Annotated in this window: 100 protein-coding genes, 2 pseudogenes and 1 riboswitch (2 of these 103 running past the window's edge); of the genes and pseudogenes, 41 read left to right on the top strand and 61 right to left on the bottom strand. The window is 72.3% G+C overall.

Annotated features, from left to right (window positions below):
- The 7 genes from tdh to ACSUPV_RS05165 form a co-directional block, all read right to left on the bottom strand.
- Positions 1-25, bottom strand: the beginning of a protein-coding gene (tdh, locus tag ACSUPV_RS05135) for an L-threonine 3-dehydrogenase (RefSeq protein ID WP_031112768.1). It extends 1,004 nt beyond the left edge of the window; the window shows 25 of its 1,029 coding nt (coding positions 1-25); it begins with the start codon at positions 23-25; the stop codon falls past the left edge of the window.
- A 181-nt stretch (positions 26-206) separates the two neighbouring features.
- Positions 207-779, bottom strand: coding sequence for a GAF domain-containing protein (locus tag ACSUPV_RS05140; protein ID WP_359790410.1), 573 nt, complete (start codon positions 777-779; stop codon positions 207-209).
- A 60-nt stretch (positions 780-839) separates the two neighbouring features.
- Positions 840-1,469: a GTP-binding protein gene (locus tag ACSUPV_RS05145; protein ID WP_031112766.1), complete on the bottom strand. Its 630-nt coding sequence runs from the start codon at positions 1,467-1,469 to the stop codon at positions 840-842.
- Positions 1,447-1,818, bottom strand: a complete 372-nt coding sequence (locus ACSUPV_RS05150) for a DUF742 domain-containing protein (protein ID WP_031112765.1) — start codon at positions 1,816-1,818, stop codon at positions 1,447-1,449. Before ACSUPV_RS05150 ends, ACSUPV_RS05145 begins: the two co-directional genes overlap by 23 nt.
- A 2-nt stretch (positions 1,819-1,820) precedes the next feature.
- Complete coding sequence (locus ACSUPV_RS05155; protein ID WP_031112764.1) at positions 1,821-2,252, bottom strand: roadblock/LC7 domain-containing protein; 432 nt, start codon at positions 2,250-2,252, stop codon at positions 1,821-1,823.
- Between the two features lie 68 nt (positions 2,253-2,320).
- Complete coding sequence (locus ACSUPV_RS05160) at positions 2,321-4,549, bottom strand: ATP-binding protein (protein WP_436947012.1); 2,229 nt, start codon at positions 4,547-4,549, stop codon at positions 2,321-2,323.
- Positions 4,550-5,079: 530 nt separating this feature from the next.
- Positions 5,080-6,375, bottom strand: coding sequence for an MBL fold metallo-hydrolase (locus ACSUPV_RS05165; protein WP_436947013.1), 1,296 nt, complete (start codon positions 6,373-6,375; stop codon positions 5,080-5,082).
- A gap of 125 nt (positions 6,376-6,500) precedes the next feature.
- Between ACSUPV_RS05165 and ACSUPV_RS05170 the strand changes: the two genes are divergently transcribed.
- Both ACSUPV_RS05170 and ACSUPV_RS05175 read left to right on the top strand, forming a co-directional pair.
- Positions 6,501-7,679 carry a glutamate dehydrogenase gene (locus ACSUPV_RS05170; RefSeq protein ID WP_037770528.1) on the top strand — a complete coding sequence of 393 codons (1,179 nt, stop codon included), beginning with the start codon at positions 6,501-6,503 and terminating at the stop codon, positions 7,677-7,679.
- A 75-nt stretch (positions 7,680-7,754) separates the two neighbouring features.
- A complete protein-coding gene (locus tag ACSUPV_RS05175; protein WP_078651164.1) occupies positions 7,755-8,375 on the top strand; it encodes a TetR/AcrR family transcriptional regulator in 621 nt (206 codons plus the stop codon).
- 106 nt (positions 8,376-8,481) lie between these two features.
- On the opposite strand, the gene ACSUPV_RS05180 is transcribed toward ACSUPV_RS05175, so the two are convergent.
- The 4 genes from ACSUPV_RS05180 to ACSUPV_RS05195 all read right to left on the bottom strand — a co-directional run bounded on the left by ACSUPV_RS05180 (position 8,482) and on the right by ACSUPV_RS05195 (position 13,797).
- Positions 8,482-9,267: an SGNH/GDSL hydrolase family protein gene (locus ACSUPV_RS05180; RefSeq protein ID WP_031112756.1), complete on the bottom strand. Its 786-nt coding sequence runs from the start codon at positions 9,265-9,267 to the stop codon at positions 8,482-8,484.
- A gap of 145 nt (positions 9,268-9,412) precedes the next feature.
- Positions 9,413-10,129, bottom strand: coding sequence for a DUF6250 domain-containing protein (locus ACSUPV_RS05185; RefSeq protein WP_031112754.1), 717 nt, complete (start codon positions 10,127-10,129; stop codon positions 9,413-9,415).
- 193 nt (positions 10,130-10,322) lie between these two features.
- Positions 10,323-11,246: a M23 family metallopeptidase gene (locus ACSUPV_RS05190; RefSeq protein ID WP_037770533.1), complete on the bottom strand. Its 924-nt coding sequence runs from the start codon at positions 11,244-11,246 to the stop codon at positions 10,323-10,325.
- A 4-nt stretch (positions 11,247-11,250) separates the two neighbouring features.
- A riboswitch (cyclic di-AMP (ydaO/yuaA leader) is annotated at positions 11,251-11,411 on the bottom strand.
- Positions 11,412-11,721: 310 nt separating this feature from the next.
- Entirely contained in the window at positions 11,722-13,797 is a 2,076-nt protein-coding gene (locus ACSUPV_RS05195; RefSeq protein WP_436947014.1) for an alpha-galactosidase, read from the bottom strand.
- A gap of 179 nt (positions 13,798-13,976) precedes the next feature.
- Between ACSUPV_RS05195 and ACSUPV_RS05200 the strand changes: the two genes are divergently transcribed.
- Positions 13,977-14,774, top strand: coding sequence for a tyrosine-protein phosphatase (locus ACSUPV_RS05200; protein ID WP_031112749.1), 798 nt, complete (start codon positions 13,977-13,979; stop codon positions 14,772-14,774).
- A gap of 15 nt (positions 14,775-14,789) precedes the next feature.
- On the opposite strand, the gene ACSUPV_RS05205 is transcribed toward ACSUPV_RS05200, so the two are convergent.
- From ACSUPV_RS05205 to ACSUPV_RS05300, 20 genes are all read right to left on the bottom strand, one after another.
- The gene (locus ACSUPV_RS05205) at positions 14,790-14,909 is read right to left on the bottom strand and encodes a DUF6126 family protein (RefSeq protein WP_037865280.1); all 120 of its coding nucleotides are present in this window, start codon (positions 14,907-14,909) and stop codon (positions 14,790-14,792) included.
- On the bottom strand, positions 14,906-15,553 hold the full coding sequence (locus ACSUPV_RS05210) for a helix-turn-helix domain-containing protein (protein WP_436947015.1): 648 nt from the start codon (positions 15,551-15,553) through the stop codon (positions 14,906-14,908). The genes ACSUPV_RS05205 and ACSUPV_RS05210 overlap by 4 nt, the downstream gene beginning before the upstream one ends.
- A gap of 60 nt (positions 15,554-15,613) precedes the next feature.
- Positions 15,614-17,029, bottom strand: a complete 1,416-nt coding sequence (locus ACSUPV_RS05215; RefSeq protein WP_031112746.1) for an aspartate aminotransferase family protein — start codon at positions 17,027-17,029, stop codon at positions 15,614-15,616.
- The gene (gene dxs, locus ACSUPV_RS05220; RefSeq protein WP_436947016.1) at positions 17,026-18,921 is read right to left on the bottom strand and encodes a 1-deoxy-D-xylulose-5-phosphate synthase; all 1,896 of its coding nucleotides are present in this window, start codon (positions 18,919-18,921) and stop codon (positions 17,026-17,028) included. The genes ACSUPV_RS05215 and dxs overlap by 4 nt, the downstream gene beginning before the upstream one ends.
- 28 nt (positions 18,922-18,949) lie before the next feature.
- Entirely contained in the window at positions 18,950-20,107 is a 1,158-nt protein-coding gene (ispG, locus tag ACSUPV_RS05225) for a flavodoxin-dependent (E)-4-hydroxy-3-methylbut-2-enyl-diphosphate synthase (RefSeq protein ID WP_037770548.1), read from the bottom strand.
- A 4-nt stretch (positions 20,108-20,111) separates the two neighbouring features.
- Positions 20,112-21,134: an adenosyl-hopene transferase HpnH gene (gene hpnH / locus ACSUPV_RS05230; RefSeq protein WP_031112740.1), complete on the bottom strand. Its 1,023-nt coding sequence runs from the start codon at positions 21,132-21,134 to the stop codon at positions 20,112-20,114.
- 5 nt (positions 21,135-21,139) lie between these two features.
- Entirely contained in the window at positions 21,140-21,781 is a 642-nt protein-coding gene (locus ACSUPV_RS05235; protein ID WP_031112739.1) for a phosphorylase family protein, read from the bottom strand.
- Positions 21,781-23,775, bottom strand: a complete 1,995-nt coding sequence (shc, locus tag ACSUPV_RS05240; RefSeq protein ID WP_037770554.1) for a squalene--hopene cyclase — start codon at positions 23,773-23,775, stop codon at positions 21,781-21,783. The genes ACSUPV_RS05235 and shc overlap by 1 nt, the downstream gene beginning before the upstream one ends.
- Before the next feature lie 122 nt (positions 23,776-23,897).
- Positions 23,898-24,965, bottom strand: coding sequence for a polyprenyl synthetase family protein (locus ACSUPV_RS05245; RefSeq protein WP_037770557.1), 1,068 nt, complete (start codon positions 24,963-24,965; stop codon positions 23,898-23,900).
- Between the two features lie 65 nt (positions 24,966-25,030).
- Positions 25,031-26,443: a hydroxysqualene dehydroxylase HpnE gene (hpnE, locus tag ACSUPV_RS05250; protein ID WP_436947017.1), complete on the bottom strand. Its 1,413-nt coding sequence runs from the start codon at positions 26,441-26,443 to the stop codon at positions 25,031-25,033.
- A complete protein-coding gene (locus ACSUPV_RS05255) occupies positions 26,443-26,574 on the bottom strand; it encodes a DUF6380 family protein (protein WP_359786433.1) in 132 nt (43 codons plus the stop codon). Before ACSUPV_RS05255 ends, hpnE begins: the two co-directional genes overlap by 1 nt.
- The gene (gene hpnD / locus ACSUPV_RS05260) at positions 26,571-27,521 is read right to left on the bottom strand and encodes a presqualene diphosphate synthase HpnD (RefSeq protein ID WP_436947018.1); all 951 of its coding nucleotides are present in this window, start codon (positions 27,519-27,521) and stop codon (positions 26,571-26,573) included. The genes ACSUPV_RS05255 and hpnD overlap by 4 nt, the downstream gene beginning before the upstream one ends.
- Positions 27,518-28,420, bottom strand: a complete 903-nt coding sequence (gene hpnC, locus ACSUPV_RS05265) for a squalene synthase HpnC (RefSeq protein WP_436947019.1) — start codon at positions 28,418-28,420, stop codon at positions 27,518-27,520. Before hpnC ends, hpnD begins: the two co-directional genes overlap by 4 nt.
- 359 nt (positions 28,421-28,779) lie before the next feature.
- Positions 28,780-29,571: an ABC transporter ATP-binding protein gene (locus ACSUPV_RS05270; RefSeq protein ID WP_436947020.1), complete on the bottom strand. Its 792-nt coding sequence runs from the start codon at positions 29,569-29,571 to the stop codon at positions 28,780-28,782.
- The gene (locus tag ACSUPV_RS05275; RefSeq protein ID WP_037770565.1) at positions 29,564-30,493 is read right to left on the bottom strand and encodes an ABC transporter permease; all 930 of its coding nucleotides are present in this window, start codon (positions 30,491-30,493) and stop codon (positions 29,564-29,566) included. Before ACSUPV_RS05275 ends, ACSUPV_RS05270 begins: the two co-directional genes overlap by 8 nt.
- A 105-nt stretch (positions 30,494-30,598) precedes the next feature.
- On the bottom strand, positions 30,599-31,471 hold the full coding sequence (locus ACSUPV_RS05280; RefSeq protein ID WP_037770567.1) for a glycosyltransferase family 2 protein: 873 nt from the start codon (positions 31,469-31,471) through the stop codon (positions 30,599-30,601).
- A gap of 5 nt (positions 31,472-31,476) precedes the next feature.
- On the bottom strand, positions 31,477-32,256 hold the full coding sequence (locus ACSUPV_RS05285; RefSeq protein ID WP_359786427.1) for a CDP-alcohol phosphatidyltransferase family protein: 780 nt from the start codon (positions 32,254-32,256) through the stop codon (positions 31,477-31,479).
- A complete protein-coding gene (locus ACSUPV_RS05290) occupies positions 32,234-33,295 on the bottom strand; it encodes an iron-containing alcohol dehydrogenase family protein (protein WP_037770571.1) in 1,062 nt (353 codons plus the stop codon). Before ACSUPV_RS05290 ends, ACSUPV_RS05285 begins: the two co-directional genes overlap by 23 nt.
- Positions 33,283-34,035 (bottom strand): sugar phosphate nucleotidyltransferase, encoded by a 753-nt coding sequence (locus tag ACSUPV_RS05295; RefSeq protein ID WP_436947021.1) that lies wholly within the window; start codon positions 34,033-34,035, stop codon positions 33,283-33,285. The genes ACSUPV_RS05290 and ACSUPV_RS05295 overlap by 13 nt, the downstream gene beginning before the upstream one ends.
- Complete coding sequence (locus ACSUPV_RS05300; protein WP_382610129.1) at positions 34,032-35,828, bottom strand: DUF5941 domain-containing protein; 1,797 nt, start codon at positions 35,826-35,828, stop codon at positions 34,032-34,034. The genes ACSUPV_RS05295 and ACSUPV_RS05300 overlap by 4 nt, the downstream gene beginning before the upstream one ends.
- Before the next feature lie 277 nt (positions 35,829-36,105).
- Here ACSUPV_RS05300 and galE point away from each other — a divergent pair, with 277 nt between their 5' ends.
- From galE to idi, 3 genes are all read left to right on the top strand, one after another.
- Positions 36,106-37,077, top strand: coding sequence for a UDP-glucose 4-epimerase GalE (gene galE / locus ACSUPV_RS05305; RefSeq protein WP_436947022.1), 972 nt, complete (start codon positions 36,106-36,108; stop codon positions 37,075-37,077).
- A gap of 147 nt (positions 37,078-37,224) precedes the next feature.
- A complete protein-coding gene (locus tag ACSUPV_RS05310; RefSeq protein ID WP_031112714.1) occupies positions 37,225-38,163 on the top strand; it encodes a cation diffusion facilitator family transporter in 939 nt (312 codons plus the stop codon).
- A gap of 292 nt (positions 38,164-38,455) precedes the next feature.
- Positions 38,456-39,049, top strand: a complete 594-nt coding sequence (gene idi, locus ACSUPV_RS05315) for an isopentenyl-diphosphate Delta-isomerase (RefSeq protein WP_031112713.1) — start codon at positions 38,456-38,458, stop codon at positions 39,047-39,049.
- Between the two features lie 24 nt (positions 39,050-39,073).
- On the opposite strand, the gene ACSUPV_RS05320 is transcribed toward idi, so the two are convergent.
- Positions 39,074-39,580, bottom strand: a complete 507-nt coding sequence (locus tag ACSUPV_RS05320) for an ATP-binding protein (protein ID WP_051649455.1) — start codon at positions 39,578-39,580, stop codon at positions 39,074-39,076.
- Between the two features lie 218 nt (positions 39,581-39,798).
- Between ACSUPV_RS05320 and ACSUPV_RS05325 the strand changes: the two genes are divergently transcribed.
- Positions 39,799-40,554, top strand: coding sequence for an enoyl-CoA hydratase/isomerase family protein (locus ACSUPV_RS05325; RefSeq protein ID WP_436947023.1), 756 nt, complete (start codon positions 39,799-39,801; stop codon positions 40,552-40,554).
- Here the strand turns inward: ACSUPV_RS05325 and ACSUPV_RS05330 are convergent.
- A complete protein-coding gene (locus ACSUPV_RS05330; RefSeq protein WP_037770588.1) occupies positions 40,541-41,176 on the bottom strand; it encodes a DJ-1/PfpI family protein in 636 nt (211 codons plus the stop codon). The genes ACSUPV_RS05325 and ACSUPV_RS05330 overlap by 14 nt on opposite strands.
- Positions 41,177-41,263: 87 nt before the next feature.
- On the bottom strand, positions 41,264-42,223 hold the full coding sequence (locus ACSUPV_RS05335) for a GlxA family transcriptional regulator (protein WP_037770591.1): 960 nt from the start codon (positions 42,221-42,223) through the stop codon (positions 41,264-41,266).
- A gap of 114 nt (positions 42,224-42,337) precedes the next feature.
- Here ACSUPV_RS05335 and ACSUPV_RS05340 point away from each other — a divergent pair, with 114 nt between their 5' ends.
- The 4 genes from ACSUPV_RS05340 (at position 42,338) to ACSUPV_RS05355 (ending at position 46,679) form a co-directional block, all read left to right on the top strand.
- Positions 42,338-43,207, top strand: a complete 870-nt coding sequence (locus tag ACSUPV_RS05340; RefSeq protein ID WP_436947024.1) for an SCO6745 family protein — start codon at positions 42,338-42,340, stop codon at positions 43,205-43,207.
- A gap of 162 nt (positions 43,208-43,369) precedes the next feature.
- Entirely contained in the window at positions 43,370-43,501 is a 132-nt protein-coding gene (locus ACSUPV_RS05345) for an LPFR motif small protein (RefSeq protein WP_010042827.1), read from the top strand.
- A 99-nt stretch (positions 43,502-43,600) separates the two neighbouring features.
- Complete coding sequence (locus ACSUPV_RS05350) at positions 43,601-46,021, top strand: Tex family protein (protein ID WP_436947025.1); 2,421 nt, start codon at positions 43,601-43,603, stop codon at positions 46,019-46,021.
- Between the two features lie 94 nt (positions 46,022-46,115).
- Positions 46,116-46,679 carry a putative glycolipid-binding domain-containing protein gene (locus ACSUPV_RS05355; RefSeq protein WP_031112701.1) on the top strand — a complete coding sequence of 188 codons (564 nt, stop codon included), beginning with the start codon at positions 46,116-46,118 and terminating at the stop codon, positions 46,677-46,679.
- Here the strand turns inward: ACSUPV_RS05355 and ACSUPV_RS05360 are convergent.
- Both ACSUPV_RS05360 and ACSUPV_RS05365 read right to left on the bottom strand, forming a co-directional pair.
- Entirely contained in the window at positions 46,676-48,316 is a 1,641-nt protein-coding gene (locus tag ACSUPV_RS05360; protein WP_436947026.1) for an ABC-F family ATP-binding cassette domain-containing protein, read from the bottom strand. The two genes, ACSUPV_RS05355 and ACSUPV_RS05360, sit on opposite strands and share 4 nt — an antisense overlap.
- Positions 48,317-48,341: 25 nt before the next feature.
- Positions 48,342-49,364 carry a hypothetical protein gene (locus ACSUPV_RS05365; RefSeq protein WP_037769284.1) on the bottom strand — a complete coding sequence of 341 codons (1,023 nt, stop codon included), beginning with the start codon at positions 49,362-49,364 and terminating at the stop codon, positions 48,342-48,344.
- 67 nt (positions 49,365-49,431) lie between these two features.
- On the opposite strand from ACSUPV_RS05365, the gene ACSUPV_RS05370 reads away from it, so the two are divergent.
- A complete protein-coding gene (locus ACSUPV_RS05370; protein ID WP_031112696.1) occupies positions 49,432-50,382 on the top strand; it encodes an NAD(P)/FAD-dependent oxidoreductase in 951 nt (316 codons plus the stop codon).
- 142 nt (positions 50,383-50,524) lie between these two features.
- Here ACSUPV_RS05370 and ACSUPV_RS05375 read toward each other — a convergent pair whose 3' ends face one another.
- From ACSUPV_RS05375 to ACSUPV_RS05385, 3 genes are all read right to left on the bottom strand, one after another.
- Positions 50,525-52,249 carry a BCCT family transporter gene (locus ACSUPV_RS05375; protein WP_037769287.1) on the bottom strand — a complete coding sequence of 575 codons (1,725 nt, stop codon included), beginning with the start codon at positions 52,247-52,249 and terminating at the stop codon, positions 50,525-50,527.
- Between the two features lie 82 nt (positions 52,250-52,331).
- A complete protein-coding gene (locus ACSUPV_RS05380) occupies positions 52,332-53,609 on the bottom strand; it encodes a M14 family metallopeptidase (protein WP_436947027.1) in 1,278 nt (425 codons plus the stop codon).
- Positions 53,606-55,561 carry a Xaa-Pro dipeptidyl-peptidase gene (locus ACSUPV_RS05385; protein WP_436947028.1) on the bottom strand — a complete coding sequence of 652 codons (1,956 nt, stop codon included), beginning with the start codon at positions 55,559-55,561 and terminating at the stop codon, positions 53,606-53,608. Before ACSUPV_RS05385 ends, ACSUPV_RS05380 begins: the two co-directional genes overlap by 4 nt.
- Positions 55,562-55,761: 200 nt before the next feature.
- Between ACSUPV_RS05385 and ACSUPV_RS05390 the strand changes: the two are divergent.
- Both ACSUPV_RS05390 and ACSUPV_RS05395 read left to right on the top strand, forming a co-directional pair.
- Positions 55,762-57,282, top strand: a pseudogene (locus tag ACSUPV_RS05390) (M1 family metallopeptidase).
- Positions 57,283-57,457: 175 nt separating this feature from the next.
- Complete coding sequence (locus tag ACSUPV_RS05395) at positions 57,458-58,345, top strand: arginase family protein (protein WP_037769605.1); 888 nt, start codon at positions 57,458-57,460, stop codon at positions 58,343-58,345.
- Between the two features lie 36 nt (positions 58,346-58,381).
- On the opposite strand, the gene ACSUPV_RS05400 is transcribed toward ACSUPV_RS05395, so the two are convergent.
- Positions 58,382-59,848, bottom strand: coding sequence for an amino acid permease (locus tag ACSUPV_RS05400; RefSeq protein WP_436947029.1), 1,467 nt, complete (start codon positions 59,846-59,848; stop codon positions 58,382-58,384).
- A gap of 218 nt (positions 59,849-60,066) precedes the next feature.
- Here ACSUPV_RS05400 and ACSUPV_RS05405 point away from each other — a divergent pair, with 218 nt between their 5' ends.
- Positions 60,067-60,783, top strand: coding sequence for a MerR family transcriptional regulator (locus ACSUPV_RS05405; RefSeq protein WP_436947030.1), 717 nt, complete (start codon positions 60,067-60,069; stop codon positions 60,781-60,783).
- On the opposite strand, the gene ACSUPV_RS05410 is transcribed toward ACSUPV_RS05405, so the two are convergent.
- The 4 genes from ACSUPV_RS05410 to ACSUPV_RS05425 form a co-directional block, all read right to left on the bottom strand.
- Positions 60,769-62,955, bottom strand: a complete 2,187-nt coding sequence (locus ACSUPV_RS05410) for a 3-hydroxyacyl-CoA dehydrogenase NAD-binding domain-containing protein (RefSeq protein WP_037769299.1) — start codon at positions 62,953-62,955, stop codon at positions 60,769-60,771. The two genes, ACSUPV_RS05405 and ACSUPV_RS05410, sit on opposite strands and share 15 nt — an antisense overlap.
- Before the next feature lie 33 nt (positions 62,956-62,988).
- Positions 62,989-64,203, bottom strand: a complete 1,215-nt coding sequence (locus ACSUPV_RS05415; RefSeq protein ID WP_031112677.1) for an acetyl-CoA C-acetyltransferase — start codon at positions 64,201-64,203, stop codon at positions 62,989-62,991.
- A complete protein-coding gene (locus ACSUPV_RS05420) occupies positions 64,200-65,360 on the bottom strand; it encodes a CaiB/BaiF CoA transferase family protein (RefSeq protein ID WP_436947031.1) in 1,161 nt (386 codons plus the stop codon). The genes ACSUPV_RS05415 and ACSUPV_RS05420 overlap by 4 nt, the downstream gene beginning before the upstream one ends.
- 110 nt (positions 65,361-65,470) lie before the next feature.
- Entirely contained in the window at positions 65,471-65,614 is a 144-nt protein-coding gene (locus tag ACSUPV_RS05425; RefSeq protein WP_382610474.1) for a hypothetical protein, read from the bottom strand.
- 97 nt (positions 65,615-65,711) lie between these two features.
- Here ACSUPV_RS05425 and ACSUPV_RS05430 point away from each other — a divergent pair, with 97 nt between their 5' ends.
- A complete protein-coding gene (locus ACSUPV_RS05430) occupies positions 65,712-66,890 on the top strand; it encodes a saccharopine dehydrogenase family protein (RefSeq protein ID WP_037769305.1) in 1,179 nt (392 codons plus the stop codon).
- A gap of 21 nt (positions 66,891-66,911) precedes the next feature.
- Here the strand turns inward: ACSUPV_RS05430 and mmpA are convergent, their stop codons facing one another.
- A complete protein-coding gene (mmpA, locus tag ACSUPV_RS05435) occupies positions 66,912-67,058 on the bottom strand; it encodes a morphogenic membrane protein MmpA (RefSeq protein WP_010042861.1) in 147 nt (48 codons plus the stop codon).
- A gap of 179 nt (positions 67,059-67,237) precedes the next feature.
- On the opposite strand from mmpA, the gene ACSUPV_RS05440 reads away from it, so the two are divergent.
- Positions 67,238-67,432, top strand: coding sequence for a hypothetical protein (locus tag ACSUPV_RS05440; RefSeq protein ID WP_382610157.1), 195 nt, complete (start codon positions 67,238-67,240; stop codon positions 67,430-67,432).
- Here ACSUPV_RS05440 and ACSUPV_RS05445 read toward each other — a convergent pair.
- The 3 genes from ACSUPV_RS05445 to ACSUPV_RS05455 form a co-directional block, all read right to left on the bottom strand.
- Positions 67,420-68,112, bottom strand: a complete 693-nt coding sequence (locus tag ACSUPV_RS05445) for an endonuclease V (protein ID WP_031112669.1) — start codon at positions 68,110-68,112, stop codon at positions 67,420-67,422. The two genes, ACSUPV_RS05440 and ACSUPV_RS05445, sit on opposite strands and share 13 nt — an antisense overlap.
- Positions 68,113-68,243: 131 nt before the next feature.
- The gene (locus ACSUPV_RS05450) at positions 68,244-68,567 is read right to left on the bottom strand and encodes a plasmid stabilization protein (protein ID WP_436947032.1); all 324 of its coding nucleotides are present in this window, start codon (positions 68,565-68,567) and stop codon (positions 68,244-68,246) included.
- Between the two features lie 52 nt (positions 68,568-68,619).
- Complete coding sequence (locus ACSUPV_RS05455; protein ID WP_436947033.1) at positions 68,620-69,687, bottom strand: WD40/YVTN/BNR-like repeat-containing protein; 1,068 nt, start codon at positions 69,685-69,687, stop codon at positions 68,620-68,622.
- Between the two features lie 294 nt (positions 69,688-69,981).
- Here ACSUPV_RS05455 and ACSUPV_RS05460 point away from each other — a divergent pair, with 294 nt between their 5' ends.
- Complete coding sequence (locus ACSUPV_RS05460) at positions 69,982-70,398, top strand: SsgA family sporulation/cell division regulator (protein WP_031112664.1); 417 nt, start codon at positions 69,982-69,984, stop codon at positions 70,396-70,398.
- 131 nt (positions 70,399-70,529) lie between these two features.
- Here ACSUPV_RS05460 and ACSUPV_RS05465 read toward each other — a convergent pair whose 3' ends face one another.
- Positions 70,530-71,174 carry a GOLPH3/VPS74 family protein gene (locus ACSUPV_RS05465; RefSeq protein ID WP_382610162.1) on the bottom strand — a complete coding sequence of 215 codons (645 nt, stop codon included), beginning with the start codon at positions 71,172-71,174 and terminating at the stop codon, positions 70,530-70,532.
- A 301-nt stretch (positions 71,175-71,475) separates the two neighbouring features.
- On the opposite strand from ACSUPV_RS05465, the gene ACSUPV_RS05470 reads away from it, so the two are divergent.
- Both ACSUPV_RS05470 and ACSUPV_RS05475 read left to right on the top strand, forming a co-directional pair.
- Positions 71,476-73,101: an ABC-F family ATP-binding cassette domain-containing protein gene (locus ACSUPV_RS05470; RefSeq protein ID WP_037769318.1), complete on the top strand. Its 1,626-nt coding sequence runs from the start codon at positions 71,476-71,478 to the stop codon at positions 73,099-73,101.
- 10 nt (positions 73,102-73,111) lie between these two features.
- A complete protein-coding gene (locus ACSUPV_RS05475; protein ID WP_436947034.1) occupies positions 73,112-75,388 on the top strand; it encodes an ATP-binding cassette domain-containing protein in 2,277 nt (758 codons plus the stop codon).
- On the opposite strand, the gene ACSUPV_RS05480 is transcribed toward ACSUPV_RS05475, so the two are convergent.
- Positions 75,372-76,568, bottom strand: a complete 1,197-nt coding sequence (locus tag ACSUPV_RS05480; RefSeq protein WP_436947035.1) for an ABC transporter substrate-binding protein — start codon at positions 76,566-76,568, stop codon at positions 75,372-75,374. The genes ACSUPV_RS05475 and ACSUPV_RS05480 overlap by 17 nt on opposite strands.
- A gap of 32 nt (positions 76,569-76,600) precedes the next feature.
- Entirely contained in the window at positions 76,601-76,978 is a 378-nt protein-coding gene (locus tag ACSUPV_RS05485) for a hypothetical protein (protein WP_031112655.1), read from the bottom strand.
- Positions 76,979-77,264: 286 nt separating this feature from the next.
- Between ACSUPV_RS05485 and ACSUPV_RS05490 the strand changes: the two genes are divergently transcribed.
- The 3 genes from ACSUPV_RS05490 (at position 77,265) to ACSUPV_RS05500 (ending at position 81,798) form a co-directional block, all read left to right on the top strand.
- Complete coding sequence (locus ACSUPV_RS05490; protein WP_037769611.1) at positions 77,265-79,667, top strand: Orn/Lys/Arg decarboxylase N-terminal domain-containing protein; 2,403 nt, start codon at positions 77,265-77,267, stop codon at positions 79,665-79,667.
- A 186-nt stretch (positions 79,668-79,853) separates the two neighbouring features.
- Positions 79,854-80,630, top strand: coding sequence for a dimethylargininase (gene ddaH, locus ACSUPV_RS05495; protein WP_031112651.1), 777 nt, complete (start codon positions 79,854-79,856; stop codon positions 80,628-80,630).
- Between the two features lie 190 nt (positions 80,631-80,820).
- Positions 80,821-81,798, top strand: coding sequence for an acyl-ACP desaturase (locus tag ACSUPV_RS05500; protein WP_031112649.1), 978 nt, complete (start codon positions 80,821-80,823; stop codon positions 81,796-81,798).
- Positions 81,799-81,916: 118 nt separating this feature from the next.
- Here ACSUPV_RS05500 and ACSUPV_RS05505 read toward each other — a convergent pair whose 3' ends face one another.
- A complete protein-coding gene (locus tag ACSUPV_RS05505; RefSeq protein ID WP_031112647.1) occupies positions 81,917-82,162 on the bottom strand; it encodes a WhiB family transcriptional regulator in 246 nt (81 codons plus the stop codon).
- Between the two features lie 229 nt (positions 82,163-82,391).
- Here ACSUPV_RS05505 and ACSUPV_RS05510 point away from each other — a divergent pair, with 229 nt between their 5' ends.
- On the top strand, positions 82,392-83,177 hold the full coding sequence (locus tag ACSUPV_RS05510) for a VOC family protein (protein ID WP_436947036.1): 786 nt from the start codon (positions 82,392-82,394) through the stop codon (positions 83,175-83,177).
- Between the two features lie 18 nt (positions 83,178-83,195).
- Here the strand turns inward: ACSUPV_RS05510 and ACSUPV_RS05515 are convergent, their stop codons facing one another.
- Positions 83,196-84,233, bottom strand: coding sequence for a LacI family DNA-binding transcriptional regulator (locus ACSUPV_RS05515; protein ID WP_359786362.1), 1,038 nt, complete (start codon positions 84,231-84,233; stop codon positions 83,196-83,198).
- A gap of 106 nt (positions 84,234-84,339) precedes the next feature.
- Entirely contained in the window at positions 84,340-85,329 is a 990-nt protein-coding gene (locus ACSUPV_RS05520) for a multicopper oxidase domain-containing protein (RefSeq protein ID WP_436947037.1), read from the bottom strand.
- A 189-nt stretch (positions 85,330-85,518) separates the two neighbouring features.
- Between ACSUPV_RS05520 and ACSUPV_RS05525 the strand changes: the two genes are divergently transcribed.
- Entirely contained in the window at positions 85,519-87,996 is a 2,478-nt protein-coding gene (locus tag ACSUPV_RS05525) for a ThuA domain-containing protein (RefSeq protein ID WP_382610174.1), read from the top strand.
- Positions 87,997-88,052: 56 nt separating this feature from the next.
- A complete protein-coding gene (locus ACSUPV_RS05530; protein WP_359786515.1) occupies positions 88,053-90,194 on the top strand; it encodes an OmpL47-type beta-barrel domain-containing protein in 2,142 nt (713 codons plus the stop codon).
- Here the strand turns inward: ACSUPV_RS05530 and ligD are convergent.
- Positions 90,181-91,209: a non-homologous end-joining DNA ligase gene (gene ligD, locus ACSUPV_RS05535; RefSeq protein WP_031112639.1), complete on the bottom strand. Its 1,029-nt coding sequence runs from the start codon at positions 91,207-91,209 to the stop codon at positions 90,181-90,183. The two genes, ACSUPV_RS05530 and ligD, sit on opposite strands and share 14 nt — an antisense overlap.
- A gap of 74 nt (positions 91,210-91,283) precedes the next feature.
- Between ligD and ACSUPV_RS05540 the strand changes: the two genes are divergently transcribed.
- Complete coding sequence (locus tag ACSUPV_RS05540; RefSeq protein ID WP_031112637.1) at positions 91,284-92,348, top strand: ATP-dependent DNA ligase; 1,065 nt, start codon at positions 91,284-91,286, stop codon at positions 92,346-92,348.
- 7 nt (positions 92,349-92,355) lie between these two features.
- Here the strand turns inward: ACSUPV_RS05540 and ACSUPV_RS05545 are convergent, their stop codons facing one another.
- On the bottom strand, positions 92,356-93,546 hold the full coding sequence (locus ACSUPV_RS05545) for a zinc-dependent alcohol dehydrogenase (RefSeq protein ID WP_037769336.1): 1,191 nt from the start codon (positions 93,544-93,546) through the stop codon (positions 92,356-92,358).
- 205 nt (positions 93,547-93,751) lie between these two features.
- Here ACSUPV_RS05545 and ACSUPV_RS05550 point away from each other — a divergent pair, with 205 nt between their 5' ends.
- On the top strand, positions 93,752-94,741 hold the full coding sequence (locus ACSUPV_RS05550) for a DUF3048 domain-containing protein (RefSeq protein ID WP_436947038.1): 990 nt from the start codon (positions 93,752-93,754) through the stop codon (positions 94,739-94,741).
- Between the two features lie 23 nt (positions 94,742-94,764).
- On the opposite strand, the gene ACSUPV_RS05555 is transcribed toward ACSUPV_RS05550, so the two are convergent.
- Positions 94,765-95,229, bottom strand: coding sequence for a MarR family winged helix-turn-helix transcriptional regulator (locus ACSUPV_RS05555; protein ID WP_031112632.1), 465 nt, complete (start codon positions 95,227-95,229; stop codon positions 94,765-94,767).
- 218 nt (positions 95,230-95,447) lie between these two features.
- Between ACSUPV_RS05555 and ACSUPV_RS05560 the strand changes: the two genes are divergently transcribed.
- The 8 genes from ACSUPV_RS05560 to ACSUPV_RS05595 all read left to right on the top strand — a co-directional run bounded on the left by ACSUPV_RS05560 (position 95,448) and on the right by ACSUPV_RS05595 (position 102,835).
- Positions 95,448-96,203 (top strand): CoA transferase subunit A, encoded by a 756-nt coding sequence (locus ACSUPV_RS05560; RefSeq protein ID WP_031112630.1) that lies wholly within the window; start codon positions 95,448-95,450, stop codon positions 96,201-96,203.
- Positions 96,203-96,847, top strand: coding sequence for a CoA transferase subunit B (locus ACSUPV_RS05565; protein WP_436947039.1), 645 nt, complete (start codon positions 96,203-96,205; stop codon positions 96,845-96,847). The genes ACSUPV_RS05560 and ACSUPV_RS05565 overlap by 1 nt, the downstream gene beginning before the upstream one ends.
- On the top strand, positions 96,844-98,046 hold the full coding sequence (locus ACSUPV_RS05570) for a thiolase family protein (protein ID WP_382610183.1): 1,203 nt from the start codon (positions 96,844-96,846) through the stop codon (positions 98,044-98,046). The genes ACSUPV_RS05565 and ACSUPV_RS05570 overlap by 4 nt, the downstream gene beginning before the upstream one ends.
- A 138-nt stretch (positions 98,047-98,184) precedes the next feature.
- Entirely contained in the window at positions 98,185-98,958 is a 774-nt protein-coding gene (gene pcaH / locus ACSUPV_RS05575; protein WP_031112625.1) for a protocatechuate 3,4-dioxygenase subunit beta, read from the top strand.
- Between the two features lie 6 nt (positions 98,959-98,964).
- The gene (gene pcaG / locus ACSUPV_RS05580; RefSeq protein ID WP_382610186.1) at positions 98,965-99,570 is read left to right on the top strand and encodes a protocatechuate 3,4-dioxygenase subunit alpha; all 606 of its coding nucleotides are present in this window, start codon (positions 98,965-98,967) and stop codon (positions 99,568-99,570) included.
- A complete protein-coding gene (pcaB, locus tag ACSUPV_RS05585; protein ID WP_436947040.1) occupies positions 99,567-100,862 on the top strand; it encodes a 3-carboxy-cis,cis-muconate cycloisomerase in 1,296 nt (431 codons plus the stop codon). Before pcaG ends, pcaB begins: the two co-directional genes overlap by 4 nt.
- Entirely contained in the window at positions 100,859-101,980 is a 1,122-nt protein-coding gene (pcaDC, locus tag ACSUPV_RS05590) for a bifunctional 3-oxoadipate enol-lactonase/4-carboxymuconolactone decarboxylase PcaDC (RefSeq protein ID WP_436947041.1), read from the top strand. Before pcaB ends, pcaDC begins: the two co-directional genes overlap by 4 nt.
- Before the next feature lie 63 nt (positions 101,981-102,043).
- Complete coding sequence (locus ACSUPV_RS05595; protein WP_359786340.1) at positions 102,044-102,835, top strand: SDR family NAD(P)-dependent oxidoreductase; 792 nt, start codon at positions 102,044-102,046, stop codon at positions 102,833-102,835.
- An 18-nt stretch (positions 102,836-102,853) separates the two neighbouring features.
- Here the strand turns inward: ACSUPV_RS05595 and ACSUPV_RS05600 are convergent, their stop codons facing one another.
- Both ACSUPV_RS05600 and ACSUPV_RS05605 read right to left on the bottom strand, forming a co-directional pair.
- On the bottom strand, positions 102,854-105,538 hold the full coding sequence (locus ACSUPV_RS05600) for an ATP-binding protein (protein WP_359786337.1): 2,685 nt from the start codon (positions 105,536-105,538) through the stop codon (positions 102,854-102,856).
- Positions 105,539-105,799: 261 nt separating this feature from the next.
- Positions 105,800-106,051 (bottom strand): hypothetical protein, encoded by a 252-nt coding sequence (locus ACSUPV_RS05605; protein ID WP_382610196.1) that lies wholly within the window; start codon positions 106,049-106,051, stop codon positions 105,800-105,802.
- Between the two features lie 33 nt (positions 106,052-106,084).
- Here ACSUPV_RS05605 and ACSUPV_RS05610 point away from each other — a divergent pair.
- A pseudogene (locus tag ACSUPV_RS05610) lies at positions 106,085-106,165 on the top strand (DUF2510 domain-containing protein); the annotation flags it as partial.
- Positions 106,166-106,540: 375 nt separating this feature from the next.
- Positions 106,541-107,803, top strand: coding sequence for a hypothetical protein (locus ACSUPV_RS05615; protein ID WP_436949873.1), 1,263 nt, complete (start codon positions 106,541-106,543; stop codon positions 107,801-107,803).
- 159 nt (positions 107,804-107,962) lie between these two features.
- On the opposite strand, the gene ACSUPV_RS05620 is transcribed toward ACSUPV_RS05615, so the two are convergent.
- Positions 107,963-108,571, bottom strand: a complete 609-nt coding sequence (locus ACSUPV_RS05620) for a TetR/AcrR family transcriptional regulator (protein ID WP_037769363.1) — start codon at positions 108,569-108,571, stop codon at positions 107,963-107,965.
- Between the two features lie 167 nt (positions 108,572-108,738).
- On the opposite strand from ACSUPV_RS05620, the gene ACSUPV_RS05625 reads away from it, so the two are divergent.
- Positions 108,739-109,542 carry a phosphatase PAP2 family protein gene (locus tag ACSUPV_RS05625; protein ID WP_037769366.1) on the top strand — a complete coding sequence of 268 codons (804 nt, stop codon included), beginning with the start codon at positions 108,739-108,741 and terminating at the stop codon, positions 109,540-109,542.
- Positions 109,539-110,486 (top strand): hypothetical protein, encoded by a 948-nt coding sequence (locus ACSUPV_RS05630; protein ID WP_037769369.1) that lies wholly within the window; start codon positions 109,539-109,541, stop codon positions 110,484-110,486. Before ACSUPV_RS05625 ends, ACSUPV_RS05630 begins: the two co-directional genes overlap by 4 nt.
- Here the strand turns inward: ACSUPV_RS05630 and ACSUPV_RS05635 are convergent.
- A complete protein-coding gene (locus ACSUPV_RS05635) occupies positions 110,476-112,527 on the bottom strand; it encodes a phosphocholine-specific phospholipase C (protein ID WP_037769372.1) in 2,052 nt (683 codons plus the stop codon). The two genes, ACSUPV_RS05630 and ACSUPV_RS05635, sit on opposite strands and share 11 nt — an antisense overlap.
- A gap of 163 nt (positions 112,528-112,690) precedes the next feature.
- Between ACSUPV_RS05635 and ACSUPV_RS05640 the strand changes: the two genes are divergently transcribed.
- Positions 112,691-113,725: the 5' portion of an MFS transporter gene (locus ACSUPV_RS05640; RefSeq protein WP_031112603.1), read on the top strand. The gene runs 255 nt beyond the window's last position; only the first 1,035 of its 1,290 coding nucleotides appear in the window; the start codon lies at positions 112,691-112,693; its stop codon lies off the right edge, out of view.

The raw sequence follows: 113,725 nt of genomic DNA on the forward strand, positions 1-113,725 counted from the left end.
CCTTCTGTTTGACCAGCGCCTTCACCGCTACGGCTCCTGAGGGTGGGTCCCGGCTCCGGGCATGCCGAAGGAGCCCCTGGGCCGGGAGAGGAGTGGGATCGCACAGCAATCTGCCGTACGGCTGCCGCACCGGTCCATCGAGGTTTTCTTAAGCGCCGCCTCAGCTTTCCTTCACGCCTCCACGGGCACGGCGGACATCAGGGCGTTCAGTAGGGCAGCAGGCCGTCCCGGCCCTCCAGCTCCATGGCGAGCCGCGCGGCGTGCTCCTTGATGGCGGTCAGGCCCGGCTTGCCCCAGGGCCGTGGCTCGACGTCGGCGACGCTGACCGTGCCCAGCACCAGGCCCGTGCCGTCGATGAGCGGTGCGCCCAGGTAGGAGCGGACACCGAACTCGTCGACCACGGGGTTGCCGGCGAACCGCGGATAGTCGTGGACGTCCTCCAGGACCAGGGCCTTGCGTCGCGCCACCACATGGGGGCAGAACCCATGGTCGCGGGGCAGCGTGCGGCCGAGCTGCGGGCTGGTGCCGTCGCTCCGCACGACCGGCGCCACGGCCGGGACGTACAGACCGGCGTAGAACTGCCCCTGCTCGCCGGGGAAGTTGACCATGGCGTAGGGCGCCCCGGTCAGCTCGGCGAGGCGGTGGGCGAAGGTGTCGAGTGCGGGTTCGGGGCGCTCCCCGAGGCCCAGCCCGCGCAGTCGGCGGGCGCGGGCTGGGGCCTCCTTGTCCTCGGGTGTGAGAAGCAGACGACCGGCCGGGCGCGGCGGGTCGTAGCTCATGGGCACGCTCCCGGAGTGTGGGCATGCGTCATATACGGTCTCCCTGAGGGTGGTTGGAGATCACATGTGGGCGCCATACCCCGTCGCGGGGGCGGGCGCGTGGGCGATGAGGTGGCGCACCAGGGTCAGCAGGGTCTGGACCCCGGAGCTGGAGATCCGGGCGTCGCAGCACACGACGGGGACCTCCTCGGGCAGGTCGAGTGCCGCGCGCACCTCCTCGGGGTCGTAGCGGTGGGAACCGTCGAACTCGTTGACGGCGATGATGAAGCCGAGGCCGCGCTGCTCGAAGAAGTCGACGGCCGCGAAACACTCCTGGAGGCGTCGGGTGTCGGCGAGGATGACCGCCCCGAGCGCTCCCTCGCACAACTCGTCCCACATGAACCAGAATCGCTCCTGGCCGGGCGTGCCGAAGAGGTAGAGCACGTGCTGCGGGTCGAGCGTGATGCGGCCGAAGTCCATGGCCACGGTCGTCTCGACCTTGTTCTCGATGCCGTCGAGGTTGTCGGTCGCGGCGCTGACGGTGGTGAGCAGCTCCTCCGTGCTGAGCGGTGCGATCTCGCTGACCGCGCCGACGAAGGTCGTCTTGCCCACGCCGAACCCGCCCGCCACCAGGATCTTCAGCGCGGTGGGAAACGGGTCGGCGCCGCGGCCGGGTCCGTCGGCGTAGTCAGAGCTGTCGTCGTAGTCCATCGAGCACTGCCTCCAGAAGAGCCCGGTCCGTCGGGTTGTGGTGGAACGCGGGGGGCTTGGTGGTCAGCGCCCCGCAGTCGACGAGGTCCGCCAGCAGCACCTTGGTGACGGCCACCGGCAGTTTCAGATACGCGGCCACCTCGGCGACCGCGACGGGCACACGGCACCGCTCGAGCGCCTCCGCGTGTTCGGGGCCGAGATAGCCGAGGGGGGTCGCCCCGGTGGCCATCACCTGCGACACGAGGTCGAGCGCGACGGTGGGACGGGTACGGCCGTTGCTGACCGTGAACGGGCGCACCAGGCGCCCGGCCGCGTCGTCGAGCCAGGGCCCGTCACCGGCCGCCGTCACGCTCAAGGCCTCATCGCCGGGGATTCGACGGACTGCCGGGGAGCGGTCACCAGGTAGGGGCGGACGCTCTTGACCAGCATCGCCATCTCGTAGCCGAGCACGGCCGCGTCGGCCTCCCGGCCGGCGAGCACGGCCAGGCAGGTGCCGGAGCCGGCGGTGGTGACGAACAGCAGGGTCGAGTCGAGCTCGACCACGACCTGCCGTACGTCGCCGCCGTCGCCGAAGCGGACGCCGGCGCTGCGGCCGAGGGAGTACAGGCCCGAGGCCAGCGCGGCCATGTGGTCGGCGCTGTCCGGGTCGAGGCCGTGCACGGACTTCACGAGTCCGTCGCAGGACAGCAGCACGGCGGCGGTCGTGTGCGGTACGCGCTGCACGAGGCCGCTCATCAGCCAGTCGAGATCGGATACATGGGCGGTCGGCGCATCGCTCGCCATGGTGGATCGACTCCTTGGGGTACGAAGGTCTGCGGGAGCGCTGGGGGTGGGGGTGGAAACGGGGGTGGTCATCCGGCGGGTGCGCTCCCGTCGTGCCGGGTGGTGGTGTGGTCGGGGCGGGACGCGCCCGCACCGTCCCGTAGGCCGCGTGCCTCGGTGGTGCGGACTGCGTCCATGGAGGCCGGGGTGGTCGAGGAGGACAGCTCGGTGGGGAGCGGCTCCAGTTGTGCCGGCTGCCGGGGGATCGGATCCCTGTGGGCGGGCTCCCTGTCCCTGTGGGAAGACATGGTGTCGCCCCACTCCATGTTCCCGGCCTCCATGTTCTGTTGGGCCTCGGCGAGGCTGATGCCGCGCTGGAAGGCCGCCATCAGACCGGGGTCGTGGCCGACGAGGTGCTCGGGGTCCTGGCGGGGCGCCGGGCCGTCGCGCAACTGGGGTGCGATGTGCTCCTGGGCGCGGCGGCGGGGCAGTTGGGGCTTGCCCATGGTGCCGGGCACGGCGCCGTTGCGCGGGGTGGGCGGCGCGGTCACGTTCTCGGCGAGGATGCGCCGGTCGTCGGCGCTGATGCCGGGCCGGGCCTCGGCCGGGGTGGGCCGCTCGCGGCGGGCGCCGCGCACGGGCAGCGGCGCGGGCCGGCCGTTCTTCGGGCTGCCGCCCGCGGCCGGTTCGGCCGCCTGCCGGTACCCATCGGGCGCGAGGCCGGCCGCGGACGGGCCGGTGGGAACCGCGGACGGGTCGACGGATGCCCTGCCCGGGACGGCGGATGGCGCGGACGGGATGGCGGATGCCGCCGGGCCGGACGACCGCGCCTCGGACGCGGGCACCGGCATGGACGAGAAGCCGGACATCGTCCCCTCGGCGGGAGACCTCCCCTCGGCGGGCGACCTCCCCTCGGACAGGCCGAGGGCTCCGGCTCCACCCGAAGGCTGCCCGCCCTGCGCCGCCCGCCCGTGCTGCCCCGTCTGCCCGTGCTCCCCCGCTTGCCCGTGCTGCCCCGTCTGCCGCATCGGCACGGCCGGGCGCTCCGCACCCGTCGCCGTACCGCCGCCCTGGGGCCGGCCCGCACCGCCGGGCGCTCCCGCCTCCGCCCCGAGCAGCGCCTGCGGCACGACGAGCACCGCCTGCACTCCGCCGTAGATGTTGGTCTGCAGGCGGACGGTGATGCCGTGCCGCCGGGCCAGCTGCGAGACGACGAAGAGCCCGATGCGGCCGTCGGCGAGGAGCCGGGCGACGTTCACCTGGTCCGGGTCGGCGAGCAGCGCGTTCATGCGCGTCTGCTCCTCCAGGGGCATGCCGAGTCCGCGGTCCTCGACCTCGACTGCGAGCCCGGAGGTGACAAGGCCCGCGCGCAGCAGCACCTGGGTGTGCGGGGCGGAGAACACCGTGGCGTTCTCGACGAGTTCGGCCAACAGGTGGATGACGTCGGCGACGGCATGCCCGCGCAGGGTGCCGTCGACGGGCGGCACGAGCTTGACCCGGGAGTACTGCTCGACCTCGGCGATGGCCGAGCGCAGCACCTCGGTCATGGATACCGGGTTGCTCCACTGGCGGCGGGAGACGGCCCCGCCGAGCACGGCGAGGTTCTCGGCGTGGCGGCGGATGCGCGTGGCGAGGTGGTCGACGTGGAAGAGCCCCTTGAGCAGGTCGGGGTCCTCCATCTCGTTCTCCAGCTCGTCCAGGATGGAGATCTCGCGGTGCACCAGGGACTGCAGGCGCCGGGCGAGGTTGACGAACACCTCCAGCTTCTGTTCGCTGCCGGCCTGGCTGGAGAGCTGCGAGGCCTGGACGACGGCGGTGACGGCGCCGTCGTGCGCGCGGGCCAGGTCGCAGGAGAGGAGTTCGAAGTCGTCGGCGTCCTGGGCGGCGCCGTCGCGCGGGCTCTGCGGACTGTGCTGCGGCGGTCCGTCGCCGCGGCGCAGCGTCTCGACCAGGGCGCACAGGTCGGCCTCGCGCCGGACGGTGGCGCGGCGCAGCACGCCGATGCGGTCGCGCACGGACCTGGCGGCCCGGTTGGCCGCCACCGCGGCGACGACGATGCCGACGAGGGTCACGAAGACCGCGCCGGCGAGTACGGCCCACAGCGTGAGGCCCGGCCGTGTTCCGGTGGAGCGGACGGTGAAGAGGACGGCGGCGCAGCCGCTCAGGGCGACGGCGACGGGCGGCAGTACCGCGAGACGCAGCAGTTGCGGCCGTATGTGGGTCTCGGGCAGCGCGGTGGCGGTGCGGGCGGCCGGCCGCCCGTGCCGCCCGCCCTCACGGCGGTCTGCGCGTGCGGCCGGGGCGCGGAGGTGAGACATCGGTGTCCTCGTACTGGTCCGTCGGTCCTGACTGCCAGGGGGGCTCGCGGAGGTGTGGACCGGCTCGCGCGGCCGCTTCCGCGCGCCCCGGGCCGTCCGTCCGGACTCGCGCCGTTCCCGCCCGGCACCGGCCCGGCCGGGGTCCGTATGCCGCTCCGGGGCGGCGGCCACGGCCGCGCCCGTGCCGGCCTCGGTCGCGCTCGGGCAGCGGGGATCCTCCTCGCGTCGACTCCCTCGTCCGCCTTGCGCCTGCACGTGCCGGCCCCCGCTCCTTGATCCGTCTGTTTCCCGACGGCCACTGACAGTAGTCGCCAGCGCATCATGTGCGGTGGGCAGTTGACAAACTCATACGGTGAGCGTCCCGCTCTGGTATGAGGTCTCGTACGACAGACCGATAACCCCGTCATACATCCGACCGCACACGTAAACGTTTCGATCCGACCTGGTCAGAAGCGGTCACACAGAGACGGCGAGGGCCGGGGAGCCTCTCGCTCCCCGGCCCTCGCCGTCCGTCCGTACCGCGCCTCGAGTCAGCCCGCCGGGAGCGTCTCGGGGTCCTCGGTGCCCTTGCCCGCCCCGCCCCGGCCGTCACGCTGCGTATCAGCCTGGGCCACGGCTGCCGCGTCCGAGACGGCCTTGATCGTGGCGTCGGCGAGGGCCTCCCCCACCGAACCGCCACCGACCGAACCGCCGCCGCCCGGACGGCCGCCGGTCGGGGCGAGCGCCACCCCTCGCCACCACGGCTCCGATGGGACAGTCTCGGCCGTGGGCTCGAAGGGCTCGCCCGGGCGGGGCAGGGCGACGCGGGAGCCCACGGCGCGGGCCGCCGCGACCGTGCCCTCGCCCGGATCCGCCCACGGATGTGTCGCCAGGTTGAACGTGGCCCAGTGGATCGGCAGCATCGGGCCGTGCTCCGGTCCGCCCTGGAGGTCCAGGTGGGCGCGCATGCCCTCGTCGGGGGTCATGTGGATGTCGGGCCAGAAGTCGGAGTACGCGCCGATCTGGATCATCGTGGCGTCGAACGGCCCGTGCTCGGCGCCGATCTCCTGGAAGCCGTCGAAGTAACCGGTGTCGCCGCTGTGGTAGATCCGGTGTTCGTCACCGGCGACGACCCAGGAGGCCCACAGGGTGTGCTGGGTGTTGCGCAGTCCCCGGCCGCAGAAGTGCCGGGCCGGGGTGGCCGTCAGGGTGAGGCCGTCGATCTTCGTCGACTCGTGCCAGTCCAGTTCGCGCAGCCGGTCGGCGGAGACGCCCCAGTGCTCCAGGTGGGCGCCGACGCCGAGCGGGACGGCGAACAGCGTGTCCGTGCCGGCCAGGGCCTTGATGGTGGGCATGTCCAGGTGGTCGTAGTGGTCGTGCGAGATGACCACCACGTCGACCGGGCCGAGCGCGGCCAGCGGCAGGGGCACGGGGTGCAGCCGCTTGGGGCCGGCGAAGGGGAACGGGGAGCAGCGTTCGCCCCACACCGGGTCGAAGAGCACCCGGCGGCCGTCGATCTCCGCGAGCACGCTGGAGTGCCCCATCCAGGTCAGGCGCAGCCCGGTGGCCGGCGGCCGGGCGATGTCGGCGAGGGTGGTGGCGTGCACCGGCACCGTGCCCTTGGGGGCGCGGCGGGGCCGGGTCTCCTTGTCGAAGAAGACCTTCGCGAAGTCCAGGGTCGAGCCCGAGGGCCGGGTCCGCGCGGGGCCGCCGGGGTTCTGGAAGACCCCGTCCTTGAAGTGGGGCGATCTGCGGATGCGCGCCATGCGCTCGCCGCTGGGGTCCGCGCCGAACGCCTCGGGCCGCAGCGCGCGGAGCCCGGAGTTCAGGGAACGGGAACCGGCCACGGTACCTCCAGGTGGAGTCGGTCAGGCTTTCCATTATGGTCGGCCCCTCCGACAACACCGGTGCACAGGGGTCCCGCCCGGGGCGATACTGACCGATGATTCAGTAATCTCGCGAAGGAGCCCGCATGTCCGGCCCCCTGCTGTCCCTCACCTGGACCGACCACGTCACCGGCCGGCGGGGCTTCCTGGTCGTCGACCGGCTGGTGCGCGGCGTCGCCAGCGGCGGTCTGCGGATGCGTCCGGGCTGCACCCTGGACGAGGTCGCCGGCCTGGCCCGCGGCATGACCGTGAAGGAGGCCCTGCACTACGACCCCGGCAGCCGCTACGTCCCGCTCGGCGGCGCGAAGGGCGGCATCGACTGCGACCCGCGGGATCCGGAGGCGTACCCGCTGCTGGTGCGCTACCTGCGCGCCATGCGGCCGTACGTCGAGGGCCTGTGGACGACGGGCGAGGACCTCGGCCTCAGTCAGGACCTGGTGGACCTGGCCGCCGCCGAGGCGGGGCTGGTCTCCTCGATCCAGGCCGTGTACCCGCTGCTCGACGACGAGTCCGAGGCCCGGCGGCGGCTCGCGGACGCGTTCGCGGTCGAGGTGGACGGCATCGGCCTGGACGAGTTGGTCGGCGGCTGCGGTGTGGCCGAGGCGGCCCTCACGGCCCTGGACCGGGCGGGCCTGCCGTACGCGGGCACCCGGGTCGCCCTCCAGGGGTTCGGCACCATGGGCGGGGCCACCGCGCGTTTCCTCACGCGCGCGGGGCTCACGATCGTGGCGGTGGCCGACATCAAGGGCACGATCGCCAACCCGGCGGGCCTCGACGTCGAGGCGCTGCTCGCCGCGCGGGACGCCCACGGCACCGTGGACCGTTCGGCGCTGCGGCCGGGCGACCGCGACCTGCCGGGCGACGCCTGGCTGTCGGCCGACGCGGAGGTGCTGGTGCCGGCGGCGGTCTCGTACGCGATCGACGCCGGGAACCAGGGGCGGATCACCGCCCGTTGGGTTGTCGAGGCGGCCAACATGCCGGTACGGCCGGAGGCGGAGCCGCTGCTGGCCGCGCGCGGGGTGACGGTACTGCCGGACGTCGTGGTGAACTCCGGCACGAACGCCTGGTGGTGGTGGACGCTGTTCGGGGACATCGGCGCGGACGCCGAGGAGGCGTTCGCGTACACGCGCCGCTCGATGCGGGCCCTGGTCGAGCTGATGCTCGCCCGCGCGCGGGCCGAGGGGACGACGCCCCGGGCCGCTGCCCACGCGATCGCCGCGGACCGGCTGCCGGTGATCGCGGAGCGGTTCGGCTGGTACCGCTGAGGCGGTCGCGCAGCCTGTGCCGGACCGGCCGGATCCGCACGTCGGGGCCCGGCGGTGCGTGGGTAGGGTGACGGCGTGACGAGAGTCCGGTTGAGCGTGGCGGAACGGCGCGGTGAGCTGCTGCGGGCCGCCATCGAGCAGATCGAGGCCCGGGGCGTGGCGGCGGTCAGGATCGCCGACGTGGCCTCGGCGCTCGGGGTGAGCAACGCGCTGGTGCTCTACCACTTCTCGACGAAGGAGCAGTTGGTCGCCGCCGCGTTCCGGCACGCGGCCGAGGCCGACCTCGCGCACCTGCGCAAGCTGCTCGGCCGCCGTACGTCGGCGCTGCGCCGGCTGCGGTCGGCCGTGCGGTGGTACGCCCCCACCGGCCAGGCCAAGGGCTGGCGACTGTGGATCGAGGGCTGGGCGGCGGCGCTGCGCGAGCCCGCGCTGCGGGAGGTCGCCCAGGACCTCGACCGGCAGTGGAAGGCGGCCATCGCCGAGGTCATCGCGGAGGGAGTGGCGGCGGGCGAGTTCCGCTGCCCGGACCCGCACGGCACGGCCCTGCGCCTCACCGCCCTCCTCGACGGCCTCGCCGTCCAGCTGACGTCCTACGCCGGCGCGGTGCCGCGGGCGCGGGCACAGCAGTGGACGGACGAGGCGCTGGCACGCGAACTGGGCCTGGAGGGGCAGGCGCTGCCGCCCCCGGGGCAGTAGGCCACCGTGGAGCGGGCCGCGCCGGCGTCCGCCGACGCGGCCCTCCCCGCGAAAGGCCCTTTCACGCCACCGAGGCTCAGGCCACGGAAGCCCAAGCCCCGGAAGCTCACGCCACCGAGGCGATCCGCATCCTGATGTCGTCCGGTGACAGCGCCCCCTTGGCCGTCACATGGTCGCCGGACGACTCCCCGCGCAGCCGGCGTCCGATCCACGGCACCAGGAACTCGCGCGCCCAGTGGACGTCGTCCCGCCGGATGTCGAGGGTGCCGCGCGGCGGCAGCGGGGGCCACTCCTGCTCGGGGTCGGCCGGCACGTCCAGGCCGAGTACCTGGCCCGCGCGGAGCGCCACGCGCGTGTGCCCCTCGGGCGACAGGTGCAGCCGGTCGGCGTCCCAGGCCCTGCGGTCCTGCACGCTGCGCAGCGACCACAGGTCGAGGACCGGGCAACCGTACCGGTCGGCGATGGCCCGGACGTGCCCGTTGTAGGTGGCGATCTTGCCGCGCAGGTGCTTGAGCACGGGCATGCCCCGCGTGTCGAAGCCGGTCGTCACCATCACCGTGCCGGCCACGGCGGTGAGCTGTGCGACCGCCCGCTCGAAGCGCTCGGCCACCTCGTCGGGGTCCGTGCCGGGCCGGAGGATGTCGTTGCCCCCGGCGCAGAACGAGACGAGGTCCGGGGCCATGTCGACGGCCCGCGGCACCTGGTCCGCCACGATCTGGTCGAGGAGTTTTCCGCGTACGGCGAGGTTGGTGTACTGGAAGTCGCCCTCGGGCCGGAGGTCGGCGAGCAGGACGGCGAACCGGTCGGCCCAGCCGACGAACGCCCCGTCGGGGCCGGGATCACCGACGCCCTCGGTGAAGCTGTCCCCCACCGCCACGTACGACCCGATCACTGCTCTGCTGTCACTCTTCGAATCGTCTGCCACAGCCGTTCATGATTCACCCTCGAATGTGACCTACGCGACCGTAGGAAAGGGTTGACGGGCGGTGAGATAAGCCACTCCCAAAGTGTTCGCCAACTCCGGAATAGGCTGCCCGTCAGGGATGTTCCGGGGCAAGCCGCCAGACCCGGAAGTCAGTGATTCGGAAATGGCTCCACACGGTCCGGAAGGCGAAGTGCCCGCCGGTGTACGGCTGAGGGTCGGTGTAGCCGAAGACGAGCCGCCCGTTGTTCCACCACCTGACCGTGGAGCCGTCGGAGACGATCCGGACCCGGTTCGGCTCGTTCGGGACGAGCAGCGGCTCGGTGTAGTCGAGGACCAGGGGGCGGACGCCGGGCTCGCCGACGTAACGGCGCAGCCGGGTCGTGGTGTTGTAGTTGGCGCCGTAGCCGGCGTAGTACGTCGTGAGGTGGTCGTACTCGTCGAGGGCCCCGCCGCGGGGCGTCGCGAAGAGGTCGTCCGGGGAGCGGACGTCGGTGGCGTTCCAGAAGTTGTTGAGGTCCGAGACCCGGTCGTTGGCCCCGCCCTCGGAGACGGGAGTGGCGGTGTAGGCGAGGACGTACGGGCCCTCCAGCCGCTGCCTGAACCAGACCGTCGCCCCGCTCGGCACGTCGATCTCCAGGACGCCGCGGGAGGCGGTGACGGTGCCGCCGTCCTGCAGTTCGGTCGCCCACCGGGTCAGGCCGTGGCGGAAGTCGTCGTGGGCGATGAGCCGGCGGTGCCGGGGCGCGGCGCTCGCGTTCGCCGTCGGGGCGAGGGCCGCGAGGGCCGCTCCGGCGGCCAGGGCTCCGAACGTTCTGCGGGTGGTCGGCACGGGACACAGCTCCTTCAGAAAGCGCTTGCACTCTCGACGGGATCACTGTGTCCCAACTGCCGCCCCCTGTCGATCCCTTGAGCCGGTCGACGGGCGCGCGCACACCGAAGTCCGGACGCGCACACCGAAGGCCGGACCCGGGGATCGGGGTCCGGCCTTCGGTGGCGTGTCAGGCAGGTGGTCGTGCGGTCGGTCAGCCGACGGAGACGCCGTGCGAGCGCAGGAAGGCGACCGGGTCCACGTCCGAGCCGTAGCCCGGCGCGGTGCGGATCTCGAAGTGCAGGTGCGGTCCGGTGACGTTGCCGGTGGCGCCGGAGAGGCCGACCTGCTGCCCGGCGGACACGGTCTGGCCGGCCGAGACGGAGAGCTGGGACAGGTGGGCGTACTGGGCGTAGTGGCCGTCGTTCAGCTTGATGACGACCTGGTTGCCGTACGCACCGCCCCAGCCGGCGGAGACGACCGTGCCCGCGCCGACGGCCTTGAGGGAGGTGCCGGTCGGGACGACGAAGTCGACGCCGGTGTGGTAGCCGCTGGACCACATGCTGCCGGACATGCGGTACGGGGTGCCGACGGTGGCACCGTCCACCGGGGAGCTGTAGCCACTGGCGTTGCTCTCGGCGGCCGGCTTGGCGGCGGCCGGCTTCGGGGCGGTCTCCGCCTTCGCGGACGACTCGGCCGCAGCGGGCTTCTTCGCCGGTTTCTCGGCCGAGGCCTTCGGCACGGACGGCGCCTTGGGCGCGCTCGTCGCCGCCTTCTTGCCGATCGAGAGCTTCAGGCCGGGGTGGATCAGCGACGGGTCGTCGCCGACGGCGTCGCGGTTGTCCGAGTAGAGCTTCTTCCAGCCACCGCTGACGTTCTGCTCGTCGGCGATCTTCGCGAGATAGTCACCGGCCTTCACGGTGTACGTGCGCGCGCCCGTGGCCTTTTCTGGAGCCTTCTTCTCGGCGGCCGGTGCGGACTGGACGGCCTTTTCCGGGGCCGACTGCGGGGTGGCGGCGTGGGCGCCGGCGGCCCCCATGAGCGGAAGGGCGAGAGCGGCCCCGCCGGTTCCGGCGACGGCGATGGAGCGGGTGAAACGCTGGGTCTTCGGGCGGCGGTGCTTACCCTTCGCGGGCATGGCGAATTCCTCTCCGGCGCCTACGAGGTGAGCTGTCGGGTGCGGGCTGGAGATGCCCGGCCGCGCCGAGGCGCGGCTTAACCCCAAGCCGTTCCGGGAACCGGAACAGGCGTCGTACCTGTGGGTCCCCCGCTCCTGCCGTACACGGGTCAGTGTGTGCGGGCTCCGGGCGGCGGCAGGATTAGGCGTCCGTCCGGATTGGTGTGGAACGTAAGCGACCAAGACGCAACGGGACAAGCTTGCGGTTGCCTGTGACGGCGTTTTTCTTGACGCGCCGCCACATTTCCCGTCACCGAGCGTGGATTACCGATCTCCCGCTTTCCGCAATGACCCTGAATAGCGCCGGAATTACGTGAACATGGCGACAACGGATCGTCACGAATATGACGATGGTCACGCGCCCCGACCTCATCTCCTTTACGATCGGGGCACGTTATATCCAAACGACCGAAGCGACCTATTCGGACAAGAACGACTACTTCCGCTTAAGACGGACGACCATGGCGTCCAGGTCTCCGCGCAGGCCGACCCGCAGCCCGTGGTGCAGCAGCACGGCACCCCGGTGAATTTCGCCCGTTTCGAGGCATTCGTACTCCGCTGTCGGGTCGAGGCCCCGCAGCCGCAGCGGCGGCACGGGCTCGCCGTAACGCTGCGCCTGGAGCCAGGCGAGGACCACGGTCTCGTCACCGAGGACGTACTGCACCGCACTCGAGCCGCCCTCCGGGGGCCGCAGCCGGTGGAGGTCACCGCGCTGCACCACGGGCCGGATCTCCTTGTAGAGCCCCACCCAGTCCCGCGCCTCGGCGAGCTCCTCGGCCGTCCACTTCGTGAGGTCGCCGCCGACCCCGAGCACCCCGGCCATGGCGCTGACGAACCGGAACCGCAGGGAACTGGCCCGGTGGTTGAGCATGGCGTTCGGGCTGTCGGTGACCCAGGCGGCCATCACGCGCGCGGGGTGGATCTGGCTGAAACCGTGCTGGATGGCGAGCCGGTCGAGCGGATCGGTGTTGTCCGAGGTCCACACCTGGTCCGTGCGGCTCAGCACGCCGAGGTCGATCCGGCCGCCGCCGCCCGAGCAGGACTCGAAGGCCACGCCCGGGTGGGCGGCCCGCAGCCGGTCCAGCAGGGCGTACAGGCCGTGCACGTGGTCGACCCAGAGCCGCTGCGGGTAGGGGTCGCCGGGCCAGCCGGCGTCGGTGAAGCAGCGGTTGAAGTCCCACTTGACGTAGTCGATCGGGGCGCTGGAGAGGAGTCCGTCGAGCTGCTCCCACAGATACTCCCGGACGTCCTCGCGGGCGAGGTTCAGTACGAGCTGATTGCGGAACTCCGTCCGCTTTCGTCCCGGTTGGTACTGCACCCAGTCGGGGTGGGCCCGGTACAGCTCGCTGTCCGGGTTGACCATCTCGGGCTCGACCCAGATGCCGAACTGCATGCCGAGGCCGTGCACGTGGTCGGCGAGCGGCTTCAGCCCGCCGGGGAAGCGGTCGGGATTGGGCGTCCAGTCGCCGAGCCCGGCCCGGTCGCTGGTGCGCGCCCCGAACCAGCCGTCGTCGACCACGAACAGCTCGACGCCCATGGCTGCGGCCCGCTCGGCCAGCGCCCGCTGCTGCTCCTCGGAGATGTCGAACTCGGTGGCCTCCCAGGAGTTGAACAGCACCGGCCGGTCCCGGTCGGCGTCCGGGATGACGTGGGCCCGCTGGTAGGCGTGCCAGGCCCGGCTCGCCCCGCCGAATCCGCCGTCGGTCCAGAGCCCGGCGAAGACGGGGGTGGTGTACGACTCCCCCGTGCCCAGCATCAGCAGGCCCGAGTCGTCGTGGCCGGCGCCGCCGGTGATCTGCACGCGCGCGTCCGGGAGTTGGGCCACGGCGATCCGCCAGGACCCGGACCAGCCCAGGGCGCAGCCGTAGACCTCGCCGCGCTCCTCGGTCGCGTCGGTGTCGAGCGCGACCCACGGCAGGTGCTGGTGGGAGGTGTGGCCGCGGCGGCTGCCGATGACCTTCTCGCCGTGGGTGAGCGGGGAGCGCGTCAGCCGGGACTCGGCGCCCCAGCGGCCGTGCAGCTGGGACAGCCGCCAGGTGTCGCGGTCGGGCAGGGTCCAGGTGGCGGAGTCGGCGCGCAGCACCTCGACGGCGGGCCCCCGGTTGGCCAGGGTCACCCAGCGCTCGACGACGTCCGACGAGGAGCGCATCCGGTAGTGCAGCGTGACGGCCAGGTCGCCGTCGCGGAAGCGGAGCCGCAGCTCACCGTCCTCGGCGTCATGACCCTCGTAGGCCCACTCGGTGCCGCGCCGCTCGGCCGTGCGCAGGGACAGGGCGGGCCGGGCGAAACGGGGGCCGCCCTCGACCGGGTACTCCTCGCGCCCGTCGAGCGGGGACTCGAAGGGCCAGTACTCCGGCAGCGGCCGGACAGCGAGGGCCTCGGCGTCGGCGAGGGCGATCCGGGCGCCCCAGTGGAGGTGCAGCAGTTCGTGGCGGTCGGTGACGTGGACGGCGTAGCTGCTGGCCGGTCCCGACAGCACCCACGTACGTCCGTCTTCGGAGATCTCCAGCATCAAGCCCTCACAGATTCGAACAAGCCCGACCAGGTGCGACCAGGCCGCAACATCATCAAGGGCTCGGGGGGCTCCCTGCAACGCCTGTGGACAACTCATTGCCCCAGGCAGGCATGTCGTATCGTCGAGTGGTGCCCGTCGACGAGCCGCGCCGACGGCGCCGAAGGGGAGGAGCCCTCGTGACGCAGCAGGTCCCGTCGACCGAGCCCGAGCTGGCCGGAGTCCGCAACTTCCGCGATGTGGGCGGGCTGCCGACCGTGGACGGACGGCGGGTGCGGCAGGGAGTGCTGTTCCGCAGCGGCCACCTCGCCCACGCGACCGGTGAGGACGCCGCCTTCCTGTCCGGCCTGGGCCTGCACACGATCTTCGACTTCCGCAACGCGGCCGACCAGAAGCTCGAAGGGCCGGATGTCGAGCTGCCGGGCGTGCGCAATGTGAACCTGCCGCTGAGCGACCCGGCCGACGGCGCCGAGTTCTGGCGGATGGTCCGCGACGGTGATCTGGACCAGCTGCGCGCGATCCTCTCGGACGGCAAGGGCGCGGACCGCATGATCGCCTCCTACCGCACGATCATCCGGAACCGCACGGCCGAGCACTCCCACGTGCTGCACGCGCTCGCCGAGGACAGCGTCCCGGTGCTGATGCACTGCGCGGCGGGCAAGGACCGCGCGGGCCTGTCCATCGCGGTGACGCTGCTCGCGCTGGGCGTCGAGCGGGAGGCGATCGTCGAGGACTACCTGAAGTCCAACGCCAAGCACCGCCGTTACAAGGTGTACCGCAGCAGCTCCCACGCCTCGGCCTACTCCCCCGAGGTCATGGAGCTGCTCAGCCCGCTCTTCGACGCGCGCGCCGAGTACCTCACGGCCGCCTTCGACACCATCGAGGAGACGTGGGGCGGTGTCGACCCCTACCTGGAGAAGGGTCTGAAGCTGGCCCCGGAGACCCGGGAGCTGCTGCGCGAGCGGCTCCTCGACTGAGGCGCCGGCCGGCGGCTACTTGGCGCCTACCTCGAACAGCAGGTAGATGAACGCGGCGAAGACGTGCCCCAGGATGAGGTAGATGAACAGCCGCACCCACAGGGCGCGCGGGAACTTCTCCTCCATGTCCCTCATGGGGGCTCTCCAGGGGTGGGGCCCAGGCACAGGGCGGCCGTGGGGCTCTGCAGCAGGGTGTGGACGAAGAGCAGGTCGACGCCGTCGTGGTCCTCGGCGGCGATCCGGTGCGGGGTGAGCGAGTCGAAGTGGGCGCTGTCGCCGGGCGCCAGCCGGTGCGTGGTGTCCCCGAGGCGCAGCCGCAGTCGGCCCCGCAGCACATGGAGCCACTCCTCGCCGGGGTGGACGCGCACGATGTCGCCCTGGGAGCCGTACGGGACATGGACCCGCAGGGCCTGCATCCCGCGCCCGGAGGCGCCGGCCTGCCAGTAGGTCCAGCCGCCCGCAGCGGTCGGTTCCATGTCGGCGGCGCGGACGACGGCGTCCCGGCCGGCCACGGTCTCCCCGAGCAGTTCGGAGACGGTCGTACCGTAGACGCGGGCGAGCGCGAGCAGCATCGGCAGCGAGGGCTGGCGCTGCCCGGTCTCCAGACGGGAGAGGTGGGCGGGTGACAGCCCGGCGGCGCGGGCCGCGGTCTCCAGCGTCAGGGAGGCCTGGCGCCGCAGCGCCCGCAGCTGGGGCGCGACCGCGGCGGGCAGCGCACCGGCCGGCTGGTCGGCCGGCGAGTCGGCCCCGAGGGGCCGCTCGGTCTCGGAGGAGCTCATGCCTCCATTCAGCCGGAGCCTTGCCTCAGAGGCAAATTTCTTGCCTCAGAGGCAAAAAACTCAGCGGTTCGCCACCGCCTGCTTGACCAGGGTCTTCCCGAAGTCCCACACCAGGCCGCCGTCGTGCGCGTCGTCCATCACGGCCGTGAAGGCCTCGACGAACCGGTCCACCTCCCGCTCGCCGATGACCAGCGGCGGGATCAGCTTGATCACCTCCATGTGGTCGCCGGAGACCTGGGTGAGGATCCGGTGCTTCTGCAGCAGCGGTACCACGACCATCTGCGCGAACAGTCCCTTGCGCGCGGCCTGGAGCATGGTCCAGCGGCTGCGCAGTTTCAGCGACCTGGGCCGGCCGAACTCGATGCCGATCATCAGGCCCCGGCCGCGCACCTCGGCGAGCATCTCGTACCGGTCCGTCAACGCCGCGAGCCGGGACCTGAGCCGCTCGCCGGTGGCCCGGACGTTCGCGACGATCTGCTCGTTCTCCATCACCGACAGCACCGCCAGGCCCGCCGCCATGGCCTGCGCGTTCGATCCGAAGCTCGCCGAGTGGACGAGCACCCGGTCCATGGACGAGTAGACCTTCTTGAAGATCCAGTCCTTGCCGAGTGTGGCGCCCACCGGCACATAGCCGCCGGAGAGCGCCTTGGCCACGCACACCAGGTCGGGCTCCACCCCGTCCTCGTGCTGGTAGCCGTAGAAGTCGCCGGTGCGGCCGAGGCCCGTCTGCACCTCGTCGGCGATGAGCAGCGCCTTGTGCCGGTGCAGCAGTTCCTGGGCGGCGAGCAGGTAGCCGGGCGGGGACTCCAGCACGCCCTTGCCCTGGATGGGCTCGACGATCAGGGCGGCGACGTCACCCTTCCTCAGCTCCCGCTCCAGCGCGTCGAGATCGCCCAGCGGCACGGCCGTGTCGGGCAGCAGCGGGGCGAAGCCGTCGCGGAAACCGGACTCGCCGTTGACGGAGAGGGAGCCGGTGGTCAGGCCGTGGAAGGCGTGCGCGCAGTACAGAACCCGGGGCCGCCCGGTCACGAACCGGGCGAACTTCAGGGCGCCCTCGACGGCCTCGGTGCCGCTGTTGCCGAAGAACACCCGGTCCAGGTGCGGGCTGTGCGCGAGCAGTTTCTCGGCCAGCAGGCCGGGCAGCGGCTGGCAGTCGAACCGGGTGAGGTCGGCGAGACCGGCGTCCAGCACGTCGTGCAGCGCCTTGCGGATCACGGGGTGGTGGCGGCCGAGCCCCATCACCCCGAACCCGGCGAGCATGTCCAGGTAGTCGTTGCCGTCCGCGTCGTAGAAGTAGGCGCCCTCGGCGCGCTCGTAGACCTTGTCGAAGCCGATGGTGTGCAGCATGCGCGGGAGCTGGTGGTTGAGGTACCGGGTGTGCAGCTCGTAGCGCTCGGCTCCGCGCTCGGCCAGCAATGTGCCGAGGTCGAACTCCCCGGCCTGCGACGACTCCGACGCGGACTCGGCGGTTGTCATTCCTGTGGCTCCTTGGACAGCTCTTCCTTGACGGTCAGGCTCGCGCTGATCCGTCCCGCGATCTCGACGGGTGTCAGGCCGATGTCGGCGAGCACCTCGCCGCGCTTGGCGTGCGCGAGGAACTGCTCCGGGATGCCGAACCGCCGTACGGGCACGTCGACTTCGGCATCCCCGAGCGCCAGCGCCACGGCCGAGCCGACCCCGGCGGCCCGGCTGTTGTCCTCGACGACGGCGACCAGGCGGTGTTCCGCGGCAAGTCTCGGGAGCGCCGGGTCGACGGGCTTGACCCAGCGCGGGTCGACGACGGTGCAGCCGATGCCGCGGGCTTCCAGCAGCTCGGCGGCCTGGAGGCAGACGGGCGCCATGACCCCGACGGCGACGAGCAGTACCTCGGGGTCGTCGGCGCGGTGCAGCATATCCAGCCCGCCCACCCGGTCCACCGCCGGGATCGCCGGGCCGACCGACTCCTTCGGGAAGCGCACCAGGGTCGGCGCGTCGTCGACGGCGACCGCCTCGCGCAGCTGGGCCCGCAGCTGGTCGGCGTCGCGCGGCGCGGCGATCCTGAGGCCCGGCACGACCTGGAGGACGGACAGGTCCCACATGCCGTTGTGGGAGGCCCCGTCGGTACCGGTGATGCCGGCCCGGTCGAGCACGAAGGTCGCTCCGCAGCGGTGCAGGGCCACGTCCATGAGCAGCTGGTCGAAGGCACGGTTGAGGAAGGTGGCGTAGACGGCGACGACCGGGTGCAGGCCGCCGGTCGCCAGGCCGGCCGCGGAGACGGCCGCGTGCTGCTCGGCGATCCCGACGTCCCACACCCGGTCCGGGAACCGCTCGGCGAAGGCGCCGAGACCCACCGGGTGCAGCATGGCGGCGGTTATCGCCACCACGTCCTCGCGCTCCTCGCCGATCTTCACGATCTCGTCGCCGAACACGGACGTCCAGGACGGGCCGCCCGCGGGCGAGAGCGGCGCGCAGGTCAGCGGGTCCATCACGCCGACGGTATGGAAGTGGTCCTCCTCGTGGGCGAGGGCCGGTTCGTAGCCGCGGCCCTTCTCCGTGAGGCAGTGCACGAGCACCGGCCCGTGGAAGCGTTTCGCGCGCCGCAGCGCGGACTCCACGGCCTCGATGTCGTGCCCGTCGATCGGACCCACGTACTTCAGGCCCAGGTCCTCGAACAGGCCCTGCGGGGCGAACGCGTCCTTGAAGCCCTTCTTCGCGCCGTGCAGGGCCTCGTAGAGGGTGGTGCCGATCAGGGGCGTGCCCTGGAGCACGTCCTTGCCCCAGGCCAGCACCCGCTCGTAGCCGTCGGTGGTGCGCAGGGTCGCGAGGTGGTTGGCGAGGCCGCCGATGGTCGGGGCGTAGGAGCGTTCGTTGTCGTTGACGACGATGATCAGCGGGCGGTTCTTGGCGGCCGCGATGTTGTTCAGGGCCTCCCAGGCCATGCCGCCGGTCAGGGCCCCGTCGCCGATGACCGCGACGACGTGCCCCTTCTCTCCCTGCACCTGGCGGGCCTTGGCGAGCCCGTCGGCCCAGCCGAGCGCCGTGGAGGCGTGGCTGTTCTCGATGACGTCGTGCTCGGACTCCTCGCGCGAGGGGTAGCCGGACAGGCCGCCCTTGCCGCGCAGCTTGGAGAAGTCCTGGCGTCCGGTCAGCAGTTTGTGGACGTAGCTCTGGTGGCCGGTGTCCCACAGGATGCGGTCGACCGGTGACTCGAAGACCCGGTGCAGGGCGACGGTCAGCTCCACCACCCCCAGGTTGGGCCCCAGATGGCCGCCTGTCCTGGCGACCGCGTGTACCAGGAACTCCCTGATCTCGTCGGACAGTTCACCGAGTTCCGCCTCGGACAGCGCCTTCAGGTCGCGTGGTCCCCGGATGGTCTCCAGAATCGTCACGCTCGGGCCCCCTTCGGTTCCGTGCTGCTCAGCTCACGGTGACGGCCGGCTCCCCCGACCCCACGCCGTCCTGCTCCATCTGCGCGGCGAGTTTCATCGCCTCGTCGATCAGCGTCTCGACGATCTTCGACTCGGGGACGGTCTTGACGACCTCGCCCTTCACGAAGATCTGCCCCTTTCCGTTGCCGGAGGCCACCCCCAGATCGGCCTCCCGGGCCTCGCCGGGACCGTTGACCACGCACCCCATGACGGCGACGCGCAACGGCACTTCCATGCCCTCCAGTCCGGCCGTGACCTCCTCGGCCAGCTTGTAGACGTCGACCTGGGCGCGTCCGCAGGAGGGGCAGGAGACGATCTCCAGGCCGCGCTGCCGCAGCCCCAGGGACTCCAGGATCTGGATGCCGACCTTGACCTCCTCGACCGGCGGCGCCGACAGCGACACCCGGATCGTGTCGCCGATGCCCCGGGACAGCAGCGCGCCGAAGGCCACCGCCGACTTGATCGTGCCCTGGAAGGCGGGACCGGCCTCCGTGACTCCCAGGTGCAGCGGGTAGTCGCACTGCTCCGCGAGCTGCCGGTAGGCCTCGATCATCACGACCGGGTCGTTGTGCTTGACGGAGATCTTGATGTCGCGGAAGTCGTGCTCCTCGAACAGGGACGCCTCCCACAGGGCGCTCTCCACGAGCGCCTCCGGGGTGGCCTTGCCGTACTTCTGCAGCAGCCGCCGGTCCAGCGACCCCGCGTTGACGCCGATCCGGATCGGCGTGCCGTGGTCGCGGGCCGCCCGGGCGATCTCCTTGACCCGGTCGTCGAACTGCTTGATGTTGCCGGGATTGACGCGTACGGCCGCGCAGCCCGCCTCGATGGCCGCGAACACGTACTTGGGCTGGAAGTGGATGTCGGCGATGACCGGGATCTGCGACTTGCGGGCGATGGTCGCGAGCGCGTCCGCGTCGTCCTGCGTGGGGCAGGCGACGCGCACGATCTGGCAGCCGGACGCCGTGAGTTCGGCGATCTGCTGGAGGGTGGCGCCGACGTCCGAGGTGCGGGTCGTCGTCATCGACTGCACCGACACCGGGGCCCCGCCCCCGACCGCCACCGGACCGACCTGGATCCGCCGCGACACACGCCGCTCGGCGATCGGCCGGACCGGCACCTCGGGAACGCCCAAGGGGATGGCGGTCATGGCGTCACTCCCGGTTCCCGGAGACCGTCTCGCGCAGGGCGCGCAGGGACTCCGTCAGCGATCCCATGGTGGCGAGGACGGCGGTGGGCTCGTAGCCGCAGTGCGCCATGCAGTTGGCGCAGCGCGGGTCCTTGCCGCGGCCGTACTTGTCCCAGTCGGTCTCCTCGACCAGCTCCCGGTACGTCGGCACGTACCCGTCGCTCATCAGGTAGCAGGGGCGCTGCCAGCCGAAGAGCGAGTAGTTCGGGATCGCCCACGCCGTGCACGGGAAGTCGACCTTGCCCTCCAGGAAGTCCAGGAAGAGCGGGGAGTGGTTGAGCCGCCAGCGCCGCCGGTTGCCGCCCGCGAAGGCCTTCTTGAACAGCTCGCGGGTCTGCTCCACGCCGAGGAAGTGCTCCTGGTCGGGGGCCTTCTCGTAGGCATAGGCGGGCGAGATCATCATCTCGTCGACCTGGAGGTCGTCGTTGAGGTAGTTGAGCACCTCGATGATGGTCTGCGGGGTGTCGGTGTTGAAGAACGTCGAGTTGGTGGTGACCCGGAAGCCGCGCCGCTTGGCCTCCTTGATCGCCTCCACGGCCTCGTCGAAGACGCCCTCCTTGGCCACCGACTCGTCGTGCCGCTCGCGCAGCCCGTCGATGTGCACCGCGAAGGCGAAGTAGGGGGAGGGCTGGAACTTGTCCATCTTCTTGCGCAGCAGCATGGCGTTGGTGCACAGGAAAACGTACTTCCGCTTGGCCACCAGCTGACGCACGATCTCGTCGATCTGCGGGTGCATCAGCGGCTCGCCACCGGCGATGGACACCATCGGGGCACCGGACTCCATGACCGCCCCCACGGCCTGGGCGACCGGCATGCGCTGTTTGAGCACCCCGGCCGGATGCTGGATCTTGCCACACCCCTCGCACTTGAGGTTGCAGGCGAACAACGGCTCCAACTCGACGATCAGGGGGAACTTGTCCCGCCGCCGGAGCTTCTGTTCAGCCAAGTACGTAGCGACCTTGATGGACTGTCGGAGCGGCATGGCCATCTGGCTCACCTCCTGGGGAGCAGCAAGGAACGGTGCCATTCGAAGAAAGCGGGAAGAACGGAACGAAGAACACGGAAAGCTGATATTCCACCGCGCACCGTGCCGATCCGGACGAGTTCATGTTCAGGAGCGTCCACGACCACCCGGACGGCCGCAACCGGGCGCTCGCCCGCGCGCACGGCGCTCAGGAGCGTGGCCGCCGACTCCATGTCGACCGCGATCGCGCCGGTCGCGAGCAGTTCGGACCGTTCGTGACCGCGCACGACGTGGTCGGAACCGGTGAGCGGCCCGGTGTGCACGGTCCGCCCGGGCACCACCCGGCCCAGCTCCTTGACCAGCAGCTCCGTCCCCACGCAGGGGGTCGTGGAGCGCGGGTCGCGGGTCTCCTCGGCGACGACCAGGTCCCCGGGGTGCATGCCCGGCGCGAGCCCCGCGCAGAAGCCGGTGGCCAGCACGGCGGCGTCGCGCAGGGCCGGGTCGGCGAGCACGCGCGTGACGGACCGCTCGGCCGCCACTGGTCCCATGCCCGTGCGCAGCACGGTGACCGGCCCGCCGGCGCCGCCCCGGCCGCCCGCGCGCAGGGCGAACTGCTCGATGCCGAGCGCACAGGCGACCAGCAGCGGGGACGGGGCGGGCTGTGGGCTCATCAGCTCCCCTTGAGCCGGTCGGCGAAGGGCTCCCCGTGGACGTACCGGCCGAGCGCGGTGAGCGGGAACACCTGCCGGTAGAGGTGGTAGTTGATCGAGAAGTCCCACGGGAAGCCGGTCCCCGTGAAGTAGGGCTCGTCCCAGGAGCCGTCCTCCCGCTGGGTGGCGGCGAGCCACTCGACGCCCCGTTCGACGGCCTTGGAGTCCCGCTCGCCCGCCGCGAGCAGCGCCAGCAGCGCCCACGCCGTCTGGGAGGCGGTGGAGGCGCCCTTGCCGCTCCATTCCCGGACGTCGTGGTAGGAGCGCAGGTCCTCGCCCCAGCCGCCGTCGTCGTTCTGCACCGACTCCAGCCAGGCCACCGCCCGCCGGATCGCCGGGTGCGCGGCGGGGATGCCCGCGGCGACCAGGGCAGGGACGACGGACCCGGTGCCGTAGACGTAGTTGACGCCCCAGCGCCCGAACCAGGAGCCGTCCGGCTCCTGCTCGGCGAGCAGCCACTCGATGCCGCGCCGGGTGCGCGGGTCGTGGGCGAGCCCTTCGACCGCGAGCATCTCGACGACGTGCGCGGTGACGTCGGCGGAGGGCGGGTCGATGACCTCGCCGAAGTCGCAGAACGGCAGCCGGTTCGGGAAGGGGCTGGTGTTGTCGGCGTCGAAGGCGGCCCAGGCGCCGTTCTTCGACTGCATGCCGAGGGTCCAGCGCAGGGCGCGCCCGATCGCCTTGTCGACCCGCTCCGGGTCGTGGTGGGTGATCCGGCGCAGCGCGAGGACGACCTCGGCGGTGTCGTCGATGTCGGGGTAGTTGTCGTTGTGGAACTCGAACGCCCAACCGCCGGGCGGCAGTTCCGGCCGCCGTACGGCCCAGTCGCCGGGGCGGACGATCTCCTCGCCGAGCATCCAGTCCGCCGCCTTGACCAACTGCGGGTGGTCGGGGGGCAGTCCGGCGTCGACGAGGGCGATCGCGGCCAGGCAGGTGTCCCAGACCGGCGACTGGCAGGCCTCGATCATCCGGGCCCCGTCCTCGCGCCACACGGCGAACCGGTCCAGGGACGCCAGCCCCTCGCGCATCACGGGGTGCTGGAGGTCGTAGCCGAGCAGGTGGAGCGCGATGATCGAGTACACGGCCGGGGGCTGGATGCCGCCCCAGCAGCCGTCGTTCTCCTGCCGCTCGATGATCCAGCGGGCGGCGCTGTCCATGGCGGCCTTGCGGAGTCGGCGCGGGGCGACCTTCCGCAGGGCGTGCAGGGCCTTGTCCATCCGCTGGAAGGCCCCGTCCCAACTCAGCGGCGGGTCGAGGACCCTGGGCGGGTTCGGGCGGGCCGGGTCGGTGTGCAGCTCGTCGAGCGGGAAGGGCGCGGGGCGCACCGGCCGCTTGGCGGAGACGATCGTCAGCGGCACTATCGTCTGCCGGGCCCAGCAGCCGAAGTCGTAGATGTTGAGCGGCAGCCACTTGGGGAAGAAGATGAGCTCCGGCGGGAGTTCCGGGAGGTCCTCCCACTTCCACCAGCCGAACAGGGCCAGCCAGATCCGCGTGAAGACCCGGGCGGCGGCGATGCCGCCCTGCGCGCGGATCCAGGCGGAGGCCTTCGCCATGTGCGGGGCGTCGGGGGCGTCACCGGCCAGGCGGAGGGCGACGTAGGCCTCGATGGTGGTGGAGAGTTCGCCGGGGCCGCCGTAGAAGGTGCCCCAGGTGCCGTCCTCGCGCTGCTCGCCGCGGATGAAGAGCGCGGCGGCCCGGGTGGTCGCCTCGTCGCGGATGCCGAGGAACTGACGGAGCAGCAGGTCCTCGGCGTCCATGGTGACGTTGGTCTCGAGGTCGCCCTTCCACCAGCCCTGGGCGTCCTGGCGGGAGAGCAGGAAATCGGTGGCACGCTGGGCGGCGCGGGCGGCGGCTTCCGGTACCCCGGCCGCCACGGGCTTGTCGGTGTCGGTGTCGCTGGCCGCGTCGGCTCGGGGTCGCAGGGCCCCGGTGCTTCCGTCGGTCGTCGCTGTCATGGCTTCCCCTTCGTGCAGTCCTGCAAGGCGTGCATCTGCGGTGGGTCCGCCGTCGGCCGGTGCCACGAGGAGACTCGCGGCACCGGCCGGCGACTACGCGAGTGCTATTCGACCGATAGTGATCATCTCTTTCGTACGACGACGAAGTCCGCGAGCGCCGTGAACTGTGCCCGCACCCGGTCGGGCATGTCCACGGCGTCGAGGGCCTCGATGGCGATGGTGTGCTGACGTCGTGCCTCGTCGGCGGTCCACTCGCGGCCGCCCGCCTCCTCGATGAGGGCGGCGCGGGCCGCGAACTCCTCCTCGGAGAAGTTCTCGAAGTCGCTGGCCTTGGCGTCGGCGGCGAGCAGCTCGCCGAGCCGCTCGGAGGCGGATCCGCCCGCCGCGAGCGCGGCCACGACCGGCAGCGACTTCTTGCGCTGACGCAGGTCGCTCCAGGTCTGCTTGCCGGTGGAGACCGGGTCGCCCCAGATGCCGAGGAGGTCGTCGACGGCCTGGAAGGCGAGGCCCAGGTGGTAGCCGTACTTCTCCAGCGTGTCGGCGGTGCGGTCGTCGGCGCCGCCGAGGACCGCGCCGATGGAGCTGGCGCAGGCGAGCAGGGCGCCGGTCTTGTTGCCCTCCATCTCCAGGCACTCCGCGACGCTGACGCGGTCGCGGTGCTCGTAGGAGATGTCCTGGGCCTGGCCGTCGATCAGGGCGCGGGTGGCGGTGGTCAGACGGCGGGTGGCGCGGCCGGCCTCGACGGTGCCGAGTTCGAGGAGCACCTCGCCCGCGAGGGCGAACAGGGCGTCGCCGACCAGGATGGCCTGGGCGGGGCCGTGCACCTTCCACACCGTGTCACGGTGGCGGCGCTGTTCGTCGCCGTCCATGAGGTCGTCGTGGAGGAGGGAGAAGTTGTGGACGAGTTCCACGGCGACGGCGCCGGGGACGCCGGTCTCGGGGGCGGCGGACATGACTTCGGCGGACATGACCGCGAGGGCGGGGCGCACGGCCTTGCCGCCGTCGCCCTCGGCCGGCCTGCCCTGGGCGTCGATCCATCCGAAGTGGTAGGCGGCAACAGTGTCCATGGGAGGTGCCAGGCGGTCGACGGCCGCCCGCAGTACCGGTGTGGCCAGGGTTCGGCCGCGCTCCAGCAGCGCGGTCACGTCCACCGCCTCGGCAGTCTTCGAGGCCGGGGGCACAGTGGGCACAGTCTCTCCTCTTGTCGCGGTACCGGGGGTGCGGGGGCCGCCTGCCGCGTCGTGCCGAGCGAGCATCACGCCGCCTCCTCGAACTCGAAGAGGTGCTGCGGGCGGGGCCGGCCCAGGGCGCCCAGCACGGCGTCCGCCGCGCTCACACCACTGCGGACCGCACTCTCCATGGTCGCGGGCCACCCGGTGGCGGTCCACGCTCCGGCCAGGTAGAGGCCGGATGCCTTGGTGCGGGCGCCGGGCCTGAGGCGCCCGACGCCGGGGGCGGGAGCGAACGTCGCCGTGCGCTCCCGGGTGACGAAGAAGTCCCTCACTTCGGCGCCGCGGGTCAGCGGCAGCAGCCGCTCCAGCTCCGGCAGGTACCGCTCGCGCAGCACCGCCACGGGCGCGTCGATCTCGTCCTGGGCCGTCGACTGCGACAGGGCGAGGTACTGCCCCTGGCGCAGCCCGGAGGCCTCGGTCCGGTCGAAGACCCACTGCACCGGGGTGCCGAGGGCGGTGAAGAACGGCCGGCCGAGCACCTTCCGGTCGTACACCACATGGACGTTGAGGATCGGCGCGGTGCCGATCCGCAGGAGCCGTTCCGGCGCGTCGAGGGCGCCCTCGGGCAGCAGGTCGTGCGCCTCCCGCTGCGGTACGGCGAGCACCACCGCGTCCGCTTCGAGCGTCTCGCCGGGAACCTCCACGCTCCACCGTCCGTTCACCTCTGCGGAGACGGAGGTGACGCGTGTACGGACCTCGGTACGGACGCCGGCGGAGTGGAGCGCCTTGCGGGCCAGCCGGTCGTGCAGTTCGCCCAGCGGGACGCGCGCCCAGCCGATGTCGGCCGCGCCCGGGTCGGACAGCAGACCGGTCTTGAACACCATCGCGGCGAGTCCGAGGGAGGCGTCGGAGGCGATCGCGTTGAGGGTGGCGACCCCGACCAGGTCCCACAGGGCCTCGACGGCACGCGCCGACTGGCCGTGCGCGGCCAGCCAGCTGCCGAAGTCCTGGGTGTCCAGCGCCGGGTCGGTGAGGTCGAGTCCCTTGAGTGCGAGCGCGGCCCGGCCCACCTTGGCGCGGTCGGCGAGCGACAGGTGCGGATAGGTGGCGAGGCTGCGCCCCAGGTGCAGGGGCACGGGCAGCGCGTCCCGCCGCAGCCTGCCGAGCCGCCGCCCCGCGGGCCGTGCGACGTCCAGGACGGGTACGTCGAGCCGGTCCTGCAGCGGGGCCAGTGCCGCGCCCTCGATGCGGTCGAGGAACCAGCGGTAGGCGGTGCAGCAGCGCAGGTACACGTGCTGTCCGTTGTCGACGGTGAGATCGCCGCGCTGGAAGGAGAAGGCCAGGCCGCCCAGTCTCGGCCTGCCCTCCAGCAGGGTGACGCGCACCCCGGCGTCGGCGAGCGCCAGCGCGGTGGTGATGCCGGCGAGCCCGCCGCCCACCACGACGGCGTGCCGTCCGTCCGCGACCGGTCCGTGGGACCGCGTGCCGTGGGTCATCACGCCCCCTCCCCTGCGCGGCGGCCGTGCTGCTCGAGCGGCACACGACCGGCCGTCTCCGTCAGGGACGCGGGCCCCGGCCGGAGGGTTGCCCGCCGCTTCGTGCCGAGGGCGGCATCTGTGTGCGTCACACACGCCTCCTGACGGTCCGTCGGGTCACATGCCGGGCGTCCAGGCCGGACAGGCCGCGCACCGCGACGTACGCCTTCTCCCGGCCGGGCAGGGAGACCCGGCCGCGCAGCACGGCCTCCGGGTCGCGCTCGATGCGGTCGAGGAGGCGGCGGTAGATGCCGGCCATGGCGGCGACGCAGGCGCCGCTGCGCCGGTCGAGCATGGGCAGCAGCCGGTAGCCCTCGGCGAAAAGAGCGCGGGCCCGTCGCACTTCGAAGTGCACGAGGCCCGTGAAGTCGGAGCCCTCCGGTGGCCGCGGCCCGCTGAAGCCCGCCGAGCAGCCGAATTTCGCGAGGTCGTCGGCGGGCAGGTAGGTCCGTCCGCCCACGGCGTCCTCGCGGACGTCCCGGAGGATGTTCGTGAGCTGGAGCGCGAGCCCGAGCGTGTCGGCGTACTCGGGCGCGCGGTCGACGCCGCGCGCCCCCGGTTCCGTGCCGAACACACCGAGCGAGAGACGCCCGATGGCGCCCGCCACGCAGCGGCAGTAGACCTTCAGGTCGTCCCAGGTCTCGTAGGTCTCGCCGCGGACGTCCATCAGGACGCCGTCGATGAGCTCGTCCAGACCGCCGAGCGGGATCGGGAAGTGCCCGGCGGCGTGCGTGAGGGCGACGGCCACCGGGTCGGTGTCGTCCTCGTCGACCTCGCCGTCGCGGATCCGGGTGAGCAGCGCCCGGGTCTCCTCCAGCCGGGCGACCTTGATGTCGTCGGCGAGCGCGCCGTCGCCGATGTCGTCGACCCGCCGCGAGAACGCGTAGAGCGCCGACATCGCGCGGCGCTGGGGCGTCGGCAGCAGCCGGATGCCGTAGGCGAAGTTCCGGGCCTGACGCCCGGTGACGGCCTCGCAGTAGCTGTAGGCGGCGAGTACCGGTGGGGACGCGTGTGGTTCCGACTCCACGGTCCGGATCACCCCTCTCCTCGCAGGGTCACGCCCACCTCACGCAGCAACTGGACCTTGCCGGGCTTGGGCGGGCCGGGAAGTACGTCGTAGTCGGCGGCGGCGATCGCGTGCAGAGCCGCCCTTCCCCCCGCCACGAACCCTGCGAGCAGCAGCTTCAACCTGCCGTGGACGCTACCCACCAGGGGGGCGCCTTCATTCAGGAGATCCCGGGCCCTTTGCGCTTCGTACGCAATCAACGCACGGACCGACGCTCCGGCGGTTTTCGTGGCGAGATCCGCCTCCTCGACGTGGAAACGCTTCATGTCGGCGGCGGGCAGGTACACGCGGTCGCGGTCGAGGTCCTCGGCCACGTCCTGGAGGTGCTCGACGATCTGGAGGGCGGTGCAGATCATGTCGGAGCGGCGGATCCGCTCGGGCGTCGAGGTGCCGGTGACGGCGAGGACGAGCCGGCCGACGGGGTTGGCGGACAGCTCGCAGTAGGCGAGCAGGTCGTCGTAGGTCTCGTAGCGGCCGACCAGCTGGTCCTGGCGGTTGGCGGCGATCAGGCCGAGGAACGGCTCGGGGGTCAGGGAGCACCGGCGGACGGTCGGCTGGAGGCGCCGCAGCAGGGGGTGGCGGGGCGTCGCGTCGAAGACCCTGCGCAGGTCGGCCTCGAAGGCGTCCAGCAGGACCAGCCGGTCCTCGGCCTCCTGCGGGGGGACACCGAGCAGCCGGGCGTCGGCGCCGCCGGGGGCCAGGTCGCCGTCGCCGATGTCGTCGACCAGGCGGGCGAAGCCGTAGACGGCCATGAGGTCGGTGCGCCAGGCCCGGGGCAGGAAGAACGGGGCCACCGGGAAGTTCTCGCCCGCGGCCTTGTCGAGGGTGCCGCGCTCCGGGTCGAGGGGGCGCGCCGTGCCGGTGCCCGTCACCGACGGCTGCCCGGTGCGGGGACGGCGCGTGCTGTGTGGAGCTGGGGAGTTTCCGTAGCCATTGCCGTCACATCTCCCGTTCTACACTGCCGACCCAATACGCACTATTTCGGACACGCCACCCGGCCGTCCGCACGGCGGTGCGACGGGCGGTGTCGCGCATTATCGCCCTGATTGCCGTGTTTCGGGACCGGTACAGCTTACGTTGTACAACGCATCGAGGATCGTCAGGGTGTCCTGCACATCACGAGAACACACCGATTGGCCCCAAGATTCCATAAACCGGCCGGAGTTGACGTTTCCTTTGCAGACGCGGGGCCCCGCCGGAACAGTTCCGGCGGGGCCCCGGCCGTGCCGGACTACTTGCCCGTGAACTTCTCGTACTCCTTGAGCACCTCGTCGGTCGGGCCGTCCATGCGCAGCTCGCCGCGCTCCAGCCACAGGACGCGGTTGCAGGTGTCGCGGATGGACTTGTTGTTGTGACTGACCAGAAACACCGTGCCGGCTTCCTTGCGCAGCTCCCGGATGCGGTCCTCGGAGCGCTTCTGGAACTTGCGGTCGCCGGTGGCGAGGGCCTCGTCGATCATCAGGACGTCGTGGTCCTTGGCCGCGGCGATGGAGAAGCGGAGCCGGGCCGCCATGCCGGAGGAGTAGGTGCGCATGGGCAGGGTGATGAAGTCGCCCTTCTCGTTGATGCCCGAGAAGTCGACGATCTCCTGGTAGCGCTCCTTGATCTCCTCGCGGGACATGCCCATGGCCAGCCCGCCCAATATGACGTTGCGCTCGCCGGTGAGGTCGTTCATCAGGGCCGCGTTGACGCCGAGCAGCGAGGGCTGGCCGTCGGTGTAGACCTTGCCCCGCTCGGCCGGCAGCAGGCCGGCGATGGCGCGCAGCAGGGTCGACTTGCCGGAGCCGTTGGAGCCGATGAGGCCGATGGCCTCGCCGCGGTAGGCGACGAAGGAGACGCCCCGCACGGCGTGCACCTTGCGCACGCCCCGCTCCTCGCCGCGCTTCACGATGCGGCTCAGGGCGGCGGTGGCGCTGCCCTTGCCGGTCTTGGCGCCGTTGACGCGGTAGACGATGTGCAGGTCGTCCGCGATGACGGTGGGGATCCGCGCGTCGTCCGTCCGCTCGGCGTTCTGCTCAGCCACGGCCGTACCTCTCCTCCGCCTTCCAGAAGTACACGAAGCCGCCCAGGGCGAACAGCACGGCCCAGCCGCCCGCGACCGCCCAGACGTGGTCGGGCAGGTACTGCGAGCCGTAGTCGTCGATCAGGGCGAAGCGCATGAGGTCCATGTAGATCGCGGCCGGGTTCCACTGCAGCACGTTCGCGATCCAGGCCGGCTTGTCCTGGAGGAAGATCGGGATGGAGAACATCACGCCGGACGCGTACATCCACGTCCGCATCACGAACGGCATCAGCTGCGCGAGGTCGGGGGTCTTGGAGCCCGCCCGGGCCATGATCAGCGCGAGGCCGGTGTTGAAGCAGAACTGCAGGACGAGCACCGGCACGATCAGTGCCCACGACAGGTCCGGGTAGTGGCCGAAGCCGACCGCGACGGCGAACAGCACGATCATCGAGAACAGCAGCTGCTGGAGCTGCTGGAGCGCGAAGGAGATCGGCAGGGAGGCGCGCGGGAAGTGCAGGGCGCGGACCAGGCCGAGGTTGCCGGAGATCGCGCGCACGCCCGCCATCACCGAGCTCTGCGTGAAGGTGAACACGAACACGCCCGTGACCAGGAACGGGATGTACACCTCGCGGGACATGCCCCGGTCGGCCTCCAGGAGCAGGCCGAAGATGAAGAAGTACACGGCCGCGTTCAGCAGCGGCGTCGCCACCTGCCACAGCTGGCCGAGCTTGGCCTGGCTGTACTGGGCGGTCAGCTTCGCCTGGGAGAAGGCGAGGATGAAGTGGCGCCGTCCCCAGAGCTGACGGACGTACTCGATGAGGGACGGCCGGGCGCCGCTGACGCTCAGCCCGTGCTTGGCGGCGAGTTCCGCCGCCGTGAGGCCCTCGTCGGGCGCCGCGGGCGCGCTCACCGCGACCGGGGCGTCGTGCGTTGTCTCACTCACTAGTGGAAACTTTCGTCTTCGAGATGCGCGGCCTGTGCGGGCCTGGCATGAGCCGGGGGCCAGGGTACGGCCCGGGTGCTCCCGGATACTCCGGATACGAGCTTGTCAGATCACCGGGGGCCGGCCCAGCCGGGTCAGCCGCCACACCGTACGCCACTTCATGGGCCGGCGGGGCCCGCACGAGGTGGTCCAGCCCTCGCGGAAGCCGCCGAACCAGGCACGCAGGGCGCGGCGGGAGGGGCGGCGCACGAGGGTGAGCAGCAGCCACACGCCGAGATAGACGGGGACGAGGGCCGCGGGGAGGTTGCGGCGGGCCAGCCAGACGCGGTTGCGGGCGACCATGCGGTGGTAGACCGCGTGCCGCGAGGGGGCGGTCGTCGGGTGGTAGAGCACCATGTCGGACCGGTAGTCGATCATCCAGCCGGCGTCGAGGGCCCGCCAGGCGAGGTCGGTCTCCTCGTGGGCGTAGAAGAACGCGTCGGGGAGTCCGCCGACGTCGGCGAAGACGCGGGTGCGGACGGCGTTGGCGCCGCCCAGGAAGGTGGTGACCCGGGAGGAGCGCATCGGGTCGGCGGCGCGCAGCCGGGGGACGTGGCGGCGCTGGGTGACGCCGGTGTCCGGGTCGGCTATGCGGAAGCTGATGATGCCGAGCTTCGGGTCGGCCTCGAACGCCTTGCGGCACAGCTCGGCGGTGTCGTGGCTCGCGAGGAGCCCGTCGTCGTCGAGGAAGAGCAGGACGTCGACGTCCCGGCCGGACGGGCCGAAGGCCTCGATGCCGACGTTGCGGCCGCCGGGGATGCCGAGGTTCTCGGGGAGTTCGATGGTGCGGACGCCCTCGGGGACGTCCGGGACGGGCGAGCCGTTGCCGACGACGACCACCTCGACCGGGTCACCGTCCTGCTTGGCGACCGAGTCGAGGAGGGCGCGCAGCTCGTCGGGGCGGTTGCCCATGGTGATGATGACGGCGCCGACCTTCATGCCGCTCACTTCAGCCTGCTCGACGCGAGGATGGAGACGAGGTGCAGCAGCGTCTGCACCAGGGCGATGCCGGCCAGCACGGCCACGCCGAGCCGGGAGAAGAACAGGTCGCCGCGGACCTGGTCGACGATGGCCAGGACCAGGATCAGCAGGGACGCCTCGATGCCGAGGATGAGGCGGTGGAACTTCAGGGCGGCGGCGGCCTTGCGGGCCAGCGCCATGCCGGAGGAGCGCATCTCGGCGGCGGCCTCCTTGACCGGCGGCTTGCCGGCCTGGTGGCGGGCGACGCCGACGAGGTCGGTCTCGGCCTTGATGAGGATGGCGCCGAGGGCGGCGAGGGTGCCGAGGAAGGCCCACAGCCAGTCGATGCGGCCGGTGCCCCACAGGTCGGCGGCGCGCAGGCCGAAGCCGGTGAGCACGGCGGCGTCGGTGAGGTAGGCGCCGACCCGGTCCAGGTAGACGCCGTTGAGGGAGTACTGCTTCTTCCACCGCGCGATCTCGCCGTCGACGCAGTCCAGCAGCAGGTACATCTGGACGCAGACGACGCCGAGGACGGCGCCCGGGATCCCCGGCACGAGCAGTGCCGGGGCCGCGAGCACACCGAAGACGGTCATCAGGTACGTGAGCTGGTTGGGCGTGACCCTGGTGTTGACCAGGTAGCGGTCGACCCGCAGGGACACCTCGCGCATGTAGAGGCGTCCCATCCAGTGCTCACCGCTGCGCCGGTCCTTCACCCCTGCGGGGTGAACGACGGGGCGTAGTTCAGCTACCGATGGCCTTGACATAGTCGGTGTAGGTGTCCTTGATCTGTTCGGTGTTCAGGTCGAGGTGTTCGAGGATGGTGTAGCGGCCGGGGCGGGTCTCGGGGGCGAACTCCACGGCCTTGACGAACTCGTCCGTCGTAAAGCCGATCTCGTCCGGCAGCACGGGCAGGCCGTGGCGGCGCAGGACCTCCGCCATGTACGCCGACTCGTCGTGCGCTCCGCGCAGCCACATCGCGAAGGCCGCGCCGAGGCCGCACTGCTCGCCGTGGGCGGCTGCCCGCTTCGGGTAGAGCAGGTCGAAGGCGTGGTTGATCTCGTGGCACGCCCCGGAGGACGGCCGCGAGTCGCCCGACACCGACATGGCGATGCCGCTGAGGACGAGCGCCTCGGCGAGCACCTGGAGGAAGTCGTTGTCCCCGATGCCGCCCGGGTGCCGCAGGACGGCCTCCCCGGCCTGGCGGGCCATGGCGGCGGCGAGGCCGTCGATCCGCTCGCCCTTGACGCGGCCCGCCAGCTCCCAGTCGGCGATCGCCGAGATGTTGGAGACGGCGTCGCCGATGCCGGCGCGGACGAAGCGGACCGGGGCCTCACGGATGACGTCCAGGTCGATGACGACCGCGATCGGGTTGGGCACGCCGTAGGAGCCGCGGCCGGCGTCGTTGTCGAGGGTGGCGACCGGCGAGCAGAGGCCGTCGTGCGCGAGGTTCGTGGGCACGGCGACCAGGGGGAGGCCGACGCGTGCCGCGGCGAACTTGGCGCAGTCGATGATCTTGCCGCCGCCGAGGCCGACGACCGCGTCGTAGTGGCCGGCCTTTATGTCACTGGCCAGCCGGACCGCGTCGTCGAGGGTGCCGCCGCCGACCTCGTACCAGGTGGCGCCGGGCATGCTCGGCGAGATGCGCTCGCGCAGCTTCGCGCCGGAGCCGCCGCTGACGGCGACGGCGAGGCGGCCGGAGTGCGAGATGCGCTCGTCGGCGAGGACGCACGCCAGGTCGTCGAGAGCACCCGGGCGGATGTCCACGACGAGCGGCGAGGGGATGAGCCGGGTCAGTACTGGCATGCGATCTCCCGTCCGCGGGCGAGATCGTCGTGATTGTCGATCTCCACCCACTTGACGTCGCCGATCGGCGCCACGTCGATCCGGAAGCCGCGGTTCACCAGTTCCTGGTAGCCGTGCTCGTAGAACTGCTGCGGGTCGGTCTCCCACACGGTCTTCAGCGCGTCGGCCAGCTCGGGGGCGGCGTCGCCCTCGATCAGGGTGACGCCGATGTACTCGCCGGTGGCCTCGGCGGGGTCCATCAGCTTGGTGATCTTCGTCATGCCCTTGGCGGGGTCGACGACGACCTTCATCTCCTCGTCGGCCAGGTCCTTGACCGTGTCCAGGGCGAGGATGATCTTCCTGCCCTCGCCGCGGGCGGCGAGCAGCGTCTTCTCGACGGAGACCGGGTGGACGGTGTCGCCGTTGGCGAGGATCACACCGTCCTTGAGGGCGTCACGCCCGCACCACAGGGAGTAGGCGTTGTTCCACTCCTCGGCCTTGTCGTTGTCGATGAGGGTGAGCTTGAGGCCGTACTTCTGCTCCAGCGCCTCCTTGCGCGCGTACACGGCCTCCTTGCGGTAGCCGACGATGATCGCGGCCTCCGTCAGGCCGACCTCGGCGAAGTTCGCCAGGGTCAGGTCGAGAACCGTTGGTTCGCCCTCTATGCCCGCGGGCCCCACCGGCACCAGCGCCTTGGGAAGGCTGTCGGTGTAGGGGCGCAGACGCCGTCCGGCGCCGGCCGCCAGCACGAGGCCGATCATGCGGGTTCTCCTTCATCGTGTACGGCGGGCGCCCCTGCGGACACCCAGAAGCGGATGCTCTCGACGAGCACCACCAGGGCCACGGCCACGGCGAGGACCGTGAGCGCGACCGTGAACTGCGAGGCGGTGAGCAGCGCGGCGAGGACGGTGACGAGCAGCGTCCGTCCCTCGTGCCCCCCGATGGAACGCACCAGCCAGGCGGGGGGCGCTCCGGCGTTGCCGCGAATGCGGTACACCGTGTCGTAGTGATGGTAGGCGACCGCGGCCACCAGCCCGAAAGCCGCGGGAAGGGCTCCGTTCACGTCCGCCTTGGCCGCCAAGAGCAGGATCGTGCAGTACTCGGCGGCGCGGAAGAGCGGGGGGACGAGCCAGTCGAGGGGGCCCTTGAGGGGCTGCATGAGCGCGCAACCCGCGAGCACCACGTAGAACGGTGCGGTGAGGGCCGCTCCCCCGGCTCCCTGGCGGACCGTGTTCACCAGCAGGAGTGCGGCACCGAGCGCGGCGACGAGGACCGGCGTGTACGGGAGGACCTTGCCCCGGGGGCTGCGCAGCTTGGAGACCAGCTCCGCGAGCGGGCCGGAGTCGGTGAGGTCGGCCAGTGCCCGCGCCGCCCGGTCGGTCCGCTGTGCCTTCCGCGTCAGCGACCGCAGCACCCGGCCCGCCGTCGTGTACGTCGCGGCGAAGGCGCAGCCGATGAGCAGCGCGTAGAAGGTGATGCGGGGGGTCGTGACGGCGGTGAGGACCGCGATCATCGCCCAGCGCTCGCCGATGGGCAGGACGATCATGCGCCGCACCCAGACCGTCCAGCCGACGCTGTCGAGCTTGTCGGAGAGGGCGGCGGTGGGGCTGGTGTTGGCGGTGGCGTCGTGGTTGGCCTCGTTGAAGGAGAAGTCCACGACGTGCCGGCAGGTCTGCAGGACCATGGCGCCGAGGGCGAGGGCCCAGACGTCGTCGCCGCCGCGGGCCGCGCCGAGGGCGAGGCCGGCGTAGTAGGCGTACTCCTTGGCCCGGTCGAAGGTGGCGTCGAGCCAGGCGCCGAGCGTGGAGTACTGCAGGGAGTAGCGGGCGAGCTGCCCGTCCGTGCAGTCGAGGACGAAGGACGCGATCAGCAGGACGCCGGCCGCGACGAAGCCGCCGCGGGTGCCGGTGGCCGCGCAGGCCGCCGCTATGAGGGCGGTGAGCAGGGAGGCGGTGGTGACCTGGTTCGGGGTCAGGCCGCGGCGGGCGCACCAGCGGGCGATGTAGCGGGAGTACGGGCTGATGCAGTACGTGGTGAAGAAGCCGTCGCGGGACTTCACGGCCGATTTGAGACGGACGGCCTCGTCGTCCACGTCGGCCACGGCCTGCCGTGCCTCGTTGCGGGCCTGCGGGTCGGCGGGGACGGCCGCGACGAGGCTGCCCAGCTCGGGGCGGTGCACGTCGGTGCCGTCGGCGTCCAGGGCGGTGAGGATGCGGTCGGCGAGGCTGTCGACCAGAGTGGTGCCGCCGCCGGCGGAGTTCTCGCGGGCCATCGCCCGGATCAGGGCCTGGCGGCCGGCCGGCTGGGCGGTGACGGCGCCGGGGATCGCGGCGAGCGGGAAGCGGGGGTCGGTGAGGCCCAGGCGCAGCGCGTGCACATGGCCCACGAACCGGGCGTCGACCAGGGCGACCCGCTCCTCGAACGGCACCTCGGCGAGCAGCGTCTCGGCCTCGGCGGCGTCGGCCGCGGTCCGCACGTCGAACCCGAGGGACCGCAGGTCGCCCTCGATCGACGATCCGGGGACCGGCTGACCGGTGAGGATGGCGGTCGACAACCGAATTCACTCCCTGGGTACCGACGCGTCCGCGCCAGTGAGGTGCATGGTGGGGGCGCCCGGCCGGTGGCTCCCGGGCGGCATGTCGGCAGAGGCTATCGGATGCCGGGAAGGCCACGTTCACCGCCTGTTCGGCGGATGGATCGACGTGGTTCGCACAAGCCCCTGCCGCGATCATCATCGTGGATCCGGGGCCCGCCCCACAAACCGCGTAGCACAGACCGGACATCGGGGACATCGCGGGGGCCGTGACCGCGGCCGCATAGGGTGGACGACCATGACTTGGCTGATCACCGGCGGGGCCGGCTACATCGGGGCCCACGTGGCCAGGGCCATGACGGAGGCCGGCGAGTCCGTCGTCGCCCTGGACGACCTCTCGGCCGGAGTGCCGGCGCGGCTTCCGTCCGGCATCCCGCTGATCGAGGGCTCGTCGCTCGACGGGGACCTGCTGAAGCGGGTGCTCGCCGAGCACGGTGTGACGGGTGTGGTGCATCTCGCGGCGCGCAAGCAGGTCGCCGAGTCGGTGGCGCGGCCGACCCGGTACTACCGGGAGAACGTCGGCGGTCTGGCGACCCTGCTGGACGCGGTCGCCGAGGCGGGGATCGAGCGCTTCGTGTTCTCCTCGTCGGCGGCCGTGTACGGCGACCCGGGTGTGGACCTGATCACGGAGGAGGCGCCCTGCGCGCCGGTGAACCCGTACGGCGAGACCAAGCTCGCCGGGGAGTGGCTGGTGCGGGCGGCGGGCCGGGCGCACGGGATCTCCACGGTCTGCCTGCGGTATTTCAACGTGGCGGGCGCGGCGGCGCCGGAGCTGGCGGACACGGGCGTGTTCAACATCGTCCCGATGGTCTTCGACCGGCTGACCCGCGACGAGGCGCCGAGGATCTTCGGAGACGACTACCCGACCCCGGACGGCACCTGCATCCGCGACTACATCCACGTCGCCGACCTGGCCGAGGCGCACCTGGCGGCGGCCCGGCGGCTCGCCGGGGGTGGTCTCACGGGCGATCTGACGGTCAACATCGGGCGCGGCGAGGGCGTCTCGGTGCGCGAGCTGATCACGGTCATCGGCGAGGTCACCGGCGACCGGCGCCCTCCGGTCGTCGAGGGGCGCCGCCCCGGGGACGCGCCCCGGGCGGTCGCGTCCGCCGCGCGGGCGGCGGAGGAACTCGGCTGGACCGCCCGGCGCGAGGTGCGGGAGATGGCCGAGTCGGCGTGGCGGGGCTGGCTGCTGCACCACGGCTCCTGAGCCAGTGAGGGTGCCCTGACCTGCACTTCGTTTCCGCAGGTCAGGGCACATGACAACGGTGTTCAGTGCCGCGTTGCACATACCCCCTCCCCGTAGTTCACTGGGGTGCCCGAGCACGATCAGGCGGACACCGGAGGATGACTTTTCATGGGGGCTGGGCATGATCACGGGCACGCGCACGGCGCGGCGGCCGGCGGTACGGCGACCTCGGCGTACCGCGGCCGGCTGAGGGTGGCGCTGGGGATCACGCTCGGCATCGTGGTCGTCCAGATCGTCGGCGGCTTCCTCGCCGACTCCCTCGCGCTCGTCGCGGACTCGGCGCACATGGCGACCGACGCCCTGGGCCTGGGCATGGCGCTGCTGGCGATCCACTTCGCGAACCGCCCGCCCAGCGACCGGGCCACCTTCGGCTACGCCCGCGCCGAGATCCTCGCCGCCCTGGCCAACTGCCTGCTGCTGGTCGGGGCCGGCGGGTACGTCGTGTACGAGTCGGTCCAGCGCTTCATCACGCCGGCCCACACCGAGGGCGGGCTGACCGTGGTGTTCGGTGTGATCGGTCTGGTGGCGAACCTGGTGTCGCTGTCGCTGCTGATGCGCGGCCAGAAGGAGAGCCTGAACGTGCGCGGCGCGTTCCTGGAGGTGGCGGCCGACGCCCTCGGCTCGGTCACGGTGATCGTCTCGGCCTTGGTGATCATGCTCACGGGCTGGCAGGCCGCGGACCCGATCGCGTCGCTCGTCATCGCCCTGATGATCGCGCCCCGGACGTGGAAGCTGCTGCGCGAGACCCTCGACGTGCTGCTGGAGGCGGCGCCCAAGGGCGTCGACATGGCGGAGGTACGGGCCCACATCCTGGCGACGGAGGGTGTGGAGGACGTCCACGACCTGCACGCCTGGACGATCACCTCCGGCATGCCGGTGCTGTCGGCGCACGTGGTCGTCAGCTCGGAGGTGCTGAGCGCGATAGGCCACGAGAAGATGCTCCACGAGTTGCAGGGCTGCCTCGGTGACCACTTCGACGTGGAGCACTGCACCTTCCAGCTGGAGCCCGGCGGGCACGCCGAGCACGAGGCGCACCTCTGCCACTGACACGCCGTCTTGTGAGGCGTCTGGGGCTGGCGGGGCGCGTCTGGATCTGAGTGCGCCGGGTGACGCGGGCCTCCGGCGCGCGCCCGCGTCCTGCCTCCCCCGGCACCGCCGGGAACGATTTTCGGCCCATCGCTCCGGGCACGATCACCTACTGGGTCCCTCTTCCGGCGTCCGAGCGGCGCCGTCCACGTTCCGCGCCGCCGCGCGGGACATGCGGGCGCGTCGCGAAGTGCCGGGAGTGCCGGATTCGTACGGCAGACTTGGGGCGCGAAGACCGATGTGAAGGATGGGTATGCCGATCACACCTGCCACCGCGACGCACAGCCCGTCGAACGGCACCGCAGACGCGATTTTGCTGGAACTGGTCGACGAGGACGGCGTGACGATCGGCACCGCGGAGAAGCTCGCCGCCCACCAGCCGCCCGGACAGCTGCACCGCGCTTTCTCGGTGTTCCTCTTCGACGAGTACGGCCGGCTGCTGCTCCAGCAGCGCGCGCTGGGCAAGTACCACTCCCCCGGTGTGTGGTCCAACACCTGCTGCGGCCACCCCTACCCGGGGGAGGCGCCCTTCGCGGCGGCGGCGCGGCGGACGTTCGAGGAGCTCGGCGCCTCCCCGTCCCTGCTGGCGGAGGCGGGCACGGTCCGCTACAACCACCCGGACCCGGAGTCGGGTCTGGTGGAGCAGGAGTACAACCACCTCTTCGTCGGCATGCTGCAGGCCGTGCTGCGACCCGACCCGGAGGAGGTGGCGTCGACGGCGTTCGTGACCCCGCCGGAGCTGGCGGAGCGGCACGCCAAGGACACCTTCTCGTCCTGGTTCATGACCGTCCTGGACGCGGCCCGGCCGGCGATCAGGGAGCTGACGGGCCCGTCGGCCGGCTGGTGACGGGGCCCGGAGAAGAGGCCCTGATCAGGAGTAGCGCGCGGGTTTGAGCGGCAGGGCGGCCCAGATCACCTTGCCGCCGCTCGCGGTGTACTCGACCTCACACGCGCCGCCGGCCTCACGGGTGATCTCGCGGACGAGGAGCAGTCCGCGGCCACCGGTCCGGCCGTGGTCGGTCTCCAGGGCCGTCGGCCGGTACGGGTGGTTGTCCTCCACGGCCACGCGGACCCACTCGGCGCCGACGGCCACCTCGACGGCGATCGTCGGCGACAGGACGGCCGCGTGCTTCACGGCGTTCGTCACCAGTTCCGAGACGATCAGCAGCAGCCCCTGGGCCACGTCGTCCGAGACGGGCACCCCCTGACGCAGCAGCAGGTCCCGTACGGCGTGCCGCGCCTGCGGGACCGAGGCGTCGACCGCGGGTGCGGTGAAGCGCCAGATCCCTTCGTACGGCAGCGGATCCGCCGGCCCGGGGCCGAGGGGCGCCGCGCCGCCCTCTGGGCGTGGGCCGAACCCCCGCCCGTCGTCGTTCATCGTCCGGTCGCCACCCTCGCGCTCGATTGTCGCCACACCTCGAGTGTTGGTAACGATGCGCTCCACACCCCAGGCCTGAACAGAAGTCAGCAACTATCGAGCATTTCTGACCGTTGGCGTATGACACGGTCAGTTGTGGGACTGCTCCTGTCCCTGTTGTGCCGTCTCGGCGAACTATTCGGGTTGTACGGGTTTGGCATCCGGATAGCATCCGGCGCATGGATCCGCAGATGCAGTACAGCGTCACCGACTCGGTCGCGACGGTCGCCATCCGTCATCCCGAGAAGCGCAACGCCATGACGGCCGCCATGTGGCGCGCCCTGCCGCCGCTGCTGGCGGAGTCGGCGGGCGATCCGGCCGTGCGGGCGCTGGTGCTGACCGGTGCGGGCGGGACGTTCTGCGCGGGGGCCGACATCTCGACGCTGCGGGGCTCGCCGGAGGAGGCGCAGGGGCTGGCCGTGCGGGCCGAGGAGGCGCTCGCCGCGTTCCCGAAGCCGACCCTGGCGGCGATCCGCGGTCACTGCGTGGGCGGCGGGGCGCAGCTCGCGGCGGCCTGTGATCTGCGGTTCGCCGAGGAAGGCGCGCTGTTCGGGGTGACGCCCGCGAAGCTCGGCATCGTCTACCCGGCGTCCTCGACCCGTCGCCTGGTGTCCCTGGTGGGGCCCGCCACCGCCAAGTACCTGCTGTTCTCCGGCGAGCTGGTCGACGCGGAGCGGGCACTGCGCACCGGCCTCGTCGACGAGGTGCTGCCCGAGGGTCAACTCGGCAAACGGGTCGCCGAGTTCACCCGGACCCTGGTGTCCCGTTCGCAGCTGACGCAGGCGGCGGCCAAGGAGTTCGCGGACGGGCGCACCGACCGGGACGCGCACTGGGCCGGGCAGGCGCGCGCGAGCGGCGACACCGCGGAGGGCGTCGCCGCGTTCCTGGAGCGCAGGCAGCCGCGGTTCGGCTGGAGCGTGCCTACGTCAGGATGAGACCGGCGTGCGACCGGAGCAGTTCGACGACGTGCGCGGGGGCCTTCTCGGGTGATCCGGCGTCGTAGGGCGGCTGCGGGTCGTACTCGGTGGCGAGCTGGACGATCCGCGCGTGGTCGTCGCCCGCGATGCGGCCGAGCAGGGTCAGTCCCATGTCGATGCCGGAGGAGACGCCGGCCGCGGTGACGTACTTGCCGTCGGTGACGACCCGCTCCCCCGTCGGCTCGGCGCCGTGGCGCTCCAGCTCCTCCAGGGCCAGCCAGTGGGAGGTCGCGCGGCGGCCCCGCAGCAGTCCGGCGGCGGCGAGCAGCAGGGAGCCGGTGCACACGGACGTCGTCCAGGTGCTGGTGGCGTCGGCGGCGCGCAGCCAGGTGAGCAGGGGTCCGTCCGGCGCCAGCGGGAGCGGGCCGGGGCCGCCGGGGACGACGATGATGTCGGGGTTCGGTACGTCCGCCAGGGCCCGGTCGGCGGTGAGCGCGAGGTTGCCCGAGTCGTTCCGCACCGGGCCGGGCCGCTCGGCGACGAAGACGGTCTCCGCGTCCGGGATCCGGCCGAGGGTCTCGTACGGGCCGACGGCGTCGAGGGCGGTGAAGCGGTCGTAGAGGACGATGGCGATCTGCATGGGGTCCTTCCGTCTGTCTGCTGGGGCTCGGGGCGTCTTGCGGGGGCTCGGGGCGTCTTGCCCGGGCCCAGGGCGTCTTACTGGAGCTCAGGGCGTCGTCGCGGGGCGGAAGCGGCGGCGGTACTCCGCCGGTGGCGTGCCGAGGGCCTTGACGAAGGCGCGGCGCATGGCCTCGGGCGTGCCGTAGCCGCTGGTGCGGGAGATCTCCTCGATGCCGTCGGAGGTGTCCTCCAGCAGGCGGCGGGCGTGTTCGAGGCGGACGCGGTCCACGTAGCGGCCCGGCGTCATGCCGGTCTCGGCGCGGAAGGCGCGGGCGAAGTGGCGGGGTGAGAGGCGGGCGCGGGCGGCGAGGGCGGTGACGGAGAGGTCGGCGTCCGGGTGCTCGCCGATGAAGCGCTGGACGTCCCGGAGGGGCTCGCGGTGGGCGGTCTGGGCCGCGAGCTGGGCGCTGAACTGCGCCTGGTTCCCGGGCCGGCGCAGGAACACCACCAGGTGCCGGGCGATGGTGAGGGCGGCGTCCCGGCCCAGGTCCTCCTCGACCAGGGCGAGGGCGAGGTCGATGCCGGCGGTGACACCGGCGGAGGTGGCGATGTGCCCGTCGCGTACGTAGACGGGGTCGGGGTCGATCTCGACGGCCGGGTGGTCCCGGGCGAGCCGGTCGCAGTACGCCCAGTGGGTCGTGGCGCGGCGGCCGTCCAGGAGGCCCGCCGCGGCGAGCACGGCCGCGCCGGTGCACACGGAGACCAGGCGCGCGGCGCGCGGCCCGTGCTCGCGCACCCAGTCGACCAGGCGCGGGTCCGGCCGCAGGCTGCCCGTCCCGCCGGGGACCAGCAGGATGTCCGGGTCGCGCGCCGTGGCGAGGGACTCGTCGGGGACGAGGGTCAGGCCGCTGGTGGTCCGCACGGGCCTGCCGTCCAGGGCGGCCGTGCGGATCCGGTACGTCCCCGGGGAGTGCAGTTCCGCGCCCGCGAAGACCTCCACGGGCCCGGTGACGTCGAGACTCTGCACGCCGTCGAAGAGCACGGCGAGCACGGTGTGCTGGGCCATGCCGTCGATTCTTCGCGGGTCCGGACGACGACCGCAATGACGAGTTCCCCACCTTTCCTGCCATGGCCCGCACGACCGTAGAGGGCATACCAAGCGGTTGGTAACCTGCCCGCCATGACGACTGCCGCCCTCGAGCCGCGCGCCGGCCGACGCTGCCACAACGTGCTCAACTCCCTGCACTCCACGCACTACTTCTCGCCCGACCTGGGACGCGAGCTGGGTGCCGTGGGGGTCACCGACCCCCGGGCCGTGAACTTCGCCGTGCGCGCCGCCGCCCTCGGACCGGTCGGAGCCGGGGCGGTCGCGGCGGCCTTCTACAACTACAAGTACGAACTCGTCGCCCGGCACGTGCCGGCGGTCTGGGAGAGCGCCGCGCCCGGCCGGGTGCTGGCGGCACGCGCGCGTGCGGTCGACGCGACCCTGCGCCGGCTGCTGGGCGAGGAGGCCGTGGCGTCGGCGGAGATGGCCGAGGCCGCGCGGCTCGCGCTGCGCGCCGCCGAGGCCTGTTCCCGCGAGGCCCGGCCGCTGTACGCCGCCCACGCCGATCTGCCCGTCCCCGAGGAGCCGCACCTCGCGTACTGGCACGCGGCGACCCTGCTGCGCGAGCACCGGGGCGACGGGCACCTGGCCGCCCTGATGTCCGCGGGGCTGGACGGGCTCGAAGCGCTGGTGACCCACACGGCCACGGGCAAGGGCATGACACCCAAGTGGGTGTTCGGCACCCGGGGCTGGACCCAGGAGGAGTGGGATGCGGCGCGGGACCGGCTGCGCGAGCGCGGGCTGCTGGACGGGGCCGGCGAGCTCACCGAGCGCGGTGCCGCCCTGCGTCAGGAGATCGAGAACGAGACGGACCGCCTCGACCGGGCCCCGTACGAGCACCTGGGACCGCAGGGCGTGGCCCGGCTGACCGAACTCGGCGGCGCCTTCGCGCGGGCGGCGCTCATGGCGGGGGCGTTCCCGGCGGACCTGATCGGCAAGGGCTGACGGGGTTCCCGGGGCGCTGCGACAGGGCCCCGTCAAGGCTGCTCCGCCTGCACTCGCGACCGTCCCGGGCACATGTGTTCGGCCGTGACGCATGGTGAGGCGTCTGCGAGGTACCCGGTCTCTCCCGGCCGGTGCGGTCGGGAGAGGAGAAAGGGGAAGTACGTGTTCCGTGCTATCGCAGACGTGCTGCGCCAGATCGGCGGCGCCATCGCCACCGTCGTGACGCTGCCTTTCCGGGCCCTGGCCCGGCTCTTCGGCGGGGCCTCGTCCTCCACCCGCAGCCGCAGGGTGTGACCCGGCCGCCGACCTGCCGCGTGCCGCCCTGATCCCCGAGTGTCGGTGTCACCTGCCACAATTGCCGCGCAACCTCAGTGGAGAAGGCGGTACGGGATCGTGACGACACCCGGGTCCAACGGGTCCATCAACGCAGGGACCATCGAAGGCAGGATCGCCGAGGAGCTCGGCGTACGGGAGCGGCAGGTCAGGGCTGCCGTGGAACTGCTCGACGGCGGTTCTACGGTGCCCTTCATCGCCCGCTACCGCAAGGAAGCGACCGAGATGCTCGACGACGCGCAGCTGCGCACGATCGAGGAGCGGCTGCGCTACCTGCGGGAGCTGGAGGAGCGGCGGGCGGCGATCCTGGAGTCGGTGCGCGAGCAGGGCAAGCTCACCGACGAGTTGGAGGCACGCATCCGGGGCGCCGAGACCAAGGCGCGCCTGGAGGACATCTACCTCCCGTACAAGCCCAAGCGGCGCACCAAGGCGCAGATCGCGCGTGAGGCGGGTCTGGAGCCGCTGGCGGAGGGGCTGCTCGGCGATCCGGGTGTCGAGCCCCTCGCCGCGGCCGCCGCGTTCGTCGACGCGGACAAGGGCGTGGCCGATCCGCAGGCCGCCCTGGACGGCGCCCGGGCGATCCTCACCGAGCGGTTCTCGGAGGACGCCGACCTGATCGGTGAGCTGCGCGAGCGCATGTGGGTGCGCGGGCGGCTGGCCGCCAAGGTGCGGGAGGGCAAGGAGGAGGCGGGCGCCAAGTTCGCCGACTACTTCGACTTCGCCGAGCCGTTCACGGAGCTGCCCTCGCACCGCGTCCTGGCCATGCTCCGCGGCGAGAAGGAGGAGGTCCTCGACCTCGTCCTGGAGCCCGAGGAGCCGACAGACGGGCCGTCGTCGTACGAGGGGATCGTCGCGAACCGGTTCGGGATCGCCGACCGGGGCCGCCCCGCCGACAAGTGGCTCACGGACACGGTCCGCTGGGCGTGGCGCACGCGCATCCTCGTCCACCTGGGCATCGACCTCAGGCTGCGGCTGCGCACGGCCGCCGAGGACGAGGCGGTGCGGGTCTTCGCGGCGAACCTGCGCGACCTGCTGCTCGCGGCCCCGGCGGGCACCCGCGCGACGCTCGGCCTGGACCCCGGCTTCCGGACGGGCGTGAAGGTCGCCGTGGTGGACGCGACCGGCAAGGTCGTCGCCACGGACGTCATCCACCCGCACGTCCCGGCCAACCGGTGGGACGAGGCCATCGCCAAGCTGGCCCGGCTCGCGAAGGAGCACGCGGTCGAGCTGATCGCCATCGGCAACGGCACGGCCTCCCGCGAGACCGACAAGCTCGCCGGGGAACTCATCGCGAAGCACCCGGAGTTGAACCTCACGAAGGTGATGGTGTCCGAGGCCGGCGCCTCGGTGTACTCGGCGTCCGCGTTCGCCTCGCAGGAGCTCCCGGACATGGACGTGTCGCTGCGCGGCGCCGTGTCGATCGCCCGCCGGCTCCAGGACCCGCTGGCCGAGCTGGTGAAGATCGACCCGAAGTCGATCGGCGTCGGCCAGTACCAGCACGACCTGTCCGAGGTGAAGCTGTCGCGCTCCCTGGACGCGGTGGTGGAGGACTGTGTGAACGGCGTGGGCGTGGACGTCAACACGGCGTCGGCGCCGCTGCTCGCCCGGGTCTCCGGCATCACGTCCGGCCTCGCGGAGAACATCGTGGCGCACCGCGACCAGAACGGGCCCTTCAAGTCCCGCGGTGAGCTGAAGAAGGTGGCGCGGCTCGGCCCGAAGGCGTACGAGCAGTGCGCGGGCTTCCTGCGGATCCGCGGCGGCGACGACCCGCTGGACGCGTCGAGTGTGCACCCGGAGGCGTACCCGGTGGTCCGGCGCATGGTGAAGACGGCCGGGCAGGAGGTCGCCGGCCTCATCGGCAACACGGCGGTGCTGCGGTCGCTGAAGCCGCAGGAGTTCGTGGACGAGACGTTCGGTCTGCCGACCGTCACCGACATCCTCAAGGAGCTGGAGAAGCCGGGCCGCGACCCGCGTCCGGCGTTCAAGACGGCCGCGTTCAAGGAGGGCGTCGAGAAGATCTCCGACCTGTCGGCCGGGATGATCCTGGAGGGCGTGGTGACGAACGTGGCCGCCTTCGGGGCGTTCGTCGACGTCGGCGTCCACCAGGACGGGCTGGTGCACGTCTCCGCGATGTCGAAGACGTTCGTCAAGGACCCGCGGGACGTGGTGAAGCCCGGGGACATCGTCAAGGTGAAGGTCCTCGACGTCGACATCCCGCGCAAGCGGATCTCGCTGACGCTGCGGCTGGACGACGAGGCGGCCCCGCAGGGCGGCCAGGCCGGCGGCCCCGGCGAGCGCCGGCAGCGGGGCGGGCGGCCGCCGCAGCAGCGGCAGGGCGGTGGCGGTGGCCGCGGCGGGCAGGGCGGTGGTCGCGGCGGCCAGGGCGGCGGGTCGCGTCAGGCGCCGGCGCCTGCGAACAGTGCGATGGCCGATGCCCTGCGCCGGGCCGGTCTGGTCGATCCGAAGAACGGTCGTCGCTGACGGCTGCGCCGGCGGCAGTGGGGAGCTGCGGGGCCGTCGTGGCCGGTCGCGCAGTTCCCCGCGCCCCTTACCGGGCGGATCTAAACTGGGCGTTATGTCTGCTGCACGCGTCCTCACCTGGGAAGTTTCCGCGAGCCGGGGGTTCGAGACCGCCTGGGTCCAGCTCCGGGGCGGTGTGCTGCGGGCGCGTGGGCGGGCCGTCGGGACCGAGCCGGAGCCCTACTGGGTCACGTACGACCTCGACACGGCCGACCCGTTCGTCACGCGCCGGCTGCGGGTGACGGTCGAGTCCGCCGGGGGCAGCCGCACGCTCGATCTGACGCACGACGGCGGGGGCGCATGGGCCGCTGACGGCGAGCGGCTCCCGGACGTCGACGGAGCCCTGGACTGCGATCTCGGGCTGTGTCCGCTGACCAACACCATGCCGGTGCTGCGGCACGGGCTCCATCGCGGGCCGGGCGAGCTGGAGTTCGTGATGGCCTGGGTGTCCGTGCCGGACCTGACGGTGAGGCCGTCGCGGCAGACGTACACGCATCTGCGTCCCGGGCGGGTCCGGTACGCCTCCGGTGACTTCCGCAGCGACCTGGAGTTCGACGAGGAGGGCTTCGTCGTGGACTATCCCGCGCTGGCCACGCGCCTGGCGGCGGCTCCCCGCTAGCGCTCGGTCACCTTGCCGTCCGTCACCTCCAGGCGGCGTGTCACGTGTACGGCGTCCAGCATGCGGCGGTCGTGGGTGACCAGCAGGAGGGTGCCCTCGTAGGCGTCGAGAGCCGACTCCAGCTGTTCGATGGCGGGCAGGTCGAGGTGGTTGGTGGGCTCGTCGAGGACCAGGAGGTTGACGCCCCGGCCCTGGAGCAGCGCCAGGGCCGCTCGGGTGCGCTCGCCCGGGGAGAGGGTCCCCGCGGAGCGCAGGACGTGGTCGGTCTTGAGGCCGAACTTGGCCAGGAGGGTGCGGATCTCGAGCGGTTCGGTGTCCGGGACGGCCGCGCGGAACGCGTCGAGCAGGGACTCCTCGCCGTGGAACAGCTTGCGTGCCTGGTCGACCTCGCCGAGCAGGACGCCCGAGCCGAGCGCGGCGTGCCCGGCGTCCAGCGGGACGCGGCCCAGCAGGGCGGCGAGCAGCGTGGACTTGCCGGCGCCGTTCGCGCCGGTCACCGCCACCCGGTCCGCCCAGTCGATCTGAAGGGAGACCGGACCGAGGACGAAGTCGCCGCGGCGCACCTCGGCGTCGCGCAGAGTCGCGACGACGGCGCCGGAGCGCGGGGCCGACGCGATCTCCATGCGCAGCTCCCACTCCTTGCGGGGCTCCTCGACGACCTCCAGGCGTTCGATCATGCGCTGGGTCTGGCGGGCCTTCGCGGCCTGCTTCTCGCTCGCCTCGCTGCGGAACTTGCGGCCGATCTTGTCGTTGTCGGTGCCCGCCTTGCGGCGCGCGTTCTTCACGCCCTTGTCCATCCAGGAGCGCTGCATCTGCGCCCGGTCCTGGAGGGCGGCCCTCCTGTCGGCGTACTCCTCGTACTCGTCGCGGGCGTGCCGGCGGGCGACGTCCCGCTCCTCCAGATAGGCCTCGTAGCCGCCGCCGTAGAGGTTGATCTGCCGCTGGGCGAGGTCGAGTTCGAGGACCTTGGTGACGGTGCGGGTGAGGAACTCGCGGTCGTGGCTGACGACGACCGTGCCGGCGCGCAGGCCGCTCACGAAGCGTTCGAGGCGTTCCAGGCCGTCCAGGTCGAGGTCGTTGGTCGGCTCGTCGAGGAGGAAGACGTCGTAGCGGGACAGCAGCAGGGAGGCGAGGCCGGCGCGGGCGGCCTGGCCGCCGGACAGGGACGTCATCGGCTGGTCCAGGCCGACCGCGAGGCCGAGGGAGTCGGCGACCTCCTCGGCCCGTTCGTCGAGGTCGGCGCCGCCGAGGCCGAGCCAGCGCTCCAGGCTGGTGGCGTAGGCGTCGTCGGCACCGGGGGCGCCATCGACCAGGGCCTGCGTGGCCTCGTCCATGGTCCGCTGCGCCTCTGCGACGCCGGTGCGGCGGGCGAGGAACGCCCGTACGGTCTCTCCGGGCCGGCGGTCCGGCTCCTGCGGGAGGTGGCCGACGGTGGCGGCCGGCGGGGACAGGCGCAGCTCGCCCTGCTCGGGCGCGGTGAGTCCGGCCAGCATCCGCAGCAGGGTGGACTTGCCCGCGCCGTTGGCTCCGACCAGGCCGATCACGTCACCGGGCGCGACGACGAGGTCGAGCCCGGTGAACAGGGAGCGGTCGCCGTGGCCGGCGGCGAGGTTCTTGGCGACGAGGGTGGCAGTCATCAGAGCGCCGATCCTAGTGGGCCGCTCACTGGGTCACGGCGGTCACCAGGACGGTTCCGGAGGTGCGGGCCACGAGGTAGGACTGCCCCTTGACCGCCTTGGCGTCCAGCGCGATGCGGTGGCGGCCGGGTTCCAGGACGCCGTCGAAGAGGTCGTGGGTGTGGGTGCGGGAGAGCCGGTCGAGGCGGTACGCGGTGACGGTGACGCGGCAGGCGGAGGTGACCTCGACGTCGGCACCGCCGCCGGCGGCGGTCAGGGCGGTGAGGCGACGCTGTCCGGCCGGGCTGCGGTCCAGGGCGTGTTCGATCTGGGCGACGAGGAGCGGCACGATCGGGGCGAGGCCGTCGACGTAGGCGACCGGGACCCGGGCGCGTTCGAAGGCGCGGCGGACGGCGGCACGTTCCTGCTCGGCGATCCCCCGGCCGAAGGCGACGGCGCCGTAGCCGCGCAGTTCGTCGGGCGGCACGCCGTCGGCGTCGTGGGCGATGTCGGCGCCGACGCCGATGGTGCGTAACGCCGCGGCGAGCTTGGCCAGGACGGCGACGCGGGCGCCGATCAGCAGGACGCGGGGGCGGGTGTCGGGGGCGGAGCCGTTCAGCAGGGCGCTCAGGGCCGCCCGGTACTCGGCGCCGCGGAAGCGGAACGGGCCGATGCCGTGGTAGCCGTTGAGCTCCAGGTCGGCGTGGTCGTCGGTCTGCCAGGCGAAGTCCCGCCAGATGAAGTCCTCGCCGTCCCGCAGGATGACCGCGGTGACGGCCCCGCAGGCCAGGTCCTCGCACTCGGGGCAGCCGTAGACGACGTACCGGCCGCCGGGCAGGGGCGCCGGGCTCTCCAGGAGCAGGCTGCGGACCTGCGCCGTGAAGATGGCGGGCGGTACGTCGGCGGCGAGCGGGGAGACCGCGTCGAGGTCGGAGAGCCGGAACAGCAGCGGGCGTCCGTCGACGATGAAGTCCACGAAGTCCCGGTGGACCTGGTAGCCGCCGTCGGTGAGGACTCCGCCGGCCCGCATCGCGGGTGCCAGGCCGAAGGTCGTGTACTCGGCACACATGCTGTGAGTATCCCCACACCGCGCGTGATGTGAGCACGGCATGACACATTCCGCTACGGTCCGGGCCATGGCAAGCGAGCTGAGTGACGAGATCGTGGTGGTCGGTGGCGGGGTCGTGGGTCTGACGACCGCCGTGGTTCTCGCCGAGGGCGGGCGCCGGGTACGGGTCTGGACGCGGGACGCCGTCGAGGCGACCACCTCCGCCGTTGCCGGTGCGCTGTGGTGGCCGTACCGGATCGAACCGGCCGAGCTGGCGCGTAGCTGGGCGCTGCGGTCGCTGGAGGTGTACGAGGAGCTGGCGGCGGGGGCCGAGCCGGCCGGCGTACGCATGGTCGAAGGGGTAATGGGTGACACCCGGCTCGACGAGGTCGACGGGTGGCTGGCGGGTCGGGTGCGGGGGCTGCGGGCGGCCTCGGCCGAGGAGGGCCCGGGGACGGGCATCCACGCCCGGCTACCGCTCATCGACATGCGGGCCCATCTGCCGTGGCTGCGTGAGCGGTTCGTCGCGGCGGGCGGGGTCGTCGAGACGCGTACGGTGACCTCCCTCGCGGAGGCCGACGCGCCCGTCGTGGTCAACTGCACGGGGCTCGCCGCGCGGGAGCTGGTGCCGGATCCGTCCGTGCGGCCCGTGCGCGGGCAGTTGGTCGTGGTGGAGAACCCCGGGGTCGACACCTGGCTGGTCGCCAACGACGAGGCCGGGGAGCACGCGTACATGTTTCCGCAGCCGGGCGGGCTCGTCCTCGGCGGTACGACCGAGGAGGACGCCTGGTCCCTGGAGCCCGACCCCGCGACGGCCGAGGCGATCGTCCGCCGCTGCGCGGCGCTGCGGCCGGAAGTGGCCGGGGCGCGGGTGCTGGAGCACCGGGTCGGGCTGCGACCGACCCGGCCGGCGGTCCGCCTGGAACGCGACGCCCTGCCGGACGGGCGGCTGCTGGTGCACAACTACGGCCACGGCGGCGGGGGCGTGACGGTGGCCTGGGGCTGCGCGGAGGAGGCGGCCCGGCTGGTCACCGGCTGAGGCCTCCTCCCCCGAGGACGACCGCTACCGGCACGACAGGACCGAGCGACCCGGCTGACGACGCCCGGGTCGCTCGGTCCTCTCGGTCTTCTCCGTCCCCTCGGTCAGTGTTCACCGGTTCGGTCAGGGTTTACCGGTTCGGTCAGTGCTTGCCGATCGGGTCGCCTTCCACGTCCGGGCCTCGGCCCGGGCCCACGCGGAACTCGAACTCGCCGTCGTACTTCTTGTGGCCCTCGATGACGGCCAGTTCGACGGCCTCGGAGCCCATCTGCTCGCGCACGATGACCGGGTCGCGGCGCAGGTCGCGCATGAGGGCGACGCACATGAAGGTCATCACGACGACGAACGGCGCCGCCGCGAGGATCGTGAGGTTCTGCAGGCCCGTCAGGGCGTCGCCCTGTCCGCTGCCCACCATCAGCATGATCGCGGCGACCGCGCCGGTGACCACGCCCCAGAACACCACGACCAGACGGCCCGGTTCGAGCGCGCCCTTCTGCGACAGCGTGCCCATGACGATCGAGGCCGCGTCCGCGCCCGAGACGAAGAAGATGCCGACCAGGATCATCACGAGCAGGCTGGTCGCGGTGGCGATCGGGAACTGCTGGAGCACGCCGAAGAGCTGGCCCTCCGGGGTCGCCTCCTTGCCGAGCCTGCCCTGCTCCTGCATCTTCATCGCCGAGCCGCCGAAGACCGCGAACCAGATCAGGCTGACCGTGCTCGGCACCAGGATGACGCCGCCGACGAACTGCCGGATGGTCCGGCCCCGGCTGATCCGGGCGATGAACATGCCGACGAACGGCGTCCAGGAGATCCACCACGCCCAGTAGAAGACGGTCCAGCTGCTCAGCCAGTCCGCGACGCCCTCGCCGCCGCTGGCCTCCGTGCGCCCGGCCAGCTGGGGCAGGTCGCCGAGGTAGGCGAAGACCGAGGTGGGCAGCAGGTCGAGGACGATGATGGTCGGGCCCGCCACGAACACGAACACGGCGAGAATCAGCGCCAGCACCATGTTCGTGTTGGACAGCCACTGGATGCCCTTCTCCACGCCCGACACCGCGGACGCGACGAAGGCCAGGGTCAGCACCGCGATGATCGCGACGAGCAGCCCGGTGCTCACCTTGTCCATCCAGTTCAGCTCCTGCACACCGGAGCCGATCTGCAGCGCGCCGAGCCCCAGCGAGGCCGCGGAGCCGAACACGGTCGCGACGATCGCGAGGATGTCGATGACCCGGCCGGCGGCGCCGTTCGCGTTCTTCTTGCCGATGAGCGGGGTGAACACGGCGCTGATGGTCTGCCGGCGCCGCCTGCGGAACGTGCTGTAGGCGATGCCGAGGCCCACCACGGCGTAGATCGCCCAGGGATGGAGCGTCCAGTGGAAGAGCGTGGTCGCCATGGCCGTCTCCATGCGGTTGCCGGAGTCGGCCGGGTCGGTTCCCGGCGGGGCCGTCGCGTAGTGCGACAGCGGCTCGCTCACGCCGTAGAACATCAGGCCGATGCCCATGCCGGCGCTGAACATCATGGCGACCCAGGAGACCGTGCGGAACTCCGGTTCCTCGCCCTCCGCGCCCAGGTGGATCCGGCCATAGCGGCTGATCGCGAGCCAGAGGGCGAAGACGACGAAACCGGAGGCGGCGAGCATGAACGCCCAGCCGCCGTTGTGCATCAGACCGCTGAGCATGCTGGTGGAGACGTCTTCGAGCGAGTCGGTCGCCGCGGCGCCCCAGACCACGAAGGCGAGGGTGAGCACCGCTGTGACGCCGAAGACGATGCGGTCGGTCTGCGGCCGGCTCTGGCCGGGCAGGCCCGCTTCCGACCCCGGCAGCGCGGCTCCTTCGTGGGAGTCCTTGTCGCTTGGTCGTTCTTGCGTCACAGGCGGCACCTTTCATCGGGACAGCGGGGAAGAACGGTTCTTCCGTAACGCTGCTACCACGTATGGCGGATTTTCACCCCCCTCAGCACGCGGTTTCGCGTGAACCTCCTGTCAGGTGGTACTCGGCCCGGTCGTCGAGCAGCAGGGGGACGAGCGCCCGCAGGGGCTGACGCAGCGGGACGAGCACGCCCTCGCCGTCCTTGCGCACGCGCACGCCGTGCAGGGCGAGTTCGTCGCCCACCTCGGCGTACTGGGCGGCCGTGAGACCGTAGCCGCAAGGTGGGTTCGGGATGATTTCGCCCGATTCGGGCGGGTCGTTGTCGGCGCCGCCGACGTAGACGGGGCCGGTGGCGGCGTAGCCCGCCAGCCGGGCCCGGCCGGTCGCCTCCTCGATCCGGCCACGGCGGTCGTCGGCGTAGGCGAACAGGCCCTTGAGCGCGGCCAGTTGGGAGCCGACCCGGCGCCGGTTGTTGAGCGCCTCGTCGGCCTTCTCGGCGTCGGTGAGCGGGTCGACGCGGCTCTCGATGAGCAGGCCGACGGAGTGTTTCACCCCGGACATGTTGCGCAGGATGCGCTCCTGTCCGTCCCCGGCGACCTGCTTGACCGGCTCGCCGGTGACCGGGTCGGTCCAGATGCCGTAGGTGCCGGTCGAGTGGCCGGCCCGTTGTGCGGCCGGCCGGACGTACGCCCCGGACAGCGTCCGCGCCTCCTCGTGCACCGCGTCGTGGGTGTTGAGGTTGCGCGGCCACAGGTCGAACAGGGCCTTGTCGTAGTACGGCGGTGTGGCCCCGTACTCGTGCAGGTCGTAGACGATGTCGGGGCGGTGGTCGCGGATGACGGCGGCGAGCGCGCGACCCTCCGCGGTCTGGAGGGCGAGGTGGTCGCGGTTGATGTCGACGCCGTCGCTGTTGCCGCGAGTGTCGGCGGCCCGGCCGTCGGGGTTGGCGGTGGGCACGACCAGGACCGTCGTGCGGTCCAGGAAGCGGCGGGTGAGGCTGTCCCGGGCGTACGCGAGGTCGCGGATCGTGGTCAGGCAGGCCTCACGGCCGGAGGGCTCGTCGCCGTGCTGGCTGCACACCAGCAGCACCGTGCTGGGGCTCGGCCGGGTGCCGATCCGGACGAGCTGGAGGGGGCGGCCCTGCTTCGTCGTGCCGAAGCGGGACATGGAGACACGGCTGCTCGACCGGTCGACGGCCCTGAGGAAGTCCTGCTCCTCGGGCTGGGTGGTCCAGCGGGCGCCGTCGGTCTGCTCGAAGCCGGTGCGCGGCGGTGAGTCCGTGGTCGTCGCCTCGGCCGGGGCGGCGACCAGGGTGGCGGCGAGTGCCGCGGCGGCCAGGGTCAGGGCGCGGACGCGGGTCACCGGGTTCCCTCCGGGACGCGGTGGGTGGTGCGCGGTTCCCGTACGCCGTCCAGGACGCCGGCGTCGGGCGTGGCGAACGGGGCGCCCGAGGTGGCGCGGGCGAAGGCGGTGGCGCCGCCGACGAACGGCACGCGGGCCGAGGTGCGGGCGAGGTCGAGCGTGAGCTTCGGACGGTCGGCGGGCGGGTCGATGAGGTCCTTGTCGGTGCCCGCGACGATCAGCGCCAGGCGGTGGCCCTTGGGCACGACGTGGTCGGTGGCCGCCAGGTCGAGGGTGATCGTGTACCGCTTGCCCGGGGTGAGCGGGGCGCCCTCGAGGTCCGAGGCGTGGTTGCCGAGGTCGGCCCAGCCACGGCTGACGACCGTGTAGTCGACGTCGGCGGTCTTCGCCTTCGTCTCCTTGAAGCAGGAGCTGTCGCCGGCGGTGCTCGGACCCCAGCAGGTGCGGTCGGGGAGGGTGGTGATGCCTTCGCCGGCGTCGGCGTAGTCGCGGATGGTCGCGGGTCCGACGTCCACGAGGACGGCGGAGAGGTGGGCCGTCGGGGTGGAGGGCGTGGCGGTGACGGTGACCTCGGAGGAACCGGACAGGCGCAGCTCGCGGGTGAGCGGCCCGGTGACGAACCCGGCCTTCTCCGCTGTCGGCTTGTCGATGCTCGCGGCCCAGTCGGTCTCGCTCAGCGCGGGGTCGTCGGTGAAGGTCTCGGTGCCGTGGCCGCGGTGCAGGCCGAGGGTGCCGACACCGGCCTGGGTGCCCCGGTCGGGGCGCAGGGTGGCGGCGCGGGTGCCGCTCGGCGGCCAGGTCCTGGAGGTGTCCCACTGGTCGGGCCGGCGTTCGATGTCGGCCATGGGCTCGCGGTCGATGCCGTTGTCGTAGCCCATGAGTTCGTGGTCGAACCAGCGGTGCAGGGTGTCGACCCATTCCGCGCGCCGGAAGTCGAAGGGGTCGACGTGGCCGGTCTGGGAGAGCCAGATCTTGCGCTCGACGCCGTTCTTCGCGAGGGCGTCCCACCACTGGCCGACGTGCTTCATGCGGACGTTGAGGTCCTGCGCGCCGTGGACGAGGAAGACGCTGGCCCTGACCTTGCGCGCGGCCTTCACGTAGTCGCGCTCGGTCCACAGCGGGGTCCAGTCGCCGCTGCGCGGGGCGCCGTCGACGAGCTTGCGCTGCACGGCCCCGCACTTGGCGCGGGCGTCGGGGCTGTTGACGTAGTTCGAGAGCCAGTCGGGGCCGGAGTCGTAGAGCGGGGCGCCCTGCTGGAAGTAGTAGTCGTACCAGGAGGAGATGGCGCTGATCGGGACGATGGTCTCCAGGCCCTCGACGCCGGTGGCGGCGACGCCGTTGGCGATGGTGCCGTCCCAGCTCTTGCCGATCATGCCGGTGCGGCCGTTGGTCCAGCCGGCCTGGGCGCGGGTCGTTCCGGTGCGGGTGGTGTAGGCCTTGGCGCGGCCGTTCAGCCAGTCGACGACGGCCTTCGCGGACTGGACGTCGGAGCGGCCGCCGACGTCGACGCAGCCGTCCGAGCGATTGGTTCCGGCCAGGTCGACGCCGACGAAGGCGTAGCCGCGCGGTACGAAGTAGTTGTCGTAGAACAGCGGCATCTGGACGACGTCGCCGTTCGCGTCGTACGTCTTCTTCTGGCTCTCGTTGCCGCGCCCGCAGCAGGAGTAGTACGGGCTGGCGTCCATGATGACGGGGATCTTCCGGCCCTGGCGGGCGGGTTCGCGGGGGCGGACGATGTCGACGGCGACCCGGTCGGCCCTTCCGTCACCGTCACCGTCGAGTCCGGTGTCCACCCAGACGGCCTCGCGGATGGCGTTCTCGTACGAGTAGACGGGTTCGCTCCCGCGGGGTGCGGCCTGTGCGGCCGCCGGGGTGAGCAGTGTGGCCATCAGGGCGGCCGTGGCCGCCGTCGCGAGCGGTCTCCAGGTCGTGAAGCGCGTGCGTTTCGGCATGCGCCGGACGCTACATCGGTGAACTCCTGTTCAGAAGAGGGCAGCTGACGGACCGGCGTGTCCGGAATCGGCTGATGGGCCGGGAGTCTCATGTCGGCCGAATGGCGATCGTGTGACAGCAGAGGCCATGGACATGACCAGGGACACAGGGAGTGAATAGGCTCCGGACAGACTTCGGGACCTACGACTTGGAGCCTTGCGTGCACCGCAGCATCATCGCGCCGGGAGCCCTGGCAGCGGCCGTTCTCCTGCTGGCGATCCCGGCATCGGCCGCTCCCCACTCCCCTGGCGCGCCGGGTATCGGCGACCCCTACTACCCGGCCTACGGCAACGGCGGATACGACGTCTCCCACTAAGACCTGAGGCTGAAGTACCAGCCGGCGACGGACGAGCTGGAGGGCACGGCGACCCTGGTGGCCCGCACCACGCAGGACCTGTCCAGCTTCAACCTGGACTTCCTGCTGGACGTCAGCGAGGTGCGCGTCAACGGGGCCGCGGCGTCGTTCACCACCTCGGGCGAGCACGAGCTGGAGGTCACGCCGAAGACGCCGCTGGCCAAGGGCACGCCGGTCACGGTCGTCGTGCGCTACCGCGGGGTGCCGTCGTCGAAGCAGGCCTACGGCTTCACCAGCTGGCACCGCACCCCGGACGGCGGCGTCGCGGCGAACGAGCCGGAGGCCGCGGCGTGGTGGTTCCCCAGCAACGACCACCCGCTCGACAAGGCCACCTACGACGTGTCCGTGCTGGTCCCGGACGGCACCCAGGCCATCTCCAACGGCACGCTGCAGTCGACGAGTTCGCGCCTCGGCTGGACCCGGTGGAACTGGCGCTCCAACAAGCCGCAGACCACGTACCTGGCCACGCTGGCGGTCGGGAAGTTCGACATCACGACCGGCAGGACCGAGAGCGGCATCCCGGTCCTCAACGCCTACAGCAAGGACCTGGGCGACCACGCCGGCGCGGCCCGCGCGAGCATCGAGCGCACCGGGGAGATCGCGGACTGGCTGGCGGAGTACTTCGGGCCGTACCCCTACAACGCGCTCGGCGGGTACGTGCCGAACACCACGACCGGGTACGCGCTGGAGACCCAGACCCGGCCGTTCTACAGCCCGCGGCAGTTCGCGAACGGGTCGAACGTGTCCCTCGTCGTCCACGAGCTGGCGCACCAGTGGTACGGGGACGAGGTGTCCCTGAAGCGCTGGAAGGACATCTGGATCAACGAGGGGTTCGCGCGGTACGCGCAGTGGCTGTGGTCCGAGCACGAGGGCGAGGGCACGGCACAGGAACTCGCGGACTACGTGTACGCCTCGCATCCGGCGGACGACCCGTTCTGGACGGTGAAGCCCGGCGATCCGGGCCCCGACAACCAGTTCCACATCGCGGTCTACGACCGGGGCGCCCTGGCGGTGCAGGCGCTGCGGAACGAGATCGGCGACGAGGCGTTCTTCTCCGTCCTCAAGGGCTGGCCCCAGAAGTACGCCCACGGCAACGCGTCGGTCGCCGACTTCCAGCGGTACACCGAGGAGGTCTCCGGCAAGCCCCTGGCCGCCCTGTTCGACACGTGGCTGTTCCAGCCGTCGAAGCCGGGGGCGCCGGCGGCCCGGGCCGCCGCGGTGACGGAGGCAAAGGCCGTGCCGCAGCCGAAGTCGTGGAAGAAGATCGCGGCGACCAACGGGGTGCACGGGCACGCGGAGCGTGGACACGGAGGGCACGGGCACTGAGAGGCCGTCCTGACCGGTGTCCCCGGGACGTCGAGGGCGGTGCCGCCTCGCACGCCCCACCCGGTCGCGCAGTAACCGGGCCTGCCGAAGGCCGTCCCTCGGCTTACGGTGGGCCCATACGCACCGGTCGTACGGGTCCGGCGGCGTGGACAGGCGGCCGACCGAGGAGCCGGACGTGCGGAAGCTGGCGATCATCGAGGCACCGTCCGTCCTCGGGCTGCGCCCGACGGGTGTCGAACACCTGGCGTCGGCGCTGCTCGGCGCCGGGCTGGCCGAGGCGCTCGACGCGGAGGTGGTGGGCCGGGTCGAGCCGCCGCCGTACGACCCGGAGCGCGACCCGGACACCGGGGTCCTCAACCCGGGCGGCATCGCCGTCTGCTCCGCCGCACTGGCCGACACCGTGGGCGGTGTCCTCGACACCGGCCGGTTCCCGCTCGTGCTCGGCGGCGACTGCAGCGTGCTGCTCGGCAACCTGCTCGCGCTGCGCCGCCGGGGCCGGCACGGTCTGCTGTTCCTCGACGGGCACACCGACTTCTACCAGCCCTCGGCGGAGCCGGCCGGCGAGGTGGCCTCCATGGAACTCGCCCTCGCCACCGGGCGCGGCCCGCGCGTGCTGGCCGATCTGGAGGGCCGGGGCCCGTTGGTGCGGGACGAGGACGTCGTCGCCCTGGGGTTCCGGGACGCGGAGGAGTCCGCGGCGTACGGCATGCAGCCGCTGCCGGACGCGCTGCACGCGATGGAGTTGGACACCGTCCGGGCCCTGGGCGCGGCCGAGGCGGCCCGGCGCGCGGTCGGGCTGCTCACCGGGGGCGGCGCGGGCGCCGGGTACTGGGTGCACCTCGACGTCGACGTCCTGGACGACGCCGTGATGCCCGCCGTGGACTATCGGCAGCCCGACGGGCTGACCTGGCAGGAGCTGGAGACCGTGCTGCGCGCGGCGCTGTCCGGCGGCGGGGCCGTCGGCCTCGACGTGGCGATCTTCAACCCGCGCCTGGATCCCGACGGGACGCTCACGCGGCGCCTCGTCGACTGCCTGGTCCGGGCCTTCGACGGCGGGGAGTGAGCCTGCGGTGGGGCCACCGGCCGTGGCCCCGGACCGCTACTTCGTCAGCCGGGACAGTTCCTGGTCCGCCGTCCGGGAGACACGGCGGCGCACGCCGTACCAGCCCGCCACCAGCATGATCGCGATCAGCGGGATGAGCAGGAGCGTCTTGCGGCCGACCTCGGGGTCGTTCCACATCATGCCGAGGCAGGCCAGCAGGAAGGCGATCGTGGCGATCTCCGTGACCGGGCTGCCGGGCAGCCGGAAGGAGGGCCGGGCGACCAGGCCCGCCTTGGCGCGGCGGACGAACACCAGGTGGCAGATCATGATGATCACCCAGGTGCTGATGATGCCGAGCGAGGCCACGTTCAGCACGATCTCGAAGGCCTGGGCCGGCACCAGGAAGTTCAGGCCGACGCCGAGCACGCACACGGCGCAGGTCAGCAGGATGCCGCCGTAGGGGACCTGGCTGCGGTTCATGCGGGCGGTGAACTTCGGGGCCGAGCCCGCCATCGCCATGGAGCGGAGGATCCGGCCCGTGGAGTACAGGCCCGAGTTCAGTGACGACATGGCGGCCGTCAGGACCACGAGGTTCATCACGTCGCCCGCCGCCGGGACGCCGATCTTCGACAGGACGGTGACGAAGGGGCTCTCGTCGGCCGAGTAGACCGAACCGGGGAGCAGGAGCGCCAGCAGGACGACCGAGCCCACGTAGAACAGGCCGACCCGCCACATGATCGAGTTCACCGCGCGCGGCACGACCTTCTCCGGCTCGGCGGTCTCGCCCGCCGCGACACCGACCAGCTCCAGCGCCGCGTACGCGAAGATCACGCCCTGCATGACGAGGACGACGGGCATCATGCCGTGCGGGAAGACGCCGCCGTTGTCCGTGATCACGCTCACGCCGGGCGTCTGGCCGCCGACCTCCTGCTGCGTGGCGAGCAGGAAGATGCCGATGAGCATGAAGCCGACGAGCGTGGCGACCTTGATGATGGCGAACCAGAACTCCATCTCGCCGAAGATCTTCACCGAGATCAGGTTCACGGCCAGCACCACCGCCAGCGCGGCCAGCGCGAGCACCCACTGCGGGATGTCGGTGAACATGCTCCAGTAGTGCGTGTAGAGGGCGATCGCGGTGATGTCGGCGATGCCGGTGGTCGACCAGTTCAGGAAGTACATCCAGCCGGCGACGTAGGCGCCCTTCTCGCCGAGGAACTCGCGCGCGTACGACACGAAGGAGCCCGAGGAGGGGCGGTAGAGCACGAGCTCGCCGAGGGCCCGGACCACGAAGAAGGCGAAGACGCCGCAGACCAGGTAGGCGATCGCCAGGGCCGGGCCCGCGTTGTGGAGGCGGCCTCCGGCGCCCAGGAAGAGGCCGGTGCCGATCGCGCCGCCGATGGCGATCATGTTGACGTGGCGGGCCTTGAGGTCCTTGCTGTAGCCGGCGTCGCCCGCGTCCGCGGGCACCTGGGCCGCGTCAGTGGGGGATGCGGCGGCTGCCGTGTTCACGGCGTCCTTGCTCACGGTGGATCCACTCTCTGGTGCGCCCGAGCGGGTCGCGCTCGGCTTCCGGACGTACATAAGGTCTGCGCCCTCGGTAAAGGCACAGACCACGGGGCCACCTTCCCTCACGCCGCGCGGCTCACGCGGTGGCATACGTCACAGAGCGCTCCTTCTCACATCAGCGTCACCCGGTTCGCCTGAGGTTTCACAGCACTGGTGAGACAGCGATACTGCTGCACATGACGACCGAGACCGAGCAGCCGACCCTCACGATCGACGAGCTGGCCGCCCGGGCCGGTGTCACGGTGCGCACGGTGCGTTTCTACGGCACGAAGGGGCTGCTTCCCCCACCGGTGCTCGGTCCCCGGCGCGTGGGGCACTACGGGCGGGAGCACCTGGCCCGGCTGGCGCTGATCGAGGAGTTGCAGCAGCAGGGCATGACGCTGGCGGGCATCGAGCGCTATCTGCGGCAGCTGCCGCCGGACGTGAGCGCACACGACCTGGCCATCCACCGGGCCGTGGTGGCCTCCTGGGCGCCGGACGCCGTCGGGACGGTCACGCGGGAGGAGCTGGAGCGGCGGGCCGGACGGCCGCTCGGCGACGAGGACGTCGAGCGGCTCGTCGCGATGGGCGTGGTCCGGCCCGTGGAGGACGGCTACGAGGCCGACCTCGGTCTGCTCCGGCTGGGCGTCGGCCTGCTGGACGTGCCGCTCTCCCAGGAGGCGATCTTCGCGGCGCGCACCGTTCTCGTCGAACACACGCGCGCCGCGGCCCGGGAGCTCTCCCAGCTCTTCCGCGGCGAGGTGGCGGAGCGTGACGCCCGGGACGTGCGGTCCCTGTCCGCGCACATGCACCCGCTGGTGGTGCAGGCGCTCCTCACGGCCTTTCAGCGGTCGCTGAAGGAAGAGCTGGGCGAGTGGCTGACCGAGCCTTCACACGGATCAGCCGCGGGCTGAGTCGCTGAACCGCTCCCCCTGCTCCGCCTTCTCCACCAGCAGCGCGGGCGGCGTGAACCGGTCGCCGTAGCGCTCGGCGAGTTCCCGCGCGCGGGCCACGAACCCGGGCAGGCCGCCCTCGTAGCCGTTGATGTACTGGAGCACGCCGCCGGTCCAGCCGGGGAAGCCGATGCCGAAGATCGAGCCGATGTTGGCGTCGGCGACGGAGGTCAGCACGCCCTCCTCCAGCAGCCGGACGGTGTCCAGCGCCTCGGAGAACAGCATGCGTTCCCGCATGTCCTCGAACGGGATCCGGTGGCCGGGCTTGGTGAAGTGCTCGCGCAGGCCCGGCCAGAGCCCGGCGCGCCTGCCGTTCTCGTCGTAGTCGTAGAAGCCGGCGCCGCCGCTGCGCCCGGTGCGGCCGAACTCGTCGACCATGCGGTCGATGACGGCCTCGGCGGGATGGGGCGTCCAGGTGCCGCCGGCCTCCTCGACGGCCCGCTTCGTCTCGGCCCGGATCTTGCGGGGCAGGGTCAGCGTCAGCTCGTCCATCAGGGACAGCACCTTGGCCGGGTAGCCGGCCTGCGCGGCGGCCTGTTCGACGGAGGCGGGCTCGATGCCCTCGCCGACCATGGCGACGCCTTCGTTGATGAAGTGCCCGATGACGCGGGAGGTGAAGAAGCCGCGCGAGTCGTTGACGACGATCGGCGTCTTGTTGATCTGCCGGACCAGGTCGAAGGCGCGGGCCAGCGCCTCCTCGCCCGTGCGCTCCCCCTTGATGATCTCCACGAGCGGCATCTTGTCGACCGGCGAGAAGAAGTGGAGTCCGATGAAGTCGGCCTGCCGCTCGACGCCTTCGGCGAGGGCGGTGATGGGCAGGGTGGAGGTGTTGGAGCACAGCAGCGCGTCGGGGGCGACGACGTGCTGGATCTCCTGGAACACCTTGTGCTTGAGGGAGGTGTCCTCGAAGACGGCTTCGATGACCGCGTCGCAGCCGGCCAGGTCCTGGACCTCGGCGGTCGGCGTGATGCGGGCGAGCAGCGCGTCGGCCTTCTCCTGGCTCGTCCGGCCCTTGGCGACGGCCTTGGCGCACAGCTTCTCGGAGTAGCCCTTGCCCTTGAGGGCGGCCTCCAGGGAGACGTCCTTCAGCACGACGTCGATGCCGGCGCGGGCGCAGGAGTAGGCGATGCCGGCGCCCATCATGCCCGCGCCGAGGACGGCGACCTTGCGGACCTGGCGCGGCTCGATGCCCTTGGGGCGGTTGGCGCCGGAGTTGACGGCCTGGAGGTCGAAGAAGAAGGCCTGGATCATGTTCTTCGAGGTCTGCCCGGCGGCGAGTTCCACGAAGTAGCGGGCCTCGATGACCTGGGCGGTCTCGAAGTCGACCTGGGCGCCCTCGACGGCGGCGGCGAGGATGTTGCGCGGGGCCGGGTAGGGGGCGCCGCCCGTCTGCTTGCGCAGGGTGGCCGGGAAGGCGGGCAGGTTCGCCGCGAACTTGGGGTGGGCCGGGGTGCCGCCGGGGATCTTGTAGCCCGGCCTGTCCCAGGGCTGCTGGGACTCGGGGTGGGCGTCGATGAACGCCTTCGCCTTGGCGAGGAGTTCCTCGTGCGTGTCGGCGACCTCGTCGACGAGGCCGTTCTCCAGGGCGCGGCGCGGGTTGTACTGGGTGCCCTGGAGGAGGACCTTCAGCAGCGCGTCGGCGATGCCCAGCAGGCGGACCGTGCGGACGACGCCGCCGCCTCCGGGGAGCAGGCCGAGGGTGACCTCGGGGCAGCCGATCTTCGAGCCGGGTGCGTCCAGGGCGATCCGGTGGTGGCAGGCGAGGGCGATCTCGTAACCGCCGCCGAGGGCCGCGCCGTTGAGGGCGGCGACGACGGGCTTGCCGAGGGTCTCGATGCGGCGCAGGTTCCGCTTGATGGCCATGCCGCCGTCGAACAGCTCCTGGGCGGTCTCAGGGGTGACGCGGATGAGGTCGCGCAGGTCGCCGCCGGCGAAGAAGGTCTTCTTCGCGGAGGTGATGATGACCCCTCGGATGGTGTCCTTCTCGGCCTCCAGGCGGTCGGTGACGGCGGCGAGGGAGTCGCGGAACGCCTGGTTCATGGTGTTCGCGGACTGGTTCGGGTCGTCGATGACCAGGGTGACGAGGCCGGTGCGGTCCTGTTCCCAGCGGATGGTGGTGGACTCAGTGCTCATGTGGAGGTGCTCCGTGTGATCCGTCGGAGGGGGTCAGATGCGCTCGACGATGGTGGCGACGCCCATGCCGCCGCCGACGCACAACGTGGCGAGGCCGTAGCGCTTGTCCTGGCGCTCCAACTCGTCGACGAGGGTGCCGAGGATCATCGCGCCGGTGGCGCCGAGGGGGTGGCCGAGCGCGATCGCGCCGCCGTTGACGTTGACCTTGTCCAGGGACAGGCCCATGTCCTTCACGAAGCGCAGCACGACCGCCGCGAACGCCTCGTTGATCTCGACGAGGTCGATGTCGTCGATGGTCAGTCCGGCCTTGGCGAGGGCCTTGCGGGTGGCGGGGGCGGGGCCGGTGAGCATGATGGTGGGCTCGGAGCCGGAGACGGCGGCGGAGACGATGCGCGCGCGGGGCGTGAGGCCGTGGCGCTCGCCGACCTCCTTGGAGCCGATCGCGACGAGGGAGGCGCCGTCGACGATGCCGGAGGAGTTGCCCGCGTGGTGGACGTGGTCGATCTTCTCCACCCAGTGGTACTGCTGGAGCGCCACCGCGTCGAAGCCGCCGAGTTCGCCGATGTCCGCGAAGGACGGCTTCAGCTTGGCGAGGGAGTCGGCGGTGGTGCCGGGGCGCAGGTGCTCGTCGTGGTCGAGGACGACGAGGCCGCTGCGGTCCTTCACCGGGACGACGGACCTGTCGAAGCGCCCCTCCTTCCAGGCGGTGGCGGCCCGCTCCTGGGACAGGGCCGCGTACTCGTCGACGTCCCGCCGGGAGAAGCCCTCGATGGTGGCGATGAGGTCGGCGCCGATGCCCTGCGGCACGAAGTTGACCTGGAGGTTGGTCATCGGGTCGTTGAACCAGGCGCCGCCGTCGGAGGCCATCGGCACCCGGGACATCGACTCGACGCCGCCCGCGAGGACGAGGTCCTCCCAGCCGGAACGCACCTTGGCGGCGGCCAGGTTGACGGCCTCCAGGCCCGAGGCACAGAAGCGGTTCTCCTGGACGCCGGCGACCGTGTCGGGCAGCCCCGCGGCGATGGCCGCGATCCGGGCGATGTCGGATCCCTGGTCGCCGACCGGGCCGACGACGCCGAGGACGATGTCGTCGACGGCGGCCGGGTCCAGGTCCGGGAACCGGGCGCGGATCTCGTGGATGAGCCCGACGACCAGGTCGATGGGCTTGGTGCCGTGCAGGGCGCCGTTGGCCTTGCCGCGCCCGCGCGGGGTGCGGATCGCGTCGTAGACGTACGCTTCGGTGCTCACGAGGAGGCCTTTCGCTGAGGGGTGCGGGGCGCGGACAGGAGCCCGGGGACGTCCCAGTCCCGGGCGACGTCCGCGGTGTCGGCGCCCGGCCGGGCCGGGCCGCTGCGGACGGAGGTCGGGGTCGCGGAGAAGCGGGGGGCCGGGGCGGGCTGGGTGAGGCCGTCGTGGTCGGTGAAGGTGCCGCGGGCGGCCAGGTGCGGGTGGTGCGGGGCCTCGCGCAGGGACAGCACGGGCGCCACGCACGCGTCGGAGCCGTCGAAGACGGCCGTCCACTCGTCCCTCGTACGGCTCTTGAAGCGGGCGGCGACCTGTTCACGCAGTTCACCCCATCGGGCGATGTCCTTGCGGGCCGCGGCCTGGTCCTCGACGCCGAGGAGGGCGAGGAACTCCGCGTAGAACCGCGGCTCCAGGGCGCCCACGGCCATGTACTTCCCGTCGGCCGTCTCGTACGTGCCGTAGTACGGGCAGCCGCCGTCCAGGAGGTTGGCACCGCGGCGGTCCTGCCAGCCGCCGGCGGCGAGCATGCCGTGGATCATCGCGGCGAGGTGGGCGGTGCCGTCGACGATGGCGGCGTCGACGACCTGCCCGGTGCCGGTGGCGCGCGCGTGGTGGAGGGCGGCGAGGACGCCGACGACCAGGTAGAGGGAGCCGCCCGCGTAGTCGCCGAGCAGGTTGGCCGGGACGGCCGGCGGCTCGTCCGGCCGTCCGATCATGCCGAGGACGCCGGTGGGGGCGAGGTACGCGATGTCGTGTCCGGCGCGGTGGGCCAGCGGGCCGTCCTGGCCCCAGCCGGTCATCCGGCCGTAGACGAGGCGCGGATTGCGGGCGCGGCAGTGCTCGGGGCCGACGCCGAGGCGCTCGGCGACACCGGGGCGGTAGCCCTCGATCAGGATGTCGGCGCGGGCGGCGAGGCCGAGCACCTGGTCCGGGCCGTCCGGGGACTTGAGGTCGACGACCACCGAGCGCTTGTTGCGGTTGGTGACGTCGTACGCCGGGTCGATCGCGAGGCCGGGGCCGCCGGGCCGGTCCACGCGGACGACGTCGGCGCCGAGGTCGGCGAGGAGCATGGCGGCGAACGGGCCGGGCCCGATGCCGGCCAGTTCGACGACGCGCACGCCGGTGAGCGGGCCGTGTCCTGGCGTCCCTGCCGTGGTCATCCAGCCCCCAGTGCTGTGACACAAGTGATGTAACACCAGTGATGCTAAGAACACGTTCCAGTCGGCACAAGACCCGAACGAGCAAGCGCTTAGCAATCTGCCGGACGAAGTCAGGGCGCGTCCAGCTCCGCCGTCAGCCGCTTCGGCGCGCTCACCCGGTAGCTCTCCGGGGCGCACTGCTCGTCCACGGCACCCGGCAACCCCGGTGCGAACACGCGCGCTTTCTCCCACTTCTTCAGGGCATTCCTGGGCACGGCCATCGTCGTCCTCCGGGCTCGTCGTCGGGCTCCGCACTCCTCACGCTAGCCTCGGCCACCGACAGCGGCACGGGCTGCACGACCGAGGGGTGTCATGAGCAGGCAAAACAGGACGGACCGTCCGTACGACATCGTGCTCTTCGGAGCCACCAGCTTCGCCGGAACGCTCACCGCGGAGTACCTCGCCGCCCACGCGCCCGAGGGGCTGCGCTGGGCGATCGCGGGCCGGAGCCAGGAGAAGCTGGAGCGGCTGCGGGAGGGGCTGCCCGGTGACGCTGAGGTCGGCGTGCTGCGGGCGGACGTGTCCGAGCCGGACTCGCTGCGCGCCCTCGCCGAACAGGCGCGCGTGGTCGCCACGACGGTCGGCCCGTACGTGACGTACGGCGAGGAACTGGTCGCCGCCTGCGCGGACGCCGGGACGGACTACCTCGACCTCTGCGGCGAGCCGGAGTTCGTGGACCAGATGTACGTCCGGCACGACGCACGCGCGCGGGAGACCGGGGCGCGGCTGGTGCACGCCGCCGGGTTCGACTCGATCCCGCACGACCTGGGCGTCTACTTCACCGTGCGGCAGCTGCCGGAGGGTGTGCCGCTGAGCATCGAGGGCTTCGTGACCGCCGACGCGGCCTTCTCGGGCGGGACCTTCGCCTCCGCCCTCAACCAGTTCGCACGGCAGCGGGAGATGGCGGCGGCCGCGCGGGACCGGCGGCGGCACGAGCCGCGGCTGATGGGCCGCCGGGCGTCGGCGCCGCTCGGCACTCCGCGGTTCGCCAAGGAGGTCGGCGCGTGGGCGCTGCCGATGCCGACCATCGACCCGCAGATCGTGCGGCGTTCGGCGTCGGCGCTCGACCGGTACGGGCCCGACTTCCGATACCGGCAGTACGCGGCGGTGCGGCGGCTCCCCGTCGCGGTGGGCGGGGTCGCGGCCGTCGGCGCGCTGGTCGCGGCGGCCCAGGTGCCGCCCGCGCGGCGTTGGCTGTCCGGCCGTCTCAAGCCCGGCGACGGGCCGAGCCCGCAGAAGCGGGCGAGGAGCTGGTTCTCGCTGCGCTTCGTGGGCGAGGGCGGCGGCCGGCGGGTGTACACGGAGGTCTCGGGCGGCGACCCCGGGTACGACGAGACGGCGAAGATGCTCGCCGAGTCGGCGCTCTGCCTGGCCTTCGACGACCTGCCGAAGACGGCGGGTCAGGTCACCACGGCGGTGGCGATGGGCGACGCGCTGATCGACCGGCTGCGCGCGGCGGGCATCCGCTTCCGCGTCGCGTCGAGGGGCTGAGGGCCGCCGAGGGGCCACGGCCTACAGCGGCCACTCGGCGATGGTGTAGATCATCCCGGCGATCCAGCCGAGCCCGGCCAGCACGGCGAGGATCAGTCCTATGGTGACGGCCCGCTCGACGGTCTGGGTCGGGCCGGCGACGGGCTTGGGGGCGCGGTGCGTTGTCATGCGCCCCAGCCTGCCGACGGGGCCGGTGGCCCGGCATCCGTACAGGTACTCAGAGCCGGTACTCAGATCACACCGCCCGCTCCCGGCAGACCTCTCCCCCGGTTTGAGACTTTCCGCGCCCCAGCCCGCCCGGCAGCTCGGAAAGTGCCAATAAGGACTTCAATGAAACCCTTGAAGGCATGAAGTTCCTTCTCGAAGTCACCATGGACGACGCCGCGTTGACGAGGGACCCGGCGGGCGAGCTGGGCCGGATCCTCAGGTACTGGGGCGGCAATCTGCACCACTACGCGCTCCGACCCGGGGACGGGTCGCCCGTGTACGACTCGGAGTACCGCGAGGTGGGCCGCTGGCGGGTGGAGGATCAGGCGGAGTAGGTCTCCCGCAGCGCCTTCCGGCACAGCGCGTCCGCCCTGCGCGTGGTCTCCGGGAGGCGGTATCCGGGGGTCAGCGCGAGGGTGTGCGCGCAGGCACCGGCCAGGGACACGCGGTGGCCCACGGAGACGAAGACCGGCTTGACCGCGTCCCGGGTGCGCAGGGCGCGGCCGACCTCCTCGGTGCCGGCGAGCAGCGGGGAGCTGCTGCCGCGCGGGGTGTCCGGGTCGTCGTAGGTGAAGGTGAACGGGTTCTTCGCGACGCCGATCGTGGGCAGGCCGGTCAGCACGCCGAGGTGGCAGGCGAGGCCGAAGCGGCGGGGGTGGGCGAGGCCGTAGCCGTCGCAGACGACCAGGCCGGGCGGGCACGGCAGGGCGTCGAGCGCGGCGAGGACCGTGGGGAGCTCACGGAAGGCGAGCAGTCCGGGCACGTAGGGGAAGGAGACCCGGCCCACCGCCGTGGCCTCGGCGACGACGTCGAGACTGGAGGCGTCCAGCACGACCGCTGCCGCCGCCACGACGTCCCGTTCGTCGTCGTAGGCGACGTCGACCCCGGTCACCCGGCCCGTGCCGGGCGGCGGTCCCGTTTCGTCGAGGATCAGCCGGGCCCGCAGTTGGTCCTGGACGGCGCGGGCCTGTTCCTCGGTGGCGGGCCAGTCTTCGGGGGTGCGTACGGTCGTCATGGTGATCCCGAGCCTAGGGCCTGTCGACCTCAGGGCCTGTCGACGCCGGCATGATCCCGACGGCGGGCCCTCGGGGCAGCGCGAAGGCCGGCGGGGTCAGGGGACCCCGCCGGCCTCGTCCGGCACGTGCCTCACTTGCCCAGGGCGCGCTGCAGCTGGCTCTTGTTCATGCTGGAACGGCCCTCGACGCCCTTGCGCTTGGCCTCCTGGTACAGCTGGTCGTAGGTGGGGCCCTGGGAGCCCTGCCCCGACCGCTGGCCGCCGCGCTTGCTCGACGACATGTCCTTCGTCGACGTGCGGCTGGCCGTCTTCGACTCGCCGGAGCGGGCGCGTTCCTTGTTCACCGTCCGCGAGGCGATCTCCTTGGCGCGGCCGGTGCTCTCGCCCCGGTCCTGCGCGCTCTTCTCGATGTGCTCGTACTGGCGCTCCCGCTTGGAGCTCGAACCGCGTGGCATGACCGCTCACTTCCTTTCAGCTTCAGTGAACGAGTACCCACACTGCCAACAATCAGGACATACCGCTCACCCAATGCTCCAGGCGGGCAACGCGCCCCTTCTCTCCGGACGCCCAGCACCCTTGGTCCGTGGCGCAGTCGACGGTGTCGTAGGAGCCCGTGTCGACCGTCCGCCAGGTGTGGCCGCCGTCCGTGGTGAGGTCGGTGCCGGTGGGGCCGACGGCGAGGGCGGCCGTGCGGCTGTGCGGGAGCCAGGTCACGCCGGAGCGGTAGGCGGTCGGGGGTGTGGCGGCGGGGCGCCAGGTGTGCCCGCCGTCGGCGGTGCGGGCGGCGGCGCGCGGTGCGGGCTGGTCGGGGCGGAAGTCGCCGCCGACGGCGAGGCCATGGGTGCGGGCGGCGAAGGCCAGCGCGAAGACGCCACGCGCGGGGTCGCCCGCCGGGAGGGGCGTGTCGGCGGCCGTCCAGGTGCGTCCCCGGTCGGCGGAGTGGAGGACACGCGCGCGTGCGGCCCCGCCGGTGGCGAGCCAGACGTCCCTCGGCCCGGACGTCACCAGGCACTGGCCGCTCGCCGCGAACCCGGCCTCGCCCTCCTGCGCGGCCGGCATGCCCGCGGTCGGCAGCACCGTCCAGGTGCGGCCGCCGTCGCCGGTGGACAGGATGCGGAACTTACCGTCCACCGGGTCGCTCATCGCGAGGCCGTGGCGGTGGTCGAAGAAGGCCATGCAGTCGTAGAAGGCCTTCGGGTCGGTGTTGCGGAAGGACTCCGTCCAGGTCGCTCCGCCGTCGTCGGTGCGGTACACGCGGGACGCCTCGCCCTCGCCGATGGCCAGGACGACGGCCCGGCGCGCGTCGAACGCCTCGACGTCCCGGAACTGCACCTCCCCGGCGCCCGGGGGCGAGACGTTCCGCCAGGTCGCGCCGCCGTCCGTGGTGCGCAGGACGGTGCCTCCGGTGCCGGCGGCCCAGGCGGTGTTCCGGCTGACGGCGGCCAGGCCGCGGAACCGTACGTCCGGCGTGCCGGTGTCCTTCAGTTGCCAGTGCGGCACCCGGCGCTCCGGCTCGTGTGCCGGTGCGGCGGCCGTCGCGGCCAGGGCCGCCGCGCACGCCGCCGCCGCGATCATCCCTCGTCGTGTCCGTCCCGTCCGTCGCGTGCTCCCCAAGCGCCTCATGGCCGGGGAAGCTAGCCCACCGCCCGGGGGCCGTCCAGACGGCCTCGCGGGTGCCCCGGGTGTTCCGCCGGGCACCACAAGTGCCCGGCGTGACCCACGAGGAGAGCCATGTCACTCCCGTGCATGAACGCGGTGACAGAGGTCACTCGCTCTTCGTGTGCACGGATTGGCTGATTCCGTCGTCTCTTCCATTGCCCGGCCTCATCCGCCCGGAAGTGTCCGTCGCCGTCACAAGGGAGCAAGGCGTTGTCCATCGTCATCGAGCAGCCTGTGGAGGCCCGCCTCGTCGCCGCCGCGCCGCGTATGCCGAGCATTCCCGCGACGCTGCACTACGACCGGCGTGACCCGTTCGCCGTCCGCATGACCTTCCCCGCCCCGGCCACGCTGGAGGGCGTCGAGGTCTGCTGGACCTTCTCCCGCGAGCTGCTCGCCGCGGGTCTGAAGGACCCCGAGGGCCATGGCGACGTGCGGGTGCGGCCGTACGGGTACGACCGCACGGTGCTGGAGTTCCACGCCCCGGAGGGCACCGCCGTGGTGCACGTCCGCTCGAGCGAGGTGCGCCGGTTCCTGGAGGCCACGAGCGAGCTCGTGCCCGTCGGTCTGGAGCACCTCCAGCTGGATCTGGACCACGACCTCGCCGAGCTGATGCGGGACGCCTGCTGAACTGACGGTCCCGGGGCGGCGGCGTCGGATCGTCCCGGTTTCACCCTGCGGCACCTCGTCCGGCGAAGCACGGTCGGCGGAAAGCATCCGGCAGGCACGGGCCCGGCGGAAAGGATCCGGCAGCGGCGGGGTCAGGGGGACGCGGGTGCCGTCGTCGCCGCGGACACCGCCGCGCGCACGTCGCGCACGATGCGCGCCACCCCGGGCGACGCCGCCCCCGCCCGCTCGGTCAGCTCCTCGACGCGCTGCTCGAGGGCGCCGAAGTCCTCGCCGAAGAGGTCCGCCGCAGCCGCGAGCGCGGCGACCGCGGCGTCCCGCCCACCGACCTCGGTGACCGGCGACGGCCCCAGGAGGACCTGCCGCGTCTCCTCCCGCAGCGCGTCCACGGCGGCGACACGCTCCAGCGCGTACTCCACGGACGGGAACACGCCGAGGACCCGCTTCTTCTCCGCCCGCAGCCACCCCTCGGCCACCAGCTGCTCGCGCACGGCGTCGAGGGTGACCCGCGCCCGCAGCGTCACCCAGGTCCGCCAGGGGTGCGGGCACGACTCGCGGACGAGTTCCAGCAGCCCGTCGAGGACCGCGTCACCCGCGGCCGCGTCCAGGTCGACCGGCGTGGCGATGCCGTCCTCGTCGGTGAGCAGGCCGCCCCGGGCCAGCTCCACGAGGGCCCCGGCCCGCACCAGGGCGGACAGCCGGGCGATGGCCCCGGGCCGTGCGGTGTCCCAGGCGAGCAGGCAGAGCCGGGCCGGCGGCGAGAGCGGGCCGTGGGGCACGGGGCCTCCTCGGGGCGGGGAGATCGGGCTTCACGTTAATCCGTTGACAGGCTCCACGCCCGTTCCTACGGTGTACAGCGGTCCTGTTGCCGTCGATTGGAGAAGGACGTTGCTCGTCTGAGGTCCTGAGACACCGCCGCCTCACACCTGTCCGGTGTGGGTGTGCTGCGTGCGACCTCGGCGATCGAGCCGTCCTCCGGTGCAGGGCTTTCCTCATACCCGTGGCGCCTCTCTCCTGGTCGCAGGTGTCTCGACACGCGTTTGCCCCCGACCGCTTCGAGCAACCGCGAGTGAGGCCCACATGCCTACTTCCATCACCGTCACTTCCCTGTCGTTCACCTGGCCCGACGGCTCCCCCGTCTTCGAGGACCTGGACGTCGCGTTCGGCCCCGGCCGGACCGGTCTGGTCGGTGTCAACGGGTCCGGCAAATCAACCCTGTTGAAGCTGATCGCCGGTGAACTCACCCCGGCCGACGGCACCGTCCGCGTGGCCGGCGAGGTCGGATACCTCCCGCAGAACGTCACCCTCGACACGACCCTGCGCGTCGACGAGGCGCTCGGCATCGCCGACCGGCGGGCCGCGCTGCACGCCATCGAGGCGGGCGACGTGTCCGAGGCGCACTTCGAGACCGTCGGCGACGACTGGGACGTCGAGGAGCGCGCCCTGGCCACTCTCGGCGAACTCGGCCTCGGGCACATCGGGTTGGACCGCACCATCGGCGAGGTCTCGGGCGGCGAGTCGGTCCTGCTGCGCCTGGCCGCGCTGTTGCTGCGCCGGCCCGACGTGCTGCTGCTGGACGAGCCGACCAACAACCTCGACCTGTACGCCCGCAGGCGGCTGTACGCGGCCGTCCAGGCCTGGCCGGGCGTACTGGTCGTCGTCAGCCACGACCGGGAACTGCTGGACCTCGCCGACCAGATCGCCGACCTGCGCTCCGGCGAGATCACCTGGTACGGCGGCAACTATTCGGCCTACGAGGAGGCCTTGGAGACCGAACAGGAGGCGGCCGAGCGCATGGTGCGCGTCGCCGAGGCCGACTTCCGCCGACAGAAACGCGAACTGACCGACGCCCAGGTCAAACTGGCCCGCCGCAAGCGGTACGCGCAGAAGATGTACGACACCAAGCGCGAACCCCGGGCCGTCATGAAGCTCAGGAGCCGCGCGGCCCAGGTCTCCGCGGGCAAGCACCGGATCATGCACGAGGAGAAGCTCGCCGAGGCCAGGGAGCGGCTCGACGAGGCGGTGGAGGCCGTACGGGACGACGACGAGATCCGCGTCGACCTGCCGTTCACGGCCGTCCCTCCGGGGCGTACCGTCCTCACCCTCCAGGACCTCGGGCTCCGGTACGGCGCCCGGGTCAAGGGCGGGTTCGAGCTGCGCGGCCCCGAGCGGGTCGCGCTGATCGGGCGCAACGGCGCGGGCAAGACCACGCTGCTGCGCACGGTCGCCGGGGAGCTGGCTCCGGAGGCGGGCGAGGTGACGGCGCACGTCCCGCTGCGGTTCCTGCCGCAGCGGCTCGACGTCCTGGACGGGGAGCGGACGGTCGCCGAGAACGTGGCCCGGTTCGCGCCGGGCGCCACCAACAACCGGATCCGGGCGCGGCTGGCCCGCTTCCTGTTCCGGGGCGCGCGGGCCGACCAGCAGGCGGCGACGCTGTCGGGCGGCGAACGCTTCCGGGCGGCGCTGGCCGCCCTGATGCTGGCCGAGCCCGCGCCGCAGCTGCTCCTGCTGGACGAGCCGACCAACAACCTCGACATGGCCAGCGTGCGACAGCTGACCACGGCCCTGGACTCGTACGAGGGGGCGCTGATCGTGGCCAGTCACGACCTGCCGTTCCTGGAGTCGATCGGCATCACCCGCTGGCTGCTGCTGGAGGAGGGAGAACTGCGGGAAATCACGCCAGAGGCTGTCGGGTATTCCGCCTAGCGTCGGCCGCATGCCCGAATTCATCACCCTGACCGGAGCCCGCGAGAACAACCTCAAGGACGTCACCCTCCGCATCCCGAAAGGCCGGCTGACCGTGTTCACCGGCGTTTCGGGGTCGGGGAAGTCGTCGGTCGTCTTCGACACGATCGCGGTGGAGTCGCAGCGCCAGCTGAACGAGACGTATCCGTGGTTCGTCCGCAACCGGCTGCCCAAGTTCGAGCGGCCGCACGCGGACGGCCTGGAGGACCTCACCCCCGCGATCGTCGTCGACCAGCGGCCGGTCGGCGGCCACTCCCGGTCGACGGTCGGCACCATGACGGACGTCTACTCGGTGATCCGCGTCCTGTTCTCCCGGCACGGCACCCCGAGCGCCGGGCCGGCCACGGCGTACTCGTTCAACGACCCGTCGGGCATGTGCCCCGACTGCGACGGCCTGGGCCGGACGGTACGGCCCGACTGGGACCGCATCCTGGACCCGGAGCGCTCGCTCGCCGACGGGGCGGTCCGCTTCCCGCCGTTCGCCGCGGGGACGTGGCAGGGCCAGGCGTACACCAACAGCGCCGACCTCGACCCGGACAAGCCGGTGGGGCGGTTCACCGCCGCCGAACGGGAGTTCCTGATGCGCGGGCGGCCCGGCAGCAAGGTCACCGTCAACGGCAGCGGCGGCACCTGGACCACCGAGTACGAGGGCCTCGCCGACCGCTTCGAGCGGCTGTACCTGAAGCGGGACCTGTCGGCCATGAGCCAGAAGACCCGTGACCTGGTCCGGGAGTTCCTGACGGAGGGCGTCTGCCCGGCCTGCCGGGGAGCACGGCTCAACGCGGCGGCGCTCGCGACCCGGATCGACGGCCGGTCGATCGCCGACTGCGCGCGCATGCAGGTCACGGACCTGATCACCGTACTGAAGGAGATCGACGACCCGGTCGCCGGACCCATCGCGGGGGCGGCCGTGGCGGCGCTGGAGCGGATCGAGGCGATCGGCCTCGGTTATCTCAGCCTCGACCGGGAGACGGCCACGCTCAGCGGCGGGGAGGGGCAGCGGCTGAAGACCGTGCGGCATCTCGGCTCCAGCCTGACCGGCATGACGTACATCTTCGACGAGCCGAGCGTCGGCCTGCACCCGCGCGACGTGGGCCGGCTCGGCGATCTGCTCCTGCGGCTGCGCGACAAGGGCAACACCGTGCTGGTCGTCGAACACGACCCGGACGTCATCGCGCTGGCCGACCACGTCGTCGACATGGGGCCGGGTGCCGGAACCGGGGGCGGCACGGTGGTGTTCGCGGGGACGCCGAAGGAGTTGGCTGCTTCGGACACGCTCACCGGGCGCTGTCTGCGCCGGCGTCCGGCGGTCAAGGAGGAGGTGCGGCGGGCCACCGGCGAGCTGTGGGTCAAGGGCGCCGACCGGCACAACCTGCGGAACGTGACCGTGCGGTTCCCGACCGGTGTGCTCACGGCGGTCACCGGGGTCGCGGGGTCCGGGAAGAGCACCCTGGTCGGGGAGTTCACCGCCACCCACGACGAGGCCGTGGTCGTCGACCAGTCGTCGATCGGGATCTCCGGCCGGTCCACCCCGGCGACCTACCTGGGGATCATGGACACGGTACGGAAGGTCTTCGCCCGCGGGACGGGCGCCGAGGCGGGCCTGTTCAGCTTCAACTCCCGCGGCGCCTGCGGCACCTGCGAGGGGCGGGGCATCATCTACACCGACCTCGCCTTCATGGACCCGGTGACGACGACCTGCCACGACTGCGAGGGACGGCGCTTCAAGGAGGAGGTGCTGCGGCTCACCGTCCGCGGCCGGTCCATCGCCGACGTCCTGGAGATGACGGCCGAGCAGGCGCTCGACTTCTTCGACGACCCGGGCCTGCGACGGCGGCTGCGCGCCCTGCGGGACGTCGGGCTCACGTATCTGACGCTCGGCCAGCCCCTGTCCACGCTGTCCGGCGGCGAGCGGCAGCGCATCAAGCTGGCCACGCGACTGCACCGCACGGGCGCGGTGTACGTCCTCGACGAACCGACGACGGGCCTGCACATGGCGGACGTGGCGGGACTCGTCGCCCTGCTGGACCGGCTGGTCGACACGGGCAACACGGTCGTCGTCGTCGAACACAACCTGGTCGTCGTCGCCCGGGCCGACTGGGTGATCGACCTCGGCCCGGACGGCGGCAGGGACGGCGGCGAGGTCGTCTTCGAGGGAACACCGCGACAACTCCTCGAGGTGGAGGGGTCGTTCACCGGGGAGCACCTGCGGCGGGCGGTCCGGGCGGACGTCAGCGTGCCGGCGTGAGCTCCCCGGTGAGCCGTACGCCCGGGTGGGCGCGGTTGCTGACGACGGCGAGGCGGGGGCCGTGCCGATCGTGGTGCCACTGCCCGCCGGCCAGGGGGAGGAGCGCGATGTTGGGGGTCGGCCCGCGTGTCCAGTCGAGGCGGCCGGCGATGGTGTCGAGGGTGGTGCCGGAGAGGGCCTGGGCGACGGAGGCCCGGTCGGTGGGATCGTCCGCCACGGTGAGGGCGTGGTGGGCGGTCTCCAGCAGGGCGTGGGCGAGGCCGAGGGGCTGGAGCCAGGCGGCTCCGGTGTCCTGCTGGTAGGCGTGGGCGAGTTCGGCGCACGTGGTGCCGTCGAGGCCGGAGCGGTACGGGTGGTCCGGGCTCCAGTAGACGAGGGTGGCCACGCGGGCGTCGGCGAGTTCGCCGTGGACGTCGGTGGCGGGGGTGGTGTGGGTGTGCGGGTAGGTCAGCCAGCGGGAGCAGGTGATCAGCCGCGGCCGCACCCCCGCCGCGCGGGCCCGGCGGTGGAAGAGGGCGAGGTCGGTGGCCGTGGCCGCGCTGGTGACGCGGTCCGCGCCGTGCTCGCGCAGCCGCTCGACCTGCGTGGTGAAGCCGGCGGCCGGTTCCCGGTAGGCGCCGAGGTCGACCAGGGTGTGCCCGCGCGGGGACGTCACCGGGGCGAAGCCGTACCGGTCGTGGCGCAGCAGGTCGCCCTGCAGGTCGTCGTTCCACAGGCATCCGACGGCGCCGGTGCCGCCGACGCCCTCCCACAGGTCGGCGAAGACGGCGGCGATGTCGTCCAGCCCCCACGCGAAGTGGTACGTCCAGCGGAAGCGGTGCCCGGGCCCGGCCCCGCGGGTGTGGACGTACGCCTGCCAGGGGAACGTGGTGGACACACAGGGGACCCCGGCCCCTTCGCAGGCGGCCGTGACGGCGGGCAGGACCCTGGTTCCGGCCATGGTGAGTACCAGGTGGGCGCCGTACCTGTCGGCCAGGTCCCGTACGGCCCGCCGGGCCGCGTCCGGATCCGAGCGGCTGTCGCGCACGGCGACGGTCACGTCGTGGCGGCGGCCGCCGTTGCGGACGTGCGCCAGCCGGGGTGCGAGTCTGCGCAGGACGTACGACAACGGTGCCCCGAGGGGGGCCAGCCGGCCCGTCAGCGGCGCGACCACGCCCACGCACAAGGAAGTCGACGGCACCGGGGCCCCTCTCTTCCGTCGCTGCGCGCCGCTCAGTGGCCGGAACGGTCCGCGGTGACGCAGGTGGTCCTGCTGAACACCGCGACCGTCTCGTTGCCGCAGTTGTTGCTGTGGCCCGAGGCGTTCCGGGCGAAGAGCAGGTTGGACAGGACACCGCCGCCGGGACCCGCCTGGTCGCCGCCGCCCCTGCCGTCGTCCTCGGTCACGCAGGTGCGCTCCTTGAAGAGCGCCACCTTGCCGGTTCCGCAGAGGTTGGCGTGGCCGGAGGAGTTCCTGCCCGAGACGTTGGAGAGCACTCCGCCCGCTCCCGCGTCGCCGTCACCGGCATGGGCCGTGGCCATGCCGGCGGGGACGGCCATCAGCATCCCCACGATCGAGGCCACTACCGCCATGCGCCGCGTGCCGTACATCTGTGTCGGTTTCCTTCCGCTGGATCGATCGCCGGCCGTGCGGCCGGTGCACTACGACTAACGACACGTCGGAAGATCGACACGGCTCCGCCGAGGTGAATGATCCGCATGACGGTTGATCAGGTACTCCGAGGGGATGCCGGAGCCGGGGGTGTTGATGACTCGTCAAGCCACCGCCCGCGCCGCACACCGATGGGGTGGTTTGACGGCCCGCCCGCCGATCACGCGTGCGGGGTCCGCGAACACTGGAAGGGGGGTGGCGCGGGCCACCGGGGAGGGGAACGGCATGGGCGACAGCACGGTTCTGGTGGCGGTGGCGGAGGCGGGGCGCCCGGAGGCGGGCGGTGCCGCCGCCGGGCAGGTGGCGAGGATCGCCGAGGCGATCCGGGCACGCGGCTTACAGGTCCGCTGGGCGGGGAGCGTCGCCGACGCCGAGGCGGTGCTCAGGACGGAGGCGGGCCTGGCCGCCGCGGTCGTCGCCTGGGACCTCCCTGCGGGGCCGAAGACCGACGGTGAACCGGGCGGCGCGGCGGTGCTGCGGCGGATCGGGCGCCGCTTCCAGAACCTGCCCGTCTTCCTGCTCATGGCCGAGGAGGGGCTGCGCGACCTGCCGCTGTGGGTGTCGAAGTCGGTCGTGGGCTACGTGTGGCCGCTGGAGGACACGCCGGCGTTCATCGCGGGGCGGATCACCACCGCCGCGCGCGCCTACCAGGAAGCCCTGCTGCCGCCGTTCTTCAAGGCGCTGCGGCGCTTCGACGACGCGCACGAGTACTCGTGGCACACCCCCGCGCACTCCGGTGGGGTCGCCTTCCTGAAGTCGCCCGTGGGCCGGGCCTTCCACGACTACTTCGGGGAGCGGCTGCTCCGCAGCGACCTGTCGATCTCGGTGGAGGAGCTCGGCTCGCTGTTCGAGCACACCGGCCCGATCGGCGAGGCGGAGCGCAACGCCGCGCGGGTCTTCGGCTCCGACCACACGTACTTCGTGCTGCACGGCGACTCCACGTGCAACCGCCTGGTCGGGCACTTCAGCGTGACCCGCGACGAGATCGCCCTGGTGGACCGCAACTGCCACAAGTCGGTCCTGCACGGCCTGGTCGTCTCCGGCGCCCGGCCGGTGTACCTGGTCCCCACCCGCAACGGCTACGGCCTCGCGGGACCGCTGCCGCCGGCCGAGATCGCGGCGGACTCGGTGGCGGCGCGCATCGCCGCGAGCCCCCTGGCGGCGGACGCCGTGTCCTCACGCGCCCAGTACGCGGTGTTCACCAACTCCACGTACGACGGCCTGTGCTACGACGCGGTGGCGGCGGCCCGGGCCTTCGCCGCGGGCACGCCCCGGCTGCACTTCGACGAGGCGTGGTTCGCGTACGCCCGCTTCCATCCGCTGTACGCGGGCCGGTACGGCATGTCGGTGGACGAGGAGACCTTCCCCGGCCCCGACCGGCCGACGGTCTTCGCGACCCAGTCCACGCACAAGCTGCTGGCGGCGCTGTCGCAGGGCGCCATGGTGCACGTGCGGCCCGGGCCACGGGCGCCGGTGGAGCACGACCGGTTCAACGAGGCACTGATGATGCACGGCACGACGTCGCCGCTGTACCCGATGATCGCCTCGCTGGACGTGGCCACGGCGATGATGGACGGGCCGCAGGGGCAGTGGCTGGTCGACGAGGCGGTGACCGAGGCGGTCCGGTTCCGCCAGGAGATGGTGCGGATCGGGCGGCGGATCGAGGCCGCGGGCGACCGGCCGCCGTGGTTCTTCGGGGTGTGGCAGCCGGACGAGGTGACCGACCCGGCGACCGGGGCGCGCCTGCCCTTCGAGGAGGCGCCGCCGGAGCTGCTGGGGTCGGAGCCCTCCTGCTGGCACCTCGAACCCGGCGCGGACTGGCACGGCTTCCCCGGGCTGACCGACGGCTACTGCATGCTCGACCCGATCAAGGTCACCCTGACCTGCCCCGGGATCAGCGCGACGGGCGAGATGGCCGAGCGGGGCATCCCGGCCCGGGTGCTCACCGCGTACCTGGCCACGCGCGGCATCGTCGTGGAGAAGACCGACAGCTACACCACGCTGGTGCTGTTCTCCATGGGCATCACCAAGGGCAAGTGGGGCACGCTGCTGGACGCCCTCATGGACTTCAAGGACCTCTACGACGGTGACGTCCCGCTCGACCGCGTGCTGCCCGGCCTGGTCGCCGAACACCCGCGGCGCTACACCGGGCTGACCCTGCGTGCCCTCTGCCAGGAGATGCACGACCACCTGCGCGAGGCCCGCCTGGTGGAACTCCTCGACACCGCCTTCCGGGAACTCCCGGAGCCCGTCGCCCCGCCGCAGCAGTGCTACCAGCGCCTGATCCGCGGCGGCACGGAACGGCTGCGCCTGGCCGACGCGCCGGGCCGGGTCGCCGCGGCGATGGTCACCGTGACACCGCCCGGCATCCCGGTGCTCATGCCCGGCGAGAACATCGGCGCGGCGGACGCCCCGCTCCTGCGGTACCTGAGCGCCCTGGAGTCCTTCGACCGCCGCTTTCCCGGGTTCGGCAGCGAGACGCACGGGGTGACCCGCGACCCCGACCACGGCGACTACCTGATCGAGTGCCTCCGCAGGGACGAGAGGGAGGGAACCGACACCGCCGGCGCCGCCGCCACGACACCGGCTCAGCGGCGGGATGCGGAGGGGGTCGGTTCGGGGGGTTGAGCGGGGGCGGGTGGTCGGGCGGGCTGGACGGTCCCGCGCTGCCGGCGCTCCAGCCCCTCCCCCGGGGGTGTCCTCTCCTCCGTTCGCCCTGCATGATGGTCGGCCGACGCCCGATGCGCTCCGGTCGATCCCGGAAGCTCCGTCGGTGCGGTCCAGACACGTCCCATCCGATACGGAGTCACGCTCGTGCCCAGCAAGAAGGCCCTCGTCCGCCGCCCCAGCCCGCGACTCGCCGAAGGGCTGGTGACCCACATCGAGCGGGAGCGGGTCGACGCCGACCTCGCGGTCGAGCAGTGGGAGGCGTACGTGCAGGCCCTGCGCACGCACGGCTGGGAGACCATCGAGGTGGACCCGGCCGACGACTGCCCGGACTCGGTGTTCGTCGAGGACACGGTCGTGATGTACAGGAACGTGGCGCTGATCGCCCGCCCGGGCGCCGAGTCGCGGCGCGAGGAGACCGCCGGGGTCGAGGAGGCCGTGGCCGGTCTGGGCTGCTCGGTGAACTGGATATGGGACCCGGGCACGCTGGACGGCGGCGACGTCCTGAAGATCGGCGACACCGTCTACGTGGGCCGCGGCGGCCGCACCAACGCCGCCGGGGTCCAACAGCTGCGCGCCGCGTTCGAGCCGCTGGGCGCTCGGGTCGTCGCCGTACCCGTGAGCAAGGTGCTGCACCTGAAGACGGCGGTCACGGCACTGCCCGACGGGACGGTCATCGGGCACATCCCGAAGATGGACGCGCCCTCCCTGTTCGCGCGTTTCCTGCCGGTGCCCGAGGAGTCCGGGGCGCACGTCGTGCTGCTCGGCGGGGACAAGCTGCTGATGGCGGCGAGCGCGCCGAAGACCGCGGAGCTGTTCGCGGACCTGGGGTACGAACCGGTCGTCGTGGACATCAGCGAGTTCGAGAAGCTCGAAGGATGTGTGACATGCCTCTCCGTGCGGCTGCGGGAGCTGTATGTCTGAGCGCCTGAGCGGACGGCCCGTCCGGCCGCCGACCTGCGGGTCCGGAGGGCGTGGCACGCATGCGGACGACATCGCTGATCAGGGGCCTTTACAGCATTCTTAACCTACGGCCTCGTAACCTACGGCAACGTAGCCTACGATGCCGTAGGTTTCTGCACACCGCTCGTACGCATGTCCCCCTGGAGAGTCCATGACGATCACCACTCCCCACCTCGGCAGCCCCGCCGGCGCCTGGACCGACGCTCAGCTGCTGTACGCACTGGAGGAAGTGGTCGAGAAGGAACTCAACCGGCATCTTCAGGTCGCCAAGGACTGGATGCCGCACGAGTACGTGCCGTGGAGCGACGGGCGCAACTTCCCCGGCCTCTTCGAGGACGGCGAGGCCTGGGAGAAGGAGCAGTCCAAGGTCACCGAGATCGGCCGCATCGCGCTCGTCGTCAACCTGCTGACCGAGGACAACCTGCCCAGCTACCACCACGAGATCGCCTCGCTGTTCGGCCGCGACGGCGCCTGGGGCACCTGGGTGCACCGCTGGACCGCGGAGGAGGGCCGGCACGGCATCGTGATGCGCGACTACCTGCTCACCTCACGCGCCGTGGACCCGGACAAGCTGGAGCAGTTCCGGATGTCCCACATGAGCGAGGGCTTCGAGTCGGACAACCGCCACTCGATGCTGCACTCGATCGCCTACGTCGCGTTCCAGGAGCTGGCCACCCGCATCTCGCACCGCAACACCGGCCACCAGTCCGGCGACCCGGTCTGCGACCGCATGCTGGCCCGGATCGCGACCGACGAGAACCTGCACATGGTCTTCTACCGGAACCTGCTGAAGGCCGCGTTCGAGCTCGCCCCCGACCTGACCATGCAGGCCGTGCGGGACGTGGTCGTGAACTTCCGGATGCCCGGCCACGGCATCCCCGGCTTCGAGCGGGCCGCCGCGCAGATGGCGATCGGCGAGGTCTACAACCTGCGCATCCACCACGACGACGTGCTCCAGCCCGTGCTGCGCTTCCTGAAGATCATGGAGATCGACGGCCTGGGCCCGGAGGGCCGCAAGGCGCAGGAGGAGCTCGGTCTGTTCATGGGCGGCCTGGACTCCGAGGCGGCGAAGTTCGACGAGAAGCTGGCCGCGCGCAAGGCCCGCATGGCGGCCCGCGCCGGGGCCTGACGGCAACCGGGCAGACGCGACCGGGAGGCCCCGACCGCCACGAGCGGTCGGGGCCTCCCGGTGTGTCCCGGGGTGCTCGCGGGACGACACCTTCCCGGGGCCGCGCGCCTGCGTGCGGCTAGCGGGACGTGCGCCGCAGCTCCAGCCGCTCCTTCTCCGACAGACCGCCCCAGACGCCGAAGCGCTCGTCGTTGCTCAGCGCGTACTCCAGGCAGGCCGGACGGATGGGGCACAGACCGCAGATCCGCTTCGCCTCCCGTACCGAGCTGCCGGGCTCGGGGAAGAAGAACTCCGCCCCGGTCTGCGCGCACAACGCCTCCTGCTGCCAGGCGAGTTCGGGCGAGGTGATGGTGTCGATGTGCATGTCCGGAAGCGTCCCGGACGGCGCAAAACGTTCGATCAACGCGGGATCAACACCGCGTTCACGGGCCCCCGGCCGGCCTCGATGGTCGCCCGCCGGACGGACCGGCGCACGGCGGCGCGCGGGAACGAGTGAAACGCGTCCGGCGGCCCGGCGCTCCGGCGGCGGTTGTCCGTGGGCGGTGCGAGACTCGGCAGAGCAGACGACGGGACCCCGTGCGAGGAGGGCGACGATGCTCACCACCCGTTTTGTCACCGGTGCTCCGAACTGGATCGATCTCGGCGCACCCGACATCGACGGCGCCGCCGCCTTCTACGGCGGCCTGTTCGGCTGGCGGTTCCAGCCGGGCGGTCCCGAGGTCGGCGGGTACGGCCTCTTCCAGCTCGGCGGCCGGACGACCGCCGGGGGCATGCAGACCACGCCGGAGCAGGGCCCGCCCTCCTGGACGGTGTACTTCCAGGCCCCGGACGCGGACGCCACGGCACGGGCGGCCGAGCAGGCACACGGCACGGTGCTGGTGCAGCCGATGGACGTGCAGGACCTGGGCCGCATGGCGATCCTCGCCGACCAGGCCGGGGTGCCCTTCGGCCTGTGGCAGCCGGGCCGGAACAAGGGCCTGGAGGTCGTCCAGGAGCCCGGCTCCCTGTGCTGGATCGAGCTGTACACGGCGGACGTCCCCGCCGCGGCCGCCTTCTACCACTCGGTGCTCGGCCTGGAGACGGCCGGCGTCGACTTCCCCGGCGGCACGTACACGACGTTCAACCCGGCCGGTGAGGGCGAGGACGCCATGTTCGGCGGTGTCGTACCGCTGGCCGACGACCCGGGCGAGCAGGAGGCCCACTGGCTGCCGTACTTCGATGTCGGCGACACGGACGCCACCGTCGCCCGGGCACAGGAGCTGGGCGGCACGGTCCGCATGCCCGCCACCGACTTCCCCGGCGTCGGCCGCGTCGCCAAGCTGTCCGACCCGTACGGGGCACGCTTCGCGGTGATCCGCAGCGAGCCGCAACCCGGCTAGGGCCAGCGGGTCCGGCCGCTACGCGGAGGCCCGCCGTACCAGTGTCGTCGGCAGGACCACGCCGGACGGGGTGCCGGCGGCGCCCTCGCCGGGGGTGGCGCGGTCGAGGTCGCGCAGGAGGAGGCGGGCCATCAGGCGGCCCATCTCCTCGATGTCCTGGCGGACCGTCGTGAGCGGCGGGTCGGTCTGTTCCGCCACGGGCCGCATGTCGTCGAAGCCGATCACGGCCACGTCGTCGGGTACGCGCCGTCCGGCCTCCCGCAGGACGCGCAGCGCCCCCGAGGCCGTGAGGTCGTTGGCGGCGAAGACGGCGTCCACGTCCGGGCAGCGGTCGAGGAGTTCGCGCATCGCGCGCTCCCCTCCGGCCGGGGTGAAGTCGGCCTCGACGATCAGGGCCGGGTCGGCGTCCACCATGACGTCCCGGTAGCCGTCGAGCCGGTCCACCGCCGAGGTCTGGTCGAGCGCGCCGGTGATGTGCGCGATACGGGTGCGGCCGAGGCCGGCCAGGTGGCGGACGGCGTCGCGGGCACCGCCGCGGTTGTCGCTGTCGACGTAGACCACACCGCGCCGGTCGCCGCTCCAGCCGGGCCGCCCGCCGAACACGGTGGGGACACCGGCGCGCCGGATCAGCTCCGGCAGCGGGTCGTCGAGGTGCAGGGAGAAGACGAGGGCCCCGTCGACGTGCCCGCCGGCGAGGTACCGGCCGACCCGGGCGTGATCGTCCCGGCCCTCCGTGAGCAGCAGCACGAGCTGGTTGTCGTGGGCCGTCAGCTCCTTGCTGATGCCGCGCAGCTGGAGCGCGAAGAACGGGTCGGCGAACACGCGGGTCTCCGGCTCGGCGACGACCACCGCGACCGCGTCGTGCCGCCGGGTCACCAGGGAGCGGGCGGCCTGGTTGGGCACGTACCCGAGTTCGTCGACGGCCTTGCGGACCCGCTCGACGAGGGTGTCCCGCACCCCGTCCCCGCCGTTGACCACGCGGGACACGGTGGCCCGCGAGACCCCGGCCCGGGCGGCCACGGCCTCCAGGGTGGGACGCGGCGCTGTGTCGGTCACTTCGGGGCTCCTCACCTGCGGCTGCGGATCAGGATAGCCCCGGGGCCGGGCCCGGATGAGAGCGCTCTCGCGCCCGTCTCTGAGAGCGGCCCGGCTCAGGTGCCGGTCAGTGCTCGTGCCCCTCCCGCTGCTCCGCGGACTGCCCGTGCCGCCCGTGCTCGTGCGGGTCGTAGCCGGGGATGGTCCCGTCCGGCTTCTTCACCAGGAACAGCCCCACCATCCCCATGTCGGAGTGGCTCTGCACATGGCAGTGGTACATCCAGGCGCCGGCCCCCACCCCCTCCCCCGCGATCACCTGGAAGCCGAAGGAGTCGGCCGGGCCGGTGATCTTGTTGTCGATGACCTGGCTGGGGTCGTCGGGGCCGGTCAGCATGCCGGTGCGGTTGTCCGCCCAGCGGTGACCGTGCATGTGGAACGTGTGGTAGAACTCGCCGTGCGTGATCACGACGAACTCGACCCGGTCCCCCACCGTGGCCTCGAAGTTCGGCCCGGAGTGCGGCGGCCTGTTGTTGATGAGCATGTCGTTGAAGACCACCGTGTGCGTCCGGTCGGGCAGGACGTCTCCCTTGCGCCGGACGATGACCGGCCCGTACAGGCCCTTCTGCAGCCCCTGGGTGCCGTGGTCCGTGCCGACGACGTGGTCGTGGTAGTGCCAGTAACCCGCACTGCCCGCCCGCCAGGTGCCGTCCTTGCGGCGGCCGGGGGCGTGGGTGCGCCAGGTGTAGGTGCGGGTGCCGCCCGGCTCGACGTGGCTGCGGTTCAGCTTCGTGCCGTCGCTGGTGATCTCGTAGTCCAGGCCGTGGACGTGCAGGCTCACCGCCACGTCCATGGTGTTCTCGAACTCGATGTGCAGGGTGTCGCCCTCGTTGAGTTCGATCAGCGGGCCGGGAACGGTGGCCTTGCCCTTCTCCAGGCCGTAGCCCATCTGACCGTCCGCCAGCTTCTCGGCGTACAGCTTGATGCGTTTCACCTCGCCCCCGGCGGGCGCGGTCTTGGCCGGGCCGTCGGCGCTGAGGGCCTCCGGCGCCACGGACAACGATGTCGCGACGGCCGCGCCGCCCAGCAGGACCCGCCGGTTGAAGCTGCGTCTGTCCATGCGGAACTCCCCACCCTGGTAAGGCATTTACGGAGGCGTACCTGTGATGAACCTGTGAGACGGTACCGGCCGGATGCCGGTTTATCCACGCTCAAGACAAAGTTGGTGCCATCCCGGTCATAGGTATTGGCGGGATGGGCAAAGGGGTTTAGCTTCCTTGGCGGTGTTGCTGTGACCGAGGAGGTGCCCATGCACTTACGAGGGCTGAGCAAGAGAAGACGCGTCTGGGCGGCCTCCTTGGCCGCCGGTGCCGTGACCGCCGGGCTGCTGTCGGGCCCCGCCGCGAGTGCGCGTCCCTATCCGGAACCACCCCTGACAACGATGTCGATCAAGTCGCCGCCGGGCGGCGCGAACGTACGGGTGCTGATCTTCCACGGTTCCGCGGCCGGGGAGGAGTCGCCGGTCGTCAACGCCGGGATCGAGGCCATCGAGGACATCGGCCTGTCGGGTCCCGCGAACCGCCGTTTCAAGGTGCAGGCCACCGGCGACGCCTCGGTGTTCACCGACGGGACGAGGCTCGGCCGCTTCAACGCGATCGTGTTCCTGACCGGCGGCGGCGACGTCCTGGACCCGGAGCAGGAGGCGGGCCTGGAGGCGTACATGGAGGCCGGCGGCGGGTTCCTCGGCATCCATGACGCGGCGCGCGCGGAACCGTACTCGGACTGGTTCACCGGTCTGGTCGGTGCCCGCCCGGCCGCGTCGAGCCCCGCGGCCGTGCAGCGGGCGACCGTGGAGGTCGGCGACCGCCGGCACCCGGCGGCCACGGACCTGCCGGTGCAGTGGAAACGCCCGGACAAGTGGCTGAACTGGGTGAAGAACCCCTCGGGCGAGGTCCACACGGTGGCCCGGGTGCGGGAGTCGACGTACCAGCCGGGCACGGGGGCCAACGGCTGGGACCACCCCGTCAGTTGGTGCCGGGACTACGACGGCGGCCGCTCCTTCTACACCGGCATGGGCGGCACGGTGTCGTCGTACGACGAGACCGACTTCCGGGCCCACCTGCGCGGCGCGCTGATGTGGACGACCCGGCTGGAGCAGGCCGACTGCAAGGCCACCATCAACGCCAACTACGCGGCGGAGCGGCTGACCAAGCCCAACCAGCCGGGGCAGAACGACCAGATCGGCGAGCCGCACGGGCTGGTCACCGCCCCCGACGGCCGGGTCTTCTACATCGGCCGGGGCGGTGCCGACTCCTCGCAGCCGGTGATCACCGACTGGAACAACCCCGACATCGGCAAGGGCAAGGGCGAGATCCACGTCTACGACCCGAGGACCAAGCAGGTCACCCTGGCCGGCGCGCTGACCGTCTTCGGCAACAAGGGCGGCGGCGACGAACTGATCAAGGTCGAGGAAGGCCTGCTCGGCATCGAACTGGACCCGAAGTTCGCGCAGAACGGGTGGGTGTACCTGCACTACACGCCGCACGAGCGGATCGACCGCGAGACGCGGATGGCGGAGCGGCGGGTCTCCCGGTTCACCCTCGACCAGGCCACCAACAAGCTGGACCTCGCCAGTGAGAAGGTGCTCCTCAAGTGGCCGGTGCAGATCCACAGTTGTTGCCACGCGGGCGGCGGGATGGCCTGGGACTCCAAGGGCAACCTGTACATCGCCACCGGTGACAACAACTCCAGCGGCTTCAGCGGCGGTTACTCCGGCAACAACCCGGAGCCGAACTACAAGGGCGTCTCGTTCGCGGACGCGCGCCGCACGGCCGGCAACACCAACAACCTCAACGGCAAGATCCTGCGCATCCACCCGGAGCCGGACGGCACGTACACGCTGCCCGAGGGCAACCTCTTCACCGGGAAGGAGACCGACGAGGGCGGCGGCAAGACGCGCGGCGAGATCTATGTGATGGGCGTGCGGAACCCGGCGCGCATCTTCGTCGACAAGTCGACCGACGTGCTCTACGCGGGCTGGGTCGGACCGGACGCGAGCGGGCCCTCCACGACCTGGGGTCCGGCCAAGTACGACACGTTCGCCGCCATCACGAAGGCGGGCAACCGCGGCTGGCCGTACTGCATGGGCAACAAGCAGCCCTACCGGGACCGCAACCTGCCGGACCCGTCCAAGCCGCTGGGCTGGTACGACTGCGACCACCCGAAGAACGAGTCGCCGAACAACGACGGCCTGGTCAACCTGCCGCCGGTGACCGGCAACAACATCTGGTACTCGCCCTCGGGCGGCGCGCCGGACTACCCGCGGGACGCGAACGGTGTCCCGTCGTACAAGCCGGAGGAGGCCACGTACAAGCTGCCCTGGCTCAAGGGCGGCGGCCAGGCGGCGATGAACGGGCCGGTGTACCGGTCCGACGCGGTCGCGGCCGACAGCACCGTCAAGTGGCCGGCCTACTGGGACGGCAAGTGGTTCGTCGGCGACTTCTACGACGCCGACCAGCCGCGCCACGCGGTGCTGATGGACCCGAAGACGCAGGGCGACGGCGGTCTGCCGGTGCACGCGGAGTCGCTGAAGAAGATCGTGCCGATCGGCAACGACGGCATCAAGAACTTGATGGACTGGAAGTTCGGTCCGGACGGCGCGCTGTACGTCCTCGACTACGGGCGCGGCTTCTTCACCTCGGACTCCAAGTCGGCCCTGTGGCGGGTCGTCTACAAGGGCGGCGGGCCGACCCCGGCCGCCGGGCAGCTGGCGAGGGGGACCGAGTGACACGGCACCTACCGCACCGAAGAATCTGGGCCGCCCTGCTGGCCGCCCTGCTCGTGATGCTCGGCGTGCAGGCGATGCCCGCCGCCGGGCAGGCACAGGCGCCGGCCGCCGAACAGGTGCTCACCTGGACGGCCGGCAACGACATCGACAAGTACCTGTCGGCGCCGAAGACGGCGGTCGCCGGTCAGGCCACCATCGTCTTCGAGAACAGCACGGCCACCGGCAACACCACGGGCATGCCGCACACGCTGACGTTCGTGACCAGCGATCCCGAGTTCAACAGCGACGTGCAGCTCAACATCCTGGCCAACCCGAACGACGCCCAGGGCGGCAAGCACACCGCCCAGGTCACGCTCACGCCCGGCCGGTACTTCTACCACTGCACGATCCCCGGCCACGGCCAGATGCAGGGCATCCTCACGGTGACCGAGGGCACGGGCGAGGACACCACGGCGCCCGAGGCGTCGGCGCACGTCAGCGGCACGCAGAACACGCAGGGCCAGTACGTCGGCTCCGCGAGCGTGGCGCTGCACGCCACCGACGAGGGCGGCTCGGGTCTGGACCGGATCGAGTACGCGCTCGGCGACGCGGGCGCCTGGCAGCCGTACACCACGCCGGTCGTGGTCGACCAGGTCGGCGATCACACGGTCCGCTACCGGGCGTTCGACAAGGCGGGCAACGTCTCCGCCGAGAAGAGCACCCAGTTCACGGTCGTGGCACCGCAGTCGGACGACACCACCGCGCCGGAGACCTCGGCGACGGTGACCGGCGAGCGGGACCCGGACGGGGCGTACATCGACATGGCGACGGTCACCGTCTCCGCCTCCGACACCGGTTCCGGGGTCAACACCATCGAGTACGCGATCGGTTCCGGCGCCTGGCAGCCGTACACCGCGCCCGTGATGGTGCACCAGGTGGGCGAGCACACCGTCCGCTACCGCGCCACCGACAAGGCGGGCAACGTGGCGGCGGAGAAGAACGTGCGGTTCACGGTCGTCGCGGCGCCGCCGCAGGACACGACCCCGCCGGTGACGGGCGTGACCGTGGAGGGCACGAGGAACTCCGACGGGGCGTACGTCAACAGCGCCCGGGTGACCGTCACGGCCACCGACGCGCACGGCTCGGGCGTCGAGCGGATCGAGTACTCGCTCGACGGCGGGCCGTACCTGGCCTACTCGGCGCCGGTGGTGGTGGACCGGGCCGGTGCGCACACCGTGGCGTACCGGGCGACCGACAAGGCCGGCAACACCTCGGCGGCCCGCAGCGTGACCTTCACGGTCGTCTCCGGCGGGGTCCCGGCGCCGGACTGCCCGGAGTACGACGAGCGGCTGACGGTGTTCGTCGGCACGGTCGACTCGGGGGTGCGCAACCGGGTCACCGACAACCGGTGCCGGATCGGCGAACTGATCGAGGACGAGAAGGAGTGGACGTCCCACGCGCTGTTCCTCAAGCACGTCACGTCCGTCCTGGACGCGCTGCTGAAGGAAGGCGTGATCGACCAGCGCGAGTACAACGCCATCCGCAAGGCCGCCCGCCAGTCGGGCATCGGCAAACCGGGGCAGACCGAGGGCTACCGGGCGATCTTCGACGGCAGCGCGGAGTCCCTGGCCACGTGGCGGCACGTGGGCGGCGGTTCGTTCGGGCTGAACCCGGACGGGACGATCACCTCCAGCGCCACGACGCCGGGCATGGGCATGCTGTGGTTCCCGCAGCGCAAGTACGGCGACTTCTCACTGAAGCTCCAGTGGCGTGACGACGCGCCCGGCACCGGCAACGCCAACTCGGGCGTCTTCGTCCGCTTCCCCTGGGTCCACGACCACCCGGAGGAGCCGCGCCCGGAGTGGGTCGCCATCAAGTACGGGCACGAGGTGCAGGTGCTCGACCGCCCCGACGGCGACATGTACAAGACCGGCTCGATCTACGGCTTCGACCGCGTGGGTCTCGCCGGTGCCGGCGTGACGCAGAAGGGCACCTGGAACGACTACGAGATCCGGGTGGAGGGCCAGCACTACTCGGTCTTCCGCAACGGCGTGCTGATCAACGAGTTCGACAACACCGGCGGCCAGGAGTTCACCCCGCCCCGCGCGGACGACCCGGGCACGGACGGGCGGCGCTTCGCCTCCGGCTACATCGGGCTCCAGGTGCACGGCACCACGGACGTGGTCTCGTTCCGCGACATCCGGATCAAGGAGTTGTAGGAGGCGCCTGCTTGCGGGCCCTGCTCGGCTGTACCCGTCTGGGCTCCCCCGGCATCTTCGGATACTCGGGCGGGTACGGCAGGTCGCCCAGCCCGTGGTCGTGTTCGTCGCGGCGGGCGAGGTCGAGCAGGGCCTCCAGGGAGTAGCGGTGGTCGTCCATGTCCGCGTGCACGTCGCCGAGTTCGGCGAAGCGCGCGGGCATGGTCCCGAGGTCGAAGTCCCGCGGGTGCGCGACCCCTACCTCGTCCCAGCGCAGGGGCGCGGAGACGGGGGCGTGCGGGCGGGGGCGTACCGAGTAGGCGGAGGCGATCGTGCGGTCGCGGGCCGTCTGGTTGTAGTCGAGGAAGATGCGCTCGCCGCGCTCCTCCTTCCACCACTTGATGGTGACCTGCTCCGGCATCCGCCGTTCCATCTCCCGGCCGACGGCGATGGCGGCGCGCCGGACCTGGGTGAAGGTCCACCGCGGCTCGATGGGCACGAACACGTGCAGGCCCCGGCCGCCCGAGGTCTTGGGGAAGCCGCGCAGTCCGCCGAACTCGTCGAGCACCGCCCGCAGTTCGTGGGCGGCGCGGACGGCGTCCTCGTAGTCGGTGCCGGGCTGCGGGTCGAGGTCGATGCGCAGTTCGTCGGGGCGGTCCACGTCGTCGCGGCGGACCGGCCAGGGGTGGAAGGTGAGGGTGCCGAACTGGGCGGCCCACACCACCGCGCCGACCTCGGTGGGGCACATCTCGTCGGCGCTGCGGCCGCTGGGGAAGGTGATGTGCGCGGTCGGGATCCAGTCGGGCATGTTCTTCGGCGCCCGCTTCTGGAAGAAGTTCTCACCGGTCACACCCTCGGGGTAGCGCTCCAGGGTGGTGGGCCGGTCGCGCAGGGCGCGCAGGATGCCGGGGCCGACGGCCAGGTAGTAGCGGGCGAGGTCCAGCTTGGTGAAACCGCGCTCGGGAAAGAAGACCTTGTCCGGGCTGGACAGCCGCACGCTCCGGCCGTCCACCTCCAGTTCCACCGCGTCACCCATGTCCGTCACGGTAGGCGCAGCCCGCGCGCCGCGCATATCGGGCGCACCGGGTCATACAGGCGCAGAATCGAGCCATGGATCTGCCGGTGATGCCCCCTGTCCTGCCGATGCTCGCCAAGTCCGTGGCGGCGATCCCGGCGGGCATGCAGTACGAGGCCAAGTGGGACGGGTTCCGGGCGATCGTGTTCCGCGACGGGGACGAGGTCGAGCTCGGCAGTCGCACCGGGAAGCCTCTGACCAGGTACTTTCCCGAGCTGGTGACGGCCGTGCGGGAGCGGTTGCCGGAGCGGTGCGTGGTGGACGGGGAGATCGTGATCGCACGGGAGGGGCGGCTCGACTTCGACGCGCTGACGGAGCGGATCCACCCGGCGGACTCGCGGGTGCGGACCCTGGCCGAGCGGACGCCGGCCTCGCTCGTCGCCTTCGACCTGCTGGCGCTCGGGGACGAGTCGCTGATGGACGCCCCGCTGACCGACCGGCGGGAGCGGCTTGCCGGGGAGCTGTCCGGGGTGCGGGCGCCGGTGCACCTGGCGCCGGCGACCACGGACATCGAGGTGGCGCGGCAGTGGTTCGAGGAGTACGAGGGGGCGGGCCTTGACGGGGTCATCGCCAAGCCGCTGACCGTGCGCTACCGGCCGGACGAGCGGGCCATGTTCAAGATCAAGCACGAGCGGACGGCGGACGTCGTCGTCGCCGGCTACCGGCTGCACAAGAGCGGTCCGGTCGTGGGCTCGCTGCTGCTCGGCCTGTACGACGAGCGGGGCACGCTGCAGCACGTGGGCGTCTCCGCCGCCTTCACGATGAAGCGGCGGGCGGAGCTGGTCGAGGAGCTGGAGCCGCTGCGCCTGGACGACGTCTCGGGGCATCCCTGGGCGGCCTGGGCCGAGGAGGCCGCGCACGAGACGGCGCGGCTGCCCGGGGCGCCGAGCCGCTGGTCCGGCCGGAAGGACCTGTCGTGGGTGCCGCTCAGGCCGGAGCGGGTGGCCGAGGTGGCGTACGACCACATGGAGAACGGGCAGCGCTTCCGGCACACCGCCCGTTTCCGCCGCTGGCGCCCGGACCGGACCCCCGAGAGCTGCACGTACGCGCAGTTGCAGGAGCCGGTCCGCTACGACCTGGCGGAGATCCTCGGGGCGTGAGCGGGGCTCAGGGCTGCATGAGGACCTTGACCGCGCCGTCCTGCTTGCGCTGAAACATCTCGTACGCGTGCGGCGCCTCCGACAGCGGCACCCGGTGGGTGGCGAAGTCGTCCACGCCGAGCGGGTCCTCGTCGGTCAGGTACGGGATGATGTCGTCGCTCCAGCGGCGGACGTTGGCCTGGCCCATGCGCATCTGGATCTGCTTGTCGAACAGGGTGAGCATGGGCATCGGGTCGGCCATGCCGCCGTAGACGCCGGAGAGCGAGATGGTGCCGCCGCGGCGCACCAGGTCGATGGCGGTGTAGAGGGCGGCGAGGCGGTCGATGCTGAAGCGTTCGGCGAGCGGGCCGCTCAGCTTGCGGGGCATGATCGCCGTGGCCTGCTGGGCGAGCTTGGCGGCCGCGCTGCCGTGGGCCTCGGTGCCGACGGCGTCGATCACGGCGTCGGGGCCGCGTCCGTCGGTCTCGTCGCGGATCGCGGCGACGAGTTCCTTCTCGTCGCCGAAGGACCTGAGGTCGTAGGTCTCCACGCCGCGCGCGCGGGCCCGGGCCAGTCGCTCCGGGACCAGGTCGATGCCGAACACTCGTCCGGCGCCCTTCACCTGGGCGACCCGGCAGGCCATGTCGCCGATGGGGCCGAGGCCGAGCACGGCGATGCTGCCGCCCTGCGGGACGTCGGCGTAGGCGACCGCCTGCCAGGCGGTGGGCAGCACGTCGGAGAGGTAGACGAAGCGGTCGTCGGGCGGTCCCTCGGGGACCTTGATCGGGCCGTACTGCGCCTGCGGGACGCGCAGGTACTCGGCCTGGGCGCCCGGCACCGCGCCGTACAGCCGGGTGTAGCCGAACAGGGCGGCGCCCATGCCCTCGCCGTGGACCTGGGTGGTCTCGCACTGGGTGGGCAGGCCGGTGAGGCACATCCAGCAGTTGCCGCAGGCGATCTGGAACGGCACCACCACCCGGTCCCCCGCCTGGAGGTCTGGGACGCCGGCGCCGACCTCCTCGACGATGCCGATGGGTTCATGGCCGAGGATGTCGCCCGGGGTCATGAACGGTGTGAGCACCTCGTACAGGTGCAGGTCGGATCCGCACAGCCCGCTGGAGGTGATGCGGATGATCGCGTCCGTCGGCTCCTGGATCTGCGGATCGGGCACGTCCTCCACGCGCACATCCCGTTTGCCCTGCCAGGTCACTGCCCTCATCGCTGCGCGCTCCCTCCGTCGGCGTGCGCGTCGGTCGGTCGGCGACGCCCCGGGTACCCGGGGCGTCCCGCGCTGAACCCTGAGCCGATCGGCGGACACCGCGCGGACACCATCGCGCCGACCGCGATCAGGTATGGCCATCGGTGGCCAGATAAGCGCACAATCAAGACAAATCGATGACAGAGGCGCGGTGGCGACGGTGGGCATGGGACGAGGGGCAGGCGGACGGCGCGCCGCGACGACAGCGGCACTGCTGGCCGCCACGGTGACGGCCGCCCTGGCCGCCGGCTGCACGAACGGCGGCGGCACCACCGACGACAAACGGGGCTCGGCCCGGCAGCCGGGGCGGGAGTCCTCCCCGTCGGCGACCGGTCCCTCCGCCCCCTCCGTCCTCGCCGTCAAGATCGACAACGCGCGCGCGGCCCGGCCGCACACGGGCGTCGACGCCGCGGACGTGGTGTACGTGGAGCAGGTCGAGGGCGGGCTGAGCCGGCTGATGGCGGTGTACGCGACCCAGCTGCCGAAGACCGTCGGCCCGGTGCGCAGCGCACGCGAGTCGGACCTCGAACTGCTGCGGCAGTTCGACCGGCCCACGCTCGCCTTCTCCGGCGCGCAGAAGAAGCTGCTGCCGCTGATCGACAGGGCGCCGCTGGAGGCGGAGACTCCGGGCAGCGCCCCCGACGCCTTCTTCCGCGGCTCCGGCCGGCCCGCCCCGTACAACCTCTTCCTGCGGCCCGAGCGGCTCGTGCCCGAGGCCCCGGGCGAGGCGGCCCTGACCACTGGCTTCCGCCACGGCTCCGCCCCGGCGGGCGGCAAGGCGACGGCCTCGCAGACGGTGCGCTACCCGGCGGCCCGTTTCACCTTCACCTGGTCGGACGCCCGCGACCGCTGGCTGGTCGGCATGGACGGCGCTCCCGCCACGACCGCCGACGGCAAGCGGCTGGCGGCCGCGACGGTCGTCGTGCAGTACGTGAAGGTGCGTGAGTCCGCCTTCCGCGACTTCCTCGGCAACAACACGCCGTACACCGAGACGGTCGGCTCGGGCAAGGCGAAGGTGCTGCGCGACGGGCGGGCCCACGACGTGAACTGGAACCGCGGGGACGCCGCCGACGGCACGGCGTTCACCACCGGCGACGGCACGCCGGTGAACTTCGCGAAGGGCCAGGTGTGGGTGGTGTACGCCGAGGCGTCCTGACCCTTCCGCACGGGCCGCGCGGGTCAGCCGGGCGCCACCAGGGGCTCCCCGGGGTTGCGCAGCCCCTCGGCCGCGTCCGCCACCCGCCGGATGAGGTCGAAGAACACCGTCCGCTCCTCGGCGGTCAGCGGGGCGAGGAAGACCTGGTTCATCCGGGCGGTGCGCACGGTCAGCTTGCGGTGCGTGCGCACGCCCTCGTCCGTGAGGCGCAGCAGGAAGCGGCGGCCGTCCTGCGGGTCGCGGACCTTGTCGAGCAGTCCGCGCCGGCCGAGCCGGCTGATCACCTCGGCGATCGTGGACCGGTCGAGCCCCACCCGCTCCCCCACCGTGCGCTGGTCCAGGCCCGGCTCCGCGACGAGGGTGTTGAGGACCGCGAACTGCGGCGAGGTGATCTCCTCGGAGACCATCGTGTTCCAGAGCAGGTAGTGCGCCTGCTGGAGCCGCCGGGCCAGGTGCCCGGGGTGGGTGGTGAGGTCCGCCGCCGCCATGTGCACCCCTTGCTCGCGTTCGCCGGTCGTATTCGTTGGTGCACTGAACGATACCCGGCCACGGCAGGACTGTCTGCCGCCCGGGAAGCGACCGAGGGCGGATATGTCGAGGCCTTGACGCCCCGCCGTGCCGGTGGCAGCGTGAGGGGAGCTTCGCGGAAATAATCAGTGCCCTGATTAATTCGGTCGGGTCGCTCGGAAGAGATGGGGCTTCTCGGATGGACAAGGTGGTCGCCACAGCCGTGGAGGCGGTGGCCGACGTGCCGGACGGCGCGTCGCTCGCGGTGGGCGGTTTCGGGCTGAGCGGTGTACCGAACACGCTGATCCAGGCGCTCCACGAGCGCGGGGTCGCCGGACTGTCGGTGGTCTCCAACAACTGCGGGGCGATGGAGTCCGGCCTCGCGGTCCTCCTCGCCGCCGGCCGGATCGCCCGGGTCACGGGCTCCTACATCGGCGCCAACAAGGAGTTCGCCCGGCAGTACCTGGCCGGTGAGCTGGAGGTCGAACTGATCCCGCAGGGCACGCTCGCCGAGCGGTTGCGGGCGGGCGGCGCCGGGATCCCCGCCTTCTACACCCCGGCCGGGGTGGGCACCCAGGTCGCCGACGGCGGGCTGCCGTGGCGCTACGACGGTGCGGGCGGGGTCGCGCTGGCCTCGCCGCCGAAGGAGGTCCGGGAGTTCGACGGCACCGAGTACGTGCTGGAGCGGGGCATCCGCACCGACTTCGCCCTGGTCCGGGCGGCCCGCGGCGACCGGCACGGGAACCTGGTGTTCAACAAGTCCGCCCGGAACTTCAACCCGCTGGCCGCGATGGCGGGCAAGGTGACGATCGCCGAGGTCGAGGAGCTGGTGGAGCCCGGTGAGATCGAGCCGGACGCGGTGCACCTGCCGGGCATCTTCGTGCAGCGGGTGCTCGCGTTGACCCCGGAGCAGGCGGCGGACAAGAAGATCGAGCAGCGGACGGTGAGGTCCTGATGGCCTGGACGCGCGAGGAGATGGCCGCGCGGGCGGCGCGGGAGCTGAGGGACGGGCAGTACGTCAACCTCGGCATCGGCCTGCCCACGCTCATCCCGAACCACCTGCCCGAGGGCGTCGAGGTCGTCCTCGAATCCGAGAACGGCATCCTCGGCACCGGGCCCTACCCCACCGAGGACGAGGTCGACCCGGACCTGATCAACGCCGGGAAGGAGACGGTGACGGTCCTGCCGGGCGCGTCCTTCTTCGACTCCGCGCTGTCCTTCTCGATGATCCGGGGCGGGCACATCGATGTCGCCGTGCTGGGCGCGATGCAGGTGTCGGAGAAGGGCGACCTCGCCAACTGGGCCGTCCCCGGCAAGCTGATCACCGGGATCGGCGGGGCCATGGACCTGGTGCACGGCGCCCGTACGGTCGTCGTCGTCATGACGCACACCGCCAAGGACGGCTCCCCGAAGATCCTCACCGAGTGCACGCTGCCGCTGACCGGCAAGGGCTGCGTGAACCGGATCATCACCGACCTGGGCGTCCTCGACGTCACCGACGACGGGCTGGTGCTGGTGGAGACCGCGCCGGGCGTGACCGCCGACGAGATCGTGGCCAGGACCGCCGCCCGACTGACCGTGCCGGAGGGCGTGAAGTGAAGGACGTCTACATCGTCGACGCGGTCCGCACGCCGTTCGGCCGCTACAACGGCGGCCTGGCGGACATGCGCCCGGACGACCTGGCCGCGCACGCGATCCGTGCACTCCTCGCCCGCACCCCGGAGCTGGACCCGGCCCGGATCGAGGACGTGTACTTCGGCAACGCCAACGGCGCCGGCGAGGAGAACCGCAACGTCGGCCGCATGGCCGCCCTGCTCGCCGGGCTGCCCACCTCCGTGCCGGGCGTGACGGTCAACCGGCTGTGCGCCTCAGGCCTGGAGGCCGTGATCCAGGCGGCCCGGGCCATCGCGCTCGGCGACGCGTCCATCGCTCTGGCCGGGGGCGTCGAGTCCATGACCCGCGCGCCGTACGTGCTGCCGAAGAACGACAAGCCCTTCCCGGCCGGGCACACCGAGCTGTACTCGACGACGCTCGGCTGGCGCATGGTCAACCCGCGCATGGAACCGCAGTGGACGATCCCGCTGGGCGAGTCGGCCGAACTCATCGCGGACAAGCACAAGATCGGCCGGGAGCAGCAGGACGAGTTCGCGCTGCGCAGCCACGAGAAGGCCGCGGCCGCGCGGCAGCAGGGCCTGTTCGAGGGCGAGTTGGCGCCCGTGGCGGTTCCGCAGCGCAAGGGGGAGCCGGTGGTGTTCGCCGCCGACGAGTGCGTCCGGCCGGATGCCTCCCTGGCGGCGATGGCCAAGCTCAAGCCGTCGTTCCGTAAGGAGGGCGGGACGGTGACGGCGGGCAACGCGTCGCCTCTGAACGACGGTGCGGCGGCGCTGCTGCTCGTCGACGAGGAGGGGCTGAAGGCCACGGGGCGCGAGCCGCTGGCCCGGGTCCGTGCGACGGGTGTGTCGGCGACCGACCCGCACTACTTCGGGCTGGCGCCCGTGGAGGCGGTCAACCGGGCTTTGGCCAAGGCCGGCAAGGGCTTCGACGACCTGTCCGTGCTGGAGCTGAACGAGGCGTTCGCGGCGCAGGTGCTGGGGTGTGTGGCCGAGTGGCCCGAGTTCGATCCCGCGATTCTCAATCCGCAGGGTGGTGCGATCGCTCTCGGGCATCCGCTGGGTGCGTCCGGGGCTCGGCTCGCCGGGACGGTTGCCCATCAGCTTGCCCGGCGTGGCGGCGGGGTGGGTGTGGCAACGCTGTGCATCGGGGTGGGGCAAGGGCTCGCCCTCGTTCTGGAACGCTGAGCAATTCGCGCGGCTGCGGGCCGTCCGAGGCCGGTCGCGCCCGCGCGGCGGAGCCGCACATCGACACAGCCCCGCGCCCCTTCAGGGCGCGATCCTCGCCCCCCTTGACGACAACCGGAAGAACCTTCAAGGACCCCCATGACTCTCACCCAGCACGACATCGACCAGGAGATCGCGGCCGAGCACGCCGCGTACGAGAAGCGGCTCGCCGACGGCGGGCCCGTCGAGCACCACCCGCGGCGCGACTACGCGCCGTACCGTTCCTCGGTGCTCCGCCACCCGAAGCAGCCGCCGGTCACCATCGACGTCAGCAAGGATCCGGAGCTGGTGGAGCTGGCCTCCCCGGCCTTCGGGGAGCGGGACATCACGGAGATCGACAACGACCTCACCCGGCAGCACCACGGCGAGCCGATCGGCGAGCGCATCACCGTCTCCGGGCGGCTGCTGGACCGCGACGGCCGCCCGGTGCGGGGCCAGCTGGTGGAGATCTGGCAGGCCAACTCGGCGGGCCGCTACGCCCACCAGCGCGAGCAGCACGACGCCCCGCTGGACCCGAACTTCACCGGTGTGGGCCGCACCCTCACCGACGACGAGGGCCGCTACCACTTCACCACCATCCAGCCGGGCCCGTACCCGTGGCGCCAGCACCTCAACGCCTGGCGGCCGGCGCACATCCACTTCTCGCTCTTCGGCACGGCGTTCACCCAGCGGCTCGTCACCCAGATGTACTTCCCGAGCGATCCGCTGTTCCCGTACGACCCGATCATCCAGTCGGTGACGGACGACGCGGCCCGGCAGCGGCTGGTCGCGACGTACGACCACAGCCTGTCGGTGCCGGAGTTCTCCCTGGGCTACCACTGGGACATCGTGCTGGACGGCCCGAACGCCACCTGGATCGAAGAAGGGCGCTGACCTGCCATGACGAGGATCGACACCAGCCGCCCCGAGAGCGTGCTGCCCACCCCTTCGCACACCGTCGGCCCGTTCTACGGCCACGCCCTGCCGTTCCGCGGCGGCGAGGACATCGCGCCCGCCGGGCACCCGGACACGGTCACCGTGCACGGTTACGTCACCGACGGCGAGGGCAAGCCGCTGCCCGACGCCCTGATCGAGCTGTGGGGCCCGGACCCGGACGGCAACCTGCCGACCGCCGACGGCTCGATGCGGCGCGACCCGGCCTCGGGCGGCTTCCTGGGACGCAACGGCGTGGAGTTCACGGGCTGGGGCCGCATCCAGACCGACACCGACGGGCACTGGTACGCGCGCACCCTGCGGCCGGGGGCGCGCGGGCGGAACGCCCCGTACCTCAGCGTGTGCGTCTTCGCCCGGGGGCTTCTCCTGCACCTGTACACCCGGATCTATCTGCCGGGCGACGCGGCCGTGCTCGCCGCCGACCCGCTGCTGTCCCGGCTGGAGGACGGGCGCCGCGACACGCTGATCGCCGTGGAGGAGACGAGCGGCACGTACCGTTTCGACATCCGCCTTCAGGGCGAAGGCGAGACGGTCTTCCTGGAGTTCCAGTGACAGCTGCGCCTGACGACACCGGTCTGCTCGGCCCCGGTTGGGCCGGGTCGGCGGCCGCGTCCGCCACGAGCGACGAGGCGTATCTACGGGCGCTGCTCGACGCGGAGACCGCCCTGACCCGGGCTCAGGCGGCGCTGGGGCTCGCCCCGGCCGAGGCGGCCACGGCGGTGACCGAGGCGGCCGGCTCCGACGGCTTCGACGTACGGTCCCTGGCCGGGCGGGCCCGCGCGGGCGGCAACCCCGTCATCCCCCTGGTCGCGGACCTCACGCAGGCCGTGGGTGACGCGTACGGGCCCTACGTCCACCGGGGCGCGACCAGCCAGGACATCATGGACACGGCGACGATGCTGGTCGCGGCACGGACACTGGAGCCGGTCCTCGCCGATCTCGGCCGCACCGCGCGGGCGCTGTCCCGCCTGGCCGCCGAGCACCGTGACACCGCGATGCCGGGGCGGACGCTCACCCAGCACGCCGTCCCGACCACGTTCGGGCTGAAGGCGGCCGGATGGCGGTCACTGGTCCTCGACGCGCGGGACCGGGTGCGGTCCGTGCGCGAGTCCCTGCCCGTCCAACTCGGCGGCGCGGCAGGAACGTTGGCGGCCTTCGGGGCGTACGGTGCGGACGATCCCACCGCGCTGCCGGTGGCGTACGCCCGCGAACTCGGCCTGCGGGCACCCGACCTGCCCTGGCACACCCTGCGCACGCCCGTCGCCGATCTCGCCGGGTGCCTGGCGTTCACGGCGGGCGCGCTCGGCAAGATCGCCGTGGACGTCCTCACCCTGTCGCGCACCGAGATCGCCGAGGTCGCGGAGGGCGGCGGCGGGGGTTCGTCCGCCATGCCGCACAAGTCCAACCCCGTGCGGTCCACGCTCATCGTCTCCGCCGCGCGGCGGGCGCCGCAGCTCGCGGCCACGCTGTACGGGTCGCTGGCGGCCGAGGACGAGCGGCCGGCCGGGGCCTGGCACGCGGAGTGGGAGCCGCTGAGGGACCTGCTGCGGCTGGCCGGCGGGGCCGCCCGGGACGCCGTCGACCTGGCCGAGGGACTGCGGGTCAGGCCCGAGGCCATGCGCGCACACCTCGATCTCACGGGCGGGTCGATCGTCTCCGAGCGGCTGTCCGCCGAACTGGCCCCGGTGCTGGGCCGGGCCCGGGCCAAGGAACTCCTCACCCGGCTGGCCGCCGAGGGGCGCCCCCTCGCCGAGGCACCCGAGCTGGCGGACCTCGACCTCGACCCGACCCACTACACGGGCTCCGCGGGGGCCCTCACCGACCGTGCCCTGGAGCGACGTTGACCCTGCTGAACCACCGTGCCGAAGGGCCCGCCACCGCGCCGCCCCTGCTGCTCGGCCCCTCCCTCGGCACCTCGTACGCCCTGTGGGACGAGGTGGCGCCCGAGCTGTCGATCACGCACCGGGTGGTGCGCTGGGACCTGCCGGGGCACGGCGGTTCCGCGGCGGATCTCATCGCGGCGGGTGCGACGGTGGACGACCTCGCCGCCCTGGTGCTGGCGCTCGCCGACTCGCTCGGGATCGAGCGGTTCGCGTACGCGGGCGTGTCACTGGGCGGGGCCGTGGGGCTGCACCTCGCGGTGCACCACCCGCGGCGGCTGTCGTCGCTGGCCGTGATCTGCTCCTCCGCTCACTTCAACGGATCCAAACCATGGGAGGAGCGGGCCGCGCTGGTGCGGCGGGAAGGGCTGGCCGGGCTGGCGGAGAACGCGGACGCCCGCTGGTTCACGTCCGGGTTCACCGTGCGGCGGCTGGTGGACGACCACCGCCGCGCCGACCCGGACGCGTACGCCGCCTGCTGCGACGCGCTCGCCGCGTTCGATCTGCGGGACCGGCTGGCCGAGATCGCCGTGCCGACCCTGCTGGTCGCCGGCCGCGACGACCCCGCGACACCGCCCGCGCACCTGCGGGAGATCGCCGACGCGGTGCCGGGCGCGGCGCTCGTCGAGATCCCCGGCGCCTCGCACCTGGCGCCCGCGCAGTGCCCGGAGGCGGTACTGACCGCGCTCCGCGCCCATCTGGGTGGGCCGGGCGGACGCGGGATGGAGGTGCGGCGCGAGGTCCTCGGCGACGCGCACGTCGACCGGGCCCAGGCCCGGCAGACGCCCTTCACGGCCCGCTTCCAGGACTTCATCTCGCGCTACGCCTGGGGTGAGATCTGGACCGATCCGACGCTGTCGCGCCGCGAGCGCAGCATGATCACCCTCACCGCGCTGGTCGCGCACGGCCACTACGACGAGCTGGCCATGCACGTCCGGGCGGCCCGCCGCAACGGGCTCACCCCCGAGGAGATCGGCGCGGTGCTGCTGCAGACGGCGGTGTACTGCGGGGTGCCGGCGGCGAACTCGGCGTTCGCCGCGGCCCAGCGGGTGCTGGCCGAGGAGGACTCCACCGGAGGGTGACCCTGCCGGTCGTAGCCTCGGCGGTGGCTCGCTCGGACGCGCACGCGTGCCTACGGTGGGGGCATGTCGACCATCCTGATCACCGGTGCCACCTCGGGTCTCGGCCGGTACGTCGCCTCCGAACTGGTCCGCTCGGGGCATGTCGTCCTCGTCCACGGCCGGGACGCGGACCGCACCGAGCGGCTGGCCGAGGAGCTGCGGACCGAGGGGGACGCCGAGGCGTTCGTCGCCGACCTGGCCTCGCTGACGCAGGTGCGGGAGCTGGCCGGGCATGTCGCCGACGCCCATCCAGAGCTCGACGTACTGGTCAACAACGCGGGCGTGGGATTCGGGGCGCCCGGGGCGGGCCGTGAGCTGAGCGCCGACGGGCACGAGCTGCGGCTCGCGGTCAACTACCTGGCGCCGGTCGTGCTGACCCGGGCCCTGCTGCCGGTGCTGCGGGCGAACGCGCCGGCCCGGATCGTCAACGTCGGCTCGGCCGGTCAGGAACCCCTCTCCTTCGACGACCCCGAGTTCAGCCGCGGCTACGACGGCGTCTCGGCGTACTGCCGCAGCAAGTTCGCGCTCGCCGCGCACACCTTCGCGCTCGCCGAGGAACTGGACGGCACCGGTGTCTCGGTGAACGTGCTGCACCCGGCGACCTACATGGACACGGCGATGGTCCGCGAGGCGGATGTCTCGCCGTGGAACACGGTCGCCGACGGGGCGGCGGGGGTGCTGGCCCTGGCCACGCGGGAGCCGGGCAGCGGCCGGTACTTCGACGGGACGCGTCCGGCACGGGCCCATGAAGCCGCGTACGACCCGGGTGTGCGGGCGCGGCTGGCGGCGGTGACGGAGCAGTTGGTGCGCGCCTGAGTCACCGGGGTGCGGTGCTCAGCGCGGCCCGGCGCCCGACTCCAGTTCCGCGCGGGCCCGGGCCGCGAGTCCGTCCGCGCCGCACGAGACCGCCAGGTCAAGGCCGCGCCGGAGGTCGGCCACCGAGCGGGCGGCGATGCCGTACTCGATGCGGGCCGCCGCGTGCTCGTACTGGCAGGGCGAGGCCTCCAGGTAGGTGACGGCCTGGCCGGCGAGCCGGACCGCGCGCTGGCCGGTCTCCAGGGCGGCGGCGCAGCGCAGGGCCTCCCCTATGGCGGTGTCCGTGCCGAAACGCTCGGCCTGGCGGCGGACGTCGACGGCGAGCCGGGCGGCGCGGGCCGGGTCCTCGGTGGCGAGGGCGCGGGCGAGGTCGGCCGCCCAGGGGACGAGCACCGGGTTGTGGTGGCCGCGCGCTGCCGCCGCCTTCTCGGCGGCCTCCAGTTCGTTGACGCCGTCCTTGACGCGGCCGACGGCCAGCAGCAGCCGGCCGCGCACCGTCCGTGGATCCGGAAGCACTATGGTCGACGGGTAGGGCGGGGCGAAGCCATACCGTTCGGCGACGTCCCAGGCCTCGTCGACATGACCGCGGGCGAGCAGCGTGTCGACGAGATTGCAGATGACGGTCCAGTACAGAGGCAGCCCGCGGCCGACGCGCTCGGCGAGAGGCAGCGCCTCACGCAGGGACTGTTCCGCATCCCTGAGGCGGCCGCGCCTGCGGTGTGCGACGCCGACATAGGCGTGTGCGAGGGCGAGGTGCCCGCCGGTCCAGCCGGCGATCTCGTAGGCGCGCACGGCATCGTTGAAGAGGTTTTCGGCGCGGTCGAGGCGGTCGGTGTAGGCGTACGCGTTGGCCAGCATCAGCAGCAGCTCGATGCCCCACTCGGTGCCGGTCCAGCCGAGCCCGGAAGCCAGGCGGCCATTGACGAGAGTACGGTCGCACAGCTCAACGACCTCCTCGGCGTTCTCGCCGTGCATCAGGGCGTCGAAGCCGCGCAGGATGAGCAACGCGCGTTCGGAGTTGTCGCGCCCGGTGCAGGTCCGCGCGAGTTCGGCAAGGCGCTCGGAGCGGCCCGGTGAGGCGACCTCGTCGGCGTGGATCCCCTCCCACATCAGGCGCACGGCCTCCAGCCGTATCCGGGCGGGCCCGGGGTCGAGCCGGGCCATCTCGGCCTCGACCGTGCGGACGGCCTCCTCGAGCTCGTCGTTGTGGACCAGCGCCTGCGAGAGGCGGACGACGGCGTTCACCCGGTCGTCGCCATCCAGGCCGGGCATGCCGAGCGCCGCCCGCAGGTGGCCGATCGTCCTGCCGGGCGTGATCAGGAGGGTGGCGAAACCCAGTTCGCAGAGGACCTGCGCCCGGACGTCGGGCCGGGGCGGTTCTTCCAGGGCGCGCTCCAGGCAGCGGCGGGCGGCGTCGGGGGCACCGACGGCGAGGTGCTCGCGGGCCGCCTCCCGCAGTTGCCCGACGAGTTCCTCGTCGTCGTCAGGGTGGACTTCGAGGAGGTGACGGGCGGCGGCCGCGGCGCCGTGGCCCTCGTCGGTGACGATGCGGGCGGCGATGCCGTGCATGGCGGTGCGCAGGGCGTCCGGGATGGAGTTGTAGACGGCGGTGGCGATCAGCGGGTGGACGAACTCCAGGGCGCCGTCGGCGGTGCGGCCGGTCGCCGGGCCGGGTGCGGTGAGGATGCGGGCGGTGCGCAGCAGTTCGGCGCAGCGGCGGGCGTCGTCGGGCTTCAGAGTGGCTAGCTTGGCGACCAGGTCGACGGAGATGCCGGTGCCGAGGATGGCGGCGGCCCAGGCGAACCTGGTCGCGTCGATGCCGAGTCCCTCAAGCCGGGCGACCAGGCCGCCGCCGCGGGCCGAGCGGTTCAGCTCGCGCAGTTCCCCGGCCCGGGCCTCGACCGGTTCGAGGTCGCTGTCCTGCACCTTGGCGAGAAGTTCGACGGTGTCGTAGGGGTTGCCGGCGGTGACGGCCCAGACCTCGCGGCAGAACGCGGCGTCTACGTGCTCGCCCAGGGTGGCGCGGGTGAGTCCGGCCGCCGCGTCCGGGGTGAGGGCACTGAGGGTCGTGACGGGGCCGTCCGCGGCGGCGGCGACGGCGTCGAGGAAGCGGGCGCTCGCGCCGGAGACCTCGCCCGGTCGGCGCGTGACGACGACCAGGACGGACATCTCGTCGAGGCGGTCGGCGAGCGCGGCGAGCCAGTGCAGGGTCTCCTGGTCGGCCCAGTGGGCGTCGTCGATGAGCAGCACCAGCGGCCATTCCCGGCGGGAGAGCCGGCGCACGGCGGCGACCAGGCCGTCGCACACGCCCTGCGGGTCGGCCTGCCGGTCTCCGGGGTCCGCGATGCCGAGGGCGGGGCCGGCGATGTCGTACCAGTCCCCGAGGTACTCGCGGGCCTCCTCGGGCAGCATCGACACGAGCGCCGGTTGCAGTAACTGCCGTACGACGTTGAAGGGAACGGACCGGAGGGTCTCACCGCCGCGTGCCGACCAGACGGTGCAGCCGCGCGCCTCGGCGATGCGGCGGCTTTCGGCCAGCAGTGCCGTCTTGCCGAGTCCGGCCTCGCCGCGGAAGACGAGCAGTCCGCCGGACGAGGAGCGGTCCGCGCACAGGCTGTCGACCGCCCGCGTGACGGCGGCGACTTCCTCGTCGCGCTCCCAGAGGGAAGCCGAGGCGGCGGCCGTGGGCCGTACCTCCGTCATCCCGTTACCTCCCCAAGTCGCCCGAACGACGTCCAGACGTCGAGCGTAGCCGTCCGATTGCCTGAGTGGAGGAGGGTCGGGGCACCTGTTGCCGTGACGGGTGACACCGGGTACGGCCGAACGACGCGTCCGGCCCGCCACCAGCCGTCTTCGGGTCAACGGCGTGCAATTGCAAGGGAGGTGACGGTCATTCACCGTGGCGGCGGGACATGCGCGGCTCGGCGGGCGCCGGTCGGAGGGTCGGTGGGTCGGTGGGCGGTTTCACGGGTGGTACGAGTTCGGCGTCCACGGCTGCTGCACGGCGATCAGCGCGGCGCGGTCCTTCACGCCGGAGGGCGGCAGCGGGGTCGAGGGACTGGTGCAGGCGTACGCGTCGTTCGCGCTCGCGTTCTTCCTCCGTCCCGTCGGGGCGGCGCTTTTCGGCCCGGCGGCCGGGCCCCCTGTCGAGTTGGTACCGGGGGTGGCGGTGTCGGCGCGGCGGCTCGCGGAATGACCGAGTCCGGCTCCTCTCATGCCTCTTTCACCGACGCCTCATACGGTGGGGGCATGACGCAGGAGACGCCTCCCGGGTGGTACCCCGACCCCGGACAGACAACTGACGGGCCCGCCACGGAACGCTGGTGGGACGGCAAGGCCTGGACGGACCGCATCCGCCCGGCGCAGCCGCCCGCGACCTGGGGTCCCCCGACAGCGGGGGCCTCACCGGCGGATCCGGCCCCTGGCACGACGCCGCCGAGCGCCTCGACACCCACGGGACAGCCGAGCACTGCCGACCGGCCGACCGGCTCGGCCCAGCAGGGACCCGGGCAGCCGACCGACGCCGGGGCAGCACCGGGTGGTGCCGGGCGGCCGGGAGATGCCGGAGAACCGGACGCCGCGGGACAGCCGCCCGGCGCGGGGCAGTCGGAGGGCGGACAGCCGACTGACTCCGGGCCCGCACTGAGCGGCGCCGGACAGCCACAAGCCGCGGGCGAACCGGATGCCGCGGGGCGGCCGACCGGCATGGGGCGGCCGGAAGGCGGACAGCCGGCCGACGCCGGGCCGGCGGGAGCACCCGGGCATCCAGGCGGTGCCGGACAGCCGACCGGCCCGGGCGTCCCAGGAGCACCCGCGTATCCAGGTGGTGCCACGCAGTCGACCGGCCCGGGCTCCCCGGGAGCACCCGGGTACCCGAGCGGTGCCGGGCAGCCCGGAGTCGCCGGACATCCCGGGGGCCCTGGGCACACGGAAGCCGCCGGGTCGACCGGCGGCGTCGGGTATCCGGCGGCCACCGGGCACGCAGCCGACGCCGGGTATCCGGCAACCGCCGGGCCGGCAGGGGGCGTCGGGTATCCGGCAGCCGTCGGCAACGCGGCCGGTGTCGGGTACCCGCCCGGGCCCGGGTATCCGGCAGGCGGGTACCCCGCCTACCCCGCCGCGCCCCCGGCCGGGCAGGGGCGGCGGTTGCGGACCGGGATAGCCGTGGGGGTGGCCGTCGTCGTGCTCGCCAGCATCGGTGTCGGCGTGTACGCGCTGACCGACAACGGCGGTTCGGGTGGCGGTACCGCCTCCTCCCAGGGACCGGGCGGCCAGGGCGGGCCGTTCGGAGGGCCGGGCGGAACCGGGGGTTCCGGTGAGTCCGGCGGATCCGGGGGGTCCGGCGGTCCTGGGGACTCCGGTGGCTCCGGTGGGTCCGGCGGCTCCGGTGGTCAGAGTCCGCAGCCCGGTCGGCCCGAGCAGTCCGAGCCGCCGAAGGTGCGGAGCGGGTCCGTGACCGACGCGGTCAGCGGGATCAGCCTGCCGATCCCGAAGGGGTGGTACGGCCAGGAACTCACGGTCGGAGCGCAGGTGACGTCCGACGACTCCTACAAGTGCCCCGGCGACACCTCCTCGACCTGCACCAAGGGCGGCGCGTACTCGGCACCGGCGCTCGCCCTCGGCACCAGGGGCGACACCGCCGAGGAGATCGCCAAGGCGGACATCGCGGCGAACGCCGAGGAGTCCTACGGCGGCAAGTCCTACGGCGGCATCACCTCCCACGACGTGCTGGCCTCCGAGACGGTGACCGTCGCCGGGCAGAAGGGCTACCTGGTCCGCTGGAAGGCCGTCACGAGCAAGGGCGCCGACGGCATCGTGGAGTCGCTCGCGTTCCCCTCCCCGGCGAACGCGCGGCAGATGGTCGTCGTCCGCTTCGGCGTCGACGCCGACCAGAAGGAGTCCGTCCTCGACGAGATCACCAAGGGCATCAAGGTGTCGACGGGCGGCGGCAACGGCCAGGACGTCTGATCCGTCCGGGGCGCTCCCCCGAACCCGGTCGGCCGGGTGGGGCGCCCCCGCCGCTCACGGGGGAACCCCACCCGGCCGGGGGGTGCGCGCCGCCCCCGTCCCCACGGGTCGGCGCGGTCGGGTCACCGTCCGGTCATCCGGCGGACGGCGGCCCGGGTCTCAGGTCAGGCCCAGCGCGGGCAGCACGGCGGCCTCCACGAAACGCACCAGGTAGTCCGGGTCGGCCGGTTCGCCCTCCAGCACGGGCCGCAGGCGCAGCACGCCGAGCATCTGCGCCGGGATGTACTCCAGCGCCGGGTGGTCCGCCGGCACCTCCCCCCGCTCGACCCCGCGCCGGACGATCCCCTGCAACGCGGCGATCTCCGGCTCGACCACCGCCTCGCGCAGTGCGCACTGCAGTTCCGGGTCCTGGGTGGCGGCGTGGGCGAGCGCCTGGAGGAGTTTGGTGTCCCGGCCCGACAGGTCGCCCATGGCCCGCGCCGCGGCGCGCAGATCGTCGGCCAGCGAGCCGGTGTCGACGCAGCGCGTCCGCCGGTGCGAGCGCAGCGCCGCCGCCACGAACTGCGGCTTGGTCTTCCACTGACGGTAGAGCGTGGACTTGCTGCACCGGGTGCTGGCGGCGATCCCCTCCATGGTCAGGGAGTCGTAGCCGCACTCGCGGAGCTGCTCCAGCACGGCGTCGAAGAACTCCTGCTCACGCTCCGGCGTGATCTTGGAGCGGCGCGAGGAACCGACCTGCCCGGGTCGGTCCGCAGCCTGCGACGTCATGGGCGGTGCTCCTGGCCTTCGTCGGGCGGCCGGAAAATTCCCGGCCGGCGGTGTGTCGTACGTCTATCGATACGCCAGTGTACCGGTACGCGGCCGTATCGGTACACTGCCGTATCGGTACGACCTCGTACCGATAACAGCACCACCGTCACCGAAGGGGCCGGGGGATGAATGCCCGCACCGAGCCTGCGCCGGCGGGGTCCGACGCGATAGCGCGACCGCCGCTCGTCCGGGAGCTCCTGCTCGTCGCAGGGCTCTTCCTCGTCTACAAGTTCGGCCGGCAGCTGGCCACGGGCCACACGGGCGAGGCCTTCCGCAACGCGCACCGCGTGTGGGACGTCGAACGAGCGGTCCACCTGCCCGGCGAGGGGGCGGTGCAGTCCCTGCTGCTGCACGGCGACGGCCTCGTGCACCTCGCGAACACCTACTACGCGACCGTCCACTTCCCGGCCACCGCCGCGTTCCTGGTCTGGCTGTACCTGCGCCGCCCGGCCCACTACGTCTGGGCCCGCCGGGTGCTGGCCGCGGTCACCGCCGCCGCGCTCGTGGGGCACCTGCTGTTCCCGCTCGCCCCGCCGCGCATGCTGGCCGCCACCGGCCTGGTGGACACCGCGCGGCTGTACGGGCCGTCGGTGTACGGCGACCCCGCGACCGACACGCTGTCGAACCAGTTCGCGGCGATGCCGTCGCTGCACTTCGGCTGGGCGCTGATGGTGGCCGTCGGACTGATCGTCGCGATCCGCTCGCGTCTGCGGTGGCTGTGGCTGCTGCATCCGCTGCTGACCCTGCTGGTGATCGTCGGCACCGCGAACCACTACTGGCTGGACGCGACTGTGGCGACGGCCCTGCTCGGCCTCGCGCTCGCGGTGATCCACCCGCCGCACCGCACGGCGACCACGGCCGGCCGCGCGCAGGGCGGTCTCGTGCCGGCGCAGCGGGACGAGCAGACGCTGGTGGGGGCGGGCCGGTGAACGCCGTGCTGGTCGCCGTCGCCCTGTCCCTCGTCTCCGCCGTCGCCTACGCGGCGGCCGCGGTCGCCCAGGAGCGGCTCGCCGCCCGCTCCCCCGGCTCCGGTGCGCTGCGGCTGCTCGGCAGCGGCGCCTGGTGGTGGTCGGTCGGGCTGAACGCGGCGGCCGCGCTGCTGCACGTGGTGGCGCTGCGGTACGGCCCGCTGACGGTGGTCCAGCCGCTCGGCGCGCTCACCCTGGTCGCGGCGGTGCCCCTGGGGGCGCGGATGGCGGGGCGGCGGGTGAGCGCGGTCGAGTGGAAGGGCACCGCGCTGACGCTGCTCGGCCTGGCCGCGATCCTGGTCACGGCGTCCGGTCCGGCCCCCGACGACGTGCTGAGCGTGCCCGAGGCCGTGGGGGTCGCGGGCGCCACCGCGGCCCTCATCGGGCTGCTGTCCCGGCCGGGCGCCCGTCCCGGGCTGCGGCACGCGACGGCGTCCGGTATCGCCTCCGGCGTCGCCTCGGCCCTCACGCAGACCGTGACGGTGGCCACGACGGACCGGACCGGTCCGCTGCTGAGCGTCCAGGTGGTCGGGGTGGCCCTGCTGGTGGCGGCCTTCGCGGCCGGCGGGCTGCTGCTGTCGCAGACGGCGTACCGGGGCGGCCTGGGCGGACCGCTCGCGATGGTGACCCTGGCCAATCCGCTGGCCGCCGCGGTGATCGGCCTGTCGCTGCTGGGCGAGCGCCTCCAGGGCGGCCCGGCGGGTGTGCTGCTCGCGCTGGCCGGGGCGGGGCTGGCGTCCTGGGGCGTGGTCCTGCTCAGCCGGGCGGCTCCCCGGGAGGAAGCGGCGGACGACGACCATCCGGTGGCCGTCGTCCTGGCCCTGGAGCCCGGCTCGGCGACGGCCGAGCCGGCGTGGGTGCCCCGGCCGCACGATCCGGGGCACCTGACCACGGCTACGCGGTGATGATCGCCGGGTCGCTCACACCCGGCTTGCCGTTCTCGACGTGCCCCGCGAGCCGCCGCAGGAACGCCTTGTCGCCCTCGGCGGTGACGGTCAGGTCGTACCAGCGGCGGCTCGCGGCGAGTTCGACGGTCCGCCGCACCTTCGCGCCGGGGCGGACGGTGACGGTCGAGGGCCGGCCGCCGTAGCCGTCGGTGATGCGCAGCCGGGCCGTGCCGGAGCCCTGGTTGGTGAAGGTCAGCTCGATGTCGTCGCCCTGGTGGCGGGCGGTGACCTCGCAGCCGGCCGTCCTGTTCGAGCCCATGAAGACGCGCACGAAGCCGTTCGGGCCGTGCACGGTCAGGTCGTAGGAGCCCGCCGAGTAGGCCGAGTTCCAGGTGTCGGAGAGCGTCTTGCCGGCCTCGGTGGTGTACGTCCAGGGGCCGTCGGCGCGGTTGCCGGAGGTGACGTGGAAGGCGCCGCCCGCCTTCGCCCCGGTGGCGAAGGTGAGGGTGAGCTTCCCGGCCGCCGCGTCGACGGAGGCGTCCACGTGCGGGGCGTACTTCAGCGGCCGGGAGCGGCGCAGGCCGCGTTCCTGCCGGGGCATGCGCGGGTCGGCGGGCGGGGTCGGCTTGTAGTCGGGGTGGCGTTCGCGGTCCTGCGGCTCGTACGCGTCGGTGCCGGGCAGCGGGGCCGGCCGGGCGTCCTTGCGGGAGAAGTCGAACGCGGCCGTCAGGTCACCGCAGATCGCCCGGCGCCACGGCGAGATGTTCGTCTCGCGCACGCCGAAGCGGCGTTCCATGAACCGCAGGATCGAGGTGTGGTCCAGGGTCTCGGAGCAGACGTAGCCGCCCTTGCTCCAGGGCGAGACGACCAGCATCGGCACCCGGGGTCCGAGGCCGTAGGGGCCGGCCGTCTTCTTGCTGTCGCCCGGGAAGAGGTCCAGGGAGACGTCGACGGTGGACCGGCCGCGGGAGGCGTCCTTCGGCGGCAGCGGCGGCACCACGTGGTCGAAGAAGCCGTCGTTCTCGTCGTACGTGATGAACAGCGCGGTCTTCGACCAGACCTCCGGGTTGGAGGTGAGGGCGTCCAGGACCTGGGCGATGTACCAGGCGCCGTAGTTCGAGGGCCAGTTGGAGTGCTCGGAGAAGGCCTCGGGGGCGGCGATCCAGGAGATCTGCGGCAGCTTGCCGGCCTTGACGTCGGCGCGCAGCAGGTCGAAGTAGCCGTCGCCGGCCTTGGCGTTCGTACCGGTGCGGGCCTTGTCGTACCAGGGGTCGCCGGGCTTGGCGTCGCGGTACTTGTTGAAGTAGAGCAGCGAGTTGTCGCCGTAGTTGCCGCGGTAGGCGTCCTCGATCCAGCCCCAGGAGCCCTTCGCGTCGAGGCCGTCACCGATGTCCTGGTAGATCTTCCAGGAGACGCCGGCCTGTTCCAGGCGCTCGGGGTAGGTCGTCCAGCCGTAGCCGAGTTCGGCGTTGTCCAGGACGGGGCCGCCGCCGGTGCCGTCGTTGCCCGTGTACCCGGACCACAGGTAGTAGCGGTTCGGGTCGGTGGAGCCGATGAACGAGCAGTGGTAGGCGTCGCAGACGGTGAAGGCGTCGGCGAGGGCGTAGTGGAAGGGGATGTCCTCGCGGGTCAGGTACGCCATGGTCGTGGTGCCCTTGGCGGGCACCCACTTGTCGTACTTGCCGCCGTTGTAGGCCTGCTGGCCGTCGGGCCAGGAGTGCGGCAGGCCCTCCAGGAACTGCATGCCGAGGTCGTCGGCGTCCGGGTGGAACGGCAGGATCTCCTGGCCGTCCTTCTCCTGGTGCCAGACCGGTTTGCCGTTGTCCAGGGTGACCGGGCGCGGGTCGCCGAAGCCGCGGACGCCTCTCAGGGTGCCGAAGTAGTGGTCGAAGGAACGGTTCTCCTGCATGAGGACGACGATGTGCTCGACGTCCTCGATCGATCCCGTGCGGTGGTTGGCCGGGAGCGCGGCGGCGCGCTGGATGCTGGCGGACAGCGCGCTGAACGCCGTGGTGGTGCCCGCGAGTTGGAGGAAGCGGCGCCGGTTGACTTCGGACATGAAGGACAGACCTCTCATCCTGAGATGCGGGATGGCCGGAACGTGACGGAATCTGCGCGGAAGGAGTGTTTCAGGGACACCAAACGCCACGGAAGGCGCTGGTGACACTCGTGTGAAAGTCGCCGGTACGTGAGGTGTGCCGGGGCGCCGCCAGGGGAGGGTCATGGACGTGACAGAGACGAAGACGGCTTCCCCGCCCACCGAACGGCCCGTCCGCCAGCTCCTCGCCGCCTCCGTCGGCAACGCGGTGGAGTGGTACGACTGGTACGCCTACACGTTTCTGGCCACCTACATCGCCGCCCAGGTCTTCCCGAAGAGCGCGGACAACTCGCTGGTGCCGCTGCTGTCCACGTTCGCGGTCTTCGCCGTCGGGTTCTTCATGCGCCCGGTCGGCGGGCTGCTGATGGGCGCGGTCGCGGACCGGCACGGGCGGCGGGCCGCGCTGACGGTCACCATCCTGCTGATGGGCGGCAGCAGCCTGCTGGTCGGGCTGACCCCCACGTACGCGGCGGTGGGCGTGCTGGCGCCGGTGGTCCTGGTGCTCGCGCGGCTGTTGCAAGGCCTGTCCGTGGGCGGCGAGTTCGCGGCCTCGACGACCTTCCTGGTCGAGTCGGCGGGGCCCGGCCGGCGCGGGCTGTTCTCCAGCTTCCAGTACGTGTCGACGACCGTGGGGCAGCTCGTCGCCTCGGGCATCGCCACACTGCTCGTGGACACGCTGAGCGACGGGCAGATGAACGGCTGGGGCTGGCGGGTGCCGTTCCTGCTCGGGGCCGTGCTGAGCCTGGTCGGCTTCTGGATCCGGCAGGGCGCGCAGGAGACCCGCAGCGCCGAGCAGCAGCGGGCGCCGCGCCCCGGGTTGTTCGAGGCGCTGCGCCGGCACCCGCGCGAGTCGCTCCTCATCGGCGGCATCACGGCGGGCGGCACCATCGCCTACTACACGTGGACGTCGTACCTGCCGACGTACGCCGAACTCAACGCGGGTGTCGAGAAGTCGGACGCGCTCCTCGCGGGCACGATCTCACTGGCGTTCTTCGCCCTGCTGCAGCCGCTCGGCGGGCTGCTGTCGGACCGATTCGGACGCCGCCCCCTGCTGCTCTTCTTCGGCCTGGGCTTCGCGCTGCTCGCGGTGCCCCTGCTGCACACGCTGCGCGACTCCTTCGCCGTGCTGCTGCTCGTGCAGTGCGCCGGCATGGTGCTG

It is taken from the genome of Streptomyces sp. SudanB52_2052, from assembly GCF_964272415.1.
In the GTDB taxonomy this organism is placed as follows: Bacteria; Actinomycetota; Actinomycetes; order Streptomycetales; family Streptomycetaceae; genus Streptomyces; species Streptomyces olindensis.

Coding starts and splice junctions, on each gene's coding strand:
- ACSUPV_RS05140 (WP_359790410.1), bottom strand. CDS start 779: ATGAGCTACGACCCGCCGCGCCCGGCCGGTCGTCTGCTTCTCACACCC.
- ACSUPV_RS05145 (WP_031112766.1), bottom strand. CDS start 1,469: ATGGACTACGACGACAGCTCTGACTACGCCGACGGACCCGGCCGCGGC.
- ACSUPV_RS05155 (WP_031112764.1), bottom strand. CDS start 2,252: ATGGCGAGCGATGCGCCGACCGCCCATGTATCCGATCTCGACTGGCTG.
- ACSUPV_RS05160 (WP_436947012.1), bottom strand. CDS start 4,549: ATGTCTCACCTCCGCGCCCCGGCCGCACGCGCAGACCGCCGTGAGGGC.
- ACSUPV_RS05170 (WP_037770528.1), top strand. CDS start 6,501: ATGTCCGGCCCCCTGCTGTCCCTCACCTGGACCGACCACGTCACCGGC.
- ACSUPV_RS05190 (WP_037770533.1), bottom strand. CDS start 11,246: ATGCCCGCGAAGGGTAAGCACCGCCGCCCGAAGACCCAGCGTTTCACC.
- ACSUPV_RS05195 (WP_436947014.1), bottom strand. CDS start 13,797: ATGCTGGAGATCTCCGAAGACGGACGTACGTGGGTGCTGTCGGGACCG.
- ACSUPV_RS05205 (WP_037865280.1), bottom strand. CDS start 14,909: ATGAGGGACATGGAGGAGAAGTTCCCGCGCGCCCTGTGGGTGCGGCTG.
- ACSUPV_RS05210 (WP_436947015.1), bottom strand. CDS start 15,553: ATGAGCTCCTCCGAGACCGAGCGGCCCCTCGGGGCCGACTCGCCGGCC.
- ACSUPV_RS05215 (WP_031112746.1), bottom strand. CDS start 17,029: ATGACAACCGCCGAGTCCGCGTCGGAGTCGTCGCAGGCCGGGGAGTTC.
- ispG (WP_037770548.1), bottom strand. CDS start 20,107: ATGACCGCCATCCCCTTGGGCGTTCCCGAGGTGCCGGTCCGGCCGATC.
- hpnH (WP_031112740.1), bottom strand. CDS start 21,134: ATGGCCATGCCGCTCCGACAGTCCATCAAGGTCGCTACGTACTTGGCT.
- ACSUPV_RS05235 (WP_031112739.1), bottom strand. CDS start 21,781: ATGAGCCCACAGCCCGCCCCGTCCCCGCTGCTGGTCGCCTGTGCGCTC.
- shc (WP_037770554.1), bottom strand. CDS start 23,775: ATGACAGCGACGACCGACGGAAGCACCGGGGCCCTGCGACCCCGAGCC.
- hpnE (WP_436947017.1), bottom strand. CDS start 26,443: ATGACCCACGGCACGCGGTCCCACGGACCGGTCGCGGACGGACGGCAC.
- ACSUPV_RS05280 (WP_037770567.1), bottom strand. CDS start 31,471: ATGAAGGTCGGCGCCGTCATCATCACCATGGGCAACCGCCCCGACGAG.
- ACSUPV_RS05285 (WP_359786427.1), bottom strand. CDS start 32,256: ATGTCAAGGCCATCGGTAGCTGAACTACGCCCCGTCGTTCACCCCGCA.
- ACSUPV_RS05290 (WP_037770571.1), bottom strand. CDS start 33,295: ATGCCAGTACTGACCCGGCTCATCCCCTCGCCGCTCGTCGTGGACATC.
- ACSUPV_RS05295 (WP_436947021.1), bottom strand. CDS start 34,035: ATGATCGGCCTCGTGCTGGCGGCCGGCGCCGGACGGCGTCTGCGCCCC.
- galE (WP_436947022.1), top strand. CDS start 36,106: ATGACTTGGCTGATCACCGGCGGGGCCGGCTACATCGGGGCCCACGTG.
- ACSUPV_RS05310 (WP_031112714.1), top strand. CDS start 37,225: ATGGGGGCTGGGCATGATCACGGGCACGCGCACGGCGCGGCGGCCGGC.
- idi (WP_031112713.1), top strand. CDS start 38,456: ATGCCGATCACACCTGCCACCGCGACGCACAGCCCGTCGAACGGCACC.
- ACSUPV_RS05320 (WP_051649455.1), bottom strand. CDS start 39,580: ATGAACGACGACGGGCGGGGGTTCGGCCCACGCCCAGAGGGCGGCGCG.
- ACSUPV_RS05325 (WP_436947023.1), top strand. CDS start 39,799: ATGGATCCGCAGATGCAGTACAGCGTCACCGACTCGGTCGCGACGGTC.
- ACSUPV_RS05330 (WP_037770588.1), bottom strand. CDS start 41,176: ATGCAGATCGCCATCGTCCTCTACGACCGCTTCACCGCCCTCGACGCC.
- ACSUPV_RS05335 (WP_037770591.1), bottom strand. CDS start 42,223: ATGGCCCAGCACACCGTGCTCGCCGTGCTCTTCGACGGCGTGCAGAGT.
- ACSUPV_RS05340 (WP_436947024.1), top strand. CDS start 42,338: ATGACGACTGCCGCCCTCGAGCCGCGCGCCGGCCGACGCTGCCACAAC.
- ACSUPV_RS05355 (WP_031112701.1), top strand. CDS start 46,116: ATGTCTGCTGCACGCGTCCTCACCTGGGAAGTTTCCGCGAGCCGGGGG.
- ACSUPV_RS05360 (WP_436947026.1), bottom strand. CDS start 48,316: ATGACTGCCACCCTCGTCGCCAAGAACCTCGCCGCCGGCCACGGCGAC.
- ACSUPV_RS05365 (WP_037769284.1), bottom strand. CDS start 49,364: ATGTGTGCCGAGTACACGACCTTCGGCCTGGCACCCGCGATGCGGGCC.
- ACSUPV_RS05370 (WP_031112696.1), top strand. CDS start 49,432: ATGGCAAGCGAGCTGAGTGACGAGATCGTGGTGGTCGGTGGCGGGGTC.
- ACSUPV_RS05385 (WP_436947028.1), bottom strand. CDS start 55,561: ATGCCGAAACGCACGCGCTTCACGACCTGGAGACCGCTCGCGACGGCG.
- ACSUPV_RS05405 (WP_436947030.1), top strand. CDS start 60,067: ATGACGACCGAGACCGAGCAGCCGACCCTCACGATCGACGAGCTGGCC.
- ACSUPV_RS05410 (WP_037769299.1), bottom strand. CDS start 62,955: ATGAGCACTGAGTCCACCACCATCCGCTGGGAACAGGACCGCACCGGC.
- ACSUPV_RS05420 (WP_436947031.1), bottom strand. CDS start 65,360: ATGACCACGGCAGGGACGCCAGGACACGGCCCGCTCACCGGCGTGCGC.
- ACSUPV_RS05430 (WP_037769305.1), top strand. CDS start 65,712: ATGAGCAGGCAAAACAGGACGGACCGTCCGTACGACATCGTGCTCTTC.
- mmpA (WP_010042861.1), bottom strand. CDS start 67,058: ATGACAACGCACCGCGCCCCCAAGCCCGTCGCCGGCCCGACCCAGACC.
- ACSUPV_RS05440 (WP_382610157.1), top strand. CDS start 67,238: ATGAAGTTCCTTCTCGAAGTCACCATGGACGACGCCGCGTTGACGAGG.
- ACSUPV_RS05445 (WP_031112669.1), bottom strand. CDS start 68,112: ATGACGACCGTACGCACCCCCGAAGACTGGCCCGCCACCGAGGAACAG.
- ACSUPV_RS05450 (WP_436947032.1), bottom strand. CDS start 68,567: ATGCCACGCGGTTCGAGCTCCAAGCGGGAGCGCCAGTACGAGCACATC.
- ACSUPV_RS05455 (WP_436947033.1), bottom strand. CDS start 69,687: ATGATCGCGGCGGCGGCGTGCGCGGCGGCCCTGGCCGCGACGGCCGCC.
- ACSUPV_RS05470 (WP_037769318.1), top strand. CDS start 71,476: ATGCCTACTTCCATCACCGTCACTTCCCTGTCGTTCACCTGGCCCGAC.
- ACSUPV_RS05475 (WP_436947034.1), top strand. CDS start 73,112: ATGCCCGAATTCATCACCCTGACCGGAGCCCGCGAGAACAACCTCAAG.
- ACSUPV_RS05485 (WP_031112655.1), bottom strand. CDS start 76,978: ATGTACGGCACGCGGCGCATGGCGGTAGTGGCCTCGATCGTGGGGATG.
- ACSUPV_RS05490 (WP_037769611.1), top strand. CDS start 77,265: ATGGGCGACAGCACGGTTCTGGTGGCGGTGGCGGAGGCGGGGCGCCCG.
- ACSUPV_RS05500 (WP_031112649.1), top strand. CDS start 80,821: ATGACGATCACCACTCCCCACCTCGGCAGCCCCGCCGGCGCCTGGACC.
- ACSUPV_RS05505 (WP_031112647.1), bottom strand. CDS start 82,162: ATGCACATCGACACCATCACCTCGCCCGAACTCGCCTGGCAGCAGGAG.
- ACSUPV_RS05510 (WP_436947036.1), top strand. CDS start 82,392: ATGCTCACCACCCGTTTTGTCACCGGTGCTCCGAACTGGATCGATCTC.
- ACSUPV_RS05520 (WP_436947037.1), bottom strand. CDS start 85,329: ATGGACAGACGCAGCTTCAACCGGCGGGTCCTGCTGGGCGGCGCGGCC.
- ACSUPV_RS05525 (WP_382610174.1), top strand. CDS start 85,519: ATGCACTTACGAGGGCTGAGCAAGAGAAGACGCGTCTGGGCGGCCTCC.
- ACSUPV_RS05530 (WP_359786515.1), top strand. CDS start 88,053: ATGCTCGGCGTGCAGGCGATGCCCGCCGCCGGGCAGGCACAGGCGCCG.
- ligD (WP_031112639.1), bottom strand. CDS start 91,209: ATGGGTGACGCGGTGGAACTGGAGGTGGACGGCCGGAGCGTGCGGCTG.
- ACSUPV_RS05540 (WP_031112637.1), top strand. CDS start 91,284: ATGGATCTGCCGGTGATGCCCCCTGTCCTGCCGATGCTCGCCAAGTCC.
- ACSUPV_RS05545 (WP_037769336.1), bottom strand. CDS start 93,546: ATGAGGGCAGTGACCTGGCAGGGCAAACGGGATGTGCGCGTGGAGGAC.
- ACSUPV_RS05550 (WP_436947038.1), top strand. CDS start 93,752: ATGGGACGAGGGGCAGGCGGACGGCGCGCCGCGACGACAGCGGCACTG.
- ACSUPV_RS05555 (WP_031112632.1), bottom strand. CDS start 95,229: ATGGCGGCGGCGGACCTCACCACCCACCCCGGGCACCTGGCCCGGCGG.
- ACSUPV_RS05560 (WP_031112630.1), top strand. CDS start 95,448: ATGGACAAGGTGGTCGCCACAGCCGTGGAGGCGGTGGCCGACGTGCCG.
- ACSUPV_RS05565 (WP_436947039.1), top strand. CDS start 96,203: ATGGCCTGGACGCGCGAGGAGATGGCCGCGCGGGCGGCGCGGGAGCTG.
- pcaH (WP_031112625.1), top strand. CDS start 98,185: ATGACTCTCACCCAGCACGACATCGACCAGGAGATCGCGGCCGAGCAC.
- pcaG (WP_382610186.1), top strand. CDS start 98,965: ATGACGAGGATCGACACCAGCCGCCCCGAGAGCGTGCTGCCCACCCCT.
- ACSUPV_RS05595 (WP_359786340.1), top strand. CDS start 102,044: ATGTCGACCATCCTGATCACCGGTGCCACCTCGGGTCTCGGCCGGTAC.
- ACSUPV_RS05600 (WP_359786337.1), bottom strand. CDS start 105,538: ATGACGGAGGTACGGCCCACGGCCGCCGCCTCGGCTTCCCTCTGGGAG.
- ACSUPV_RS05605 (WP_382610196.1), bottom strand. CDS start 106,051: ATGAGAGGAGCCGGACTCGGTCATTCCGCGAGCCGCCGCGCCGACACC.
- ACSUPV_RS05615 (WP_436949873.1), top strand. CDS start 106,541: ATGGGGCGGCCGGAAGGCGGACAGCCGGCCGACGCCGGGCCGGCGGGA.
- ACSUPV_RS05620 (WP_037769363.1), bottom strand. CDS start 108,571: ATGACGTCGCAGGCTGCGGACCGACCCGGGCAGGTCGGTTCCTCGCGC.
- ACSUPV_RS05625 (WP_037769366.1), top strand. CDS start 108,739: ATGAATGCCCGCACCGAGCCTGCGCCGGCGGGGTCCGACGCGATAGCG.
- ACSUPV_RS05635 (WP_037769372.1), bottom strand. CDS start 112,527: ATGTCCGAAGTCAACCGGCGCCGCTTCCTCCAACTCGCGGGCACCACC.